The sequence below is a fragment of the Sphingopyxis sp. CCNWLW2 genome (assembly GCF_037095755.1).
Taxonomy (GTDB): Bacteria; Pseudomonadota; Alphaproteobacteria; order Sphingomonadales; family Sphingomonadaceae; genus Sphingopyxis.
Genome location: NZ_JBAWKJ010000002.1, coordinates 960,229 through 1,075,571 on the forward strand (window position 1 = coordinate 960,229; position 115,343 = coordinate 1,075,571).

97 protein-coding genes (2 of these 97 only partly in view) are annotated in these 115,343 nt (G+C 65.4%); 42 read left to right on the top strand and 55 right to left on the bottom strand.

The features are described from left to right. The 3 genes in view from V8J55_RS15820 to V8J55_RS15830 are tightly spaced (at most 49 nt apart) and all read left to right on the top strand, a layout consistent with a single transcriptional unit that may run on beyond the window. On the top strand, positions 1-364 hold the 3' portion of the coding sequence (locus V8J55_RS15820; protein ID WP_336446546.1) for a heme exporter protein CcmB. The gene continues 284 nt to the left of window position 1, outside the view; only the last 364 of its 648 coding nucleotides appear in the window; the start codon falls outside the window, past its left edge; it ends in the stop codon at positions 362-364. Beyond that, the gene (locus tag V8J55_RS15825; RefSeq protein ID WP_336446547.1) at positions 361-771 is read left to right on the top strand and encodes a VOC family protein; all 411 of its coding nucleotides are present in this window, start codon (positions 361-363) and stop codon (positions 769-771) included. Before V8J55_RS15820 ends, V8J55_RS15825 begins: the two co-directional genes overlap by 4 nt. Positions 772-820: 49 nt before the next feature. Next, positions 821-1,171, top strand: coding sequence for a hypothetical protein (locus V8J55_RS15830; RefSeq protein ID WP_336446548.1), 351 nt, complete (start codon positions 821-823; stop codon positions 1,169-1,171). A gap of 86 nt (positions 1,172-1,257) precedes the next feature. Here V8J55_RS15830 and rplA read toward each other — a convergent pair whose 3' ends face one another. The 7 genes from rplA to V8J55_RS15865 all read right to left on the bottom strand — a co-directional run bounded on the left by rplA (position 1,258) and on the right by V8J55_RS15865 (position 6,609). Continuing rightward, complete coding sequence (gene rplA / locus V8J55_RS15835) at positions 1,258-1,956, bottom strand: 50S ribosomal protein L1 (protein WP_336446549.1); 699 nt, start codon at positions 1,954-1,956, stop codon at positions 1,258-1,260. Positions 1,957-1,960: 4 nt separating this feature from the next. Next, complete coding sequence (rplK, locus tag V8J55_RS15840) at positions 1,961-2,392, bottom strand: 50S ribosomal protein L11 (RefSeq protein ID WP_037516054.1); 432 nt, start codon at positions 2,390-2,392, stop codon at positions 1,961-1,963. Between the two features lie 272 nt (positions 2,393-2,664). Further along, positions 2,665-3,594, bottom strand: a complete 930-nt coding sequence (locus V8J55_RS15845) for an acyl-CoA thioesterase (protein ID WP_336446550.1) — start codon at positions 3,592-3,594, stop codon at positions 2,665-2,667. A 53-nt stretch (positions 3,595-3,647) separates the two neighbouring features. After that, the gene (gene nusG, locus V8J55_RS15850; protein WP_037516051.1) at positions 3,648-4,184 is read right to left on the bottom strand and encodes a transcription termination/antitermination protein NusG; all 537 of its coding nucleotides are present in this window, start codon (positions 4,182-4,184) and stop codon (positions 3,648-3,650) included. A 34-nt stretch (positions 4,185-4,218) separates the two neighbouring features. Then, positions 4,219-4,416 (bottom strand): preprotein translocase subunit SecE, encoded by a 198-nt coding sequence (secE, locus tag V8J55_RS15855; RefSeq protein ID WP_056373858.1) that lies wholly within the window; start codon positions 4,414-4,416, stop codon positions 4,219-4,221. A gap of 185 nt (positions 4,417-4,601) precedes the next feature. Then, entirely contained in the window at positions 4,602-5,918 is a 1,317-nt protein-coding gene (locus tag V8J55_RS15860; protein WP_336446551.1) for an MFS transporter, read from the bottom strand. Between the two features lie 85 nt (positions 5,919-6,003). Further along, entirely contained in the window at positions 6,004-6,609 is a 606-nt protein-coding gene (locus V8J55_RS15865) for a TetR/AcrR family transcriptional regulator (RefSeq protein WP_336446552.1), read from the bottom strand. A gap of 140 nt (positions 6,610-6,749) precedes the next feature. Here V8J55_RS15865 and V8J55_RS15870 point away from each other — a divergent pair, with 140 nt between their 5' ends. Genes V8J55_RS15870 through V8J55_RS15885 form a run of 4 tightly spaced genes read left to right on the top strand, consistent with a single transcriptional unit; the run spans position 6,750 to position 13,598 of the window. After that, on the top strand, positions 6,750-7,904 hold the full coding sequence (locus V8J55_RS15870; protein WP_336446553.1) for an efflux RND transporter periplasmic adaptor subunit: 1,155 nt from the start codon (positions 6,750-6,752) through the stop codon (positions 7,902-7,904). A gap of 6 nt (positions 7,905-7,910) precedes the next feature. Next, positions 7,911-11,075 carry an efflux RND transporter permease subunit gene (locus tag V8J55_RS15875; RefSeq protein WP_336446554.1) on the top strand — a complete coding sequence of 1,055 codons (3,165 nt, stop codon included), beginning with the start codon at positions 7,911-7,913 and terminating at the stop codon, positions 11,073-11,075. Further along, positions 11,068-12,468 (top strand): efflux transporter outer membrane subunit, encoded by a 1,401-nt coding sequence (locus V8J55_RS15880; RefSeq protein WP_336446555.1) that lies wholly within the window; start codon positions 11,068-11,070, stop codon positions 12,466-12,468. The genes V8J55_RS15875 and V8J55_RS15880 overlap by 8 nt, the downstream gene beginning before the upstream one ends. A gap of 20 nt (positions 12,469-12,488) precedes the next feature. After that, positions 12,489-13,598, top strand: coding sequence for a DNA alkylation repair protein (locus V8J55_RS15885; RefSeq protein WP_336446556.1), 1,110 nt, complete (start codon positions 12,489-12,491; stop codon positions 13,596-13,598). 18 nt (positions 13,599-13,616) lie between these two features. Here V8J55_RS15885 and V8J55_RS15890 read toward each other — a convergent pair whose 3' ends face one another. Continuing rightward, entirely contained in the window at positions 13,617-15,683 is a 2,067-nt protein-coding gene (locus V8J55_RS15890) for a transglycosylase domain-containing protein (RefSeq protein WP_336446557.1), read from the bottom strand. A gap of 149 nt (positions 15,684-15,832) precedes the next feature. Here V8J55_RS15890 and V8J55_RS15895 point away from each other — a divergent pair, with 149 nt between their 5' ends. After that, positions 15,833-17,758: a hypothetical protein gene (locus V8J55_RS15895; protein ID WP_336446558.1), complete on the top strand. Its 1,926-nt coding sequence runs from the start codon at positions 15,833-15,835 to the stop codon at positions 17,756-17,758. Here V8J55_RS15895 and V8J55_RS15900 read toward each other — a convergent pair. From V8J55_RS15900 to V8J55_RS15925, 6 genes are all read right to left on the bottom strand, one after another. Beyond that, positions 17,755-18,237 (bottom strand): DUF421 domain-containing protein, encoded by a 483-nt coding sequence (locus V8J55_RS15900; RefSeq protein WP_336446559.1) that lies wholly within the window; start codon positions 18,235-18,237, stop codon positions 17,755-17,757. The two genes, V8J55_RS15895 and V8J55_RS15900, sit on opposite strands and share 4 nt — an antisense overlap. Then, positions 18,237-18,752, bottom strand: a complete 516-nt coding sequence (locus V8J55_RS15905; RefSeq protein ID WP_336446561.1) for a hypothetical protein — start codon at positions 18,750-18,752, stop codon at positions 18,237-18,239. The genes V8J55_RS15900 and V8J55_RS15905 overlap by 1 nt, the downstream gene beginning before the upstream one ends. Positions 18,753-18,911: 159 nt before the next feature. Continuing rightward, the gene (locus V8J55_RS15910) at positions 18,912-19,337 is read right to left on the bottom strand and encodes a hypothetical protein (RefSeq protein WP_336446562.1); all 426 of its coding nucleotides are present in this window, start codon (positions 19,335-19,337) and stop codon (positions 18,912-18,914) included. 220 nt (positions 19,338-19,557) lie between these two features. Further along, positions 19,558-20,487, bottom strand: coding sequence for a DUF4886 domain-containing protein (locus V8J55_RS15915; protein ID WP_336446563.1), 930 nt, complete (start codon positions 20,485-20,487; stop codon positions 19,558-19,560). A gap of 1 nt (position 20,488) precedes the next feature. Continuing rightward, entirely contained in the window at positions 20,489-23,581 is a 3,093-nt protein-coding gene (locus V8J55_RS15920) for a TonB-dependent receptor domain-containing protein (protein ID WP_336446564.1), read from the bottom strand. A 48-nt stretch (positions 23,582-23,629) separates the two neighbouring features. Beyond that, on the bottom strand, positions 23,630-24,958 hold the full coding sequence (locus tag V8J55_RS15925; RefSeq protein WP_336446891.1) for a dicarboxylate/amino acid:cation symporter: 1,329 nt from the start codon (positions 24,956-24,958) through the stop codon (positions 23,630-23,632). Between the two features lie 237 nt (positions 24,959-25,195). Here V8J55_RS15925 and V8J55_RS15930 point away from each other — a divergent pair, with 237 nt between their 5' ends. Further along, positions 25,196-26,992: a sensor histidine kinase gene (locus tag V8J55_RS15930; RefSeq protein ID WP_336446565.1), complete on the top strand. Its 1,797-nt coding sequence runs from the start codon at positions 25,196-25,198 to the stop codon at positions 26,990-26,992. Further along, positions 26,989-28,326 (top strand): sigma-54-dependent transcriptional regulator, encoded by a 1,338-nt coding sequence (locus tag V8J55_RS15935; protein WP_336446566.1) that lies wholly within the window; start codon positions 26,989-26,991, stop codon positions 28,324-28,326. The genes V8J55_RS15930 and V8J55_RS15935 overlap by 4 nt, the downstream gene beginning before the upstream one ends. Here V8J55_RS15935 and V8J55_RS15940 read toward each other — a convergent pair. The 8 genes from V8J55_RS15940 to V8J55_RS15975 form a co-directional block, all read right to left on the bottom strand. After that, positions 28,323-29,513, bottom strand: a complete 1,191-nt coding sequence (locus tag V8J55_RS15940) for a dipeptidase (RefSeq protein WP_336446567.1) — start codon at positions 29,511-29,513, stop codon at positions 28,323-28,325. The genes V8J55_RS15935 and V8J55_RS15940 overlap by 4 nt on opposite strands. After that, on the bottom strand, positions 29,510-31,081 hold the full coding sequence (locus V8J55_RS15945) for a serine hydrolase (RefSeq protein ID WP_336446568.1): 1,572 nt from the start codon (positions 31,079-31,081) through the stop codon (positions 29,510-29,512). The genes V8J55_RS15940 and V8J55_RS15945 overlap by 4 nt, the downstream gene beginning before the upstream one ends. Continuing rightward, positions 31,078-32,217 (bottom strand): YkvI family membrane protein, encoded by a 1,140-nt coding sequence (locus V8J55_RS15950; RefSeq protein ID WP_336446569.1) that lies wholly within the window; start codon positions 32,215-32,217, stop codon positions 31,078-31,080. The genes V8J55_RS15945 and V8J55_RS15950 overlap by 4 nt, the downstream gene beginning before the upstream one ends. After that, complete coding sequence (locus tag V8J55_RS15955) at positions 32,214-33,254, bottom strand: DUF1611 domain-containing protein (protein ID WP_336446570.1); 1,041 nt, start codon at positions 33,252-33,254, stop codon at positions 32,214-32,216. The genes V8J55_RS15950 and V8J55_RS15955 overlap by 4 nt, the downstream gene beginning before the upstream one ends. A 20-nt stretch (positions 33,255-33,274) precedes the next feature. Next, a complete protein-coding gene (locus tag V8J55_RS15960) occupies positions 33,275-35,461 on the bottom strand; it encodes a TonB-dependent receptor (protein ID WP_336446571.1) in 2,187 nt (728 codons plus the stop codon). A 4-nt stretch (positions 35,462-35,465) separates the two neighbouring features. Next, positions 35,466-36,608 carry a dipeptidase gene (locus tag V8J55_RS15965; protein ID WP_336446572.1) on the bottom strand — a complete coding sequence of 381 codons (1,143 nt, stop codon included), beginning with the start codon at positions 36,606-36,608 and terminating at the stop codon, positions 35,466-35,468. Positions 36,609-36,692: 84 nt separating this feature from the next. Further along, positions 36,693-37,697: a dipeptide epimerase gene (locus V8J55_RS15970; protein WP_336446573.1), complete on the bottom strand. Its 1,005-nt coding sequence runs from the start codon at positions 37,695-37,697 to the stop codon at positions 36,693-36,695. Continuing rightward, the gene (locus tag V8J55_RS15975; RefSeq protein ID WP_336446574.1) at positions 37,697-39,676 is read right to left on the bottom strand and encodes a serine hydrolase domain-containing protein; all 1,980 of its coding nucleotides are present in this window, start codon (positions 39,674-39,676) and stop codon (positions 37,697-37,699) included. The genes V8J55_RS15970 and V8J55_RS15975 overlap by 1 nt, the downstream gene beginning before the upstream one ends. A 142-nt stretch (positions 39,677-39,818) precedes the next feature. On the opposite strand from V8J55_RS15975, the gene V8J55_RS15980 reads away from it, so the two are divergent. Together V8J55_RS15980 and V8J55_RS15985 are read left to right on the top strand one after the other, a co-directional pair. Then, complete coding sequence (locus V8J55_RS15980; RefSeq protein WP_336446575.1) at positions 39,819-40,442, top strand: helix-turn-helix domain-containing protein; 624 nt, start codon at positions 39,819-39,821, stop codon at positions 40,440-40,442. A 23-nt stretch (positions 40,443-40,465) separates the two neighbouring features. Continuing rightward, entirely contained in the window at positions 40,466-42,163 is a 1,698-nt protein-coding gene (locus tag V8J55_RS15985) for an N-acyl-D-amino-acid deacylase family protein (RefSeq protein WP_336446576.1), read from the top strand. Here the strand turns inward: V8J55_RS15985 and V8J55_RS15990 are convergent. Together V8J55_RS15990 and V8J55_RS15995 are read right to left on the bottom strand one after the other, a co-directional pair. Next, complete coding sequence (locus V8J55_RS15990) at positions 42,160-43,059, bottom strand: oxygenase MpaB family protein (protein WP_336446577.1); 900 nt, start codon at positions 43,057-43,059, stop codon at positions 42,160-42,162. The genes V8J55_RS15985 and V8J55_RS15990 overlap by 4 nt on opposite strands. A 15-nt stretch (positions 43,060-43,074) precedes the next feature. Next, the gene (locus V8J55_RS15995; protein ID WP_336446578.1) at positions 43,075-45,537 is read right to left on the bottom strand and encodes a TonB-dependent receptor; all 2,463 of its coding nucleotides are present in this window, start codon (positions 45,535-45,537) and stop codon (positions 43,075-43,077) included. A gap of 150 nt (positions 45,538-45,687) precedes the next feature. Between V8J55_RS15995 and V8J55_RS16000 the strand changes: the two genes are divergently transcribed. Both V8J55_RS16000 and V8J55_RS16005 read left to right on the top strand, forming a co-directional pair. Then, positions 45,688-46,434, top strand: a complete 747-nt coding sequence (locus V8J55_RS16000) for a helix-turn-helix transcriptional regulator (protein WP_336446579.1) — start codon at positions 45,688-45,690, stop codon at positions 46,432-46,434. 55 nt (positions 46,435-46,489) lie between these two features. Then, positions 46,490-47,614, top strand: a complete 1,125-nt coding sequence (locus V8J55_RS16005) for an acyl-CoA dehydrogenase family protein (protein ID WP_336446581.1) — start codon at positions 46,490-46,492, stop codon at positions 47,612-47,614. Here the strand turns inward: V8J55_RS16005 and V8J55_RS16010 are convergent. After that, positions 47,611-48,633 carry an acyl-CoA dehydrogenase family protein gene (locus V8J55_RS16010; protein WP_336446582.1) on the bottom strand — a complete coding sequence of 341 codons (1,023 nt, stop codon included), beginning with the start codon at positions 48,631-48,633 and terminating at the stop codon, positions 47,611-47,613. The two genes, V8J55_RS16005 and V8J55_RS16010, sit on opposite strands and share 4 nt — an antisense overlap. 208 nt (positions 48,634-48,841) lie before the next feature. Between V8J55_RS16010 and V8J55_RS16015 the strand changes: the two genes are divergently transcribed. Beyond that, positions 48,842-49,753 carry an EamA family transporter gene (locus tag V8J55_RS16015; protein WP_336446583.1) on the top strand — a complete coding sequence of 304 codons (912 nt, stop codon included), beginning with the start codon at positions 48,842-48,844 and terminating at the stop codon, positions 49,751-49,753. On the opposite strand, the gene V8J55_RS16020 is transcribed toward V8J55_RS16015, so the two are convergent. Continuing rightward, positions 49,750-50,652, bottom strand: coding sequence for a hydroxymethylglutaryl-CoA lyase (locus tag V8J55_RS16020; protein ID WP_336446584.1), 903 nt, complete (start codon positions 50,650-50,652; stop codon positions 49,750-49,752). The genes V8J55_RS16015 and V8J55_RS16020 overlap by 4 nt on opposite strands. A 118-nt stretch (positions 50,653-50,770) precedes the next feature. Between V8J55_RS16020 and V8J55_RS16025 the strand changes: the two genes are divergently transcribed. Continuing rightward, positions 50,771-51,934 (top strand): CaiB/BaiF CoA transferase family protein, encoded by a 1,164-nt coding sequence (locus V8J55_RS16025; RefSeq protein WP_336446585.1) that lies wholly within the window; start codon positions 50,771-50,773, stop codon positions 51,932-51,934. A gap of 4 nt (positions 51,935-51,938) precedes the next feature. After that, positions 51,939-52,643, top strand: coding sequence for a glutathione S-transferase family protein (locus tag V8J55_RS16030; protein WP_037515985.1), 705 nt, complete (start codon positions 51,939-51,941; stop codon positions 52,641-52,643). Between the two features lie 3 nt (positions 52,644-52,646). Here the strand turns inward: V8J55_RS16030 and V8J55_RS16035 are convergent, their stop codons facing one another. Together V8J55_RS16035 and V8J55_RS16040 are read right to left on the bottom strand one after the other, a co-directional pair. Next, entirely contained in the window at positions 52,647-53,372 is a 726-nt protein-coding gene (locus V8J55_RS16035; RefSeq protein WP_336446586.1) for a glutathione binding-like protein, read from the bottom strand. 1 nt (position 53,373) lies between these two features. Further along, on the bottom strand, positions 53,374-53,880 hold the full coding sequence (locus tag V8J55_RS16040) for a DUF3237 domain-containing protein (protein WP_336446587.1): 507 nt from the start codon (positions 53,878-53,880) through the stop codon (positions 53,374-53,376). Between the two features lie 122 nt (positions 53,881-54,002). Here V8J55_RS16040 and V8J55_RS16045 point away from each other — a divergent pair, with 122 nt between their 5' ends. Both V8J55_RS16045 and V8J55_RS16050 read left to right on the top strand, forming a co-directional pair. Next, positions 54,003-56,267, top strand: coding sequence for a TonB-dependent receptor (locus V8J55_RS16045; protein WP_336446588.1), 2,265 nt, complete (start codon positions 54,003-54,005; stop codon positions 56,265-56,267). Between the two features lie 97 nt (positions 56,268-56,364). Further along, positions 56,365-57,075 (top strand): glutathione S-transferase N-terminal domain-containing protein, encoded by a 711-nt coding sequence (locus V8J55_RS16050; RefSeq protein WP_336446589.1) that lies wholly within the window; start codon positions 56,365-56,367, stop codon positions 57,073-57,075. Between the two features lie 125 nt (positions 57,076-57,200). Here the strand turns inward: V8J55_RS16050 and V8J55_RS16055 are convergent, their stop codons facing one another. Next, entirely contained in the window at positions 57,201-57,968 is a 768-nt protein-coding gene (locus V8J55_RS16055; protein WP_336446590.1) for an SDR family NAD(P)-dependent oxidoreductase, read from the bottom strand. Positions 57,969-58,076: 108 nt separating this feature from the next. Between V8J55_RS16055 and V8J55_RS16060 the strand changes: the two genes are divergently transcribed. Genes V8J55_RS16060 through V8J55_RS16090 form a run of 7 tightly spaced genes read left to right on the top strand, consistent with a single transcriptional unit; the run spans position 58,077 to position 63,508 of the window. Beyond that, on the top strand, positions 58,077-59,372 hold the full coding sequence (locus V8J55_RS16060) for a spinster family MFS transporter (RefSeq protein WP_336446591.1): 1,296 nt from the start codon (positions 58,077-58,079) through the stop codon (positions 59,370-59,372). Continuing rightward, positions 59,369-60,256, top strand: coding sequence for an SDR family NAD(P)-dependent oxidoreductase (locus tag V8J55_RS16065; RefSeq protein ID WP_336446592.1), 888 nt, complete (start codon positions 59,369-59,371; stop codon positions 60,254-60,256). Before V8J55_RS16060 ends, V8J55_RS16065 begins: the two co-directional genes overlap by 4 nt. 10 nt (positions 60,257-60,266) lie before the next feature. Continuing rightward, complete coding sequence (locus V8J55_RS16070; RefSeq protein WP_336446593.1) at positions 60,267-60,662, top strand: nuclear transport factor 2 family protein; 396 nt, start codon at positions 60,267-60,269, stop codon at positions 60,660-60,662. A 10-nt stretch (positions 60,663-60,672) separates the two neighbouring features. Next, positions 60,673-61,320, top strand: a complete 648-nt coding sequence (locus V8J55_RS16075; RefSeq protein WP_336446594.1) for a carboxymuconolactone decarboxylase family protein — start codon at positions 60,673-60,675, stop codon at positions 61,318-61,320. After that, positions 61,317-62,231, top strand: coding sequence for an SMP-30/gluconolactonase/LRE family protein (locus V8J55_RS16080; protein WP_336446595.1), 915 nt, complete (start codon positions 61,317-61,319; stop codon positions 62,229-62,231). Before V8J55_RS16075 ends, V8J55_RS16080 begins: the two co-directional genes overlap by 4 nt. Before the next feature lie 47 nt (positions 62,232-62,278). Continuing rightward, complete coding sequence (locus V8J55_RS16085; protein ID WP_336446596.1) at positions 62,279-62,896, top strand: glutathione S-transferase family protein; 618 nt, start codon at positions 62,279-62,281, stop codon at positions 62,894-62,896. An 18-nt stretch (positions 62,897-62,914) separates the two neighbouring features. Beyond that, a complete protein-coding gene (locus V8J55_RS16090) occupies positions 62,915-63,508 on the top strand; it encodes a VOC family protein (protein ID WP_336446597.1) in 594 nt (197 codons plus the stop codon). A gap of 215 nt (positions 63,509-63,723) precedes the next feature. On the opposite strand, the gene V8J55_RS16095 is transcribed toward V8J55_RS16090, so the two are convergent. After that, complete coding sequence (locus tag V8J55_RS16095; RefSeq protein ID WP_336446598.1) at positions 63,724-65,289, bottom strand: long-chain-fatty-acid--CoA ligase; 1,566 nt, start codon at positions 65,287-65,289, stop codon at positions 63,724-63,726. A 79-nt stretch (positions 65,290-65,368) separates the two neighbouring features. On the opposite strand from V8J55_RS16095, the gene V8J55_RS16100 reads away from it, so the two are divergent. Next, a complete protein-coding gene (locus V8J55_RS16100) occupies positions 65,369-66,427 on the top strand; it encodes a cobalamin-independent methionine synthase II family protein (protein WP_336446599.1) in 1,059 nt (352 codons plus the stop codon). An 81-nt stretch (positions 66,428-66,508) separates the two neighbouring features. Here the strand turns inward: V8J55_RS16100 and V8J55_RS16105 are convergent, their stop codons facing one another. From V8J55_RS16105 to V8J55_RS16130, 6 genes are read right to left on the bottom strand one after another with little or no spacing between them, the layout of a single operon-like run. Next, positions 66,509-67,165 carry an alpha/beta fold hydrolase gene (locus V8J55_RS16105; RefSeq protein ID WP_336446600.1) on the bottom strand — a complete coding sequence of 219 codons (657 nt, stop codon included), beginning with the start codon at positions 67,163-67,165 and terminating at the stop codon, positions 66,509-66,511. Between the two features lie 35 nt (positions 67,166-67,200). Continuing rightward, entirely contained in the window at positions 67,201-68,121 is a 921-nt protein-coding gene (locus V8J55_RS16110; RefSeq protein ID WP_336446601.1) for an NAD(P)-dependent oxidoreductase, read from the bottom strand. Continuing rightward, the gene (gene eno / locus V8J55_RS16115; protein ID WP_336446602.1) at positions 68,118-69,416 is read right to left on the bottom strand and encodes a phosphopyruvate hydratase; all 1,299 of its coding nucleotides are present in this window, start codon (positions 69,414-69,416) and stop codon (positions 68,118-68,120) included. The genes V8J55_RS16110 and eno overlap by 4 nt, the downstream gene beginning before the upstream one ends. Continuing rightward, positions 69,413-70,390 carry a phosphotransferase family protein gene (locus tag V8J55_RS16120; RefSeq protein ID WP_336446603.1) on the bottom strand — a complete coding sequence of 326 codons (978 nt, stop codon included), beginning with the start codon at positions 70,388-70,390 and terminating at the stop codon, positions 69,413-69,415. Before V8J55_RS16120 ends, eno begins: the two co-directional genes overlap by 4 nt. A gap of 1 nt (position 70,391) precedes the next feature. Beyond that, positions 70,392-71,522 carry an alpha/beta hydrolase gene (locus tag V8J55_RS16125; protein ID WP_336446604.1) on the bottom strand — a complete coding sequence of 377 codons (1,131 nt, stop codon included), beginning with the start codon at positions 71,520-71,522 and terminating at the stop codon, positions 70,392-70,394. Positions 71,523-71,545: 23 nt separating this feature from the next. Next, positions 71,546-73,180, bottom strand: coding sequence for a long-chain-fatty-acid--CoA ligase (locus tag V8J55_RS16130; RefSeq protein ID WP_336446605.1), 1,635 nt, complete (start codon positions 73,178-73,180; stop codon positions 71,546-71,548). A 146-nt stretch (positions 73,181-73,326) separates the two neighbouring features. Here V8J55_RS16130 and V8J55_RS16135 point away from each other — a divergent pair, with 146 nt between their 5' ends. After that, entirely contained in the window at positions 73,327-73,776 is a 450-nt protein-coding gene (locus V8J55_RS16135) for a MarR family winged helix-turn-helix transcriptional regulator (RefSeq protein ID WP_336446606.1), read from the top strand. Between the two features lie 8 nt (positions 73,777-73,784). On the opposite strand, the gene V8J55_RS16140 is transcribed toward V8J55_RS16135, so the two are convergent. Together V8J55_RS16140 and V8J55_RS16145 are read right to left on the bottom strand one after the other, a co-directional pair. Next, positions 73,785-74,360: an NADPH-dependent FMN reductase gene (locus V8J55_RS16140; RefSeq protein WP_336446607.1), complete on the bottom strand. Its 576-nt coding sequence runs from the start codon at positions 74,358-74,360 to the stop codon at positions 73,785-73,787. A gap of 65 nt (positions 74,361-74,425) precedes the next feature. Further along, on the bottom strand, positions 74,426-74,932 hold the full coding sequence (locus V8J55_RS16145; protein WP_037515957.1) for a MarR family winged helix-turn-helix transcriptional regulator: 507 nt from the start codon (positions 74,930-74,932) through the stop codon (positions 74,426-74,428). A gap of 191 nt (positions 74,933-75,123) precedes the next feature. Here V8J55_RS16145 and leuD point away from each other — a divergent pair, with 191 nt between their 5' ends. Further along, positions 75,124-75,708: a 3-isopropylmalate dehydratase small subunit gene (gene leuD / locus V8J55_RS16150; RefSeq protein ID WP_336446609.1), complete on the top strand. Its 585-nt coding sequence runs from the start codon at positions 75,124-75,126 to the stop codon at positions 75,706-75,708. Between the two features lie 9 nt (positions 75,709-75,717). Here the strand turns inward: leuD and leuC are convergent, their stop codons facing one another. The 3 genes from leuC to V8J55_RS16165 are packed head-to-tail and all read right to left on the bottom strand — an operon-like array spanning position 75,718 to position 79,785. Then, positions 75,718-77,130, bottom strand: a complete 1,413-nt coding sequence (gene leuC, locus V8J55_RS16155) for a 3-isopropylmalate dehydratase large subunit (protein ID WP_336446611.1) — start codon at positions 77,128-77,130, stop codon at positions 75,718-75,720. Further along, positions 77,127-78,422 (bottom strand): acyl-CoA dehydrogenase family protein, encoded by a 1,296-nt coding sequence (locus V8J55_RS16160; RefSeq protein ID WP_336446612.1) that lies wholly within the window; start codon positions 78,420-78,422, stop codon positions 77,127-77,129. Before V8J55_RS16160 ends, leuC begins: the two co-directional genes overlap by 4 nt. Positions 78,423-78,441: 19 nt before the next feature. Continuing rightward, positions 78,442-79,785: a phosphotransferase family protein gene (locus V8J55_RS16165; protein ID WP_336446613.1), complete on the bottom strand. Its 1,344-nt coding sequence runs from the start codon at positions 79,783-79,785 to the stop codon at positions 78,442-78,444. Between the two features lie 205 nt (positions 79,786-79,990). On the opposite strand from V8J55_RS16165, the gene V8J55_RS16170 reads away from it, so the two are divergent. The 5 genes from V8J55_RS16170 to V8J55_RS16190 all read left to right on the top strand — a co-directional run bounded on the left by V8J55_RS16170 (position 79,991) and on the right by V8J55_RS16190 (position 86,666). After that, positions 79,991-80,404, top strand: coding sequence for a cupin domain-containing protein (locus V8J55_RS16170; RefSeq protein WP_336446614.1), 414 nt, complete (start codon positions 79,991-79,993; stop codon positions 80,402-80,404). A 77-nt stretch (positions 80,405-80,481) separates the two neighbouring features. Continuing rightward, positions 80,482-82,827 (top strand): EAL domain-containing protein, encoded by a 2,346-nt coding sequence (locus V8J55_RS16175; protein ID WP_336446615.1) that lies wholly within the window; start codon positions 80,482-80,484, stop codon positions 82,825-82,827. 164 nt (positions 82,828-82,991) lie between these two features. Beyond that, on the top strand, positions 82,992-83,528 hold the full coding sequence (locus V8J55_RS16180; protein ID WP_336446616.1) for an RNA polymerase sigma factor: 537 nt from the start codon (positions 82,992-82,994) through the stop codon (positions 83,526-83,528). Positions 83,529-83,639: 111 nt separating this feature from the next. Beyond that, positions 83,640-85,409 carry a vWA domain-containing protein gene (locus V8J55_RS16185; RefSeq protein ID WP_336446617.1) on the top strand — a complete coding sequence of 590 codons (1,770 nt, stop codon included), beginning with the start codon at positions 83,640-83,642 and terminating at the stop codon, positions 85,407-85,409. 189 nt (positions 85,410-85,598) lie between these two features. Beyond that, positions 85,599-86,666: a tetratricopeptide repeat protein gene (locus V8J55_RS16190; protein WP_336446618.1), complete on the top strand. Its 1,068-nt coding sequence runs from the start codon at positions 85,599-85,601 to the stop codon at positions 86,664-86,666. Here the strand turns inward: V8J55_RS16190 and V8J55_RS16195 are convergent. Continuing rightward, positions 86,663-87,667 (bottom strand): XdhC family protein, encoded by a 1,005-nt coding sequence (locus V8J55_RS16195; protein ID WP_336446619.1) that lies wholly within the window; start codon positions 87,665-87,667, stop codon positions 86,663-86,665. The two genes, V8J55_RS16190 and V8J55_RS16195, sit on opposite strands and share 4 nt — an antisense overlap. Positions 87,668-87,724: 57 nt before the next feature. On the opposite strand from V8J55_RS16195, the gene V8J55_RS16200 reads away from it, so the two are divergent. Then, positions 87,725-88,300, top strand: coding sequence for a nucleotidyltransferase family protein (locus V8J55_RS16200; RefSeq protein WP_336446620.1), 576 nt, complete (start codon positions 87,725-87,727; stop codon positions 88,298-88,300). Positions 88,301-88,322: 22 nt separating this feature from the next. Here V8J55_RS16200 and paoC read toward each other — a convergent pair whose 3' ends face one another. Genes paoC through paoA form a run of 3 tightly spaced genes read right to left on the bottom strand, consistent with a single transcriptional unit; the run spans position 88,323 to position 92,116 of the window. Next, complete coding sequence (paoC, locus tag V8J55_RS16205) at positions 88,323-90,524, bottom strand: aldehyde oxidoreductase molybdenum-binding subunit PaoC (protein ID WP_336446621.1); 2,202 nt, start codon at positions 90,522-90,524, stop codon at positions 88,323-88,325. A 3-nt stretch (positions 90,525-90,527) separates the two neighbouring features. Then, positions 90,528-91,478, bottom strand: a complete 951-nt coding sequence (locus V8J55_RS16210; RefSeq protein ID WP_336446622.1) for an FAD binding domain-containing protein — start codon at positions 91,476-91,478, stop codon at positions 90,528-90,530. Then, positions 91,475-92,116: an aldehyde dehydrogenase iron-sulfur subunit PaoA gene (gene paoA / locus V8J55_RS16215; protein WP_336446624.1), complete on the bottom strand. Its 642-nt coding sequence runs from the start codon at positions 92,114-92,116 to the stop codon at positions 91,475-91,477. Before paoA ends, V8J55_RS16210 begins: the two co-directional genes overlap by 4 nt. 220 nt (positions 92,117-92,336) lie before the next feature. Here paoA and V8J55_RS16220 point away from each other — a divergent pair, with 220 nt between their 5' ends. The 7 genes from V8J55_RS16220 (at position 92,337) to V8J55_RS16250 (ending at position 103,294) form a co-directional block, all read left to right on the top strand. Then, the gene (locus V8J55_RS16220) at positions 92,337-93,716 is read left to right on the top strand and encodes an amidohydrolase family protein (protein ID WP_336446625.1); all 1,380 of its coding nucleotides are present in this window, start codon (positions 92,337-92,339) and stop codon (positions 93,714-93,716) included. Then, a complete protein-coding gene (locus V8J55_RS16225) occupies positions 93,706-94,827 on the top strand; it encodes a dipeptidase (RefSeq protein WP_336446626.1) in 1,122 nt (373 codons plus the stop codon). Before V8J55_RS16220 ends, V8J55_RS16225 begins: the two co-directional genes overlap by 11 nt. Further along, the gene (locus tag V8J55_RS16230; RefSeq protein ID WP_336446627.1) at positions 94,820-95,788 is read left to right on the top strand and encodes an ornithine cyclodeaminase family protein; all 969 of its coding nucleotides are present in this window, start codon (positions 94,820-94,822) and stop codon (positions 95,786-95,788) included. The genes V8J55_RS16225 and V8J55_RS16230 overlap by 8 nt, the downstream gene beginning before the upstream one ends. Positions 95,789-95,937: 149 nt before the next feature. Then, entirely contained in the window at positions 95,938-97,614 is a 1,677-nt protein-coding gene (locus tag V8J55_RS16235) for an MFS transporter (RefSeq protein ID WP_336446628.1), read from the top strand. A 1-nt stretch (position 97,615) separates the two neighbouring features. Next, positions 97,616-98,794 carry an HlyD family secretion protein gene (locus tag V8J55_RS16240; protein ID WP_336446629.1) on the top strand — a complete coding sequence of 393 codons (1,179 nt, stop codon included), beginning with the start codon at positions 97,616-97,618 and terminating at the stop codon, positions 98,792-98,794. Next, on the top strand, positions 98,791-100,194 hold the full coding sequence (locus V8J55_RS16245; RefSeq protein ID WP_336446630.1) for an efflux transporter outer membrane subunit: 1,404 nt from the start codon (positions 98,791-98,793) through the stop codon (positions 100,192-100,194). The genes V8J55_RS16240 and V8J55_RS16245 overlap by 4 nt, the downstream gene beginning before the upstream one ends. 382 nt (positions 100,195-100,576) lie before the next feature. Beyond that, positions 100,577-103,294: a TonB-dependent receptor plug domain-containing protein gene (locus tag V8J55_RS16250; RefSeq protein WP_336446631.1), complete on the top strand. Its 2,718-nt coding sequence runs from the start codon at positions 100,577-100,579 to the stop codon at positions 103,292-103,294. 376 nt (positions 103,295-103,670) lie between these two features. Here the strand turns inward: V8J55_RS16250 and V8J55_RS16255 are convergent, their stop codons facing one another. From V8J55_RS16255 to V8J55_RS16300, 10 genes are all read right to left on the bottom strand, one after another. Next, positions 103,671-104,132 carry a hypothetical protein gene (locus tag V8J55_RS16255; protein ID WP_336446632.1) on the bottom strand — a complete coding sequence of 154 codons (462 nt, stop codon included), beginning with the start codon at positions 104,130-104,132 and terminating at the stop codon, positions 103,671-103,673. A gap of 308 nt (positions 104,133-104,440) precedes the next feature. Further along, a complete protein-coding gene (locus V8J55_RS16260; RefSeq protein WP_336446633.1) occupies positions 104,441-106,426 on the bottom strand; it encodes a serine hydrolase domain-containing protein in 1,986 nt (661 codons plus the stop codon). Positions 106,427-106,428: 2 nt separating this feature from the next. After that, positions 106,429-107,718 (bottom strand): metal-dependent hydrolase family protein, encoded by a 1,290-nt coding sequence (locus tag V8J55_RS16265; RefSeq protein WP_336446634.1) that lies wholly within the window; start codon positions 107,716-107,718, stop codon positions 106,429-106,431. A 28-nt stretch (positions 107,719-107,746) separates the two neighbouring features. After that, positions 107,747-108,757 carry a dipeptide epimerase gene (locus tag V8J55_RS16270; RefSeq protein WP_336446635.1) on the bottom strand — a complete coding sequence of 337 codons (1,011 nt, stop codon included), beginning with the start codon at positions 108,755-108,757 and terminating at the stop codon, positions 107,747-107,749. Between the two features lie 21 nt (positions 108,758-108,778). Then, positions 108,779-110,209: a serine hydrolase domain-containing protein gene (locus V8J55_RS16275; RefSeq protein ID WP_336446636.1), complete on the bottom strand. Its 1,431-nt coding sequence runs from the start codon at positions 110,207-110,209 to the stop codon at positions 108,779-108,781. Positions 110,210-110,213: 4 nt separating this feature from the next. After that, positions 110,214-111,839 carry an N-acyl-D-amino-acid deacylase family protein gene (locus tag V8J55_RS16280; protein WP_336446637.1) on the bottom strand — a complete coding sequence of 542 codons (1,626 nt, stop codon included), beginning with the start codon at positions 111,837-111,839 and terminating at the stop codon, positions 110,214-110,216. 38 nt (positions 111,840-111,877) lie between these two features. Continuing rightward, on the bottom strand, positions 111,878-112,924 hold the full coding sequence (locus tag V8J55_RS16285; RefSeq protein WP_336446638.1) for an alpha/beta fold hydrolase: 1,047 nt from the start codon (positions 112,922-112,924) through the stop codon (positions 111,878-111,880). After that, positions 112,921-114,090 carry a YkvI family membrane protein gene (locus V8J55_RS16290; protein WP_336446639.1) on the bottom strand — a complete coding sequence of 390 codons (1,170 nt, stop codon included), beginning with the start codon at positions 114,088-114,090 and terminating at the stop codon, positions 112,921-112,923. The genes V8J55_RS16285 and V8J55_RS16290 overlap by 4 nt, the downstream gene beginning before the upstream one ends. Then, positions 114,087-115,133, bottom strand: a complete 1,047-nt coding sequence (locus V8J55_RS16295; protein WP_336446640.1) for a DUF1611 domain-containing protein — start codon at positions 115,131-115,133, stop codon at positions 114,087-114,089. Before V8J55_RS16295 ends, V8J55_RS16290 begins: the two co-directional genes overlap by 4 nt. A 170-nt stretch (positions 115,134-115,303) precedes the next feature. Continuing rightward, positions 115,304-115,343, bottom strand: the end of a protein-coding gene (locus tag V8J55_RS16300; protein WP_336446641.1) for a serine hydrolase domain-containing protein. It continues 1,937 nt past the right edge of the window; the window shows 40 of its 1,977 coding nt (coding positions 1,938-1,977); its start codon lies beyond the right edge, outside the window — the gene reads right to left on this strand; its stop codon occupies positions 115,304-115,306.

The following is a 115,343-nucleotide window of genomic DNA, read 5'->3' on the forward strand; positions in this document are numbered from 1 at the left end:
GAAGATCGGCGCGCATGCCATCGGCTTCGGTCTGCCGCTGATGATCGCCCTGTTCCCTGCGTCGGCGCTGCTGGCGCAGGACGCGCCCCGCGTCGAACTGCTCGCGACCGGGATCGCCATCGCCATTCCGGCGCTCGCCTCGCTGGCGGTACTGAGTGCCGCGCTGACCGCGAACCACAAAGGCGGCAGCGCGATCGGCGGACTGCTCGTTCTTCCGCTCGCGGTGCCGATGCTGATCTTTGGCGCGGGCATGCTCGACCCGTCGGGGCGCGGCGCGATCAAGCTACTCGCGGCGACGAGCCTGCTCCTCACCATGGTCGGGCCATTCGCGGCGGGCGCGGCGCTGCGCGGCCTCCGCGAATGACCCGCCAATCGCTCGCGCATATCGCGCTCGTTGTGCGCGATTATGACGAGGCGATCGATTTTTACGTCGGGACCTTGGGCTTCACGCTCGTCGCCGACGACTATCAACCGGCGCAGGACAAGCGATGGGTGCTCGTCGCGCCGCCGGGCAATCCGCCGGGCGGCGCGACGATCCTGCTGGCGCGTGCAGCCAGTGAAGATCAGGCGAAGTTCATCGGCGACCAGTCGGGCGGCCGCGTCTTCCTGTTCCTGCAAACCGACGATTTTTGGCGCGATTATCAGCATCTGCTCGAAAAGGGCGTGCGGATCGAGCGCGAGCCGCTGGAGGCCGACTATGGCACGGTCGCGGTGTTTCTCGACCTCTACGGCAACAAGTGGGACCTGATCGAGTTTCGCCGATCTCAATGACCGCTAACGACCGATTGCGGACGTAGGCCTCATGGCCTTATGTGGGACCATGGACATCGCCACTCGCACATCGCGGAAGACGCTTCCGCTCCCGGCGGAACGGGAGTCAATAGAGCTCGGACTATTGTTCTCAGATGATGAGGCCGAGCGGATAAAACGCGGCCACATTCCAAAGGACATGGACGATAAATGGTTCATTTTCTTCGAGGAGGGCTGGCTCTATTTCCATCGATCATGGACCGGTCACTGCATATATGGCGTTCGGCTCGATGGCTCACCAAGCGGTGTTCGTATCATTGAAGCGTGGGCTAGTCGCAACAAGGATGAATACAATTCGCCCGGCGTTGAAACCGACTTGCGAATGATCGAGCAATTGATAGCAACCCGCCTTCTTGCGTAATCGAACGGCGGCTCCCCACCCCATACCCGCCCATAAGAAAAGGGCCGGAGTTTCCCCCGGCCCTTCCCTAATTCAGTGCGTGCCGATCAGGCGCCGGTCACGTCGGCCGTATCGACCTTCACGCCGGGACCCATCGACGACGACAGCGCGATCTTGCGGACGTACTTGCCCTTCGCGCCGGCCGGCTTGGCCTTGACGATCGCGTCGACGAACGCGTCGAAGTTCTGGCGGAGCTTTTCCTCGCCGAACGACAGCTTGCCGAGGCCGGCGTGAATGATGCCGACCTTTTCGACGCGGAATTCGATCTGACCGCCCTTGGCGGCCTTCACGGCTTCCGCGACGTTCGGGGTCACGGTGCCCAGCTTCGGGTTCGGCATCAGGCCCTTCGGACCCAGCGTCTTGCCGAGGCGGCCGACGATGCCCATCATGTCCGGCGTCGCGATGACGCGGCCATAGTCGAGGTTGCCCGCGAGCATGTCTTCCATCAGGTCTTCGGCACCGACCTTGTCGGCGCCGGCGGCCAGCGCCTTGTCGGCGTTGTCGCCGCGCGCGAACACGGCAACCTTGACGTCCTTGCCGGTGCCGGCGGGCAGCGTCACGACGCCGCGGACCATCTGGTCGGCGTGGCGCGGGTCGACACCGAGGTTGATCGCGACTTCGAGCGTTTCGTCGAACTTGGCCGAGGCCAGCTCGCGAACGGTCTTCAGCGCTTCGTCGACGGTGTGCAGCTTCAGCGCATCAACCTTGCCCTCGAGGGCCTTCTGCTTCTTGGTCAGCTTTGCCATCGGTTCAGCCCTCCGTCACTTCGAGGCCCATCGAGCGCGCGCTGCCCTCGATGATCTTCGTTGCCTGTTCGATGTCGTTCGCGTTGAGATCCTTCATCTTGATCTCGGCGATTTCGGCGAGCTTCGAGCGCGCGATCTTGCCGCCGCTGATCTTGCCCGGCTCCTTCGAACCCGACTTGAGGTTCGCGGCCTTCTTGATCAGGTAGGTTGCCGGCGGCGTCTTCGTGACGAACGAAAAGCTCTTGTCGGCGAACACGGTGATGATGGTCGGGGTCGGCGTACCCTTTTCCATACCGTCGGTCGCGGCGTTGAACGCCTTGCAGAATTCCATGATGTTGACGCCGCGCTGACCCAATGCCGGCCCAAGCGGCGGCGACGGGTTGGCGGTGCCGGCGGGCACCTGCAGCTTGATGTAGCCGCTAATCTTCTTAGCCATGATGGCCTCCTGTCTTTCTGTCGGCCCGCCGTTTCCAGCGAACCTCAAAATTAGCGGTCGAACAGAAGGGCATCACCCCTTCCTCCCGCGCGGAATCACGCCCTTATCTGACGCGAAGCGGCGCCCCTACTCCGGCGTGGGCAAAAATGCAAGGGCGACAGCCAGTCGATTCGAGAATTCGGCGGAAAACTGCCTAACTTCACTCGCAAATCGCTTTTCGGCTCGCCTGCATCACCATCATCGAAGCATAGCGGCGCAAAGTAGGACAGCGATTATTCGGCCGAGGGGTCGTAGCGAATCAGCCCTTCCTGCACCGCCGAAGCGATCAGCGTGCCGTCGCGGCGATAGATACGCCCGCGGTTGATCCCGCGCCCGCCGCCGCTCCAGTCGCTGTCCATGACATAGACGAACCATTCGTCGACGCGGATCTCATCGTGGAACCACATCGCATGGTCGAGGCTGGTCGAAAAAACGCCCGGCGTGTCCCACGTCAGCCCGTGCGGCATCATCGTCGTCGAGAGCAGCCCCATGTCCGAGGCATAGGCGAGCAGCGCGCGGTGGATCAGCGGGTCGTCGCCGACGGGCGCCGAAATGCGGAACCATTCATATTGCATCGTCGCCTTTTCGGACGGCGGCGGGCGGAAAGCGCGAACCTCGAACGGGTGCATGCGCGCCATATGCTCGATGCGCCGGTCGCTGATCTTGGGATCGACGGCGATGAAATCGGCAAAGTCCCAGCATTCCTCGGGCGGCAGGATGCCCGTCATCGGGATCTGGTGCGACAGGCCCTTTTCGGGCGCCTGGAACGAGGCGGTGAGATTGAAGATCACCTTGCCGTCCTGGCGCACGACGACGCGGCGGTTGGCGAAGCTGCGCCCGTCGAAGTCGCGGTGGACGCGGAAGTGCAGCGGCTTTGCCTCGTCGCCGCCGCGCAGGAAATAGGCGTGGAGCGAATGAACGCTCTTGCCGGGATCGACGGTGCGCGCTGCGGCGACCATCGCCTGCGCGATTACCTGTCCGCCGAAAATGCGTTGGCGGCGCGGCTTGGTGAAGGCGGGATAGGTGAATTCGTCGGGCTCATCCGCAGCTTCGAGATCGAAGAGGTGGACGATATGCCGGACGAGCCGCTCGCGATCGACGCTGGCGTAGATTTCGCGCGCATGGTCAGCACGAGCCTGCATCTCTTCGGGAGTGAGGCTCATAGCGGGTTCCATTCAGCGGATTTCACGCGCGCCCCAAAAGGCGCGCCGCGATGTTATTTGAAGCGTTCGACCTGTTCGAAGTCGAGCTCGACCGGGGTGGCGCGACCGAAGATCGACACCGACACCTTGACGCGCGCCTTTTCGAAATCGAGTTCCTCGACCAGCCCGTTGAAGCTGGCGAAGGGACCGTCGAGCACCTTGACCTGATCGCCGATTTCGTAATCGACGCGGATTTCCTGCTTCGGACGGGCCGCGGCCTCTTCCTTGCTGTTCAGGATGCGCGCGGCTTCGGCTTCGCTGATCGCCTGCGGCTTGCCCATCGAACCGAGGAAGCCGGTGACCTTCGGCGTGTTCTTGACGAGGTGATAGACATCGTCGGTCATCGTCAGCTTGGCGAGGACGTAGCCTGGGAAGAACTTACGTTCGGCCTGGACCTTCTTGCCGCGCTTCACCTCGGTGACGGTTTCGACCGGCACTTCGACCGCTTCGACGAAATCGGTCAGGCCCATGCGCTCGGCTTCGGAAAGCACCGAATCGCGAACCTTGTTCTCGAAACCCGAATAGGCGTGAATGATGTACCAGCGCGCCATGTGTATCCGTATCCTGTCCCTGTAACCGCGGGCGTTAGCGCGCGAGCGACGTCAGCCAGCTGACGATCGCGTTGAAAACCGTGTCGACGCCGAAAAAGAACAGCGAAAGGATCGTCGTCATGATGATCACCATGATCGTCGTCTGCACCGTTTCGCGGCTGGTCGGCCACACGATCTTGCGGGCTTCGGCGCGTACCTGATTGATGAACTCAGCCGGGCTGGTCTTCGCCATGTCGATCGTCCTGTCTTTTTACGTCAATGATCCGGGCCAGATGGGTTGCCGCCCCCCACGCGTCAAGCGCGCTTGGGGCAATAGTCCGCCCACCCTCCCCGAGCGTGTCGGCGAAAGGCGGAAGGAAAACGGCGCATCTGTCCGAATGAAAGCGGCCTTTACTTGGGCGCTGCGGCGATTGCAAGTCAAAGGCGGGACAGCGCGCGCTGCATCCCGAGCAGCAGCCCCGCCATGACAATCCAGCTGAGTGTCGGTTGTAGCGCGAAGAGCAGGTGCAGTTCGCGAGCCGCGGCCTCACCGTTCTGCGGATCGAAGCCGACGAGGTCGAGCAAGAGATAGCTGACCGCGATCGCGGCGGCGACGCCGAATTTCTGCATCAGGTTGAGCAGCGCGAAGAGAAAGGCCGAGCGGTTGCGGCCGCAGCGGCGGGCATCCTGCGGGATCAGGTCGGCGAGCATCGAGTAAGTGAAGAGCAATCCGACGAACCCCGTCCCGAGCATCAGCGAGAAGCCGACGGCCTGCGCAAGACCACTGGGCTGCTGGAACAAGGTCGCAACAAGCAGGCTGGATATCAGGAGCCCCATCGCGATCATCATCGGCGGCTTGCCGAAGCGGCGCGCAAGGAAGGTCCAGACGGGCGACGCGAAGGCCCCGCCGACGAAACTCGCGAACAGCAACACCGCGCTCTGCGCGTCGAGATCGAGCACCGCGGCGGCGAAGAAGACGAACAGCGAAGTCAGCGATCCAAAGGCGAAGCTGTTGAGGAACTGCACGCCAAGCAGCAGCATCAGCGGCGGGAAGGACAAGGACGCGCGGATCTCGTGCCGCCAGCCGATACCCGCTTCCGCCACCACGGCACGCGGCGGGACGAGACGGATCGCAAAGAGCGCGACCGGCGCCATGAGCAGGAAAAGGCTGGCATAGGCCATGATCCGCCCCTGCAGACTGAGCCCCGGGATCAGGAGCTGCGCCGCCGCGGGCGCGGCAAAGGCGCAGATCAGCGCGATCTTCGCGAACCAGTCGCGCATGCCGTAAAGGAGCGCGCTATCGGCGGGCGTGCGCACCAGCGCCGACCCCCACGACAATTGCGCGACCTCGTAGAGGCTGTAGCTCGAATAAAAGAATATCATCATCAGGAAGAGCGCTGCGAAGGGCAGCCGGTCGCCGACGGTCACCAGCGCGAGCAGCAGCAGCGCCAGCGGCACGATCGCGAGCAGCATCCAGCGCCGGTGTGCGCCGAGCCCGGTGCGCACGCGGTCGACCATCGTGCCGATCAGCGGGTCGACGACGCCGTCCCATATCGTCGTGAGCGAGAAGAGCAGCCCGACCAGCGCGACCGAAATGACGCCGCCCTCGGCGATATAGGGCGGCAAGTAGACGCTGAATGGCAAGCCCAGCATGACCGTCGGCCCTGCCGTCGCGGCATAGGCGGCGACCGTCCGTGGCCGCAATGCCGGGGTTTCGTCGGCGCGGGCGGCCGAAGGCAGGGCGGTACTGGCCAAGGCGCGATGCTCCCGAAACAGGAGCCGGCACGCTTTCAGTTATTGACAGCCATGTCAACAGATCGCCGCTGCCCGCTGGGCGGCGCTAGCGGATATTGAAATGGGACAGGAACGGCTGGAGCCGCCAGTCAATCTCTTCCGGGTCGAGCCATTCGTCCTCGATCCCCATCAGCGTGCTCAGCATCGAATCGCCGACGACGATATCGAAAAAGAGGCGCGCGGCTGCTTCCGGGCGGTCGATGTCGGCCTTGCCGGTCGCCGCCCATTCCGCGAACAGCTCGATCAGTTCCTCGAGCGCGGGCACGTGCAGGTCGCGGTAGATCTGCATCGCGAATTCATGGTCGCGCAAGCTCTCGGATATCAGCATGCGCATCAGCGCGACGGCGTGCGGCGATTCCATCAACTCGCTTTGGCGATGCGCGTAACTCTTCAGAATTTCGACGGTCGACAATCCCCGGGTCGTGTCGTCGTCGAGCGACCGCAGCATCGCTTCGTCGCACCAGCGCGTTGCGATCGCGCGAAGCAGCCCCTGCTTGTTGCCGAACAATTCATAGAGCGTCGCGAGCGAACCGCCCGAACGCTTGACGATTTCGGCGAGACTCGTGCGCTCATACCCCTGTTCGAGGAACAGCGCCTCGGCGGCATCGAGGATCGCATTCTGCCGCCGTTCGCGTGGCGATAGCCTATCCATTTGACATAAGGCCGATTCCGACATGCTCAAAATTTCCCCCCTCCCTTGCGCTTTTTTGTAATTTAAATTACAGGGCGTCCCAACGCAAGCTTTTGCGTATAAACAAATCCCGCACAACTGCGATTTTTTCAGGGGTCCCTATGAGTCGCTTTCGTCCTCTCAGCTGCGCCGCCGGCGCTGCGCTGGCCCTGTTGCTGGCTTCCTGCTCGTCCGAGGCGCCGCCCGCGCCGCCGCCGCCCGAGGTCAATATCGTGACGGTCCGCACGCAGGCCGTACCGAATGTGATCGAATTGCCTGGCCGCGTTCAGGCGTATCGCACGTCCGAAGTCCGCGCGCGGGTCGACGGCATCGTCGAACGCCGGCTGTTCAACGAAGGCAGCTTCGTGCAAGCCGGTACGGCCCTGTTCCGCATCGACCCGCGCCAGCTGACCGCCACGGCCAACGCGGCGCGTGCGCAGCTCGCCCGAGCGCAGGCGACCGCCGCCAATGCGCGGCAGGTCGTCGGCCGCTATCAGCCGCTGCTCGCCGACCAGGCGATCGGCAAGCAGGAATATGACGCCGCGGTCGCCGCGCAGCGTACCGCCGAGGCCGACGTCGCGGCGGCACAGGCCAATCTGGAATCGGCGCGGCTCAATCTTGGCTATTCGATGGTCACCGCACCGATTTCGGGCCGCGCGCGGCGCGCCGAAGTGACCGAGGGCGCACTCGTCAGCGCGGGTGCGGGCACCCTGCTGACGACGATCGAACAGATCGACCGCGTCTATGTCAATTTCGGCCAGTCGAGTTCGGACCTGCTCGCGACGCGCCGCGAGATGGGGTCGGGCAAGGTCAGCGTGCCGCAGCTCGAGCGCGTCGAAGTCCAGCTGATCCTTGAGGACGGCACGGCCTTTCCGGTCGTCGGCCATCTCGACTTCCTCGACCTGTCGATCGACGAGGCGACGGGCACCGCGGCGCTGCGCGCCGAATTCCCGAACCCGAACGCGGCGCTGCTGCCCGGCCAGTTCGTTCGCGCGCGCATCTTTGCGGGCGACCGTGCCGGCGGCGTTCTGATCCCCCAGCGCGCGGTCAAGCTGGCCGCCGACAATGCCAGCGTCATGGTGCTCGATGCCAAGAATATCGCGACCCCGCGCCCGGTGAAGCTGGGCACGATGGTCGCGGGCCAGTGGGCGATCCTCGACGGGCTGAAACCCGGCGACCGGGTGATCGTCGACGGGCTGCAAAAGGTGCAGCCGGGCCAGCCGGTGCGCGTTGCACCGGCAAAAGGGGCGCAGTCCGCGCCGACGACGAAGCGCTGACCTGATATGACACCCCGCTTCTTCATCGACCGGCCCATCTTTTCGTGGGTCATCGCTATCGGCATCCTGTTGTCGGGCATCATCGCGCTGCGCGGGCTTCCCGTGGAACAATATCCGTCGGTGGCGCCGCCATCGCTGACGATCGGCGTCACCTATCCGGGTGCCGACGCCAAGACGCTCGAGCAGAATGTCACGCAGGTCATCGAGCAGGAACTGAACGGGGTCGAGGGCTTCCTCTACATGGCCTCGACCAGCGAATCGAACGGCACCGCATCGATCAACCTGACCTTCGAGGCGGGGACCGACATCGATAATGCGCAGATGGAGGTGCAGAACCGCCTGCGCCGCGTCGAGCAGCGTTTGCCCGAAGATGTGCGCCGCCAGGGCATTTCGGTCACCGAGGCCAATTCGGGCTTCCTGCTGATCGTCGCGATCACCTCGAAGAGCGGCAACACCGACCCGATGGAGGTCAACAACTTCGCGAATACGCGCGTGCTCGACGAGCTGCGGCGTGTAAACGGCGTCGGCAACGTCCAGGCCTTTGCGCCCGAATATGCGATGCGCATCTGGCTGGATCCGCAAAAGCTTGCCTCCTACAATCTGTCGGCGGCTGAGGCGCTCGGCGCGGTGCAGGAACAGAATAGCCAGACCCCTGGCGGTCAGCTTGGCGATCAACCTATCGCCAAGGGCGCGCAGCTCAACGCCGTGATCACGACGCAGGGCCGCTTTACCAAGCCCGAGCAATTCGAGAGCATCATCCTGCGCGCGAACCCCGACGGGTCGGCGGTCACGCTCGGCGATGTCGGCCGCGTCGAACTGGGCGCGGCGAGCTATCTCTTTTCGTCCGAACTCAACGGCAAGCCGATGGCGGGCCTCGCGGTCCAGCTGACCCCAGGAGCCAACGCCCTGTCGACCGCCCAGGGCATTCGCGACCGGATGGACGAGCTGTCGAAGGGCTTCCCGCCCGACATCACCTGGTCGATCCCCTACGACACGACACCCTTCATCAGCCTGTCGATCGAAGAGGTGGTGAAGACGCTGGGCGAAGCGATGCTGCTCGTCTTCCTCGTGATGTTCCTGTTCCTCCAGAACTGGCGCGCGACCGTCATCCCCACCGTCGTCGTTCCCATCGCACTCGCGGGCGCATGCCTCGGCCTCTGGATGTTCGGTTTCTCGATCAACGTGCTGACCCTGTTCGGCATGGTGCTCGCGATCGGCATCCTCGTCGATGACGCGATCGTCGTGATCGAGAATGTCGAGCGCATTATGAACGAGGAGCATCTGTCGCCCTATGACGCGACGGTGAAGGCGATGAGCCAGATCACCTCGGCGATCGTCGGCATCACGCTGGTACTGATCGCGGTGTTCATTCCGATGGCGTTCTTCCCCGGGTCGACCGGCGGCATCTATCGCCAATTCTCGATGACGCTCGCGATCTCGATCGCCTTCTCGGCGCTGCTTGCGCTGACGCTGACGCCTGCGCTGTGCGCGACGCTGCTGAAGCCGCACGACAAGACCGAGCGCAAGGGCCGTATCGGCGCATTCTTCGACCGCTTTTTTGGCCGTTTCAACGAATGGTTCGGGCGCACGACCGACCGTTATCAGGGCGGCGTCGGCAAGATGCTGGCGACGCCGCTGCGCTGGCTCGGCGTGTTCGTCGCGATGGTCGCGATCACCGCATTGCTCTTCACGCGCCTGCCGGGCTCGTTCCTGCCGCAGGAAGACCAGGGCTATCTGGTGACCGTCATCCAGGCCCCCCCGGGCGCGACGACGCAGCGCACCAACGAGGCGACCAAGCAGGTGAAGGCCTTCTTCGCCGAGCAGCCGCAGGTCGCCAATGTCGTGACGGTCAACGGCTTCAGCTTCTTTGGGCAGGGACAGGCGAACGCGATCATGTTCACGCCGCTCAAGCCTTGGGAAGAACGCAAGGGCGAAGGCGACAGCGCCGACGCGATTGCGGGCAAGGCGATGGGCACCTATGCGAACATCAAGGAAGCCTTTGCATTCTCGCTGAGCCCGCCGTCGATCCCCGAACTCGGCACGTCGAGCGGGTTCACCTTCAAGCTGCAGGACCGCGGCGGCAACGGGCGCGACGCGCTGATCGCCGCGCGCAACCAGATGCTGGGCGGCGCGATGCAGAGCAAGCTGCTCGCCAACGTCCGTCCCGAGGGACAGGAGGATGCGCCCGTGCTGAAGGTCGACATCGACCGCATTCAGGCACGCGCGCTCGGCCTGTCGATCGGCGACGTCAACGCGACGCTCGCGATCAGCTTCGGCAGCGCCTACGCCAACGACTTCACCCGCGAAGGCCGCGTGCTACGCGTGCTGCTCCAGGCCGATGCCGCGAGCCGCATGACCCCGCAGGACGTCCTCGACCTGCGCGTGCGCAGCGCGAACGGCGACATGGTGCCTTTCGGATCGTTCAGCACCGCCGAATGGTCGGCCGAAGCCCCGCAGCTCCAGCGCTATAACGGCTATCCCGCGATGACGATTTCGGGCGAACCCGCACCCGGCCAGTCGACCGGCGAAGCGATGGCCGAAATGGAGCGGCTCGCGCAGCAGCTCCCGGCGGGCTTCTCCTTCGAATGGACGGGCATCTCGTACGAAGAAAAGCAGTCGGCGGGCCAGATCGGCATGCTGCTCGGCCTGTCGCTCGTCGTCGTCTTCCTGCTGCTCGCCGCGCTTTATGAAAGCTGGTCGGTGCCCGTCGCGGTGCTGCTGGTGGTGCCGCTCGGCGTGCTCGGCGCGGTGCTCTTCTCGATGCTACGCGGGCTGTCGGCGGACATCTACTTCAACGTCGGCCTGATCACGATCATCGGGCTGGCCGCGAAGAATGCTATCCTGATCGTCGAATTCGCAATCGAGCAGGAGGCCGAAGGCAAATCGACGCTCGACGCGGTGATGGAAGCGGTGAAGCTGCGCCTCAGGCCGATCATAATGACCAGCCTCGCCTTCATTCTGGGCATGGTGCCGCTCGTCATCGCGAGCGGAGCCGGCGCCGCCAGCCGCATCGCGGTCGGGTCGGGCGTGATGGGCGGGATGATCGCGGCCACCTTGCTGGGCATCTTCTTCATCCCGCTCTTCTATCTCTCGGTACGCAAGTGGATCAGCCGCAAGCGGCCGCCCGCACCCGCCGAAAAAGGACATCATGAGGAACCCGGTCATGCGTAACCTGATCGCGCTGCTCGCAGCGACGACGCTCGCCGGATGCGTCAATATGGCGCCGAAGCACGAGCGCCCGGCGCTACCCACCGCGCCCGCCTATCCGGCCGAGTTCGGGGGCGATGTGACGCTGGGGCAGCGGGCGACCGAAGTGTCGTGGCAGGACTTCTTTGCCGATCCGCAGCTCGAAGTGCTGATCGCGCAGGCGATCGAGCGCAATCGTGACCTCGCTGTCGCGGTCGCGCAAATCGAGGAAGCGCGCGGCCTCTATCGCATCCAGGACGCCGACCGCCTGCCGACCGTGGGCGCCAGCGCCGCCGCGACACGCACGCGTGGCGCCTCGCTGACCGGCCCCGGCACCGACACGTCCAATCGCTATTCGGTCGGTGTGGGCGTGACCTCGTTCGAGCTCGATTTCTGGGGCCGCGTCAAGAATCTCTCCGAAGCCGCGCGCAGCCAGTATCTCGCGACCGAGGCGGCCGAACGCGCCTTCCGTCTCGCGCTCGTCCGCGACGTCGCCTCCTCCTATTTCGCGTCGCGCGGCGCCGAGGAGCAGATCAAGCTCGCCGAAGCCACGGTGACGAGCCGCAAGGAAGGGCTGCGGATCGCAAAGCGCCGCCTCGACGCGGGAGTCACCTCGGCGCTCGACTATCGCCAGTCGGAGACGCTGCTGACGCAGGCCGAAACGCAACTTGCCAGCCTGAAGCTCGGCAAGGCGCAGGCCGACAATTTCCTCGCCGTGCTGACCGGCGGACCGGTGACCGGCCCCCTGCCCGCGCCGCTGCCGCTCGTCGCGCAGAGCCAGTCGCCGACGCTGACCGCTGGTCTGCCGTCGGACCTGCTCGTCGCGCGGCCCGATGTGGTGGCGGCCGAAGAGCGGCTGCGTGCCGCGCGCGCCAATGTCGGCGCCGCGCGCGCCGCCTTCTTCCCGTCGATCTCGCTGACCGGCAATTTCGGTTTCGCCTCGGGCTCGCTCGACAATCTGTTTAGCGACAACGGTATGACGTGGAGCTTTGGCCCCTCGATCAGCCTGCCGATTTTCGATTTCGGGCGCAACAAGGGCAATCTTACGGTTGCCGAGGCGCGCGAGAATATCGCAGTCGCGACCTATGAACGCACCGTGCAAGGCGCGTTCCGCGAAGTTGCCGACGCGCTGGCCGGACGCCGCTATCTGGCGGATCAGGTCGAAGCGCAGGAACGCGGCACGCTCGCGACCCGGCAAATCGCTGATCTTGCGCGCAAACGCTATCGCGAGGGGGTTTCGACCTATCTCGAAGTGCTCGACGCCGAACGCAATCTGTTCGCCGCCGAACAGGCGCTGATCGAGCTGCGGCGGGCGCAGGTCGACAATCTGGTGACGCTGTATGTCGCGCTGGGTGGCGGGCTGGTCGAGCGTCGCTAGGGCGCCGGGGCCAAAGCCGCATGTCGAACGACGCCGCACCTCCCGCCCTGCTTAAGGATATTCTGGGCCCGCAAGCGCTCGAGACGATCGGCAATGCGGGGGTGGCGGCGTCGCGACATTTCGATCGGGCCGCCTTTTTGTCCGCGGCGTCGGACGGGCTCGATGCGCTGTCGATCATGGAACGCGTGCGCCATATCGCCGACGCGCTCCATGCGGCGCTGCCCGATGATTATGCGGCGGCGCTCGATGTCGTCCGCGCGATGGCGCCGCGGCTCACCCACGCTTTTCAGGCGATGGCGGTCACCGAATATGTCGCGCGCCATGGCCTCGATGATTTCGACCCGTCGATGGACGCCCTCGCCGACTTGACGCGCTTCGGCTCGGCCGAATTTGCGATCCGCCCGTTTCTTGCCGCGGATACGCGCCGCGCGCTGACCGTCATGGCGCGATGGGCCGGCAACGAGAACGAGCATGTCCGCCGGCTCGCAAGTGAAGGCGCGCGGCCGCGCTTGCCGTGGGCGGCGCGCGTGCCCGCGCTGAAAGCCGATCCCACGCTGGCGGCGCCGATCCTCGAAATGCTGAAGGCGGATCCCAGCCTGTATGTTCGCAAGTCGGTAGCGAACCATCTGAACGATATCGCCAAGGACCGGCCCGACTGGTTGCTGGATCGCCTTGCGGGGTGGCCGCAGGATGATGCGCGCACCGTCTGGATTATCCGCCATGCGCTGCGCACGCTGATCAAGAAAGGCGATCCCGCGGCGTTGGCTCTCATCGGGGTCGGCCATGGCGCCGCGGTAAGCGTGCGCGATTTCAGCATTGCCCCGTCGGCCGTCCATCTTGGCGACCGGATTGCCATCACGGCCAGCCTCGCCTCGGATTCATCCGAAAATCAGCGGCTGGTGGTCGATTATCGCGTCCATTATGCGCGCGCGGGCGGCAAGAGCGCCGCCAAAGTGTTCAAGCTGAAGACCTTCGAACTTGCGGCGGGCGATACCGCGTCGCTCGGCATCAGCCAGACAATCCGCGACTTCAGCACCCGTCGCCATCATCCGGGGCGGCACGAAGTCGAGTTGATCGTCAACGGGCAGACGATGGCGACCGCAGCGTTCGAGATCCTGTCGGCCGCCTGATCCCGGCGATGAGTTGGCTTACCCCGATGGCGGCGCGGTGGCCGCCTCGGGCGGCGGGCGCCCTTCCTGGATCGTCGGGCGCCCCTCCGGCATCGGCAGGCGCAGGTCGATCCGGCTGCCGTTGATTTCGGTCGAGATGACGGCATTGTCACCCTCGATGCCGATGCGCGTCCGGTCGCCGATCGGGATGTCGCCGATATCGGGAATATCGAGCGGCTCGACGGGCCCGGTCGGATCGACCACCTTCTTCGGCCGCGGCGCCGCCTTTTTGCCCGACGCCTCGGTCATAAAGTCGCGCCAGATGCGTGCCGGCAGCCCGCCGCCCGAAATGCCCTGAAGCGGCGTATTGTCGTCGTTGCCGATCCACACACCAACGACGAGCCCGTTGGCGTAACCGACGAACAGCGCGTCGCGATTGTCCTGGCTGGTGCCGGTCTTGCCGAAATTGGCCTGCGGCAGTCGCGCGGCGCGGCCGGTGCCGCGATTGACCGCGGCGCGGAGCATTTGTTCGATATCCTCATGCTCGCGCGACCCGAAGCTCGACGGGCCCGAGATCAGATTTTCGAACCAGCCCTTTTCCTCGGCCTCGAACGCGTGCGGTTCGACCGGATAGCTGTTCGCCGCAACCGCGGCATAGGCAGCGGTGAGTTCGAGCAAGGTCATGCTCGACGTGCCGAGCGCGAGGCTGGGATCGCCCTTGGCCATCGGCGCGGTGACGCCGAGGTCGCGCGCCATGTCGATGACCTTGTCGTCGCCGACCTCGCGGAGCAGGCGCACCGCGGCGACATTGCTCGACGAGGCGAAGGCGTCTTCGAGGCTGATTTCCTTCGAATAGGCGCCGCCCGAATTTTTGGGGCGATAGGAGCCGGTCTCGATCGCGCTGTTGTCGATCATGTCGTCGGGGTCCCAGCCGGCGCGGAGCGCGGCGAGATAGACGAAGAGCTTGAAGGTCGAACCGGGCTGGCGCCGCGCCTGCGTCGCGCGGTTGAAGGGCGATGCGGCATAATCCTTGCCGCCGATCATCGCGACGACCTCGCCATTCGGGCGCATCGCGACGAGCGCGACTTGCGCTTTGCCGAGTCCCGCGCGCCCCGTCACGCGGCGCGCGGCGCCCTGCAACCGTGCATCGAGCGTCGTCGCGATTGTCTGGCGCGAATAGCCGACGTCGCTCAATTTGCGCGCCGCGGGCAGCGCCCAGTCGGCGAAATAGGTGCCCGTCGGCAGCGTATTGCGGCTGCGCACGTCGATGCGCGGGGTGCGCAGCGCTTTCCGCTCCTGCTCGGTGAGATAGCCCGTCGTGACCATCGCGTTCAGCACCAGCTTCATGCGCTTTTCGGCGAGGTCGGGGTTCTTGGTCGGCGCGAGGCGCGACGGTGCCTGGACCAGCCCCGCGAGCATCGCCGCCTGCGCCGGGGTCAATTTCTCGGGCTGGCGATAGAAATAATGGAGCGAGGCGGCGCGCAGGCCATAGGTGTTGTCACCGAAATAGGCGTTCGAGAGATAGCGTTCGAGAATCTCGTCCTTGCTCAGCCACGCTTCGAGCCAGAAGGCGATCAGCGCCTCGCGCGCCTTGCGACCGAGCGTGCGTTTGGGCGTCAGGAAGGTGAATTTCGCGAGCTGCTGCGTGATCGTGCTGCCGCCCTGCGTGCGCCCGCCGGTGACATTGCTCCACACCGCGCGCGCGATGCTGCGCGGGTCGACGCCCCAATGGGTGTAGAAGCGCCGGTCCTCGATCGCAAGGAAGGCGCCGGTCACATGTTTGGGCAGGTCCGCCGCCTTCACGGGCGTATCGACGATCGCCCCGATGCGCGCGATCGGGGTGCCGTCAGATGCGAGCAAGGTGATCTGCGGCGGCGCGATCGGCTCGAGCGATTTCGAGAGCGGTGCGGTGAGCGCGAGCCAGCCGACGAGCAGGATGAAAGCCACGGCGAAGATCGCAAAGCCGCGCGAGATGCGGCGCACCCATTTGCGCCCGCGTGTCTCGGGTTCAATGGGCGGCGGCGGGGCTGCTATATCGGCGAACGGACCACCCGGCGTCGCGGCGAGGGTGGGATCGGGGCCTTCGGGTTTACGGAACCATTTCATGCGCAGCGCCCGTATTACAGCCCCAACACAGCATAAGCAATTGGGTTATCTGGTGCGCCCGATCGGTCCTATTCATCAAGAAGGACAGCGACTTGACTGGCGCGCCGGGGTAATAAGGGAAAAAGCCCGCCCATCCGGAGAGCGATGACATGAGCCAAACAGCCACCCGCTATTGCGACCTGGTGATGAAGGGCGGCATCACGAGCGGGATCGTCTATCCCAACGCCGTGCTGGCGCTCGCCCGCGATTTCCGGTTCAAGAATATCGGTGGGACGTCGGCCGGCGCGATCGCCGCGGCTGCCACCGCGGCGGCGGCGCTGGGCGACCGCAAGCGTGTCGCATCGGGATCGACGGCACCCTGCCCCCCGACGCTCGGCTTTGCCGGTCTTGAGCGCGTAGCGGTGCAGCTTTCGTCACAGGGCTTCATCTTCGGCCTCTTCCAGCCCGCGCGTGGCGGGCGGAACGCCTATCGCCTGATCGTTACCCTCGCGGGGAATGCGAGCATACTGCGCAAAGCCTTGGCGGCTGCGGTAGCCGTGGTGGCAATCGCGCCGCTCGAAGCGCTGCTTCTGCTCGGCCTGTTCCTCGTGACCGGTTACTGGCTTGCGGGCGCGCCCGGAATTGCCGCGGTGCTATTGCCGTCGGCGATCTGCGCCTATCTCGGCGCCGCGATTGCTGCCGTTTTGCGCGTTGCGCGCGTCACGCGGCGCAATCTGCTCGGGCTTTGTTCGGGCCTGGGCGTGCGGAAGGATGGCAAGCCGGCTCTGACCGAATGGCTGCACGAAGTCCTGCAATCCTTGTCGGGCAAGGACATCATGGAACCGCTGCTGTTCGACGATCTGTGGGACGCGCCGCGCTACCCCGGTGAGCCGAACACCGAAACGGCGATCTCGCTCCAGATGATCACGACGGGGGTGTCGCATCACGAGCCGCGGACACTGCCCTTTACCGACGCATCCTTCTGGTTCCTGCGCGAGGAGTTCGACCTGCTGTTCCCCAAGCCAGTCGTGGACGCGATGGTGGCGATGGCGGGGTCGCCCGATCGGGTCGGGGAAAAGGATTATTACCGCCTGCCCGGCAGGGGCCGGATGCCCGTGCTGGTGGCAATGCGAATGAGCCTCAGCTTTCCGCTGCTGATCAGCGCGGTGCCACTCCACGAGCCCATCGGGAGGCGAACGCTTCGCGGCGAGACCGAGGGAGATGCACCCGACGACGACGGGGACGCCAAGGAGGCGACGCTGAGCCAGAGCACCGACAGTCTCGCGACCGGCGGCGAGGCCTCGCTCTCCTCGATCGAAGGTTTCCGCATCTGCTGGTTTTCGGATGGCGGGGTTTCGAGCAATTTTCCGCTCCACCTGTTCGATGCGCCGCTGCCGCGCTGGCCGACATTTGCGATCAACCTTGTCTATCCGCAAAGCAGCGACGATCCGCAGGTCGAGAATCCCGAACCCCGGAATCCGCGAGACGAGGCCGAGGCGGCCGTGTGGCTTCCGCTACACAACAACCGGGGCTGGCAACGCAGCTACAGCTCGATCGCCCGGTCGCTCGCGCTGGCCGAAGTGTCCGGCTTTGTGTTCGGCATCATCAGCACGATGCAGAACTGGCGCGACCTGTTGCAATCGCGTGCGCCCGGCCAACGCGACCGGATCGTCCACGTCGCGCTCGACAAGGTCGAGGGGGGCATGAACCTCGACATGTCGCAGGACATATTGGACAGCATTTCATTGAAAGGCACGGTCGCCGGCGAACGCCTCTACCAATTCTCGTTCGACAATCATTATTGGGTGCGATGGCGGAATGTCGCCTCGGGACTGCAGCGTTATACGATCCGGATTGCGGCGAGCGCGAAAGTCGTGCCCCCGATCCCGGCCTATGAGGCGGCCTTTGCGACGGTCCGCACGGGAACGCCGCCACCGGTTTCGTATAAATTCCGGTCGGCCGAAGCCCAGAGCGCCGCGCAGGCACTGTTCGCCGACCTGGTAGCACGCGGCGAGGAATGGGACGACCTTGGCCCCAACCTCGGCGACGGGACGCCGCGGCCGCTTCCGCAAATGCAGATCACCCCGATCTATTAGTTCGCGGGGTCCTCGCGATCCTGCTGCGGCGACGCGCCGTCTTCCTTCTTGATGAAGCTCATCTTGCCCTGCGGCTCGAGGATCGCCCATGCGACATCGGCCATCCGCCCAATCCCCGCGAGCCGCATTTCGGACAATATCTCGTCGCGCGTCAGCCGGTCGCGGCGCAGATTTTCGGTCACGATCTCGCCGTCGCGCACGATCACGCGCGGCGCGCCTTCGAGCAAATCCTTGGCGCGCGGAAACAGATAGGCGGTCCAGCTGAGCACCAGCGCCCAGAAGGCGAAGGTACAGATGGCGAGCGTCGCGCCAGTCAGGCTGAAGTCGTTGTGCGTCACCCCCTGCTGGATCAGGTCGCCGAGGACGACGAGCACGACGAATTCGAACGGCGTCATCTGGCCGAGCTCGCGCTTTCCGAGCAGCCGGATCAGCAGGAACAGGATGAAGAACATCACCGTGGCGCGAAGGACGATATCCATCAGGGCAGCACCTTGATCGAAAGCGGCATCGCGCCGATGCGCCGGCTTCCGTCGAAGACCGCGATATCGCCGCGGGTCCCCGCGAAGAGCGGCGGGTTGATCTGGCCGTCGATCTTGATGTGGAGGCTGTCGCCGGCGTCCAGCGGGCCATAAGAGAAATGAAAGCGGCCGTCCTCGAAGCTCTCCTCGGCGGGGGCCGGGATCATCGTGTTGACGGTCATGTCGTGCCAGAGCGCAGGAGTCACCGCCACCACCGCGTCATCGAGCGGAGCGTCCGCGGTCAAAGTGATGTCGGTTTCGAAAAACTCGCCGTTGCGGATAGTCGTCGGCGTTTTCACCGTCAGGCGCGCATCGCCGAAATCGACGGTACGCGGCGGGCTTGGCTGCCCACCGGCGAGGCCTAGGCCCGCGGCCAGCAACAGGCCGCCAAGGACGAGGATCGAGATCGGGCTTGCGTGCCGATCCCACAGACGTTGGTGCGATGGCTTGGCGTCGAGTCCTTCCAGCGCCTGCATCCAATCCTCCGGCCTGATCGCAAATGTCCTGCGGCCGCGACAGCCGAGGACGCCCGCCTGCAATCGGCAAACGAGCGCCTATTGGACGCTTGGAGCGGCGGTTCGTTCCGCCAGCCTGGCTATGCCCCGCGAAGGCGTTGCCCGGGTTTCCTGCGAGGATTATAATAGGGAGGCGGAGCGCGTCCGCTCCTGCCGCGCGTCGGCGACGGCCCAGATGCTCAGCAATGCCGTCAGAATCGCGGGCAAGGTGACCCCCGCGAAATCGCGCGCGAGGGCCGAAGGACCGCAGATGCCGACCGCGACCTCCCAGAAGTGAAAGAGCGCGTGGCCGCAGAGCCAGAGCGTCGCACTCGTCCACAGCAGCACGCGATAGTGCGGGCGAAAGGCGCCGACGAGGAGCGCCGTGCCGACGAAGAGATAGATGAGCCCGATGTCGCGGATGAAATGCTGATTGAACGGGCCAGTCGTCGTGACGCCCGGGACCGCGAGATACCAGTCGGCGGGCGACCAGAGCATGAAAAGCGCGTTCGCGTCGGCGCCGATGCCGAGGATGACGGCGGTCCAGATACAAATCGACTTGAGCATTGCAGTCTCCCCCTTGGATCGCTGACGGCTGTTTCTTCAGCGGCGCGCGACGTTTTGAGCCACCGGCCGAAGCGTGTAGAGCCGAGCTTGCCATCGGAACCGGGGATGGGCGAGTCATCCTTCGACCGCGGCACGAAACGAAGGTCTCGGCAAACCCCCTCGCCCACCGGCTAATTGGCGGCCGAGGGGCTTGCCGAGCCCCCGCTTTCCTGAAACCCGGTTATCCGTTCGCGAGCGTATCGCGCGCGACGCGTTGGAGCGCGGCGGCCTGGGCGTCCGAAAGCCCCAGTTCGTCGGCGCCCTTTTCCTTGTCGCCGAGCATCGTCGGATCGACGCCCGTGATCGCACCGAAGGTCACGAGCGCCGAGAGGTAATAGCCCGCGACGCTGGCGTGATAATGATCGTATGCCCACAGGTCGAGCCGGCCATAGCCGATCCCGTCATAGGGATTGGGATCGGCGACGCCGTCCGCCATCGCGCGGTTCCATGCCTGGCCGACCGGCACGACACCCGCCACGGACGGTGTGGCGGATCGTGCGCGGTCGGCCGCGGCGCGGAGGTCATCGGCCATCGCCGTTACCGGCTTTCCGTACCAATGGCCCCCGGGTTTGTATGTCTGGTCGGCCCGCGTCCATGTGGATGCGAGGCGGATATCGACCGCGGGATTGCGCGCCTTGAACAGCGCGGCGAGCCGGTCGACATTGCGCATATAGTCGGCGGGATCGCCGGGCTTTGCGCGGTCGAGCGTGCTGAATTCCTGCAGCACGACGATGTCCCACGGCCGGTCGAAAAGCTGGCGCCGTTCGTCATAGTGGAAGCCCAAGGACTTGCCGCCCTGCGTTTCGAGGCTCACGCGATAGTCGAGCCCCGCCTGCTCGGCGAAGAGCTTGAACAGCGCGGGCACGCCGCCATAGCCCGCGTTGTTAAGGTCGGTGACCGTCCCCGCGCGCCAGTTGCGCGCCGCCGAATGTGCGCCCTGCGTGAAGCTGTTGCCGATGAACAGGATCGTCTTCGGCGCAGCCTTTGCGGGAGCGGAGGAAGTCGCGCCGGCGGCGGTCGGCGCGGGCGCGCTCTCCTTTGCCGTTGCCGCCGGCGCGACGACGAGCGCGGCAGCGCCGATCAGGAACCAGATGCCGTGCCCGTTTTGCATATCAGAACTCCGTGGTGACCGAGGTGTACCAATAGCGGCCATAGGGGCTGTAGAGCGACCCCAGATAGCCCTCGGAGGACAACGGCGGCTTTTCGTTCGTGATGTTGCGTACCCCGACGCGCCAGCGCATGTCGCCGCCGAGGCCGCCGGCATCCTTGATCCGCACCTGCGCATACAGATTGCCGGTGACCTGCGACTTGACGCGCCACGGGTTGCCATCGGCATCGACGAACGCGGTTTCGTCGACCGCGCCGGTGTAGCGCGCGAAGGCGCCGACCTGAAACTGCCCGAGCGACCATGTGAGCGACGCGGTGCCGCGCCATTTCGGGCGGCCGTTCGCCTCGATCAGATTCTGGGTCTCGGGCAGCGGCGTCGCGGCGTTGATGTCGCCGGCTTCGCGCGCGGCGACGAGCTGGTCGACGGCGTCGCCCGGTGCGCGCGAGAATTTGAGCAGCCGCGTCGCGTTGACCGAGAAATCGAACTTGCCGACATCGGTCTTCGGCGATTGCCAGTAGAAGGCGAAATCGAGCCCGCGGACGGTCTGCGGCTGCAGGTTGATGAACTGGTCACGCACCGTCGTGATCCGGCCCACCGGCGTGATGCCCGTGCCCGCGAAATTGGCGATATCGTCGGCATTGGCGGCATCGCGAATGACGTTCGGGTTCGACGATCCCTGAAGGCGAAGCAGATAGTCGAGCGCCACCGCGGTGTCGTTGCCGAGGATGCCAACGATGCCCTTCTGCTTGATCGACCAATAGTCTACGGTGAAGGTGATGCGGCCGAGGTCGGCCGGAATGAAGGTCGGTTCGAACACCGCGCCGAGGTTATAGTTTGTGCTCTTTTCGGGCTTGAGCTCGGGATTGCCCGAGACGCGGCGCGAATAGCCGACATTGTTGCCGCACTGGGTGAAATTGGCGATCCGGCCGGCGCGCAGGTCCACCTCGCAGCGGAGGAAATCCTGGCTGGTGGCGAGGCGCGCATATTCGACGGCATTGACCTGTTCGAGGTTCGGGGCGCGGAAGCCCTGCGAGAAGGAGCCGCGGAAACGAATGCCGTCGACCACGTCCCACGCCGCCGCGATCTTCGGCCGCGCGACGCTGCCGAAATCGCTGTAATGTTCGTAGCGCCCCGCAAGCTGCACGTCGAAACGGCGGACGAGCGGGATATTCATCTCCTCGGACACCAAAGGCACCGCGAGTTCGGCATAGCCGGCCGCGACCGTCCTTTTGCCATAGGTATCGGGGTTGTCGCTGACCGCCGCGGCGTCGCTGATCGTCACCGCGCCCGATACGGCATCGATGAAGGGGCTCGACCCGTCGACGGCGGAATCGCGGTCGTCGCGCTGGGTCTCGCGCCGCACTTCAAGACCGAAGGCAACGCCGACGTCGCCGCCGGGCAAGGCGAACAGGTCGGCGCGCGAGGCGCGGAAGTCGCCCATCGTCAGCGTGGTTTTCGAGGCGCGGCGAAGCTGGAAGGTGATCGCATCGATCGCCGCCCGCGAGCTGGGGGTACAATCGCCCGAGCTGAGGCTGTCGATGCAGCCGCCGTTGAACGGGTTGTACGCATCAGGAGTCGCGAGCGCGAGGCTCCGCTGGAGCGCAGAGCTGCGCACCGCAAGGCTGCTGTCGACCGCCGAGGCTTCGGAATAGACGAAGGCGCTGTCCCATTTGAAGCCTGCAGCCTCGCCGCGCACACCGATCAGGCCGCGCAGCTGCTCGCCCGAGACCTTCACCGCCTGCGGCCCGGTATCGACGAAGCGATAGGTGGTGAGCAGCACCGGCAGGCCCGCGGCGGGCACGTTGACGAGCCCCGGGATGCGGTTGGGATTGGGCTGGCCGCCCACCGTCATCGCGCCGAACGGGTTGTAATAGTTCGACGCCGGGATCCAGATCTGGTTGAGGTTGATCACCGGCGGCTGGATGCGTGTCGTGTTCGAGTGGTAATAGCCGAACTCGCCGAACAAAGTCAGATCGTCGGTCACGTCGTAGTGGCCGTTGATGAAGGCGTTGTAGCGCTTCACGCTCGGCATCACCGTCGTTCCGGCCGCCGTGTCGTAGCGCAGGTCGCGGAAGGCGTTGTTCGTCGCGAGCGCGGTGTTCACGAGGCAGAGGTCGGCGGTCAGCGCCTGCGTGCATCCGCCGAGGCGCGTCGGGCGGACGGTGAAGGAGCCCGCGGCGGTGGTGAGGTTCGTCGTGCCGCGGCGCGGCCGGCCGCCCGTTACTGGGACCTGGAGCGCGGGCCAAGCGCCACGCGTTGCGCGCGCATCGGGGGTCTGCGAGTCGGCGAAATCGGGATAATCAGCGAACAGCGGGCGGAGGTTGGCCGAGGCGGTGAAATCCTGATCCTCGGCACGCAACGCCGTGCGGTCGGTATATTCGAACGAGAGAGTGATATTGCCGCGGTCGAAGCTCTTGCCGGCAAGGATATTGCCCTGGAATTCGCGCAGGTGCGTGCCTTCGGCGGCGCCGTATTGCGCCTGCATCCTGAGGCCGTCGTAATTGTCCTTGAGCACCGTGTTGACGACGCCCGCGACGGCATCTGAGCCGTAGAGCGCGGCGGCGCCATCGAGCAACACTTCGAGCCGCTGCAGTCCCGTCGTCGGGATTGCGTTCGAGTTATAGCTCAGTACCGGCACGGTGCCCGTGTCCGACAGGCCCTGGCTCGCAGGGTGGGTGACGATGCGGCGGCCGTTGAGCAGCACCAGCGTGTTGCCGACGCCTAATGAGCGGAGGTTGACCGAACCGACGTCGCCGCGCGCGGCATTGCTGGTCTGCGCATTGTTGCCGGGGTTGAAGCTGACGTCGCCCATTTGCGGGATGTTGCGGATCAGTTCGTCGCCGCTGACCGCGCCGATCGCGTCGAGCTTGTCCTGATTGACCACGACCACCGGCAGCGCCTCGGTGACGCGCGCGCCTTCGATGCGCGTGCCGACGACAACGATATCGCCGGCGGTTTCGCCGTCGGGCTGCGGATCATTGGCTTCGGCGGCATCGGCCGCCGGATCGGCTGCGGCCGTCTGCGCCTGCGCGGGTGCGCCCGCGAGAAGGCAGATCGCCGTGCTCGCCAGAAGCATTGTTCCAAAACTGCGCCTCATCATCATTCTCCCCAATTTTATTGTCTGAATTTCTGTGTCTCGTTTGTCTCAATCGCTGTCGGTCTCGACCGGCGGCGCCGCGAGCGGTGCGGGCTCGCCGCTGAGCGCGCGATCGAGCGCATCGCGGTCGAGCGCATTTTCCCACATCGCGACGACGATCGCGGCGAGCGCGTTGCCGATGAAGTTGGTTAGCGCGCGGCACTCGCTCATAAAGCGGTCGATGCCGAGGATCAGCGCGAGCCCCGCGACGGGCACGGTCGGCACCGCGGTCAGCGTCGCGGCGAGCGTGATGAAGCCCGCGCCGGTAACCCCCGCCGCGCCCTTCGAACTCACCATCGCGACGAGCAGCAGCGCGACCTGATCGCCGAGGCTGAGGTCGATGCCCGTCGCCTGCGCGACGAACAGCGCCGCGAGCGTCATATAGATGTTCGTGCCGTCGAGGTTGAAGCTGTAGCCCGTCGGCACGACCATGCCGACGACGGATTTGGCACAGCCCGCTTTCTCGAGCTTTTCCATCAGGCTAGGCAGCGCGGCCTCGGACGACGAGGTGCCGAGCACGAGCAGCAGTTCGGCTTTGAGATAGGCGATCAGCCGGAAGATCGAAAAGCCGCAGAGCCGCGCCATGCCGCCGAGGACGACGACCACGAACAGGATCGAGGTCAGATAGAAGGTCGCGATCAGCGCGCCGAGATTGACGAGCGATTCGACGCCATATTCGCCGATGGTGAAGGCCATCGCGCCGAACGCGCCGATCGGCGCGAAGCGCATCAGCATGCCCACGAGGGTGAAGAACACGCTCGAAAGCTTTTCGAGCATCCCAAGCACCTGCGCGCCGGCGGCGCCGGTGTGCGACAGCGCGATGCCGAAAAGGATCGCCGCGAACAGCGCCTGCAGGATCGAGCCCGAGGTCAGCGCCGAGACGAAGGTCGTGGGAATGATCGCGAGCAGGAAACCGACGAGCGAGGTATCGTGCGCCTTCGCATCATATTCGGCGATCTTGGCGACGGCGTTCGGATCGAGCGTGCTCGGGTCGATATTCATCCCCGCGCCCGGTTGCACCACATTGGCGACGATCAGCCCGATGATCAGCGCGAGCGTCGAGAAGAAGAGGAAATAGGCGAAGGTCTTGGCCGTCAGGCGGCCGAGCGTCTTGCCGCTGCCGACCGATGCGATGCCCGTCGACACGGTGAGGAAGATCACCGGCGCGATGATCATCTTGACGAGGTCGATGAAGCCCTTGCCGAGCGGCTGGAGCTGGACGCCGACGTCGGGCCAGAAATGGCCGAGCAGCACGCCGCCGGCGATCGCCGCGAGCACCTGTACATAGAGATGCGACCACCACGGCCCGGATTTGGCCGGCACGTGCACCGCATTCATGTCGATCGTGGCTGCCACCAGCCTCTCCCTATATTTTGCGTCCGGCTCGACGCGGACCGAGGTGTTTCCCGGCCTTTGGCTAAAAATAGGGGCAGGATGGAATCATCGTCAAACACCACAAGAAACTTAGCAAAGCCACTGTTATTATTATTGTTTTTACGAAAAATCTCGTCACGTCTCTTCACGTTTGTGCAAAATACCGCATACGTTCCCAAACATTTGTGCAATAATCCGCACATGCCTGTGCAGAGCGAGTCGTCCCCGATCCGTCCCCACGCCCACCGCCGACGCCTGTTCGTCGCCGTGGCGGTTGGGCTCGCGATCCTGCTCGTCGCGGGGTTCGGCCTCGCACAGTGGGCCGCGGGTCGCGCCGGCGCGCAGGCCGACGCCGAGGCGCGGCAGAATGCACGCGCGCATGCAAGCCTGCTCGAAAGCGAGCTGCAGAAATTCCGCCTGCTGCCGCGCGTGCTCACCGAATTTCCAGACGTCCGCGCCGCGCTCGCCGACAAGAGCGATGCGGCCTCGCGGCGGCTCGATCGCGAACTCGAACAGCTCGCGGCGCGCACCGACGCGACCGTGATCTATGTGATCGACGCGGGCGGCACGACGATCGCGGCGAGCAACTGGCGCGCGCCGACAAGCTTCGTCGGCGAGAATTACCGCTTCCGCCCTTATTTCCAGGGAGCGATGCGCAGCGGCGCGGCCGAACTGTTCGCACTGGGAACGGTCAGCGGGCGCCCCGGGCTCTATCTTGCTCGCCGCGTCGATGTCGGCGGGCGCCAGCTTGGCGTGATCGTGCTCAAGGTCGAGTTCGACAAACTGGAATCGCGGTGGGCGGATTCGGCGGCAGCAACGCTTGTAACCGATGCCGCGGGGATCATCGTGATGAGCAGCGAGCCCCGCTGGCGCTTCCGCTCCTTCGCTCCGATTTCGGCGGCGACGCAGCAGCGGCTTCGCGCGACGCGCAGCTATGGCGATGCGCGGCTCGATCCGCTGCTGGTCGACCGCGTCGATGGCGGCGTTCGTGTCGGCACGGACCTGTTCCGCGAGGCCGACGAGCGCGTCTCCTTCCCCGGCGGCACGCTCCGCCTGCTCCAGCCCGCCGAGCCTGCCCGCGCCAGCGCCAATGCCACCGCGCGCGTCGCCTTCCTCGTCCTGCTGATCCTTGTCGGCGCGGCGATCATCACGCTGCTCCGCGTCGTCGAACGGCAGACGCTACGCCAGGCCGCGCACGAGGCGCTCGAACGCGAGGTCGCCGCACGCACGCGCGACCTGCGCACCGCGAACGACGAACTGCGCCTCGCGTCCGAGCGGCAGACCGAGACCGACCGCCGCTATCGCGCCGCGCGCGAAGAACTGGCGCAGGCGAGCCGCCTCGGATCGATCGGCCAGATCACCGCCGGCGTCGCGCACGAGATCAACCAGCCGATCGCGGCGATCCGCACCTTTGCCGAAAACAGCCTGCGCTATCTCGAGCGCGCGCAACCCGATAAGGCCCGCGGCAACCTCGACACCATCGTCGAACTGACGGCGCGCGTCGGTGCGATCACCAACGAACTGCGCAATTTTGCTCGCCGCAAGCCCACCCCGCTCGGCCCCGTCGCGGTGCAATCGGCGGTCGACGGGACGCTGCTCCTGATCGGCGATCGGCTGCGCGCACAAGGTATCGCGCTCGACGTCGAAATCGAAAATCCAGCTGCGTCGGTGCACGCCGACCGCGTTCGGCTCGAGCAGGTGCTCGTCAACCTGCTGCAAAATGCGGTCGAGGCGGTGCAAGGCGTGAAAGATGCACGCATTGCGCTGTGGACGCATGGCGGCGACCCGGTCCATATCGACGTCTGCGACAACGGCCCCGGTGTTCCCGCCGAGCTGTTGCCGCAGCTCTTCACCCCCTTCGTCACCGGGCGGCCCGACGGGCTCGGGCTGGGGCTGGCGATCGCGAGCGATATCATGGCCGAATTCGGCGGCACGCTGACCCTGATCCCCTCCCCGCTCGGCGGCGCGGGGTTCCGCCTGACGTTGAGGCCAGCATGAGCTTTTTCACCGGCGAGCAGACGATCTTCTTCGTCGACGACGATGCGGCGCTGCGCGAGGCAAATGTCCAGACGCTCGACCTCGCGGGGCTGGCGGTCGAAGCCTTTCCCGACGCGCAGAGCGTGCTGCCACGCATCGAAGCGGGCTTCTCGGGGATCGTCGTCACCGACATCCGCATGCCGGGGATGGACGGGCTCGAATTGCGCGCAGCGATCCATGCGATCGATCCTGATATCCCCGTCATCCTGATCACCGGCCACGCCGATGTCGCGATGGCGGTGCGCGCGCTCCACGACGGCGCGTTCGACTTCCTCGCCAAGCCCTTTGCCGCCGACCACCTCGTCGGCATCGCGCGCCGCGCGCTCGCGCACCGTGCGCTGATCCTCGACAATAGGCGGCTGACCGCGGCGGCGGCGGCGATCGACAGCCCGCTGATCGGCGAAAGCCCGGCGATGGTCCGGCTGCGCGAAACGATTACGCAGCTCGCGCAGGCGGACATCGATGTGCTGATCGAAGGCGAAACTGGCACCGGCAAGGAGTTGGTCGCGCATATGCTCCACCGCCAGAGCCGACGGAGCGCGGCGTCATTGGTCGCGGTGAACTGCGCCGCGCTTCCCCACGAGCTGGCCGAGGCCGAATTGTTCGGCAGCGACCTGATCGACCGGAGCAGCGGCAAACTCGGCCAGGCGGGGCGCATTCGCAGCGCGCACCGCGGCACATTGTTCCTCGACGAGATCGATACGATGCATCCCTCGGTGCAGGCGAAGCTGCTGCGCGTGATCGAGGAGCGCGAGGTCCAGCCGATCGGCGCCAGCGCGCCCGAGCCCGTCGACCTGCGCGTCGTCGCGGCGACCAAAACCGACCTGATGGACGCGGTGCGCAGCGGCGATTTCCGCGAGGATCTCTATTACCGGCTGCATGTCGTGAAGCTGCGCATCCCACCCTTGCGCGAACGCCGGTCGGACATTCCGCAAACCTTCGCCTTCTTCCTCGACGAAGCCGCGGCGAAGATGGGGATGGCGGGGTTCCGGATCGACGACGGCATCCGCCGCCACCTCGTCGAGCATGACTGGCCGGGCAACGTCCGCGAGCTCAAGAATTTCGCCTATAGCGTCGTTCTCGACCTGCCGTCCGATCCCGGCCTGTCGGCGATGCCCGCCGACGCCCCGCTCGCCGAGCGCGTGCGCCGGTTCGAGGCAACGATCATCCACGACACGATGGCGCAGACCCGCGGCAATATCGCCGAAACGATGGCGCGACTGGGGCTTCCGCGAAAGACGCTCTACGACAAGATGGCGAAGCTGGGGATCGACCCCAAAAGCTTCCGCGCCTAGCGCGCCGCGGGTTTCCCCTGCGCCGCGAGGACGCGGAGGATATTGCCGCTCCACATCTTCTCGATGTCGGCGTCCGAATAGCCCGCGGCCTTCAGCCGCTCGGTGACCTTGGGCAGCGCCGAAATATCCTCGATGCCCGGCAGGCCGCCGCCGCCGTCCCAGTCGGCTCCGAAGCAGATATGATCGACACCGCCGACCTCGATCGCGCGCAGCACCATCTTCATATAGGCGTCGAAATCGGCCGCCCATAATGCCTCGGTCTTGTCGAGTTCGCGCCACTGGCGGTTGAGATCGGCCTGCTCGGCGGGCGTGATCTGCCCAATCCGCTCATATTTGCCGAACAGTTCGGCGCGCGCGGGCGACATGTTCATTTCCGACATGAAAATCGTCGAGATGCACATCGCGCCGCCCTTCGCGGCGAGGGCCTTCAGCCGCCCTTCGTCGAGGTTGCGCGGATGGTCGTAGGCCGAGCGCAGGCTCGAGTGCGAGAGCAGGATCGGATATTTCGACAGCGCCAATATCTGGTCAAACGCCGCGTCGGACGAATGGCTCGCGTCGATGACGATACCGAGACGGTTCATCTCGGCGACCCATTGCTTGCCGAGCGGGCTCAGCCCCTTCCAGCGTCCCTCGCCCGTCGCGCTGTCGGCGAACTGATTGTCTTTCGAATGCACCGGACCCGCGAGACGCAGTCCCTTGCTGTAGAACTCCTGAAGCAGCGACAGGTCTTCGCCGAGCGGATAGCTGTTCTCCATCGACTTGAAGGCGATCAGCTTGCCTTCCTTGTTGAGCCGCAGCGCATCGGCCGTGGTGAGCGCGGGCGCGATCGCATCCGGATATTTCGCAATGGTGCGATCGATCAGGTCCGACCGCTTCCGCGCAAACGCGAGCGCGTCGGCATAGCCCTTCGGCGTTAGCGGCCCCTGGTCGGTGTAGATGGCGAAGAAGCCGCCATCGAGATTGCCGTCCTTCATCCGCGGGATATCGAGCTGCGCCATGTCTTCGGCGAGCGCGTGACGGTCGGCGAAGCTCCAGCCCGCACGCTCGAAATGGAGCGGGGTGTCGAGGTGGGTGTCGAGCACGAGCATGCGGCTGTGGAGCGGCGCTTCAGCCGTTTTGGGTTTGTCACCGCCCGGCGAACAGGCGGTGAGCGCGGTTGCGGTCAGCAGGATGGCGAAACGGTTCACTTCTTGTCCTCCACGGGCTTCAGGTCGAGATCATGATAATCCCAGCTGAAGTCGGCGATCTTGCTCACCGCCTTCATCGTCACCCCGGTGATCTTGCCCTCGGCGTCGAGCGCAAAGGTCACATAGGCGGGCTCGATCGCGGGGTCGTCGAAATCGGTGACGAAGCTGTCATATTGCCAATGCTTGAGCCGCCCCGCCATCTGCGGCGTCGAGGTGAAATCGATCGTCAGGCCCTTCGCACTCGATCCGACGACGATGTCGCCATACCAGGGGTCGCGATAACGCCCGGCGTAGCCCGCGAGCGCGAGCGACGGTCCCGACTTCGCGGGCGACGCCTTGGACTGTTTCAGAAACTCGACCCCGCCCGCGAGCCGCGACTGATACCAATCCTCCCATTTCTGGATCCAGCCATAGTCGGGCTGATCCAGATAATGGTCGAGCAAATCATAGGTGAGGCCGAGCAGCATGCCGCTGTCCTCGCTGTTCATCATGATCGCGAAGCCGACATTTTTGTCGGGGATCATCACGACACGCGTGATCGAACCGAAGACCCCGCCGCCATGCTGGATGATGCGGTGGCCGCGATAATCCTGCACCTGCCAGCCGAGCGCATAGGCCTGCTGCGTCGGCTGCGCGGGCTTGAGCTGGTCGGGAAGCGGTGAGATCGGCATCGGCGTGACGGGCGCCCACATTTCGGCCGCCTGCTTCTCGCTGAACAGGCGTTTGCCATTGGGGAGAGCGCCATGCGCGAGCTGGATCTTGAGCCACGCCGCCATGTCGTCGGCGCTGAGCGCGAGCCCGCCCGCCGGCGCGCCGTTGCGGCCGAGTTCGTCGCGTTCGTTCAGCGCCTGTTGGTCGCCGAGCCCTCGCAGCGGACCGTTCAGTCGCGCGTGCGGCCACGACCGGTTGGGAATGCGGAAGCGGTCTTCGCTGTCGCTCGTCGCATTCTTCATGTCGCCCGCGCGGAGCACGCGCGCACGGATGAAGTCCTCCCATGTCTGCCCGGTGACTTCCTCGATCAGCTGGCCGGCAACGGCATAGAGGATATTGTCATAGGCATAGGCCGAGCGGAAACTCGTCTGCGGCTTGAGATAAGCTACGCGTTCGACCGTCTGCTTGCGCGTGAGGTGTGTGCGCGGCACGAACATCAGGTCGCCCTGCCCCAGCCCGAGCCCGCTGCGGTGGACGAGCAGGTCGCGGATCGTGATTTCGCGCGTCACCCACGCATCATACATGCGGAACCATGGCATATGCTTGATGACGGGATCGTCCCACGCGATCTTGCCCTCGTCGACGAGGATCGCGAGCGCAGCGGCGGTCATCGCCTTGCCGGTCGAGCCGGTCTGAAAGATCGTCTGCTCGTCGACCGGCGCCTTGTCGCCGATCTTGCGCACGCCCCAACCGCGCGACAGCGTCGTCTTGCCGTCCTCGACGATCGCGATCGACACGCCCGCCGCACCGACCTTCTTGCGCAGCGTCTCAACGCTTTCGCCGATATCGGCGGGCGGTTCGGCCCATGCGGGCACAGCGACCGACAGCATCAGCGACAGGGCAAGCAGGCGTTTCATGGCAAAGCCTCCATATGGGGAGCGATGGACGGACGCAGCAGGCGCCACGTCCCGATGGTGATAAGCGGCAGGACGAACACCGCCAGGAACAGCCAGGCGAGGAAGCGGTATCCGCTCGCGATCAGGTCAACGAGGCCGATCTCGCCCGCGACGAACATGCAGCCGGTGAGGATGACCGCGCCGATGATCGCGCGCGCTCCAGTCGAGAGCGGTGGCCTCCCGCGGCTCTCGATCGCGCCCGAAATGCGCTCGTTGATCGCATGGACCGAACCCGCACCGCTTTCGAGCAGCGCAGCGAAGATCATCACCTGAAACAGGACATGGAAACCCGGCACCGTCATCTGGCGGAGCAGGAAGTCCGAAGGCAAAGTCTCGTCGCCGATCGCGGGATAGAAGGCCATCATCGCGACGAAGAAGAGGATCGCGGGCAGCATCGACAACGGCCCCGCGATCAGCCCGGCCACCACCGCATCGCGCTGATGCCGGAGGTGGCGCAGCACGGGCAGAATCACCACCGCGCCGACGATATTATAGCTCGCGTAAGTGAGTCCGCCCGCCATCCAGTTACCCGACGGCGGCGGCGCGTTCGCGAACCCCTGCCCGATCAGCCCGCCGAAGCTGGCGAGCGCGAGGATCAGGAAGAGTCCGTAGACCGCGTAAAGCAGGATCGAGACATATTTGAACATCTGCTCGACCGCGCCGGTGCCCCAGGCGGTGACCGCAACGATCGATACCGCGAGCAGCACCACGCCCGCGAGTTCGGGCCAGCCGAAAGTCGCGGCGCCAATCGCCCCCGCCGCAGCGCCGAACACCGCAAGGATCAGGACGACGAAGATGATGTAGGCGACCTCGAACGCGACCCAGGCAGGACCAAGAAGCCCTTTGAAAAAGCTGCGATAATCATAGGCACCGAGTTTGAGCGCGAGCGCGAAGGTCAGCGCCGCGACGACGCTCCAGACCAGCGTCGCGAGCAGCATCGCGGACAGCCCGCCCCACGGCCCCGACGGCACGAAATATTCGGCCAGTTCGCGCCCCGTCGCATAGCCGCCGCCGATGATGACGGCCTTCAGCGCAAATCCGGGCAGCAGGTAGCGCTGGAACCAGCTCGACCCGCTGCCCGTCTCGCCCACACTCACGCGAGAACGCTTTCGACGAGCGCGTCAAAGGCGCCGCCGCCACGGATCGGATCGGCGACCGGAAGCCCGAGGCGGGTACGTTCGGCCGCCATCAGCGCTTCGGCCGCGTCGGCCCCATAGCTCGACGTGTTGAAGCTCACGCCGCCGCAACGGATCGCGGGATTGGTACGGCTGCCGAGGCGGATCGTCATGTCGATGACATCCTCGACCGACGGCAAGGCAAAGCTTTCCATGCCGAGAATCACGCTGCGCGTCGGGTCGTGACAGACGACGAACACATCCGGCTGGCTGCCGTGGAGCAGGCCTAGCGACACCGGGGCATAGGCCGGATTGAAGATCGACCCCTGCCCCTCGATCACGTCCCAATGGTCTGCGGACGCATCGGGACTGAGCATTTCGGCCGCGCCCGCCTCGAAGTCCGAGATCACCGCGTCCATCGGCATGCCGCCGCCCGCGATCATAATGCCCGTCTGGCCGGTCGCACGAAAATCGGCATCGAGGCCACGCTGGGCGAACGCCCGGTGCAGCGCGAGCGCGGTATATTTCTTGCCGAGCGCGCAGTCGGTGCCGACGGTCAGCAGCCGCTTGCCGGTGCGCTTGCGCCCCGTCCCCACCGGTATCGCGGGCGGCGGGGTGCGGATATCGATGAGCCGCTGCCCCGTGCGCGCAGCCGCCTCGACGAGCGCGGGAACACTCGTCAGCTTGGTATGAAGCCCGCTGATAATGTCGAGCCCCGCTTCCATCGCCTCGACGAGCACGGCGACCCAGGATGCGCCGATGATGCCGCCCTGATTAGCGACGCCGATCACCAGCGACCGCGCGCCTGCTGCCCGCGCGTCGGCGGGCGACAGGCGCGGCAGGCCGGTCGAAACGGTGCAGCCGTCGATTGCCCATTCGCCTGTGCAGCGATCGCCCGCCCAGTCGGCGAGACCAAAGGCGGTCTTGGCATAGCTCGCATTGGTCGTGTCACCGAGGAACAGCAAATAAGGCTGCGGCAGGGTCAGGCTGCCCTCCAGCCTGCCGATAGGCGCGTTCATCTTGTCCAACTCCAATTCGCTCAGAAGGCCATGTCGAGCGCAACGCCGATCGTCCGCGGCTGCAACGGCGAGATCGCGAGGAAGCTCGGCCGGTTGAGCCCGTCGGCCATCGTCGACCGCGCCATCTCCCCCTTATTGTCGAGCAGATTGCGGGCATATGCGCGCACTGTCCAGTGATCGCCCAGGGTCACCGACGCGTTGAGGTCGACCGACGTATAGGCTTTGGCGCGCGCGACGAGCGGATCGCTTTCAACCAGCGACAGGCGGCTGCTCGCGTGGCGGACGCCGACGCCAAAGCTGCCCTTGTTGTCGCCGCCAAGTTCGAATTCATAATCGGCGCGCAGCGCACCGCTGAACTTCGGCACCGCAGGCAGACGGTCGCCGTCGACCCCGCTGATGTCTGGCACATCTTCGCTGAGCACCGCGTCGGTGTAGCTGCCCGTCGCGCTGATCGTCAGGCCGGGCGTCGGACGCAGCGCGAAGCTGCCTTCGATGCCCTTGCTCCGCGCCTTGCCGCCGTTGGCGCCGCCCGACACGCCGCCAAAGGAACGCACGACCTGAATATCGGTCCAGTCCATCAAGAAGAGCGCGACATCGACCGAGACCATGCGATCGGCGAAATCGGCCTTCAGTCCGACCTCATAGTTTTTCATTCGGTCGGCATCGACCGTCGGCGGGACATTGGGAACGATGACGTTCGGGCCGCCCGGGCGATAGCCGGTGGCAAGACGCGCATAGAGCATCGCGTCTTCGTTGATGTGGAACTGCGGACTGATCGAATAGGTGAAGACATCCTCGGACGATGTGCCCGGATCGTCGGCCTGCGGCACGATCGCGCCCGAGCTGATCTGGCGGAAGGTCTGTTCGTTACGCGCCCAGCGCACGCCGCCGGTGATCTCGAACTGCTCGCTGAGCTTGAAGGTCGCGTTGCCGAATACTGCATATTCCTTGTAGGTCGCGGGCAAGCCGACGGTGGCGAGCGGGTCGAGCGGTGCGATCGGGTTGCCGGCCATGTCGAACGAGCGGACAAGCTGCGAATTGCTCGTCTTCTCGTCGGTGAAGAAACCCCCGATCAGCCATTCGAAACGTCCGCCGCTCGGCGAGGCGAGCCGCACCTCCTGCGTCCATTTCTTGAGCCCGAGGTCGAGCGCAAAGGGCGTGATACCGGGCGGAATCGCGCCGCCGGTGAGCAGCGGGAAGAGCACGCCAAAAGCATAGCTCGCGTCCTGCACCTGCGCGCTCTGCGTCTTGCTGTATGTCGTTGCCGAGGTCAGCGTCGCGGCGCCGAAATCATAGTCGATCGTCGCCGAATAATAATCGAGATCGACGTCGAAGGATTCGGGCACATAATTGTTGTACGAACGCCCGTCGCCGAGCCGCCGGCCGGTGAGGTCGGCGGCATAGAGACCATTGCCCTCGGAATCGAGCGACTGCCAGATGCCCGCCAGCTTCACGCTGAGATCGGACGTCGGCGTCCACAACAGGGCGACGCGGCCGCCGCGCTGTTCATAATTATTCTGGTCCTTCAGCGCGGCATTGTTGACGCTGTCGACCCAACCCGGCGTGCTGCGCCAGGCAAAGCTGCCGCTGACCGCGAGCTTGTCCTGAACGATCGGCACATTGACCATCGCCTGCGCGCCCCAGCCGAGCCCGTCGCCGCCCTTGATCGCGAAACCTTCGACGCCCGCCTTGACGCTGAACCTGTTCGTGTCGGGCTGGACGGTGACATATTTCACCAGGCCGCCGATCGAGCTCGCGCCATAGAGCGTGCCCTGCGGTCCCTTGAGCACTTCGATCCGTTGCAGATCATAGGGCATGAGGTCGATCGTGAAGGCCCCGGCGCGGTTATAGATCGCGCTCGACCCCACTGGCGCGTCGTCGAGATAGATGCCGACGGTCTGGCTGTTGTTGAGCGGCGCGACGCCGCGCAGCGTGATCGTCGTCTGTCCCGGCGTGCCGCTGTTGCTGACATTCATGCCGGGAACATAGCCGGCATAATCGACTAGCGAAGCCGAACCCTGTTCCTGCAGTTCGTCGCCGCTGACGACGGCGATCGAGATCGGCACATCCTGTACATTCTGCGTGCGCTTCTGTGCGGTCACGACGATTTCGCCGCTCGTTTCGACGGCGGCAGCGTCCTGCGCCTGCGCCGGCATAGCGGCGACGACCGCGGCGATGCTGGCTGCAATAAAGAGTCCCTGTTTCATCGTCTTACCCCCAGACTTGGGCGAGCAGGCGGCGGAAATTGCCACCGAGCACGGCCCGGATGTTTTCGTTGGAATAGCCCCGGCGAATGAGTTCTTCGGTGAGATCGAAGGTCTTGAGCGGATGGTCGAAACCGTCGATGTCGATCTTGTCGCGGAAGGCGTAGCTGCCCTTGTAGCTGCCCTTGAGCAGGGCGTATTCGTCGGGCTTCATATCGTCATAGCCATGGAGGTCCGCGTCCGATCCGATGCCGACATGGTCGATCCCCACCAGTTTGGCGACATGGTCGATATGGTCGGCCATATGCCCGACATTGGTCGGGTCGCTCGTGCGGACGAACATGCGCACCCCGGTGATCCCCATCACCCCGCCCTTCGCCGCGAGCGCCTTGATCGCCGCATCGGTCTTGACGCGCGGGTGGTCGACAAGCGCGCGGGCGTTGCTGTGCGTGATCGCGATCGGCCCCTTGGCGATTTCGATGGCGTCGAGAGTCGTCTTGTCGCCGCAATGCGAGACGTCGATGAGCATCTTCTGCTTTTCCATCTCGGCGATGATCGCGGCGCCATAGTCGCTGACCCCGCCATCGACGCGTTCGGTGCTGCCCGATCCAATCAGGTTTTGCGTGTTATAGGTGAGCTGCGCGCAGCGCAGGCCGAGGCGGCGAAACAGCGCGACATCCTCGATCTTCTCGAAATGCTCGGCATTCTGGATCCCCATGATCACCGCGCATTTCTTGTCCGCCTTGGCGCGGTCGAGGTCCTGCACCGTATCCACAAGCGTGAAGACATGGCTGTTGCGCCCGGCGAACCCCTGCCAGCCCGCGAGGAATTCGAGCGCCTGCACCTTTGCGTCCGGGCCGCCGAGGCCATAAGCGTTGTGAAAACCGGTGATGCCGGACGCCTTGAACTCGGCAGCTTCGGCATCGGTCAGCCGATGCGCGACATAATTCGCGTCCAGCGTGATCTTGAGCGGCGCGAGCATGTCGATGACGAGCGACGAGGCGACCAGATCGACCGCGCGACGCGAGTAGCTCTTCCCCGGAGCCGCGGCAAAGGCATAGGCACCCTTGTTGATCATCGGCACCGACACAGCAGCACCCACCACGCCCGCGAGTGCCGCGCGGCGCGTAATCTGGAACGACGCCGTCATCCCAACCTCCCTCTTTTATAGTTTCAATCTAGACTATTGTCCTAATCAGAAAATTGTCAACCCATTTAGGACATATATTTGTCATCATCCCCAGATTTCGGGCGGGCAATGGATCAGGCCGTCGCGATAGGCGACGCCCGGATCGCGATCGCGCGCGAGAAAGGTCGGCCCGTCGAGGTCGACGATGTCGCAAAGCTGGCCGACGAGATAGGAGGGCGCCATCGACAGGCTGGTGCCCATCATATTGCCGACCATGACGTCGAGCCCGAGCTTCTTCGCCTGCCGCGCGATCGCCAGCCCCTCGGTCAGCCCGCCGCATTTATCGAGCTTGATATTCACCACGTCGAACCGCCCGACGAGCGAGGCGGTGTCGGCGAGCGACAGCGCGCTTTCATCGGCGACGAACGGCAAGGGGCGCTTCAATCCGTCGAGATCGGCCTCGCGTCCGCGCTTCAGCGGTTGTTCGAGCTGCGCGACGCGCGCCGAGACGAGCACGGGCAGCAATTCGGCGAGCGTCGCGACGTCATAGCCCTGATTGGCATCGACCCCGATCCACGCGTGCGGCCGCGCGGTGCGGATCGCAACGACGCGCGCGATATCGTCGGCAAGGTCGCCGGTCAGCTTGACCTTGACCGGCGCCTCGGGATCGATCGCAAGCGCGGCTTTCGCCATCGCCTCCGCGCGGTCGGCACCAAGCGTAAGCGTCGAGCGCAGCGCCTTGGGCGGGTTCAGCCCGGCAAGCTTCCAGACCGGAGTTTCCATCTGCCTGGCCTCAAGATCCCAGAAGGCGCAGTCGAGCGCGTTGCGCGCGCCGCCCGGGGGGAGAAGCTGTTGCAGATCGTCACGCGTCGCGCCGTCTTCGATCGCGCCGCGCACGCGCGTCGCCTCGGCCAGCATATGGTCGATATCGTCGCCGAGATAATAGACCCCGGCGCCCTCCCCGCGCCCGACATGCGTCCCGTCCGAAAGCTCGGCGACGAGCAATGCGGTTTCGGTGAAGACATGCCCCGAAATGCGGAACGGCTGGTGATAGGGAAAACGCTCGACCCGAAGGTCGAGCGTCAATTCCTTTATGCGTTGCGTCGCCATCAATAGACCATTCCGAAGCCGTAGAGATGGAAGGCGAGCGTCACCCAGACGAGGACCAGTGCGGCAAGGATCAGCAACACCGCGCCGAGCTTCATCGTCCAGCGGCGCTTGTCCTTGATGCTGAGCCACAGGTGCCAGGCCGCCGTCGCGAGCAGCCCGAAGGCAGCGAGCGGCGTCAGAATGCGCAGCAGGTGGATCAGCCAGTCGAGCGGGCCGCCGAGGCTGCCGATATCGGCCGAGAAGGCCGCGATCAGCCCGATCCAGCCGGCGAGCGCGCCGAGCGCGAGCCAGGCGAAGACCCGCGACAGGCGGTAGGCGCGCCGCGCCTTGCCCTCGAGCGCGAAGTCCGCCTTGAAGCTGCGGCGTACCAGCGCCCGCACCGGCCACGCCAGCGCCGCGAGCAGGATGATGCCGAAAGCGAAGATCAGCGCCGGATTGAGCCATGCCGCATTGACACTCGCCGGGGCGGGTTCGAACACCATGAAGGGCGAACCGCCGTCGACGCTCCAGCGCACGACGCGGCCGTCCTTGACCTCGGCGGCGACGCGCTCGCCGGTGCCGGTGTCGCGCCATACGAAGGGCTCGACCTCGACCCAGTCGCGTGCGCCGGCACCAAGGCCGTCGAGCGCCGGCAGCGTGATCTTGCCGTCCTCGGTCAGCGAGATCGTCAACTGGCCGAGCAGGCCGAACAGGCTCGCAAAATTGGTGAAGCTGCCGCGGCTGCTGACATAATGGCCGACCATCATTTGCGCATGTTCTTTGGCGGTCTTCGCATCGACCTGCCCCGGCTTGTCGGCACCCGGCAGATAACGATCGGCGAATTTGTGGAACAGCGCGCTGCGGATCGCGCCCGCATCGCCCTGCGTCCCGGCGCTGTTCATCGAGATATAGACGCCGATGTCGGCGTCGGGGAACAGCCATAGATAGCTATGGAACCAGACGGTGTCGCCGCCATGCGCGATCGCGCGGTGGCCGTTGACCCATTGTTCGTAAAAACCGAGCGCCATGCTGTTGAGCGGCCCGACACCGGGCGCCTTGAAATCATGCATCTGCTTCGCGGTTTCGGGCTTCAGGAGGCCTGCGCCGTCATTCAGATGCGCGATCATAAATTTGCCCATGTCAGCGCCGCTCGCCGACAGGCTGCCCGCGGGTGCCGGGACGACGATCTCGAACGGCTTCGCCTTTTGCGTGACGTCGGGATAGCCCTTTGCCATATGCGGCGCGAGATTGGCGGGCAGCGGCTGGCGGAAGGTCGAATGCGCCATGCCCAGCGGCTTGAAGATATGATTGTCGACATAATCGTCGAAATCCTGGCCGCTCACCCGCTCGACGATATAACCCGCGAGTGCGGTCGCATAGTTCGAGTAGGCGGGCGTCGTACCGGGCGCGAAGACGCGGTCGGGCAGCGCGAGCGGCATCTGCTGCTTCAGCGTCATCACCGCTTTGGGATCACTGCTGATCAGATGGCGGATCGATTCCTGGAAACCCGCGGTGTGCGTCATGATGTTGCGCATCGTCACCGGCTTGCCCTCAAAGGGCGGAATCTTGAAATCGAGATAGGCGTTGACGTCCTTGTCGAGGTCGATCTTGCCCGCCTCGACCTGCTGCATCACCGCGGTCCAGGTGAGGAGTTTCGACACCGATCCGGGCCGGAACAGCGTCGTCTCAGGCAGGACCGGCGCGCGCTTGGCGACGTCGGAAAAGCCATAGCCTTTTTGGAGCACGACCTGATTGCCGCGCACGACGACGACGACCGCGCCCGGAATGCGCGCGCGTTCGAGCGCGTAGGGCAGATAGCCGTCAAGCCAGGCCTCAAGATCCTTGGCGTCGAGCGCGACCGGCGCTGTGGCGGTTCTTGCAGCCGGAACCGCGGCAGCTTCGGCTTTCTTTACGGTCGGTGCAGGCACAGGCCCCTGCGCCGCCAGCGGCAGCGCGGCAAAAGCCGCCAGCCCGATCATCGCCTTTCGGATGAAACGCATCGCTTTCCCCTTTTCATTGTCGTGGCCTGTCACATCTTGCAGCAAGCCGCGCGACCCCTTACCAAGGGACCAACATCTGTTGGCCCGATAGGGACATAATGATCCTGATTGGAAAATTGTCAAATATGGAATGGAAAAATTAATGGCTGATCGCGGAGCCCCGCCAACGCTCGGCACGGTGATGAAGAGCATTCGCTCGCGAAACGGCTGGACGCTCAAGGAAATGAGCGCGAAATCGGGCATCCCGGTCTCGACATTGTCGAAGGTCGAGCACGACCGGCTGACGCTGAGCTATGACAAGCTCCAGCAGCTCAGCCAGCGACTCAACATCCGCATGTCGGACCTGTTCGCCGAAGACGAAGGCGACAGTTCGCCGCGCGTGACCGGCCGTCGCAGCATCGGCACGATCGACCAGGCCGTGCGCGTCACCACCGACAATTACGACTATCATTATCTCTGCACCGACCTCCGGCAAAAGCGAATGATCCCGATCATCACGCGGATTCGCGCGCACAGCGCCCGCGAATTCGGCGATCTCGTCCGCCATCAGGGTGAGGAATTCATCTTCGTGCTCGAAGGCGAGGTCGAAATTCACACCGAATTCTATGACCCGGTCGCGCTCAAGACCGGTCAGGGCATCTATCTCGATTCGTCGATGGGCCACGCCTATGTCGTTGCCGAGGGATATGAAGAGGCGCTGGTCCTCGGCGTCTGTTCGAGCGCCGACGACGGGCTGATGGACAGCTTGATGAGCCTGCACGGCTGACACCCCAGGTCACGGAGAAATTGATGGCATCGCACCGGCGCTTCGCACCTTCCTTCATGCTGCTTTGCAGTTCGATGCTCGTATCCGCGTCGGTGGCCGCACAGGCGCCCGCCTACGACCTCATCATCCGCGGCGGGACGATCTACGACGGATCGGGCAAAGCGCCGGTGGTCGGCGATGTCGCGATCAAGGACGACCGGATCGTCGCCGTCGGCAAGGTCGACGGCACCGCAAAGAGCGAGGTCACAGCCAAGGGCATGGCGGTCGCGCCGGGCTTCATCAACATGCTGAGCTGGGCGACCGAGTCGCTGATCGCCGACCCGAAGAGCCAGAGCGACATCCGCCAGGGCGTGACGCTCGAGGTGATGGGCGAAGGCTGGTCGATGGGGCCGGTGAACGCGACGATGAAGGCGCTGGAAACCGAACGACAGGGCGACATCAAATTTCCGATCGAGTGGACGAGCCTCGGCGATTATCTTGGCTGGCTCGAAAAGCGCGGCGTCTCGACCAATGTCGCGAGCTTCGTCGGCGCCGCGACGGTTCGCGTGCATGAGCTGGGCGAAGGCGATGTCGACCCGACGCCCGAGCAGCTTACCCGCATGCGTGCGCTGGTGAAGCAGGCGATGAACGAGGGCGCGATGGGGGTCGGCAGTTCGATCATCTATGCCCCCGGTTCCTATGCCGAAACCGACGAGCTTGTCGCGCTGACGAGCGAAGCGGCGAAATGCGGCGGCATGTATATCAGCCATATGCGTTCCGAAGGCGACCGGATCGAGGAAGCCGTCGACGAGCTGATCGACATCTCGCGCCGCTCGGGCGCGCCCGCCGAGATCTATCATCTCAAGATGGCGGGGCGCAGCAACTGGGGCAAGCTCGACACGATCGTGAAAAAGATCGAGGACGCGCGGGCCGAAGGACTTAAGATCACGACCGACATGTACACTTACACCGCCGGCGCGACGGGGCTCGATGCCGCGATGCCGACGTGGGTGCAGGCAGGCGGACTCGAGGAGTGGATCAAGCGGCTGAAAGACTCCGCGATCCGCGCGCGCGTCGCCGAAGAAATGAAGAAGCCCGGCAGCAATTGGGAAAATCTCTATTTCGGCGCGGGCGCCGACAAGATGATCCTATCGGGGTTCAAAAATGACGCGCTCAAGCCGCTGACCGGCAAGACGCTCGCCGAGGTTGCGGCGATGCGCGGCAAAAGCCCCGAAGAAACCGCGATGGACCTCGTCGTCGAGGATGGCTCGCGCGTCGGCACCGTCTATTTCCTGATGTCCGAGGACAATGTGCGCAAGCAGGTGCAGCTGCCATGGATGAGCTTCGGGTCGGACGCCGCGTCGCAGGCGACCGAAGGCGTCTTCCTGAAATCGGGCGCACACCCGCGCACCTATGGCAACTTTGCGCGCCTACTCGGCCGCTATGTCCGCGACGAGAAGCTGATCCCGCTCGAACAGGCGGTGTACCGGCTCACCACCCTGCCCGCGACCAATCTGGGCATCAAGGATCGCGGGGCGCTGAGGCCCGGCTATTATGCCGATGTCGTGGTGTTCGACCCGGCGACGATCGGCGACCGCTCGACCTTCGAGAAGCCGCACCAATATTCGGTCGGGATGCGCGATGTCTTCGTCAACGGCGTGGGCGTGTTGCGGAACGGCGAGCATAGCGGCGCGACGCCTGGGCGTGCGGTACGCGGTGCGGGCTGGAACCGCTGTTCCTAAGCGGCAGCGAGCAAGCGCCGCTGTTCGGCGGGTGACTTGAACAGGAAATCATAAGGCAAGCCGAGCCGGACGCTCGCCTGACAATGCGGCGCCGTGCGATCGACGTGACGGTCGGCAAGCCGGCCGGCGATCCGTAATGCGGTGCGGTCGAGCCGCGTCAGATCATAGCGCGGGCCGAGTTCCAGCTTGCGCCGGATATGCCCGGGAAGCAGCGACACCGACGCGCGCGCGATCGCACGATGCAGGAATCGCGGCACGCCCGGCGCCGCGCGGCCCGACTGGATAATGTCGAGGAATTCGAAGATGATCGGATGCGGTTCGAAGCGCGGTTCGAGTTCGTCCATCATCGCCATGAACGCGCCCACCGTCGGCGGCGTATGCCGCGCCCCGAACTCGCGCCCGATCGCATCACCGTCGGCCATGAAGCGATCCTTGTCGGCGTCGCTGAGCGGACGGACGAAGCGGTCATAGGCCATCAGGAAGCCATAGGAAGCGGTCGCCGCGACCCAATCGAGCAGCAGCGGATCGAGCGCCCGATATTTCGTGCCGTCGGGTGTCTCCCCCTTCACTTTGCCGTGCATCCGGTTGACCTGCCCGATCACAGCTTTTGCGCTACTCGCCGGTCCATAGCAGGCGAGCATCGCAACGAGTCCGGTGCGGCGCGAACGCCCGATCGGGTCGGCCTTGTAGGTCGAATGGTCCCACACCCCCGACCGGATGCGCGGCTCGGCAAATTCGAGCAGCACCGCGGCGATGCCGCCGATGCCGAGCGCGATCGGGTTCTTGTAGATGCGCCACTGGACGCTGTCGGGCGCGAGCAGCGCGGGTTCGCCGACGGGGGCGGCGAAGTCGATCGCCGTCCCCAGATATTCATCCTGCATCGGCAAACGCGCCACGCTGTCCGTCTCCTTCTAGAAATCGTAACCCAGCGTCAGGCCAAAGGTTCGCGGCTGGTTGGCGAACCGGACCACGACGTTGGCGTTACTGGCGACCGCCGACCAATAATATTTGTTGAACAAGTTTTTCGACCAGAGCGACAGCGACCAGCCGCTTTCGTCCTTGAGACCAAGGCTCGCGTTGACGACGGCATAGGAAGCCACCTCATAGAGCGGATCGTCCTCGAAAATCGTGTTCGCCTTGCCCTGGTAACGCAGGCTGACCGCACCGTTGAGCGCCAGCGTATCGGTGATCGGCGCGTCATAGGCCGCGACGATGCTACCCTGGAAACGCGGGCTGTAAATGAACTCGGCACCATCGAAATTCTCGGGCTGGCCGGCGGCGTTGGTACCGACATAGTCGATCACCTTCGTCTTCAGCCACAGGCCGTTGGCGGCGATCGTCAAGCCTTCGGCGGGACGCAGGGTCAACTCGCCCTCGAGACCATAGGCCTTCGACTTGGGCACATTGTCGAGGCGTGACAGCGCAGTGTAGATCGGATCGGCGAAATAGGTGCTGATCTGCTTGTCCTTATAGTCGTAATAGAAGGCCGCGAAATTGGCCTGTAGCAGCCGGTCCGCCAGCGTTGCCTTCACGCCGAGTTCGTAGGCGGTCAGCTTTTCCTGCGTCACCGGTGCATTCTGGCGCGCCTTGCTCGCCGCGTTGACCGGCGAGGTCCCCGACTTGTAGCCGCGCGACACCGACGCATAGACGAGCGTATCGTCGTTCGGCGACCAGTCGAGCGCGGCGCGCCAGGCAAGGTTGTTCTCGTCGAGCGTCGAGACCACCGGCCCGAAGCTGTTCGTCGCGTCGTTGAAGGTGTTGCACTGCCCTTCGGAGATCGGCGCCGGGATCGGCCGCGTACCGCCCGCCGAGAACAGGAAACGGTTCACGACGTTGACGTTCGGCAGCATGCTGCCCTTAAAGTCGCGCGAACAGCCGACATAATCCTGCTTGTCTTCGGTATAGCGCAGACCGACCGTCAGCTTGAGCTGGTCGGTCAGTTCGGCATCGGCATTGCCGAAGACGCTCCATGTCTTCGTGGTCATCGTGCCGATGTCTTCATAGGTGCGGAACGCGGTCGCCATGTCGGCGGCGGTGTAGCCGCCCGAATTGAACGGCGTATTGAGCAGGTTGACGCCCGGTACGATGATGAACGGCACCGCGCGGATGAAGCGCGCGTTCGCATTTTCGCCGAGCAAAGTGCGGTTGCTGTCGACGATCTTGTCGTGACCATAATAGCCCCCGACCAGCCAGTTGACCCGGCCGGCCTCGCCCTCGAAATGCACTTCCTGGGCAAAGCTCTTGATCCGGCCATCGGCCTTTTGCAGCAGGACTTCGAACGGCGCACCGCTCCAGTCGGACAATGCCTTGCGCTGGAAGTCATTGTAGCTGGTCAGGCTGACGAACTTCGCGGTGTCACCGATTTCCTGGTCGATGCGTGCCTTCATGCCCCAAAAACGGTTGTTTTCTGCAAGGTCGCCAGACAGACCCTCGCCGCGTCCGATATTGGCAGAACGTCCTGCCTCGGGCGCCCAATCGGCCTGGCTCGCCTTGGTCGGAAAATTGCTCGCCAGATAGGTCGCAAGCCCCGGAGCGTTGAACAGGCGCGAATTGCTGGTGCCCGAAACCGGGTTGGTCGCGGGCGTGAAGCCGATGCCCTGGCCGGCAACGGTGTCCGACTTGTTCTGCCACCAGGTCACCGACAGGTCGATGCTCGTTCCCGGACCCGGATCGATCGCCAGCGAGCCGCGGATGCCCAGCTTGTCGACCTTGCCGAGGCGTTCGTCGGGGCGCGCATTGCTGATCTGCCAGCCTTTGTCGCTGTTTTCGCTGCGCACCGCGATGCGCGCCGCTATGCCCTCGCCGAACGGACCCGAGATATGACCCTCGAAATTATAGGTCTGGTAATTGCCGAGCTCCGCCTTGACGCCGCCCTCGAACGTGTCGGTGGGCTTCGCTGTGATGAAGTTGATCAGGCCGGCGGTGGTGTTGCGGCCATAGAGCGTGCCCTGCGGCCCCTTGAGCACTTCGACGCGCTCGAGGTCGTACACCGGCCCCGTGTTCATGATCGGATAGGCGTAAGCGACCTCGTCGACATAGGTGCCGACGGTGGAGGTGGCCGAGAGGTTGATCGTGTTGAAGCCGATACCGCGCAGCGTATAGGTCGGCACGCCTTGATAGCTTTGCGAGACGGTGAAGCTTGGCGCCACCGTTGTCAGGTCGCGCATGTCGGTGACGCGTAGGTTTTCGAGCGTCGCGCCATCGACCGCCTGGATCGCCATGCCGACGTCGTTCATCGATTCGGCGCGGCGCTGCGCGGTGACGATGATGTCGCCTTCGGCCGCGGCCGTGTCGGCGGCGGTTTCCTCGGCTGCGAAGACCGGCGCTGCAATAACCAGACCGATCGCCGTGCCCGCACCCAAGAAAATACGCATTGCTTTCATCATCCATCCTCCCTCAAACAGCTTGTCGCCGAACTCGTCTTTGTGCGAGCGTCGCGCGAAGCCGGACCGTGCCAGAACATAGAATTGCGGCCGGGCGGACAAGCTGACACCTGTGTCAGGATGTGGAGGGAAAAGCGGGTCATGGATCATCAGCGCGAATGCTGGGCCGAAATGCCGGCGCTGATCGCGGCGGTGCAGGCGGCGGGCGACGCGATCGGCCTGCCCTTCGTCGCGGCACAGGCCGACCTTGGCGATCCCGAGCCGATGAGCGACGCCGAAGGCCGTCCCTATGCCGAAACCAGCTTTCGCTGGGTCGACCCGAACTATGCCTATTGGCGCGACCGCAAGCTGGCGTTGCAGCTGGCCTTTCTGACCGCCGCGCGGCTCGTCGCCGAACCCTTTTATTACAGCGACGGCCGTCTCGGCACATGGCGGTCGACGCGCCTACTTGACGAGGTCGACTGCTCGCAGGCGAAAAACACGCCCAATTTTGGCGAAGCGATCATCGCGCCGGTCCATCTGCCGCGCGGACTGGTCGGCGCCGTCTTCTGGTGCTCACGCGAACCCGTCGGGGTCGAGGCGCTGTTCGCAAAACACGCCGGCGACTTGCACAATCTCGCGCTGAAACTCGTCGCCACGCACAATGAAGCGCGCGACCGCCCGCGCAACGCCACCGTGCCGCAGACGCTGACCCGCCGCGAGGTTCAGTGCCTGCGCTGGGCGGCGGCGGGCAAGACCGACGGCGAGATCGGGATCATCCTGTCGCTGTCGGTGTCGACGGTGCGGTTCCACCTTCGCAACGCCGCGGCCAAGCTCGGCGCGACCGGACGGGCGCAGTCGATCCAGATCGCCGCGGGACTCGGCTTCGTCGGCGCGCGCGCGGCCTGATGCAGGTGCCAGCTTGGCCTCGCCTCGCCGCTGCGTACAAGCCGGGCGCATGGACATGCTGAACGACCCGGCGCTGACCGCCTTTCGCGAAGAGGTTCGCGCCTTCCTGAGCGCGAATTTGCCCGAGGATATCCGCCGGGGCGCCGCGCGCGCGACGAGCGTCTTTATCGACCCCGATGTGTCGCTGCCCTGGCAGCGCATCCTGCACGAAAAAGGTTGGGCAGCGCCCGACTGGCCCGCCGAATTCGGCGGCCCGGGCTGGAGCGAAATCGAGCGCTATATCTTCGCCGCCGAATGCGCGCACGCGGGCGCACCGAATTTGGCGCCGATGGGCCTCAAGATGGTCGCGCCGGTGATCATGCATTATGGCAGCCCCGAACAGCGTGCCCATTATCTGCCGCGCATATTGTCGGGCGAGGATTATTGGTGCCAGGGCTTTTCGGAGCCCGGCGCGGGGTCCGATCTGGCCGCGTTGCAACTGCGCGCGGTTCCTGATGGCAGCGATTATATCCTGAACGGGTCGAAGATCTGGACCACCCACGCGCATTTCGCGAACCGTATGTTCGCGCTCGTTCGCACCTCGAACGAAGGCAAGCCGCAGGCGGGAATCAGCTTCCTGCTGCTCGACATGGACTTGCCGGGCATCACCGTCGAGCCGATCCGGACGCTTGCCGGCGACCATGAATTCAACCAGGTGTTCTTCGACGACGTCCGCGTCCCGCAAGCAAACCGGCTCGGCGATGAAAACGAAGGCTGGTCGGTCGCGAAGCATCTGCTGACCTTCGAGCGCGGCGGCAAATATGCGCCAGGCCTGATCGGGCGGCTCGAACAGCTTCGTGCGCGCGACGACATCGAACCGGTGCTGCGCGCGCAGCTCGACCGCGAGGCGGTGACGCTGAAGGCGCTGCAGGCGCTCGAAGTCAAGGCGATGCGCGGCGTTGGCGGCAGCGCGGCGCTCTATGCCTCGGCGCTCAAGATACTGGGCACCGAAACCGCGCAGCGTATCGACACATTGGCGTGCGAAATCGCGGGTCACGCCGCCTGGGCCGATGCCGACGGACAGACGCCCGCCGAGCTGGCGGTCGCGGTGCCGCGCTATCTCAACGACCGCGCAGCGACCATTTACGCCGGATCGAACGAGATCCAGCGCGACCTGATCGCAAGGACCATGCTGGGTTAGGCAGCCGCCTCGGCAAAGCGCGCAAGATGACCGGCGCGCGGCCCGAATGCCGCCGCAATCGCGAGCGCGCGCTTGAAATGCCCGCCGAGGCGGAGCTCTTCGGTGAGCCCCATCGCGCCGTGAATCTGCACCGCGCTTTCGCCGACGACGCGCACCGCGTCGCCGACTTCGATGCAGGCGGCGCTGACCGCCTGTGCGCGGTCGGCGCGGTCCCGATCGACCGCGAGGATCGCTTCCTCGGTCAGCGCCGCCGCCTTCATCGCCGCAAGTTGCATGTCGGCCGCGCGGTGGCGCAGCGACTGGAAACGCCCGATCGCCGTGCCGAACTGCTTGCGTTGGCCGAGATAATCGATGCTGTCGGCGATCATGCGTTGCATCAGCCCGGCCGCTTCGGCGCAGCGCGCCGCGAGGATCAGGTCGTTCGCATAGTCGGCCCACAGGCGCGCGGCGTCACCGCTCGCGAGCGAAGTGGTGTCGCCGGGCTTGAGCGTGAAGGCGAGATCGGCCGAGACGCTGCCGTCGTGCATGATGCGATGCCGCTGCTCGACCTTGTCGCGATCTGCGGGGATGAGCAGTAACGCCTCGTCGCTCGCGAGGAGCAGAAAATCGGCTTCGGCTGCCCCTGCAACCAGTGCCGCGCTGCCGCGCGCCAGCTCGCCGTCGACGACGGGCATCGCCGCGGTCGAAGCCGTGCAGACGATGGCGATCCGGCGGCTGCCCACCGCGAGATCAGCCAGCGCCGGATGATCGGGCACGACCCGCGCCAGCAGCGCGGTCGCCGCGACGTGCGAAAGCCAGTCGGCACCCGCGAGTGCCGGCCCCAGCTCGGCCATGACGACGGCGATGTCGATCGGACCGCCGCCGAAACCGCCGGCGCTTTCGGGCAGCGCGAGGCCCGCTAGCCCGAGCGACTCCGAAAGCTCGCGCCAGCCGGGGCGCACATTGTCGGCGAGGAAGCGCTGGATGCTATCGCGCAACATTTGTTGCTCGTCCGAAAGCGGCAAGTCGAGTTCGGCCATGTCAGTTCGCCGGCCCGGCGGTATATATGTGCGTCATTTGCTCTCCCGCACCTGTCCTGCAACTTGCCGCGCCGCGGGTCTAGCTGATTGGCGTAACAGGTCGAGGACAGCGAGCTGCGTGCCATATACTTAGCAATAAAACTATTGCATGGGGCCGCATGCACAGTGCGATACGAGTCGAAGATCAAATGCACGGGCGGTGGGCGGGATGAATCCGATCTGGCTTCCCGCGTCGCTGCTCGGCGGCCTGTTCCAGGCGTGGCGTACCGCGTTGCAGCAACGCCTGCGCGCCGAGCTCAGCATCAGCGGCGCGGGGCTGGTGCGCTATCTGTACGGCCTTCCCTTCGCGCTGGTTTTCGCCGCGATCTGGCTGACGATCCAGCACGATGTAATCCCGGAATTCGGCACCGCTTTCGCCGGTTTCGCGGCCGCCGGGGCGATCACCCAAATGGCGGGGACGATCCTGCTCATCATGGCGTTCGGGCATCGCGGGTTCGTCGTCGGCACCGCCTTTTCGAAGACCGAAGCGGTGCAGGCTGCGCTCGTCACCGCGCTGTTCCTCGGCGAGCGGCTGCCGCTGCTCGCGTGGATCGGGATCGTTGCGGGGGTTGCTGGCGTGCTGGTGCTCGCGCTGGCCGGACGCGGCGTGTCTGGGCGAGAGATCTGGCGCGCACTGGGCCAGCCGGCCGCGCTTTGCGGGCTCGGCGCCGGGTCGATGTTTGCGCTCGCCGCGATCGCGGTGAAGCTCGCGACCGCCGAGCTTGATGGCGTCGACCTGATCGGTTCGGCACTCGTCACGCTCGTTGTCGTGATGGCGATCCAGACCGCGCTGCACCTCGCGTGGGTTTTGCTGCGTGACCGTGATACCGCGCGCGCAGCTTGCCGCACATGGCGGAACTCGAGCCAGGTCGGCCTGCTGTCGGCGCTCGGCTCGGCCTGCTGGTATATCGGCTTTGCCGCGGCGCCTGCCGCGCTGGTGCGGATCGTCGGGCAGGTCGAGGTCGTGTTCACGATCGGCTTCGCGCATTTCTATCTGCGCGAGCCAGTGCGCTGGCACGAGATCGCGGGGCTGCTGCTCGTCGTCGGCGGGGTCGTGATGGCGCTGCTCGCGACCTTCTAGGGAAAGGCGGGCGCCTTGCTGACCATCGCGGGCAAGGGCCGTCCCATCACCCCGGTCAGCCATCCCGCAGCGTCGACCACCTGCGGCAACGCCACACCGGTTTGGATGCCGCTGTTTTCGAGCAGGTAGATGACATCCTCGGTCGCCACATTGCCTGCCGCGCCCGGTGCGAAGGGACAGCCGCCGAGCCCGCCGAGCGAGGCGTCGACCGTCGCCGCGCCTGCATTCACCGCCGCCCAGACATTGGCGATGCCGGTGCCGCGCGTGTTGTGGAAGTGAACGCGCACGGGCAGGTCGCCGACCGCCTCGCGCACGCGGCCCACCATTTCCGACACTTGCGCCGGAACGCCGACACCAATCGTATCGGCGAGCGCGATTTCGCGCGGGTTCGCGTCAGCGGCGCGCTTCGCCATTTCGACGACGCGGTCGATCGCGACGCGCCCCTCGAACGGGCAGCCAAAGGCGGTCGCGATGGTGATCTGGCCGCTGCGCCCCGCTTCTTTCGCGAGCGCGATAATCTCCATCGCGGCGGCGAGCGATTCGTCCGAGCTTTGCCCTTGATTGCGGATGCCGAAACTGTCGCTCGTCACGCACACCGCGCCGAGTTCGTCGATCCGCCCGGTTGCCAGCGCGCGCTCGGCGCCGCGACGATTGAGCACCAGGCCAATCCACGTCACATCGTCGCGGTCGGGCAGCATCGCGACCAGCTCAGCGGCGTCGGCGAGCTGCGGCACCTTCTTCGGATTGACGAAGCTCGTCACCTCGATACGGCGGACGCCATAGTCCAGTGCGCGGCGGATCAGCTCCAGCTTGTCGGCGGTCGGCACGATCGCCGCTTCATTCTGAAGCCCGTCGCGCGGGCCGACCTCGACCAGTTCCACAGCATGATTTTTCAACATCTTACGTCCCGACTATCCCGAGTCATTTAGCAGGTTGAAAATTACATAGCATTCTAAGTATACAAAGGCCATGGGCGAGGCAGGTCGTCTTACCAGAGTCGGCCGCGAAAGGAACGATATGAGCGAGACATGCAGCGGGGGCGCGCTGGAAGGCATCAGGGTGGTCGAGATGGGGCAGCTGATCGCGGGCCCCTTCTGCGGCCAGCTGCTCGGCGACATGGGAGCCGAGATCGTCAAGCTCGAACCGCCGGAGACCGGCGACCAGATGCGCAACTGGGGCCAGGGCGACAAGCCGAGCTGGTGGCGCGTGATCGCGCGCAACAAATATTCGGTCGCGGTCGATTTGCGGTCGAAGGAAGGTCAGGCACTCGCGCGCGAGCTGATCGCCAAGGCCGATATCCTCATCGAGAATTTCCGTCCCGGGACGCTCGAAAAATGGAACCTTGATCCCGCTGACCTCCGCAAGACCAACCCCGGGCTGATCGTCGTGCGCGTGTCGGGCTATGGCCAGACCGGTCCTTACTCCGCGCGCGCGGGTTTCGGCGGCATTGGCGAGGCGATGGGCGGCTGGCGCGGCATCGTCGGCTATCCCGACCTGCCGCCCGCGCGCATGGGGGTGTCGATCGGCGACACGCTCGCCGCGACATATGGCTGCATGGGCGCGCTCGCCGCGCTCCACCACCGCAGCAAGACTGGTGAAGGCCAGATCGTCGATTCGGCGCTTTATGAAGCGGTGCTGCAGGTGATGGAATCGACCGTGTCCGACTATTCGGCGAGCGGCACCAAGCGCCGCCGCACCGGATCGACGCTGCCCGCGATCGCGCCGTCGAATGTCTATCCGTGCAAGGATGGCGAATATCTGATCGGCGCCAATCAGGACGGGGTTTTCGCGCGCCTCGCCGCCGCGATGGGGCGCCCCGAACTCGCCAGCGACGAGCGTTATGCGACGCACCGCGCGCGGGGCGTGCGGCAGGAGGAGCTCGACGCGCTGATCGGCGAATGGACGAGCACGCTGACGATCGCCGAACTCGAAGCGAAGATGGTCGAAGCGGGGGTTCCCGCTGGCCGCGTGTTCGATGCCGAGGACATGATGAGCGATCCGCATTTCGCCGCGCGCGATGCGCTGGTGACGGTTGAGGATGCCGAGTTCGGCGAAGTCACGATGCAAGGCGTGTTCCCGAAACTGTCGGCGACGCCGGGCAGCGTGCGTCGCCCTGCTCCGTTGACGGTCGGGCAGGACAGCGCCGATGTGCTGAAACGCTGGCTCGGACGGGAGGCCTGACGCGATGATTACGCTCTATGGTGGCCCCACCCCCAACGCGCGCAAGATCGCGATCGCACTTCTCGAAATGGGACTCGAATGGCGGCTCGAATATATCGACATCCTCGCGGGCGATCAGCTGACCCCCGAGTTCCTCGCGCTCAACCCGAACAACAAGACGCCGGTGATCGTCGATGACGAAGGTCCCGGCGGCAAGCAGTTCGTGCTGTGGGAAACCGGCGCGATCCTTCTCTATCTCGCCGAAAAGAGCGGGCGCTTCATGCCGGCCGATCCGGTGAAGCGCGCGATCTGCTGGCAATGGCTGATGTTCCAGGTGTCAGGGGTCGGCCCAATGTTCGGGCAGGAAGTGCATTTCTCGCACTACGCCAAGGATCGGCACGAATATGCGATCGAGCGCTACAGCCGCGAGGTCGACCGGCTGATGATGGTGCTCGACAAGCGCCTCGGCGAGGCCGCGTGGCTCGCGGGCGACGATTATACGATCGCCGATATGGCGACGCTGCCCTATCTGCGCCGCCAGCTGATCGAAAAGGCCGGGCGTTTCCCCAATGTCGATCGCTGGGGCGCCGCGATGCTCGAACGCCCCGCGGTCGCCGAAGGCATGACCGTCGGCGTCGCACGCGCCGAGACGATCGAGGGCGGGCTCACCGGTTTCACCGACGAGCATCGCGCGATCCTGTGGGGCGACCGCCAGCACGCAAAGCGCTGACGTTCAGTCCTTCGCAACCGCCGCATGGTTCGCGGCACCGAACATGTTCGACCATTCCTTGTCGTCGAGCTTTTGGTGGCGGCCGACATATTTGGCCGGCGCCTTCAGATCCTCGCGCGCCATCGCACGCGCGACCGCCGGGCGTCCGCGGATCCGTTCGAACCAGCCATGCATCGCGGGCCATTCGTCGAGGCCCATGCCCATCACGAATGCGGAAGCGCGACCCGGCCAGATCGCCATGTCTGCGATGCCATACGCCTCGCCCGCGACATAGGCGCTCTTTTCCAGCCGCTTTTCGAGCACAGTGAGCAGACGCGTCACTTCCTTCGTGTAGCGTTCGACCGCATAGTCCTGCCCCGCGGGCGCATAGCGCAGGAAATGGCTCGCCTGTCCGCCCATCGGCCCGAGTGCCGCCACCTGCCAGGTCAGCCATGACAAGGTCGCCGCGCGCGCCGCGCCCGACGCGGGAAGGAAGCGCCCGCTTTTCTCGGCCAGATATTGCAGGATCGCGCCCGACTCGAACACGGTGATCGGATCGCCTCGACCTGCCGGATCCTGATCGACGATCGCGGGCAATTTGTGGTTCGGGTTGATGCGCCCGAACGCGGCGGTCAGCTGGTCGCCGTCGAAAATGTCATAGGAAATGACGCGGTAGGGTTCGCCGATTTCCTCGAGCATGATCGCGATCTTCTGGCCGTTCGGGGTCGCCGAATAATGGAAGTCGATCATTTCACAGCACCTCGTGGATCGCATGGCGCACCCCGAAATCGGTACGCTCGCCGACGCCGACCGCGAGCACGCCGTTCAGCCAGCCATATTTGACGCTCGCAGTTTCGAACACCGGCGCGATTCGCAGATAGTATCGCGACGGATCGGCGTCGGGGACAGCGGGATCGATGAAGGTCGCGCGCACATCGTCGGGAATGATGTTGCGGCCGGTGTAGCTGAGGTAAATGAGCTCGCCGTCGTCGGTCTGCCACACCGCACGTGCATCGAAGGTGCCGACCGAAGCATCGTCGCCCAGCCGCCCGCTGCGCGACCAGTTGCCGCCACCGGGGAGTACTATGCCATTGATACGCGGACCGAAAAAGCGGCCGCCGCTGATATAGCCGAGCCGCTGATCGCCGAACGGCGACGCGCCGATGCCGATGATCCCGCCTCCCACCTCGAACTCGACGGTGCACAGATGGCGCGTCGCGAGTGCGACCGGGGTGATCTGCGTATTTTCTTCGTTCATAATGCGAATCCTCTTCCTGCCTATGGACAAGCATAAAACCATTAGTATACTAAGGGTCAATCAGATTGACGGATCGGAAGGCTTTCCGGGACCGCGACGATAAGCTCTATGGGAGGGTGAAGATGAAGGCGCATAACCAGTTCCTGCTGTCCGGCGTGGCGGCGATCGCAATGCTTGCCAATGCCGCACCGGCGATGGCGCAGGCCGCCCCTGCCGACACGGCGGACGTCGACGACAGCAACGCAAACGAGATCATCGTCACCGCGCAGAAGCGCGAACAAAATTTGCAGAACGTGCCGATTTCGATGGAAGTCGTCAGCGGCGCCAAGCTCGCCGAGTTCAACACCAGCGATATCAAGGCGGTGATGAACTACACGCCGAACGTGTTCGTCCAGTCGACCGCGGGCAACGACGTCATCTATATTCGCGGCTTCGGTTCGCCGCCGGCGAACTTCGCCTTCGACCAGTCGGTTTCGCTCTATGTCGACGGCATCTATGCCGGCCGCAACCGCCAGGCGCAGGCCCCCTTCTTCGACCTCGCACGCGTCGAAGTGCTGCGCGGGCCGCAGGGCGCGCTGTTCGGCAAGAACACCGCGGCGGGCGCGGTCAGCGTCGTGTCGGCGGGTCCGACGAAGGATTTCGAAGGCGCGATCACCGGCCTTTACAACTTCGATCACAAGGGCACCGACTTCTCGGGCTATCTGTCAGGGCCGATCAGCGACACGCTCGGCGCGCGCTTCGCGTACAAGATCGTCAACCAGGACGGCTATATCTATAACCGCGCGACCGATCACGACGACCCCGAAATCAAGTCGCAGCTGCTGCGCCTGACCGTGAAGTGGGAACCGTCGAACAATTTCGACTACACCGCGAAGATCGAGTACGGAAACCGCGAGGTCATCGGCGGAATCACCGTATCGAGCCCGTTAACCAGCGGCCAGGACCCGCAGACCACGCGCTATCTCGAGCGCTCGGCGCTCGGCGACGAGGGGAACAACAACAAGTCGGTGATGATCTCGGGCGTCGGCAACCTCGCGCTCGGCGATTTCACGCTGACCTCGGTCACCGGCTACAGCTGGTTCAAGTCAAAGATCGTCAACGGCTTCGACCAGACGATCCCGAACAGCGGCGGTGCGTTTACGGCCAATTCGGTCTACAACGCCTTCCCCGAACGTTTCGACCAGATTTCGCAGGAAATCCGCATCCTGTCGCCGACGGGCAAGACTTTCGAATTCATCGCGGGCGCCTATTACGACAAGTCCGATTACACGCTGGAGCAATTTCAGGGCTTCAACATCGCGGCGCTCAACTATTTCGGCCGCATCGACAGCCTTTTCCGGCAAAAGGCTGAATCCTGGTCGGTCTTTGGCCAGGCGACGTTCAACATCAGCGATGCCTTCCGCGCGATCGGCAGCCTGCGTTACAGCCACACGAAGAAGGACGGCAGTTTCGCCTCGCGGCTCGTCTATGGCCCCTTCGCGCTGCGCCCGATCTCGAGCGCGACGGGTTCGATCAGCGAAGGCAATGTCGATCCGTCGGTGACGCTGCAGTACGACATCGCGCCGCGCATCATGGTCTACGCGACGTGGGGCCGCGGCTCGAAATCGGGCGGCTTCGTCTCGAACACGCTCGGCACGACAAGCGCGACCTTCTCGTTCGAGCCCGAACAGTCCGAGAATTTCGAGGCCGGCATCAAATCGACGCTGTTCGACGGCAAGGTCGTCGCGAACGTCTCGGCCTATCATACCAAGTTCAAGGATTTGCAGGTTTCGGTCTATCAGCCCGCGATCTCGAGCTACCTGACCGGCAATGCCGCCGCGGCAACGTCGAAGGGCGTCGAAGGATCGCTCAGCATCTTCCCGATCCCCAATTTCGACATCAGCGCGTCGGCCGCCTATTCGGATATCAAATATGACGACTATCCCGGCGCGGCCTGCCTCGCCAGCCAGCCGTTGTCGGTTTGCAATCCCGCACAGACCGATCGGACGCAACCGAACCACGTCGCGAACAATAACCTGGCCGGTTACCCCGTTGCCTATTCGTCGAAGTTCACGGGTAGCGTCACGGCACACGCGCGGTTCGACCTGTCGAGCGATCTGAAATTCGACATCACCGGCGTCGCGTCGGCTCGGTCGAAATATTTCAATTCGGACAACCAGAGCCCGATCTTCGGTGTCCAGCGCGGCTATGCGAAGCTCGATCTTCGCGTTCAGCTGGCCGATCAGGACGACCGCTGGCACGTCGCACTCGTCGGCAAGAATCTGACGAACGAAAAGACGATCGGCAGCGCGTTCAACCTGCCGGCGCCGATCACCGCGGCGCCGCGCGCGATCCTCTATCTCGAACCCACCCGCAACATTTCGGTCGAGGCCGGGGTCAAGTTCTAGGTTCGAATATGATGTCCCAGGGATCGGCCGCGATCGAAGCTTCCTCGACGGGGAAGCGGCGATCGCGGTCGTGACCTGTATGAAGGGGTGAAGCGCGATGATCGACGTCTATTTCACACCCACGCCGAACGGCCACAAGGTTTCGATCATGCTCGAAGAGATCGGGCTGCCGCACCGATTGCTCGTGATGAACATGCTCGAGGGCGATCATCTCACCCCCGAATATCGCCGCATCAACCCCAACGGCCGCCTGCCCGCGATCGTCGACCATGATCCGATCGGCGGCGGCGCGCCGTTGCCCATATTCGAATCCGGCGCGATCCTGCTCTATCTCGCCGAGAAGAGCGGGCAATTGCTTCCCGAAAGCCCGCGCCGCAGATCGCAGGCGCAGCAATGGCTGATGTGGCAAATGGCGAGCTTCGGCCCAATGCAGGGACAGGCGCACCACTTCATCCGCTATGCGCCCGAGGGGCAGACCTATCCGGTCGAACGCTATCGCAACGAGACGTTGCGGCTGCTGCATGTGCTCAACGGGCGGCTGAGCGAGGCCGATTATCTGGCGGAAGAATATTCGATCGCCGACATCGCGGCGTGGCCGTGGACGCGCGCGATCCGCGCGATCGGGCTGACGCTCGACGACTATCCCGCAGTCGCCGACTGGTTCGCGCGCATCGGCGAGCGCCCCGCCGTGATGGCAGGGACCGACGTCAAGAACGCCGCCAACCTGTCGAGCGCGCGCCCGGTGCTAACCGAGGAGCAATGGTCGAACCTGTTCGGGAAGAATATGCTCGAGGCGCCGAGGCGGTGAACCTTACTCCCCTCCCGCTTGCGGGAGGGGTTGGGGGTGGGCCAGCGACGCGCGGCATGCCCACCCCGCTGCGACTAGCAAACAAGTTTGCAAGTCTCGCTGCCCCTCCCACTTGCGGGAGGGGATTACACGGTATCCGCATGCCCCCACTGATATTCGACCTTGCCGTCCAGCCGCCGCACCGCGACCCAGTCGCCGCCCGCGAGGCTGTCATCCTCGATCAGCGCCGCAACACCTTCCGCGATATCCTCGGGCCGGCACGCCTCGTTGTTCGCAAGCACCGTCTTCATCCATTCGGACTTGCCGCCCGCCCCGGTCGTGTCGAGGATCGGGGTGTCGACCAGCCCCGGCAACATGCCCGCGACACGCACATTGCACTCGTCCTTCAGCGGCGCGCAGCAGCGCGTGAACATCATCACCGCCGCCTTGGTCGTCGCATACATCGCGTCGTAGAAGCCGGTGCCGAGCGCGACGGTCGACACGGTGTTGATAATCACCCCGCCGCCGCGCTCACGCATCGCCTGCACCGCGATCTGCGTCGCCGCGACGAGCGAGGTGATGTTGACGTCGATGATCCAGCGGATGCGCGCGGCGTCGACGTCGGGAAATTGCGGCAGGCCCGACACGACCCCGGCGTTGTTGTGCAATATGTCGACGTCGCCGTGCGCACGAAACCAGGCTTCGGTCGCGGGAATGTCCGACAGGTCGAGTATGTGGACGCTCGCCCGCGCGCCCTCGGCCTCGACCAGCCGCGCGGTCTCGGCGAGCCCCGCTTCGTTGACGTCGACGAGCGCGATCTCCGCCGCGCCGCGGCTGGCCAGCATCACCGCGGTCGCGCGGCCGATGCCGCCCGCCGAGCCCGTCACGATGGCGGTCTTGCCGTTGATATCCATCTCTTCTCTCCCGTCGATCTTGTCGTTACCGTAAAGCACATTGACAGATAAACTTAAATACCTAAGTATTTTTGGAACGAGAAGACTCGTGCGTTTTTGGAGAGTGTGATGACAGAGGCGACAGCCCTCGATGGAGGCGCCATAGCGTCCGACCGCGGCCTTGCCGTGCGCCGCAATGTCGCGCTCGCGATGCTGTTCGTGGTCGGCACGATCAACTTCGTCGACCGCCAGCTTCTGTCGGTGCTCGTCGAACCGATCCGCGCCGAGATGGATTTCAGCGATACGCAGTTCGGTCTGCTCACCGGCCTTGCCTTCGCGCTTTTCTATGCCGCAATGGGGGTTCCCGTCGCGATGATCGCCGACCGCTGGAACCGCGTGAAGCTGATCGGCATTGCGTGCGTCGTGTGGAGCGGGTTCACCGCCGCGTGCGGCTTCGCATCGAATTTCTGGCAACTCGCGCTCATGCGCTTTGGCGTCGGTGCGGGCGAAGCGGGCGGCACCGCGCCGTCGCTGTCGGTCATCGCCGACTATTATCCGCCCGCACAGCGCCCGCTCGCGATCGGCATCTTCACGCTCAACGGTCCGTTCGGGGTGTTCGTCGGCGCGACCTTTGGCGCTTGGGCGGCCGCGAACATCGGATGGCGCAACGCGTTCATCCTGATCGGCATCGTCGGCGTGATCGTCGCCCCGGTCCTGATCTGGCTCGTCCGCGAGCCCGCGCGTGGGCAGATGGATACGCAAAAGGCGACCGACGCCGCCCTGCCCTTCAGCCAGAGCCTTGCGATGTTCTGGCGCCGCCCGTCGCTGCGCATGGTGATGATCGGCAGCGGCCTCGCTGCATTTACCAGCTATGGCATGCTCAACTGGATTCCGGCCTTCCTGATGCGGACGCAGAAAATGCCGCTCGACGCCATGGCGACCTATTTCGGCCCGGCGGCGGGCATCACCTTCGGCATCGGCATCCTCGGCGGCGGCTGGCTGGTCAGCCACCGCGCGAAAGTGTCCGCGCGCGCCTATGGCACAATTCCGGCGCTCGCGACCGCCGTGCTGATCCCGACCTTCATCGCCGCGCTGCTCGTCGACAGCTGGCAGCTCTCGCTCGCGCTCATGCTGATCCCGATGGCGGCGTGCACCGCCTATGTCGCCCCGGCGCTCGCATTGGTGCAAAATCTGACCCCGCCGCGCAGCCGCGCGACCGCCGCGGCGGTACTGATGCTGATGTTCAACATCATCGGCCTTGGGCTCGGCCCGCTATTCGCGGGGATCATCAGCGATAGCCTGAAGCCCGATTATGGCGACGAAAGCCTGCGCTGGGCGCTGATGGCGCTCATGCCCTTCGCCGCCGCTGCCGGGATCGCGCAGTTCCGCATGACGCGTTACCTCGAGAAGGATTTCGCCGAATGACCGATGTCGCGGGGAAGACCGCCTTCATCACCGGCGGCGCGAGCGGAATTGGGCTTGCCACCGCCAGGGCGCTCGCCGCCAAAGGCGCGTCGGTGATCCTCGCCGATATCGACGGTGCGGGCGCCGATAGCGCGGCCGAAACCCTGCGCGCGGAAGGCGCGAACGCCCTCGGCCTCCAGCTCGACGTGACCAGGGAGGAAAGCTGGGCCGCCGCGGGCGAACAGGCGCGCGCGTTCGGCCCCGTGCGCATCCTGTTCAGCAACGCCGGGGTCGGCGGCGGATCGGGGCCGTTCGAGCAATACGACACCGACGTCTGGCGCTGGAACTATGCCGTCAACGCGCACGCGCATCTCTATGCCTGCCGCACCTTCCTCGGCGACATGAAGGCGAGCGGCGAGCCAAGCCACCTCGTCATCACCTCGTCGATGGTCGCGATCGTGCCGCCGCCGATCTCGGTCGCCTATATCAGCTCCAAATATGCGACGCTGGGTATCGCGATGGCGCTACGCAACGAGCTGGCCGGAACCTGCGTCGATATTTCGGTGCTGATGCCCGGCATGTCGGCAACGCGGATCGTCGAGACGACGCGCGACCTCCGCCCCGCCCAAATCGAGATCGGCAAGGCGGCGGCGACGAGCCAGGCGATGCAGGGCGTGCTCGCGGGCGGCATGGCGCCGGACAAGATCGGCGCCCGCGTTGTCGAAGCGATCGAGGCCGGCGAATATTGGATTTTCACCCATCCCGAATGGAAGGCGATGGCCGAACTGGTGACGCAGCATATGCTGGCGTCCTTCGGCCCCTCGGCCGATCCCGCATACAAAGGCGACGACATCGACGGGCTGATCGCCGCGAACGGCGGCCGCATGTTCGGCGCGAAGGTTTAAGGAGAGCATCATGGCAGAGCAGGACGACATCCGCGCAATGGCGCAGCACTTTTTCGACGCGATCGAAGCTGGCGACATCGAGACGATGCAGAACAGCTTCACCCCCGATGCCGAGATCTGGCACAACACCGACGAGCTGATCGTCACCCCGGCGCAGACCGCGCAGACGCTCACCGGCATGGTCGCGCGGATCAAGGACCGCGAATATGCCGACCGCCGGCTGACCACCTTCCCCGGCGGCTTCGTTCAGCAGCATGTGCTGAAGGGCAAGCGCGTCCACGACGACGGCGCGGTCCGTCTCCCCTGCGCGATCATCTGCCAGGTCGAAGGCGGCAAGATTACGCGCCTCGACGAGTATTTCGACAGCGCGCATGTTGCCGAATTTCGCAAATTCGCGAACGCCTGAGGAGTTAGCCATGCCCGTCCTGCGCCAGGTTCCCCGCTCGGAAGTCACCGACGAGACCGTCCTTGCCTATTACAACCGGCTGTTCGGCGACCGCGACCCCGTCGCCGAGCCCGGCACCGCGACCGGCACGCCCGGCGACTGGTGGACGGTCTTCGCGCTGTCGCCCGACATCTTCGAACATGCGGTCAAAGGTTTCGCCGTCTATCGCAACCCGGCGCGCACGATCGATCCGGTGCTGCGCGAACTCGGCCAGACGCGCGCGGGCTGGGTCAAGGGCAGCCAGTTTGTCTTCTCGCAGCATTGCAAGTCGCTTCGCGGCCTCGGCGTCAGCGAGGAGAAGATCGCCGGCATCGCCTATTGGCAGGTTGCCGATTGCTACAATGAGCAGGAGCGCACCGTCCTCGCCTATGCCGACTGCCTTGCACAGGCGAGCGGGCGCGTTCCGCTCGAGGTGTTCGACAAGCTCAAGACCTTCTGGAACGACGAGCAAATTTTCGAATTCACCTACATCACCTGCCTCTATGACATGCATGCGGTGATCACCCGCGCGCTGCGCATGGAATATGACGCGCGCGAGGATCCGATCGTCGAAGTCGCGGCGCCCGAAGGCTTCAACGCCGCCGACTTCCTCAGCGCCCCGCGCCCGGCGAACGGATGAACGGCTTCGGCGCACCCGAGGTCGTCGCGACGGGACTTCGCTTTCCCGAAGGCCCGGTGCCGATGGCGGACGGGTCGGTGCTGCTCGTCGAGATCGCGCGCGGCACGCTGACCCGCGTCACAGTCGATGGCGAACTTTCGGTCGTTGCCGAACTCGGTGGCGGTCCGAACGGCCTCGCGATCGGGCCCGACGGCGCGGCCTATGTGTGCAACAATGGCGGCTTCGAATGGATCGAGGCGGGCGGCCTGCTGTTCCCCGGTCACGCCGCGCATGCCGAAGCCTGCGGGTCGATCCAGCGCGTCGACCTGACCACCGGCGCAGTGACGACGCTTTACGACAGGTTCGAGGGCGAGCGGCTCAAGGGACCGAACGATATCGTCTTCGATGCCGACGGGGGTTTCTGGTTCACCGACCATGGCCAGGTACGCGACACCGGCCGCGACCATGGCGCGATTTATCATGCCGCCGCCGACGGGTCGAAGATAAGCCGCCAGCGCGCCGACATGATGGGGCCGAACGGCATCGGCCTCTCCCCTGATGGCAGTACGCTGTACGTCAGCGAGACGATGACCGCGCGTGTCTGGGCGATGGACATCGTGGCGCCCGGCGAACTCGCCCCGCCCCCACCGTGGGCGCCCGGGCGCTTCGTCGGCGCCCCGCCCGCCTTCCGCCTGCTCGACAGCATGGCGATCGAGGAGAGCGGGCGCATCTGCGTCGGCACGATGGTCGAGGGCGGGGTCACGATTTTCGACCCCGATGGCGGCGGCTCGGAATTCGTGCCGCTACCCGATGTCGGGATCACCAACATCGCCTTTGGCGGCGCCGATCGGCGCGATGCTTATATTACGGCATCGACGACGGGGACGCTGTATCGTGTCCGCTGGCCGCGCCCCGGGTTAATCGTCAACTAAGTTGACGATTAACCCGCAAGATGATAAAGAGACGGGGAGAGGATAAGATGAAATTCTATAACAGCGTTGGCCCCAACCCGCGCGTCGTGAAGCTTTTCATGGCAGAAAAGGGTATCGAAATCGCCGAGGTCAGCGTCGACCTGCGCGGCGGCGAGAACCGGCGCGCGCCGTATAATGTCGATGTGAACCCCGCCGGTCAGACCCCCGCGCTCGAACTCGACGACGGCAGCTTCATCTGCGAAGTCACCGCGATCTGCGAATATCTCGACGAGCGTTTTCCCGAGCCGACGCTGATCGGATCGACGCCCGAAGAGCGCGCCAAGACGCGCATGTGGACGCGCCGCGTCGACCTCAAGATTTGCGAGCCGCTGACCAATGGCTTCCGCTTTGCCGAGGGCCTGCCGCTGTTTGAATCGCGGCTGCGCTGCCTGCCCGAGGCCGCGCCGGGGCTGAAAGCAACCGCACAGGACGGGATCGAATGGCTCGACGGGCAGATCGCGGGGCGCGAATTCATCGCGGGCGACGCGATCAGCCTCGCCGACATCATGCTGTTCGCGTTCCTCGATTTCGGCGCGACGGTCGGCCAGCCGATCGATCCCGCATTCACCAACATCGTGCGCTGGTACGAGCGGATGAAAAGCCGCCCCAGCGTCAACGCAAACTGAACCACAAGGAGACGGATCATGGCTGCAGCAAATAGCGAATTCGAATTCTGCGGGGTCAATCACCTCGCGCTCGTGTGCAAGGATATGGCAAGGACGGTCGAATTCTACCGCGACACGCTCGGCATGCCGCTGGTCAAAACGCTCGACCTGCCCGGCGGGCGCGGCCAGCATTTCTTCTTCGACATCGGCAATGGCGACAGCCTCGCCTTCTTCTGGTTCCCGAACGCACCCGAAGCGGTTCCCGGCATTTCGGCGCCCGAGGCGCTGCCGACACGGGGCAATTTCATGTCGGCGCACGGATCGATGAACCACCTCGCGATCAACGTCCGTGCCGAAAAATTCGACGAATATTACCAGAGGCTGGTCGACAAGGGCGTCGAGGTCACCCCGATCCTGAACCACGACAATTCGCCGACGCAGTCGTCGCCCGAGATGAACGACGACGTCTATGTCCGCTCGGTCTATTTCTTCGACCCCGACGGCGTCTGCCTCGAATTTGCGGCGTGGACGAAGGTGTTCGACGAAAGCGATGTCGCGCACGACCCGGTGCAGGCCGACGGCACCAAGCGCGAAGGCTTCATCACCGGCCGCAACCCGGTGCCCGCCGAATAGACATTCCCAAAAGTACACTGGGAACTCCTCCTGGACCCGGCCTTTGGCCGGGTTCTTTTTTGTGGAGGTTGGCGGGCTGGCCGTTATCGACCGATGGTAGCCATTCTATATCTTACTTCGTCATCCCCGCGAAAGCGGGGACCCAGCGAGCCGACACTGCTACTGGATTCCCGCTTTCGCGGGAATGACGAGTTGGGGGGATGGCAACCGGAAAGCTACCCTACCGCCCTGTCACGCCCCTCCCAATAGGGCGCGCGCAATTCGCGGCGCAGCACCTTGCCCGACGGGTTGCGCGGCAAGGTCTCGATAAACTCGATGCTCTTGGGAATTTTATACGCCGCGATCCGCTCGCGCGCCCAAGCGACGACATCGGCGGGGTCGAGCGTCGCGCCCGCCGTGGGCACGATCAGCGCCTTGACGCTCTCCCCCCATTTTTCGTCGGGCACGCCGATCACCGCGACATCGGCGACGCCGGGGCAGCCCATGATCGCGCTCTCGACCTCGGCCGGATAGACATTCTCGCCGCCCGATACGATCATGTCCTTGATGCGATCGTGGACGTAGTAGAATCCGTCGGCGTCGCGATAGCCGACGTCGCCGGTGTGGAGCCAGCCGCCCGCGAGCGTCTCTTCGGTCGCCGCGGCGCGGTTCCAATATTCCTTCATCACGATGCCGCCACGGATCGCAATCTCGCCGATCTCGCCCTCGCCGAGCTCGCGGCCATCGCCGCCCAGGATCGCCATCGCGGCGCCCGGCCAAGGCTTGCCGCACGAGGTGAGCTTGCCCGGCAGATCATGCGCGCTCGGCGACAGATAGGAGCCGCCGCCGGCCGACTCGGTCATGCCGTAAAATTGCACGAAGTCGCAGCCGAAGGTCGCGCGCGCGCGGCGCAGCACATCCTCGGCGATCGGCGACGCGCCATAGGCGATCGACTTGAGCGCGGGATAGGCGCCGCTGTTCGCATCGGGCTGGAGCAGCATCATCTGGATCATCGCGGGCGCGAGGAAGGCGTGCGCGACATTTTCCTCGCGCATCATGCGCACCGCGTCGGCCGCGGTGAAATCCTTGACGAGCACGAGCCGCCCGCCCTGCGCGAGCCCCGAGAAGCTGACGTTGGTGCCCGCAACGTGGAACAGCGGCATGACGATCATCACCGTCTCGTCCTCGCCATAAGCAAAGCCGTCGACCTCGGTCGCCGCCTCGAGGAAGGTGCGGTAATTGGCGTTGGTGAGCACGACACCCTTCGGCAGGCCAGTCGTGCCGCTGGTGTAGAGCTGGAGCACATCGTCGGTGAGCTCAGGCGGATCGGCGAGCGGTGCTTCGGATGCATCGCCGAGCCATGCATCAAACGGCTCGAACGCGGGATGTTCGCCATAAAGCGCGATCAGTCTTGGCGGTGTCGCGAGGTCGGCGACCGCGGCGAGCGCGCAGTCGAAGAAATCCTCGCCGACGAATAACAGTTTCGGCCCGGCATCGCCCAGGATGAAGCCGATCTCGGCCGGCGCGAGGCGGCAGTTGATCGGCGCGAAACAGGCGCGTGCCCGCGCGGTGCCGAAGAAGAGCGGATACCAGCCGTCATGATTCTTGGTCAGCGCCGAGACGCGGTCGCCCGGCGCCACGCCCGCCGCGATCAACGCGTGTCCGACGCGGTTAGAGCGCGCATCGAGCGCGGCAAAGCTCGTCTCGCGCGTCCCGAACTTTACCGCGGTCGCCTGCCCCCGCACGCGCGCCTGCGCCGCCGGAATATCCGCCAGCGTCCGGATGGCCTCCAGATCGATCATTTTGCTCTCCCAATCGTCGTTTCGACTTGAATTAGATAGAATACTAAGCAAATGCTTGGCCAGCCCAAAAATGAGAGGAATGGCCTTGTTCGACCACCCCATCCTGCCGACAACGATCGTCGGAAGCTACCCCCAGCCTGACTGGCTGATCGACCGCGAGCGGCTGAAGGCCAGCCTGCCACCGCGCGTGCGCGCCGAAACGCTGTGGCGTGTCCCCGAACCCTGGCTCGCCGACGCACAGGAAGCCGCCACCCTGATGGCGATCCGCGATCAGGAAGAGGTCGGGATCGACATCGTCGGCGACGGCGAAATGCGCCGCGAAAGCTATTCGAACCGCCTCGCGACCGCGCTGTCGGGGATCGACCGGGAAAAGCATGGCTCCGCGATCGACCGCACGGGCAACGCGAACCCTGTGCCGCTCGTTTCGGGTCCGATCCGCCGTGTCGCGCCGATCGAAGCGCAGGACGCGAACTTCCTCCGCCGTCATTCGACAAAGCCGGTAAAGCTCACCCTGCCCGGCCCATTCACGATGACGCAGCAGGCCGAGAATGGCTATTATCCGGACGCGCGGTCGCTCGCGATGGACTATGCCGACGCGGTCAATGCCGAGGTCAAGGATCTGTTCGCGGCGGGTGTCGATGTCGTCCAGCTCGACGAACCCTATCTGCAGGCGCGCGCCGCCGAAGCGAACAGCTATGCGATCGAGGCGATCAACCGCGCGCTCGACGGCGTCGGCGGCACGACCGCGCTCCATATCTGCTTCGGCTATGCGATGGTGCACCATGGCGCGGGCGCGACGGGGCCCAAGCCCAAAGCCTATGATTTCCTCGCCGAACTCGAGGCGTCGGCGATCGACGTCATCTCGATCGAGGCAGCGCAGCCCGGGCTCGACCCCGCGATCCTCGCCGAGCTGCCAACCAAGACGATCATGTACGGCGTGCTCGACCTGTCGATCCCCGAGGTCGAAACGCCCGAGGTCGTCGCGGGGCGCATCCGCGAGGCGCTGCGCTATGTTGACGCCGAACGGCTTTGGATCGCGCCCGATTGCGGGATGAAATATCACAGCCGCGAGCATTCGCAGGCCAAGCTGAAGGCGATGGTCGACGGGACCGCGATGGTACGGGCGGAGCTGAAATAGGGTTTTGAGGTGTTCCCCGGCGAAAGCCGGGGCCCATAGCGGGGCCGACTGGACCCCGGCTTTCGCCGGGGAACACATATGTCAGCCGTCGACGAATTCCGTCAACAACGGCACCACCACCTCGGGCGCCTCGACCGTCGGCAGATGCCCTGCCCCTGCCACGACTTCGAGCCGCGCCCCCGGGACCGCCCCCAGAATCTCGTCATGGTGCGCGCGGCTGGTGATGCCGTCCTTCTCGCCCCAGATCAGCAAGGTCGGCACCGCGATCTCGCCGAGCCGCGGACGGCTGTCGATGCGTGCCATGATCGCGCGCTGCTGCGCGAGGAAGGTATCAGCGCCGGTATCGGCCGCCATCGCCCGCGCGATACCGAGCAGGCGCGCATCGCTGCGCTTCTCCTCGGGGAAGAGGATCGGGATGCGTTCCTCGACAACCTGGTCGAACCGGCCGCTTTCGACGAGATCGATATAGCCCTGCCGCCGCGCGGTCTGCGCCGGGCCATCGGCCGAGGCGAGCGTCGAGATCAGCGCGAGCTTCTCGACGCGATCGGGCGCGCGCCGCATCACCTCGAACGCGACGAAGCCGCCCATCGCGTGCGCGACCAGCGCGAACCGCGGCGGCGCATTGTCGAGCAGGCGCTGCGCGAAACCCTCGATGGTGTCGTCGCTCCGGTTATCGGCAACGATCACTTCGCGATCGCCCCACGCATCGGTCAGCGGCTGCCAAACGGCGTCAGTCAAAAGCTGACCGGTTATCAAAACAATAGGAAGAGACATTAGACCACCTGATGAAGAAGATTTTCGTTGGCCGCGAGCCGACGGCAATTTTCCTGTGCGACCGTCAGGCTGCGCACGAGCGTTTCGGGCGTGAGCCATGCGATATGCGGCGCGAGCACGACGCTCGGCAAGCCGAGCAGCGGATTGCCGCGCGGCAAGGGTTCTTCGGCGAAAACATCGAGCCCGGCGCCGCACAGATGGCCCGTGGTCAGCGCCTCGACCAGCCGCGCCTGATCGACCAGTTCGCCGCGCGCGGTGTTGACGAGCACCGCCCCCTTCTTCATCGCGAACGGATCGACGCTCGCGCGTGTCTCGTCGGTGAGCGGCATGTGGAGCGAAACGATATCGGCTTCGGCGATCAAGTTGTTGAAAGGGCGATATTCATACGCGCAGTCACGGCGATGGCGCGCGGTATAGACGACGTTCGCCCCGAGCGCCGCCAGCACCGGCGCGAGCAGCTGCGCCGAATGGCCGAAGCCCACCAGCCCGACGGTCCGGCCCGCAATCTCCCCGACACTGTCGAGTTCGGACGGATCGGCGGTCCACCCCTCGCCGGCGCGGGTGCGCCCATCGAAGAAGCAAGTCCGGCGCAGTACCGCCATCATCAGCGACAGCGCCATTTCGGCAACCGCCTGGCTGTTGGTGCCGGGCATGTTGCAGACGGCTACTCCATGGTCACGGGCGGCATCGAGCGCGATCGTATTCACCCCGACACCGAGCTTCTGGATCAGCTTCAATTTCGGCGCCGACGCGATGAATTCGGGTGTCACGGGGGTCAGCACGTGGAGCAGCGCGGTGATATCCGGCGCAACCGCATCGAGTGGTGCCGCCTCGTCGACATGAGTCACCACACCGGGGCCGAAGATCGCATCGACGGCTTCGCGGAAGCCGGGACTCGGGCGAGCGTGGAGGACGATCATGCCGCGACCCGGCCGATCGATCCAGCGAAGGCAGAGAAGCCCGCGAACGCCGCGTCGCCGCCCATCGCTTCCTCGATCCGCAGCATCTCGTTCCACTTCGCCATGCGTTCCGACCGTGTGAAGCTGCCGACCTTCAATTGCCCGGCGTCCCATCCGGTCGCGAGATGGGCGATGGTGACATCCTCGCTCTCGCCCGAGCGCGCCGAGACGATCGCGCCCCAACCGCGCGCCACGGCAGCGTCGAGCGCAGCCTTTGCCTCGGTGACGGTGCCGACCTGATTGACCTTGATCAGCGCGGCGTTGCACACCCCCGCATCGCCCGCCCGTTCGACACGCGCGGCATTGGTGACGAGCACATCGTCGCCGATGATCTGGACGCGGTCGCCGATCGCGGAAGTGACGGCGGCCATCGCCGTCCAGTCGTCCTGCCCCGCGGGGTCCTCGATCGACAGGATCGGATAGCGACCCGCCCATTCGACGATACGCGCGGCCATCGCTTCGCTCGTCAGACGTCCATCGTCGAGCGCGAGGCTGTAGCCCGAGGCGTCGCCGAGCTCGTTCGCGGCGATATCGAGCGAGATGAACACCTCCTCACCCGCGCGGTGACCGCTCGCCTCGATCGCCTTGGTGAGCGTGTCGAGCGCATCCTCGTTCGACGCGAAATTCGGCCACCAGCCGCCCTCGTCGGCGACCCCCGACAAGGGCCCCTTCGCCTCCATCAGCTTGCCCGCCGCGCGGTAAACATCGTCGGTGATCTCGAGTGCGCGACGGAAGCTGCCTGCCTTCGGGCACATCACCATGAAATCCTGCACGTCGGTGCGACGTCCCGCGTGCGCCCCGCCGCCGAAAATCTGGATTTCGGGCAGCGGCACGCGCACCTTGCGATCCCCGGCGAGATAGCGCCAGAGCGGTTCGCGCGCGTCCGCCGCGGCGGCGTGGAGCACCGCCATCGACACCGCGACAACCGCGTTCGCGCCGAGCCGCGCCTTGTTCGGCGAGCCGTCGAGGTCGCAAAGCGCCGCGTCGACCGACGCCTGCTCGCGCGCATCCATGCCTGCGATCGCCTGCGCAATCTCCGAGCCGACCCCCGCAACCGCGCGATTGACGCCAAAACCGCCGAACGCTTCGCCGCCATCGCGCAGGTCGATTGCCTCATGCGCCCCGCGCGAGGCGCCCGCGGGAGCGATCGCGCGCCCGACCGCGCCCGATTCAAGCACGACTTCGGCCTCGACGGTGGGCCGGCCGCGCGAATCCCAAAGCTGGCGGCCGGTGACGGAGGCGATACGCGAGGTCATGCAAAAGTCCTTTTCCAGTTGGCGACGAGCACGTCGATCAGCGACGGCGCGACAATCAGCCCCCGCGCCTGATCGCGCACGACGCGCTTATGTTCGGGGTCGGTGAGATAGGGTGCAGGCGACTTGCCCTCGACGCGCGCGAGGAGCAGCGCCGCGGTGAGCTTGCCCGCGCGGAGCAGCAGATCGTCGGCATCCTCCCAATCGGTACCCGCGCGATAGGCGGAGACCAGCACGGCGGCCGCCTCATTCAATTGCACATCGCCTGACCAGACCGCCTTGAGCAGCAAGTGCGTCGTGCAGAAAGCGAGGTCGAAGGCCGGGTCGCCATAGACGGCGCATTCGGCGTCGAGGAACACCGGGCCATCCGCGCTGACGAGGATGTTTTTCGGACTGACGTCGCCATGGACGAGCGCGATCTTGCGCGAGGACAGATCGTCGGCAAGCGCCGTCAGCGCGAGCGCCAACTCGCTATCCTGCCGGGCAACATGGAGCAAGAAGGGATCGACGCGGAGCGCGCGAAACATGTCGTCATTGGGGAAGTCGGCGCGGTCGGCGTCGTTAAACGCGGTCGCGGCATGGACGGCGGCAATCCCCTGCCCCACCTGCGCGGCAAAACCGGCGTCGATGCGGCCCGCCATCAGTTCGTCCTTCCACACCGGGCAGCCGGGCAGAAAGCGCATGGCGAAGGCGTGGCCGGGCAGTTCGGCGAGCACCTCCGGCACAATCCGCGGATCGACGCCGCGCGCGCGTTTGAGCCAGCGCACCTCGCTCGTCCCGCGCTCGACGGGGGCGAGCCATTCGGCGGCGACGCGCAGTTGCGGCAGCGGCCGCTTGACGACGATCGGCCCCGAGGGCGTCTCGACCTTCCACACGTCGCACGACACGCCGCCGGTCAGCGGTTCGAGAACGATATCGCCCTCGCCCACCAGCCCGGCGTCGCGCAATCCGTCGATGATGTCGGCGTCGGCCGTCACGTCACAGCTTCTCCCGGATCCACGCGCCGACGAGGTCGGCGGCGTTCTGCCGTTCTTCGATCGAGTCCTCGAAATAATGCGCGCCGGGGATCAATTCGAGCTTCTTGTCGCTGCTCCCGAGGAAATCGAAGATCTTGCGCGCGTCGCTCGGAAAAACGCCCGTGTCGGCGGTTCCCTGCACGACGAGCGCGGGCGTGTCGTGTTTGGCGAGGTGCGGCTGCCCCTGACAGGGCGAGGTTTCGAGGCTCCACATATTGAGCCAGGTCTTGATCGTGTTCGCGCGCCCGATGCTCGGCGTACGGTTCGCGGTCGCAGGGTCGCCGCGATAGCACCAGTTGGGCTTGCGATCCGACGGATCGATCGACGGGTCGACGCAGCGGATATCGCCCCAGCACCGGAACATCGGAAAGATGCGGTCGGGAATGCCCGCCGCGTTGAGCCGTGCGAGCTCGGCCTTCGCCCAGTCGGTGATGCGCTGGTTGCGCGCGCGCTGGCCGGCGCGATATTTCGCGATGAATTCGTCCGAATAGGGCGGGCCGTTGTCGGGGTTGAACGGGTCGAGCTCGGGGTCGGTGAGGGTCGGATCATTCTCGTCGATCACCGACGCGTCCATCCAGTCGGTGAGCACTTCGGGACGCCCCTGGTGCGCGTTGAAGCTGATATAGAGATCGCCCTTGATCAGCTGCGCCAGCGCGTCCTGCCCGACCGAAGGCAGGCGGTCGGTCAAGGTCGGCGCGATCGCTTCGGCCTGATAGGCGCCCATCAGCGAGCCGCCGCCCGAGTTGCCGAGGATGACGATCTGCTCGACGCCCGCCTCTTCTTTGAGCCACTTTATTCCGACGCCGATGTCGAGGATCGCATGTTCGAGCAGGAACTGGTCCTCGAACCCGCGATAGCGCGTGTTCCAGCCGAGGAAGCCGAAACCCTGCCGCGCGAAATAGGGCGCGATATAATGTTCCTTGAAATCGACATTATAATGGGTGGCGATGATCGCGACCTTCGGCCGCTTGCCCGCCTCGGTCCAATAAATGCCCTGGCACGGATGCCCGCCCGCCTGAATACGCGGCGCGGTCGGCGACGCCAGCCCTACGAATTGCGCGTCCAGTCCTTCGATCCCGTTCGGGTCCATCATCGTCTCTCCTGTTTATGATTATGTCAGCGGGTGACTTCAAAGGGCAGCTCGTACCCCTCAAGCCCCGCGCGGATCGCTTTCTTGTCGATCTTGCCCGTCGGCCCCAGCGGGATTTCCGCAACGAACAATATGTCGTCGGGCATCCACCATTTGGCGATCTTGCCGTCGAGAAAGGATTTGAGATCGTCGGCGGAGGCGCTGGCGCCGGGCTTCAACTGGCACAGCAGGATCGGCCGCTCGTCCCATTTCGGATGCGCGATCCCGACAACGGCGGCGTTGGCGACCGCCTCATGCCCCATCGCGATATTCTCGATCTCGATCGAGCTGATCCACTCGCCGCCCGACTTCACGACATCCTTCGCGCGGTCGGTGATCTGCATATAGCCTTCGCCATCGATCGTGCTGACGTCGCCGGTGTCGAAGAAGCCTTCGGCGTCGAGCACGTCGCCACCCTCGCCGCCATAATAGCCGCCCGCGATCGTCGGCCCCTTGACCATCAGCCGCCCCGGCGTCTTGCCGTCGTGCGGCAGGCGGTTGCCCGCATCGTCGACCAGCTTCATCTCGAGTCCGCAGAGCAGCCGGCCCTGCTTGAGCTTATACGCCATCTGCTCGGCGTCGGATTTCGCCGCGACCGCGGCACTGGGCACCGACACCGTGCCGAGCGGCGAGGTTTCGGTCATGCCCCAGCCCTGGATGACGTCGACACCATAATCGTCGCGGAACGTCCGGATGATCGATTCGGGGCACGCCGATCCGCCGATCGTGACGCGCTCCAGCGTCGTGAAGCGCTTTCCATTTTCCTGCATATATTGCAGCAACATCTGCCACACTGTTGGCACGGCCGCCGAATAGGTCACGCCCTCCTCTTCGATCAGATTATAGATCGATTCGCCGTCCATTCGTTGCCCGGGCAAGACCAGCTTCGCGCCGACCGCGGGCGCCGAATAGACGACGCCCCACGCATTGGCATGATACATGGGCACGACGAGCAGCACCGTATCGCGCGCCGACAGGCCGAGTGCGTCGCGCTGCAAGGTCATCAGCGCATGGATATAGTTAGACCGATGCGAATAGAGCACGCCCTTGGGATTCCCCGTCGTGCCGCTGGTATAGCAAAGCCCGCACGCCGCATTTTCGTCGAACCCGCCCCAGACATATTCGGCGGGTTGCCCGGCAATCCAGTCGTCGAAGGCGGTCGCGGCAAAGCTGGTTTGCGGCATCGACGCAGCGTCGCAGAAAAAGATCACCTTCTCGATCGACGGCACCTGCGGCAGCAATTGCTCGACGAGCTCTGCGGTCGCCGGGTCGGCGATCAGCAGCCGATCGCCCGCGTGGTTCGCGATATAGGCGATCTGTTCGGGAAAGAGCCGCGGGTTGAGCGTATGGAGCACCGCCCCCATCCCCGCCGCACCGTACCAGGCGGCGAGGTGCCGCGCGCCGTTCCACGCCATCGTCGCGACACGGTCGCCGGGCTTAATCCCCTCGGCGGCGAGCGCGTTCGACACGCGCTTCGCATCGGCATGGACGTCGGCCCAGGTCGAGCGGGTGACGCGCCCTTCGGCATCGCGCGACACGATCTCGCGCGCGCCGTGCCAGTTCGCCGCATGATCGATGATCCGGTCGACCGTCAGCGGCACATTCTGCATCAACCCGTCCATGCGACTCTCTCTCCATTCTCGTTACAATAGATAGTATGCTAAGTATTTTACCTTTGCAACGCCGCTCTGCCTTGCTTCGCTCGCTCCGCTCTTCTAGCTTGCTGACGTCGGCACCCCGCCGGCAACAGGGGCATATCATAGCGTCCATGCGCACCAACCAGCTTATCATCGCGCTTTTCCAGCGCTTCTGCTGGCTCGACGAAGGGCTTCAAGCGCGGCTCCACGACCATGGCTGGCCCGACGTCAACCGCCCGCAATCGATGGTGATGACGAATATCGTCAGCGGTATCGTGCGCCCGTCGGACATCGCGCGCAATCTGGGCATATCGCGGCAGGCGATCCACAGCACGATTAGCCAGATGGTGAAGCTCGGCATCGTGCAGATGGAAGTCGATCCCGCCGACCGCCGCCACATGATCGTGTCGCTGACTGACCTTGGCGCGCGCATGCGCAAGGACGCGCAGCGCTCGATGGACGAGCTTACTGCACAAATCGCGGCCAAGCTGGGACAGGACAAGTTCGACGCCCTGTTCGCGGCGCTCGAGGCCGACTGGGGCGACAATATCGACCGCCCCGCCGCCGCCCCGCGCCGTTAGGTCAGGACCTAGGCCGACAGCGCCTTCGCGACCGCGATCAGCCGTCCGGCGGTCATTTCGACCAGCGACGCCGGCAGCGGCTCCTTCAAGCTGCCATCCTCGGCAAAGGCGGCGTGCGCATTCGGCACCAGCACCTGTTCGGGAATCACCAGCATCTGGATCGTCGAGAGTATCTGGCGCAGATGCATCAACCCGCGGAGCCCGCCGAACGGACTGATCGACGCCGACATGATCGCCGCCGCCTTGCCGCGATAGGCGGTCAGCGCAACCATACCCTCGTCCCCGGTCGGGCGGGAGGCCCAGTCGATGGCGTTTTTGAGCAACGGTGTGAGCGAGCCATTATATTCGGGGGAGATGAAGAGCAGGCCGTCCTGCGCGACGAAAAGCGCCTTAAGCTTCAGCGCGTCGGACGGAAAATCGTTCGCCTCGCGCGCCGCCGAATAGAGCGGCAGGTCGAACGCTGCGAGATAGACCCGCGTCACGGTTGCGCCCTGCGCTTCGAGACTCGCCGCGGCGACCTCGCCCAATGCGCGGTTGAACGATCCCTCGCGGGTGCTGCCGACGATGACGGCGATGCTGGTCATTTTCCCTCCCGGACATATAGTTAGAATGCTAACTTATTGTCCGGGTGCACGGCAAATGCAAGCGGTCAGGCCTTGATGTCGGAAAGCACCGCGAGCTTGCGCGTTTCATCGCCAAGATTGTCGATGACGCGGCGCATCAGCCCCTGCAGCACCTCGACCTCTTCGTCGGTCATCCCCTTGGTGGCGATCTCGTGAATCTCGGCGTTCATCGGCGCGAGGATCAGTTCGAGCTTCTTCGCATGCGGGGTCAGGTGAATGAAGGTCTTGCGGCGGTCGTCGGCGGTCTTCTTGCGCGTGATCAGCCCGGCCTTTTCCAGTCCCTTGAGCGCAACGACCGTCGTCGGTTCGCGCATGCCGACGCGTTCGCTGAGTTCGCGCTGGGTGATGCCGTCCTCGCGCCATAGCTGGCGCAGGAAACGCCACTGTCCCGCCGACACGTCGTGCGTCAGCGTGCGGCGCTCGAGCAACCGCGAGAAAGACCGGAAAACGACGCGCGCCAGATAGCCGATGCTGTTTTCCGGATCGGTATAATATTCGGCTGGATGCCGGTAATCCTGTGTTTTCTTTGCCAAAACCCTGCTCCCCTGTCGCGGTCCCCGGCGCCCGGCGCCGGTCCGCGCGAGCGCGAACCTTAGGACGCGAAGATTCGCGCGGCAACTGTCTTCATCGCCGTCCTGCATCGCATGGTGCGGCCAACTCCGCGATAATGTTGGACAAGATCGGTCAATCCATTTACTTAGAATACTAAGTTAATGGAGGCGATGTGCAAAAATTTACCCGGACGAAAGCAGTCGCGGCCCCGCTGCCACTCGCCAATGTCGACACCGACATGATCATCCCCGCGCAATATATGAAATCGCTGACCCGCTCGGGGCTTGGTAAACATCTGTTTCGCGAGCTTCGCTTTGCGGCGGACGGGAGCGAGCGTAGCGATTTCATCCTGAATCAGCCGACATGCCGTAGTGCGCAGGTGGTCGTCGCCGACCGCAATTTCGGCTGCGGGTCGTCACGCGAGCATGCGGTGTGGGCGCTCACCGACTTCGGCATTCGCTGCGTCATCGCGCCAAGCTTCGGCGATATCTTTGCTGGGAACGCCCGCAAGAATGGCCTGCTGCTGATCCGCCTGCCCGACGCAACATGCGCGCGGCTGCGCGACGAAATCGCGCTCGCCCAATATGCGCCGGTCGAGGTCGATCTGGATGCACAGCAGATACGGCTCGCGTCGGGCGAGGCGATCGATTTCGCGATCGATCCCGATGATCGCCGGATCCTGATGGATGGGCTCGACGACATCGCCCGCACGCTGCGCCACGCCGATGCGATCGCGCGGTTCGAAGCGACGCTCTAGAGTCTGACCCTAGCCGGGCACTTCGGGCACCGCGATGCAGCCCGCAATCGCACTCGCCGCCGCGAGAGCCGGGCTCATCAAATGGGTGCGCCCGCCGCGCCCTTGCCGGTTCTCGAAATTACGGTTCGACGTCGCGGCACAGCGCTCGCCGGGCAGCAGCCGATCGGCGTTCATGCCGACGCACATCGAGCAGCCGGGCTCGCGCCAGTCGAACCCCGCGTCGCGCAGGATGCGGTCGATCCCCTCTTCCTCGGCCTGCCTTTTGACCAGCCCCGACCCCGGCACGACCATCGCGCGAACATGCGGCGCGACGCGGCGGCCGCGCACGACCTCTGCGACGACGCGCAAATCCTCGATCCGGCTGTTGGTGCAGCTGCCGATGAACACGCGGTCGAGCCGCAATCCGGCGATCGGTGCGCCCGGCGTCAGGTCCATATAGGCAAGCGCACGTGTCGCTGCCGAACAGGCTTCGGCGTTCGTCAACGCAGCCGGATCGGGAACCAGTCCGTCGATCGCGGCAACCTGCGAGGGGTTCGTGCCCCAGCTTACCATCGGCCGGACATCGCGCGCGTCGACGCGTATCTCGCGATCGAATAGCGCCCCATCGTCACTTGCGAGGGTCGCCCAGCGCGCTTGCGCTATATCCCACGCCCTCCCTCCGGGCGCCGCGGGCCGACCCGCCAAATAGGCGAAGGTTGTCGCATCGGGTGCGACCAGTCCCGCGCGCGCGCCCATTTCTATGCTGAGATTGCAGAGCGTCATTCGCGCCTCCATCGACAGCGCGCGAACGGCTTCGCCGGCATATTCGACGACATGCCCTCCCGCACCGTCGACGCCGATCACGCCGAGCAGGTGGAGCGCGAGATCCTTGGCGTGGACGTGCGGCGCGAGCACGCCATCGACCGTCACGCGCATGTTGCGCGACCGCCGCTGGCGGATCGTCTGCGTCGCCAGCACATGCTCGACCTCCGACGTGCCGATGCCGAACGCCAGCGCGCCGAAGGCGCCATGGGTCGAGGTGTGGCTGTCGCCGCAGACGATCGTCATTCCCGGCTGCGAGCGCCCCTGTTCGGGGCCGACGACATGGACGATGCCGCCGCGCGGGTCACCCATCGGGAAATTCTCGATCCCGAAATGGCGTGTATTGCTGACCAGCGCTTCGAGTTGCGCGCGCGCTTCGGCATCGGCAACCCCGGCGGGGCCCGCCGCCTGACCCGCGGTCGGCACATTATGATCGGACAGCGCGAGCGCGAGCTCGGGACGCCGCACCGCCCGACCTGCCGCCGCCAGCCCCGCGAAGGCTTGCGGCGAGGTCACCTCATGGAGCAGGTGCAGGTCGATATAGAGCAAAGTTTCGCCGTCATCCTCGGCGACGGCGTGCGCATCCCATATCTTGTCGTAAAGCGTGCGGGGCCGGTTCACAGTTTCCCGATCGTTTCGCGCCGCGGCCCCATAAATCCGAACAGATAGGCTGCGACCTTTCGCATTTGTATTTCCTCGGCGCCTTCGGTGATGCGGTAGCGGCGGTGGTGGCGGTAGATATGTTCGAACGGCTTGTGGCGTGAGTAGCCGATGCCGCCATGGACCTGCATCGCGCGGTCGGCGGCTTCGCAGACGAGCCGGTTCGCCCAGTAGTTGCACATGCTGACCTTGTCGGAGAGCGTGCGCTCGACCTCCTTGTGCGGGGTATTGTCCATGTCCCACGCGGTCTTGCGAATGAGCAGGCGCAGCATCTCGGCCTGCGTCGCCAGCTCGACGAGCGGGAACTGGATCGCCTGGTTCTTCGCCAGCGCCTCGCCGAACGGCTTGCGGGTCCGGGCGTATTTCACGCTTTCCTCGATGCAATAGACCGCGGCGCCGAGCGACGATGCCGCCTGCCGGATGCGGTTCTGGTGGACGAAGCTCTGCGCGATCGCGAGGGCGCCGCCCTCGGGGCCGAGCCGCGCGCTGTCGGGAACCCACACATCGCTGAACGTCATCCTTGGATGGTCGGTCGGCATGTTGAACGTCCACAGATACTCATCGACCGTCATGCCCGGCGTGCCGGTCGGCACGAGCAGGCAGGTGATGCCCTTCGCATCGCCGTCCTCGCCGCTGGTGCGGCAGAAGGTCGCGCAGTGCGTCGCGCTGTGCATGCCGGTGATCCACATCTTGCGCCCGTCGATCCGCCAGCCGTCGATGCCGTCGCGGGTCTCCTTGACCGCGCGCGTCTCCATATGCGTTGCGTCGCTGCCATGGTCGGGCTCGGTCAGCCCGAACGCAGTGCGGCGCTTGCCTTCGAACCCGCCGAGGATAAATTCCTGCTTCTGCTCCTCGCTCGTCGCGAACTGCTCGAACATCTCGACGAAGGGGAAGTTGCCGACGATGCTGTGCTCGTTCTGGAGGTCGTTGTGGAGGCCAAGGCCCTTCGCCGCGAAGTGCTCGCGGATCACCGCCATCGCGAGGTTCGAGCCGTCCTTGCCGCCGTATTTCTTCGGCGCCGAGAAGCGCCAGTGGCCCGCGGCGTCGGCCTTGCGGGTGGCTTGGCGTAGCAGCGCTTCCCACTCGTGGCGCGGCAGCCCCTGATTGTCCCAGTCGGTGCGTGCATGCTCGCGCCGATGGTCGAAGAAGCGGATATTGTCGTCCGCCAGTTCGAGCGGCCTGATCTCGGCCTCGATAAACGCGTCGAGCTCGTCGAGATACGCCTGCAAGGCGGCGGGCATCGCAAAGTCCATGTCTCTCTCCCTGTTATCTCTATCCGCGCCAGTCGGCGCGCGCCGCGGCGAGCGCGGCATATTTGGGGCTGTCGATCGCGCATTTATCGAGCACATCGCGCCGCAGCTTCGCGAGCAGGCCGGGTTCGGCGAGCGTCGTGGTTCCTGACAGCAAGGCCTCCGACAGCGCCTTGTCCTCGGCGCGCACGCCCGCACCCAGGTCACGCAGCACGATGCTGAGCGCGTTCATCGCGACCACCGCCTCGAACTTTGCATGCCCCTCGGCGCCCGGCTTGATCGATCCCTCGATCCAGTCGCGCACCGCCTGCACGATCTCGCGGTTCGTCGGCTCGCCGGTCGGCGCCGGTGCAGCGCCGGGAGACGCGGGCAGCGCCCTTCCCCGCTCGGCCTCGGGCACCTCGTCCTCGAGCAAGCGAACGAGGTCGAGCTCCTGCTCCGCCGTCCGCCGGCCGATGACGACGCGCTCGACCGTCGGGTCGGCGCCGCTCCGCCACATCTGCCCCATCTGCAGGCAGCCGAGCGCCCACCAGAGCGTCCGGTAGATCAGCCAGAAGCGGAAGCGGCCGCGATCGACCTTCGTCCCGCCCGCCGCCTCATAGGCCGCAAAATACTCCTCGAGGCTGCCGACCCCGAACGCCGGTTTATCGAGCATGCCGAAGCGCCAGACGGTCATGCAGCCGAACGCCAGATCCTCATGCGCGTCGCCGCGGTGCGCGAGTTCCCAGTCGAGCACCGCCGCCAGACCGTCGGCGCCCACCATCACATTGCCCATGCGGTAATCACCGTGGACGAGCACCGGCGGCGCCGGTTCGGGCAGATGCTCCTCGCACCAGCGGATCGCCAGCGCGATCACCGGGCGGTCGCCGCCGTACGACAGAAAGCGCGAGCGCAGCTCCGCCAGCGCCGCCGCCGTGTCCATCAGCGGGATCGCAGCGGGCACGCGGTCCAGTGGGATACGGTGGATCCGTGCCAGCTCGCGGCCGAGATCCTCCAGCAGCGACGGCGGCGGACCCGCCAAGATCATCGCCGGCGACACCTCCGCCCGCACCCGCCGCATCACATAACCCGTGCCCAGCCCGTCGCCCGGCTCCAGCACCCCGACGACCTCGGGCGCCTTCACCCCCGCATCAAACGCCGCCATCACCAGCGCCGCCTCGTCGACATGCCCGAACGGGCGGTCCGCCATATAATCCGCCGACGGCGCGCGCCGCAGCACATAGCCCGACGTCCCGCCCGCACCCGCCCAATCGAACGCGAAGCTCTCCATGTTCGCACCGCCCGACAAACGCGTCAGACCCGACAAAACGCCAGAACCGACAATCCGGGTCATCAAGGCTGGGAGTAGGGCCGCAACGTCGGTCATGCGAACGGCATCCCGCGCACGGATAATCTGAACATATTTGGCATTCCACCCCGCATCGCCGGCGCCTTCTCGCATGGTTGTTTTGCTTAGTATACTAACTATATGCGATGAATCTTTTGGCGGCAAGTAACCTTGAGCGCGTCGACGGCGAAACTCTCCGCAAGCACCCGGAAGCAACATCCCGACCACCCAAAGGAGGCCGATTATGACCCGACACATCCGCACCCTGTTCACCGCCGCACTCCTGCTCGCGAGTCCCGCCATCGCGGCGATGCCCGCGCCCGAAGGCCTCAGCCGGACCGACCTTCAGCGCCACGACCTCTCAGCGCCCGGCCGCGAGACGATCCAGGCGCGCATCGATATCGCGCCGGGCGTGGTCGCGCCGTGGCATCGCCACCCCGGCGAGGAGGTGATCTACATCATCGAAGGAACGCTCGAATATCAGCTCGAAGGACAGGCGCCGGTAACGCTGAAAGCCGGCGAAGTGCTGTTCGTGCCGGCGGGTGTCGCCCACAAGGCACGCAATCGCACGGCCGTGAACGGCGCCGAACTCGCAACCTATATCGTTGAAAAGGGTAAGCCATTACTTGTTCCGGCCGAAGTAATCGAGGCGCGCTAACGCCCCCACCGACCATCCGATAAGGCAATATTTAGAATTGGGAGGTAAAAGGACGACGGGGACCAGGGAGGGAATGCATGTTCAGCGTCCTCGAATGCGTCGTTTATCAGCACGATCTGCGATTCGTCCTGATTGCAGCGCTCGTCTGCATCCTCGGGAATATCAGCCTTTTTGTCGTCCTGGGCCGCTCGACGCACTGCGTCGACGCGCGCCGACGTCACTGGCTCATGGTCGCGGCGGTGGCCGAAGGCGTCGGCGTGTGGGCGACGCATTTCGTCGCCATGCTCGCCTATCGCGGATCGATGCCGATCCGTTTCGACGTCGGCCTCACCATCCTGTCGGTTGCAATCGCGATCGGTTTCTTCTGGTGCAGCTTTCGATTGCTCGGCAAAGCGCCCAGCGCCGGACGCTGCGCCGCCGCTGCCGCAGGCGCGGCCGTCGGCGTAGCGGCGATGCATTTCACAGGCATGGCATCGATCATCGCACCGGCCCGCGTGACCTATGACCTGGTTCCGATCATCGTCTCGCTGCTGCTATCGGGGCTGTGCTTTTTCGCCGCCTTCCTGGCATTCGCACGAACGAAGGGCTGGACGAAGGTCGCCCTGCCCGCGGGTTTCGCGGTCCTCGCGATCGTCATCCTGCACTTCACCGCGATGTCGGCCACCACGCTCGTCCCCGATCCGACGCGCGGCGACATATTGGGAACGGCGAACAGCCGCGACTGGCTCGTCCCGGCGATCGTGATTGCCAATGTCGCGCTGGTCGCGCTGGCGCTCACCGGTTCGCTCGTCGACCGCTGGCTCACCGACGCGCACGGGCTGGCCGATGCAACGCTCGAGGCGCTCGCGATCACGTATGACGGACGGATCGTCGAGGTGAACGCGCGGCTTTGCGCCCTGCTTGGCGTCAGCAGCGGCGCGATCGTCGGCAGTACGCCCTCCGACTGGTTCGTCGCGAGCGACGGCAGCTCGTTCGAGGCGCCCGACGGCCATTCCGCCGAGGCGCGCCTCCGCAACAGCTTCGACGAAGACCATATCCTGGAAATTGCGACTCAGACGATCGAATATCGCGGGCGAAGCTGCCAGGTTCTTGCGATCCGCGACTTGTCCGACCGGAAACGCGCGCAACGGGCGATCGAACATCTGGCATCCCACGACCCGCTGACGGATCTGTCGAACCGTGCCCACTTTGGGCGCGCACTCGACGCGGCGATCGACGCGAAAAAGCCCTTTTCCCTGCTCGCGCTCGACCTTGACCGGTTCAAGGCGGTGAACGACATCTTCGGCCATGGTGCGGGCGACGAAATCCTGTGCCGGATCGCCGACATTCTCCGCTCCGTCGTGCGCGCCGACGACATTGTCGCGCGCATCGGCGGCGACGAATTCCTCATCCTCCAGACCGGCGTGTCGGAACCCGACGAAGCACGCAAACTTTCGGCGCGCATCCTCGATACGCTGGCGATCGAAATGGACGTCGCGCGCGATCCGATGGCGGTCGGGGTCAGCATCGGCGTCGCGCTCTTTCCGCAGGACGGAACCGACGCCGAGGTGCTGCAACGCAACGCCGATACGGCGCTCTATCGCGCGAAGAATAACGGAAGGGGCAACGCCGCCTTCTTCGATCAGGAGATGGACGAGCTCGCGCAGGAACGCCGCGCGCTCGAACATGACCTGCGACACGCGATCGCCCGCGATCAGCTTTATGTCGTGTACCAGCCGCTCGTCGCGACCGCCTTCGCCTCGGTGATCGGTTATGAGGCGCTGCTCCGCTGGAATCATCCCGAACGGGGCGAGATCGCGCCCGACGATTTCATCCCTGTTGCCGAGGAAATCGGTGCCATCGTTGCGATCGGCGAATGGGTGCTGCGCGAAGCCTGCCAGGCGGCGGCGGCCTGGCCCAAGAATGTATCGGTGGCCGTCAATGTGTCGACGATCCAGTTCCAGGTGCCAAACCTGCCCGCCGTCGTTCGCGACGCGCTGTCGCAATCGGGGCTGGAGGCGCATCGGCTCGAACTCGAAATCACCGAGACCGCTTTTCTGCGCAACAAGCACAGCGCGCTGAAGGCGCTCCACGAAATCCGCGCGCTCGGCGTCCGGATCGCGATGGACGATTTCGGCACCGGCTATTCGTCGCTGAGCAATCTCAAGGCCTTCCCGTTCGACAAGATTAAGATCGACAAGAGCTTTGTTGCCTCGATTTCGGACGACGAAGCTGCGCGGTCGATCGTGCGCGCGATCATCGGGCTCGGCCGCAGTTTCAACATGCCGATCGTCGCCGAAGGGGTCGAAACGCCGGAACAGCGCCAGATGCTGCTCGACGAGGGCTGCCCGCAAGCGCAAGGCTATTATTTCGGCCGCCCGGCTGCCGATCCCTTTCAGGCAGAACCTTGGCCCGATTTGGAAAAGCGCGACGCTGAGGGCTGAAGCCCCGAAGTCAACGATAGCCTTCGCGCGGCGAATGGGGCACAAGCCTTGCGATGGCAGGATATGGGGGATCGATTTGGCCGGTGCGGGACCTTCGGTCCGCCGGCGAGCCTGATTCCACTGCCGAATGCCGTCGGCGCGCAGCGCGCCTGCCGGGCTGACGCATGGCCGACGCCGAAGAACCCGATATTCTTGCAGCCGCGATCGCGGGCGACCGCGACGCTTTCGAAGCCTTGTTGCGACGCCACTATGACCGCATCCACGGCCTCGCGTGGCAATTGACCGGATCGCGCGCCGATGCCGACGACATCGCGCAGGATGTCTGCTGTATCCTCGCGGAGAAGCTCTCCGCCTTTCGCGGCGACGCCAAATTCACGACCTGGCTGTGCAGCGTCGTCTATAATGCCTGCCGCGATTTCCACCGGCGGCGGTCGGCCTTTACGCGGTTCACCGGGCGGCTGAGTATCATGGCGGGGCTGGCGCGGGGTCCCGACGGCCGCGACCTGTACGACGCGGTTTGGATTGAAAGCGCGATCGCGCGGCTGAAACCCGAGCTTCGCGATACCGCGGTGCTGATTGCCGGGCAGCAGCTGTCGCATGCCGAAGCCGCGCAAATCCTGGGGATCGCCGAAGCGACGGTGTCCTGGCGAATGCACGAGATCCGGCGTCAGCTCGCGGCGAATCCCAGCCCCGACGACTGACCGCGCGGCGCACCGGAATTTTTTTCGCAAAGGCCGCCAAGGATTTCCCGCGCCCGCGCGTCCCAGGGACATGCGGGCGATTGTGCGCCGCTGTTGCCAGGGAGACATGTCATGTCCCGTTTCTATCTGACGCTTACCGCGGGCCTCTCGATCACGCTCGTCACCGCCTGCTCGCAATCGAACGAAGCCGATATTGCGTCGCCGTCGTCGGAGGCGACCGCGCCGGCCCCAAAGGCCGAGCTCGAAGAGCATGCCTCGGACATCGTCGTCACCGGACAGCGGGTCGCCCCGCACGTGATGGACGCGCCGGTGGCGATGTCGGTGATCGGTTCGCAACACATCGCATCGCCCCCGCCCCCGCCGGCACAGGCCCGCAAACTGGTCGTGACGGGCAGCGCCATTCGCGCCCCCTATCCCGATCGGATGATGCCCTGGTATCAGGATGTCGGCCGCGACAAGTTCACCTCGACGCAGGAGAATGCGTTCAAGATCGCGCGCGACGAACCCGTGTCGACCTTTTCGATCGACGTCGACACCGCCTCCTATTCCTTTGTCCGCACGTCGCTGAACAACAATGCGCTGCCGCAGCCCGCCGCGGTGCGGACCGAGGAGCTGGTCAATTATTTCCCCTATGATTATGCGGCGCCGCGCAGCGCGCAACAGCCTTTCTCCTCGAATATCGCGGTCTTCCCCAGCCCGTTCACAGCGGGCCGCAAGCTCGTTCGCATCGGGATCAAGGGCTATGCGATCGAACGCGCAACGCGGTCACGCGCGAACCTCGTCTTCCTGATCGACACGTCGGGATCGATGAACGCGCCGAACAGGCTGCCGCTGGTCAAGAAATCGCTCGGCTTGCTCCTCGATCAGCTCGATCGCAACGACCGCGTATCGATCGTGACCTATGCCGGCAATGCGGGCACCGCGCTCGAGCCGACGCCGGCGAGCCTGAAAGGCAAGATCCTCGCGGTGATCGACCAGCTCGGCGCGGGCGGCAGCACCGCGGGCGCCGAGGGCATCCGCCAGGCCTATGCGCTCGCCGAGCGCAATCTCGACCCCAACGGCGTCAACCGCGTCGTCCTCGCGACCGACGGCGACTTCAACGTCGGCATCACCAATCAGGACGAGCTGAAGGGATATATCGAGCGTGAGCGCGGCAAGGGTATCTTCCTCTCGGTCCTCGGCTTTGGCATGGGCAATTACAACGACGCGCTGATGCAGACGCTCGCCCAGAACGGCAACGGCGCCGCCGCCTATATCGACACGCTCGGCGAAGCGCGCAAAACTTTGGTCGACGAGGCCACCTCGACGCTGTTCCCAATCGCGAAGGATGTGAAGATCCAGGTCGAGTTCAACCCCGCGACCGTCGCCGAATATCGGTTGATCGGCTATGAAACGCGGATGCTGAACCGCGATGATTTCGACAATGACAAGGTCGACGCGGGCGATGTCGGTTCGGGGCAGACGGTCACCGCGATCTACGAGATCGTTCCCGTTGGCGGACCGCGCACGATGGGCGACCTCAGATACAGCAAGCCCGCGCGGCGTACCGTAGCCGCGCCGTCGAGCGAATATGGCTTTGTGAAGATCCGCTACAAATTGCCGAAATCGGATCGCCGCCAGCTGATTTCGACCCCGATCGATCGGCGCGTCGAATTCGCCCGCTTCGCCGATGCGCCGCAGGACGCTCGCTTCGCGACCGGGGTCGCGGCCTTTGCCGAACTGCTCCGCGGCGGACGCTACAGCGGATCGATGACCTATGACGATGTGCTGCAGATCGTCGGCGCCGCGCGCGGCACCGACGATTTCGGATATCGCATGGAGCTGGTCCAGATGGTCCGCGCCGCCAAGACGGCGGGATCGATGGCGAAGCTGGAACGCTGATCATGGTGTGGCGGCGTTTCGACGAGGCGCCGCCGCATTCGCGCCGCCCGTTTCGGCTGGTCGATCGAGATATTCGACCGCCGCGATATTGTGCGTATAAGGCCAGACGATGCTCATGCCCCTTCTCTCGCGCGCGCTGTCTCGACACGGTTCGAAATTGCGCCAGAACGCGCCGGAGGCAACGTGGCCATGACGGGCGATGACGAGCTGAAAGCGTTCCTGCCCGAACCGCCGCCGCCCGCCCCGAAGCGGCGCGAGGCGGCGATTGCCGACGCACTTGCCCGCTTCGACGGCGCCCCCGCACCTGAGGTCGCGCTTCGACCGGCGAGAGCATCCTGGTGGGCCAATCTTTGGCGCCCGCAGGCCGGGCTGTTCGCGACCGCCGCGCTGGTCGCCACGATCAGCCTGCCCTTCGCATGGACGGCATTGGATCCGGGCGCGCCGGCCGCCGACGAACAGATTGCGCGCGAGACGGGCGAGCCGGCACCAACGGTTGTGGACAACCAGGCCGAAGTGCCCGCTCCCGTCGCGATCGCGGCACCGCCGTCCGCAAAGAGCAGCCCTGCCGCCGAGCAAGTTGCGGCGGCGCCACCCGCCGTTTCCGCGCCAGCGCCGAAGCGCGTCGAACTCGCGCAGGCGCCCCCCGCCGCGTCGGCAGCAAAAGCCGAGGAACGGGAGGCGATCACCGTCTTGGCGCAACGCGTGGCGCGTCCGGTCCAGGATGCGCCGTCCGCCATTTCGGCCTATTCATCGAGCGAAGTCGCCGAGGATTCGGCCGTCGTCACGGGATCGCGCATCGCGGCGCGCGGCGCCGCAAGGCGCGGCGACTGGAACGCCTGCACGGTGAACGATCCAAGTCAGGCGCTGTCGCGGTGCAAAAAGCTGGCAAACAGGGGTGCGAAAGCCGTTCGGGCGCAAGCCGATGCGCATCTTGCCGACGGGCTGAAGCAGGCGTGGGAGGGCGATATCGACGGCGCGATCACCGCCTTCGACCAGGCGATTGCCGTCGCGCCCGACCTGTCGGTCGCCTACCTCAATCGCGGCCTCGCCTACGACCGCCAGGGCGAAAGCGCGCGCGCGATCGCCGATCTCGACCGCGCGGTCCGCCATGCCCCGCAATCGGCGCGCGCCTATTATAATCGCAGCCTTCTGCTGCGAAAGCAGGGCGATACGAAGCGCGCCGAGGTCGACGAACAGCGCGCGATCAACCTCGACTCCCGGTATCAGGCGGTACGGCAGCCGCGCGAACGCGATTAAACGGGACCGGTCGAATAGATCCCGGAAAAATGCGCGTCATCCACGCCCTCGGGTGCGGACGCGCCACCGAGCCGGTGATAATCCTGTACAATCTGCGACAGCGCCGACAGCGCCAGCGTCGCCGGATCGCGCGTCGCCGGGATGAGTCCCACCGATGTGCGAAGCTTTTCCTGAAGATCCTCGCGCACGCCGGCATCGCGCAAGGCGTTCCGCCGGACATCCTGCGTCCGCTCGCTCCCGATCGCCCCGATGTAAAAGGAACGAAGCTGGAGCGCGCGCGGCAGCAACTCCTCTTCCCAGTCGCGATCGTGAAAGACCGAAATGATCGCGGTCCATGGATCGGTGACGAGCGGCGGCAAGTTCGTGCGCGAAGTCAGGCGGACGGTGTCGAAACCTTCGGCATCCAGATCGGCAAGCGCCCGTTCGTCGGGGGAAAGCACGCTGACCTCAGCGCCGAAGGCGGCGGCGAGACGCGCCAGCGCGGTGAGTTCTTCGCCCTGCCCCATCGCGACGATATGAAGCTTCGGCGTATAGCCGAGGCGGAAGCTCCCATCCTCCCAGCCGGCGATCGCGCGCGCACCAGTGATCGTGTCGAAATGCACGCCGTCGTCGTCCAGCCGCAGCGCCGCCAACTCCCGGCGATCATGCTGCGCCAGCGCCTGTGCGATCGCATGCGGATCGGGTCGCGGATTGAACAACAGGTCGATCCCGCCGCCGCACGGAAGCCGGATGTCGAGATAGGGCGACCCCGCGCCGAAGCGCACGAGCTTTGCGCGGCCGTCGGATAGCGTTCCGATCGCTTCGGCGACGACCGCCGCCTCGATGCAGCCGCCCGAGAAGGAACCGAGGTATCGTCCGTCCTCGGCGACCGCCATCTGGGCGCCGATCGCCCGCGGCGACGATCCCTCGATCGCGGTGAGCGTGACGAGGATCGTCCCGACGCCCTCTTCCGCACGGGCTAGGACAAAGCGCAATATGTCGGCCGGCGTGGTTGCTATCATCTGCGATTTGCTTTGAAGTCAGCCGGCGCGCAAAGCGCGCATGAAGGAACGAGAGCAATGGTCGAAGCCGCGAACATCGCCGTCATCCTGCTTGCCGCGGGAACATCGCAGCGGTTCGGGACCGACGACAAGCTGCTGGCGCCGCTCGCGGGCGAACCGCTGGCGCTGCACGCGGCCGGGCACATCGCCCAGCTTGCGCCGCGGCGCCGCATCGCCGTGTGCCGCGACGACCATGACGCGCTCGCACGGTTGCTGGCGTCGCACGGCTTCGAAATCATCGCCAATCCGAACCCCGAGCAGGGACTCTCGCGATCGCTGTCGTGCGGCATTGCCGAAGCGGCGCGGGGGCCGGACGCCGCGGCGATGGTCTGCCTCGCCGACATGCCGTTCGTCGGCGCCGGCCATCTGCGCAAACTCATCGCGCGCTTCGATCCGTTGGCGGCGCCCGTGGTGGCATCGACGAATGGCGATGCGGCGATGCCCCCCGCGCTGTTCGCCCGCGCGCTGTTCGATACGCTGCGCAGCGGCGAAGGCGACCGGGGCGGCAAGGCCTTGCTGGCCGATGCCGCACTCGTCCCCGCCCCTGCCGGCGAGCTGGTGGACATCGACCTGCCGGACGATTTGCACAAATGAAATCCCCCTCTCACGCTGGCGATCACACCATGTCCGGCAGCTTGCCCAGCAGCTTGTCGAGCGTGATCGGGTAGTTGCGGACGCGCACGCCGGTCGCGTTGTAGACCGCGTTGGCGACCGCCGCCGCGACGCCGCAAATGCCGAGTTCGCCGACGCCCTTCGCCTTCATCGGCGAGGTGGTCGGATCGGCCTCGTCGAGGAAAATTACCTCCTGATGCGGAATGTCGGCGTGGACGGGGACTTCATAGCCGGCGAGATCGTGGTTGACGAAAAAGCCGAAGCGCTTGTCGACCGCAAGCTCCTCCATCAGCGCCGCCCCCGCGCCCATCGTCATCGCGCCGATCACCTGGCTGCGCGCCGCCTTGGGATTGAGGATGCGCCCGGCGGCACAGACCGCGAGCATGCGGCGGACGCGGATTTCGCCCGTCATCGCATCGACGCCGACCTCGACGAAATGCGCGCCAAAGGTCGATTGCTGGAATTTCTCGGCGAGGTCGCCATATTCCATATTGTCCTCGGCGACGAGTTCACCGTCGGCGGCGGCATCGCCGAGCGCGACGCTGCGCCGTCCGGCCTTGACCTTGCCGTCCGCAAAGACCGCATCGGACGCGAGGCCGAGTTTCTGCACCACCGCCTCGCGCAGCTTGACGCATGCGGCATAGACGCCCGCGGTCGAGCTGTTCGCACCCCACTGCCCGCCCGAACCCGCCGAAACCGGAAACGCCGAATCGCCGAGCTTCACCACGACCTTGTCGAGCGGCACACCCATCATTTCGGCGGCGGTCTGCGCGATGATCGTATAGGTGCCGGTGCCGATGTCGGTCATGTCGGTCTCGACCGTCACGATCCCCGATTTGGCGAGGCGAACGCGCGCCGCCGAGGGCCCGTTGAGGTTGTTGCGGAACGCCGCGGCGACCCCCATCCCGACCAGCCAGCGCCCGTCGCGCGTGACACCGGGCTTGGCGCGCTTGCTCCAGCCGAACTTGTCGGCGCCGGTCTCGAGGCATTTGTTGAGCTGGCGCTGCGAAAAGGGCCGGCTCGGTTTTTGGGGGTCGACCTGCGTATCGTTGAGGACGCGCAGCGCGACCGGGTCCATGCCCAGCTTCTCGGCCAGCTCGTCGACCGCGATCTCGAGCGCCATCAGCCCCGGCGCCTCGCCGGGCGCCCGCATCGCATTGCCTTCGGGCAGGTCGAGCACCGCAAGGCGCATCGCGGTCATGCGATTTTCGCCGGCATAGAGCAGGCGCGTCTGCGCCACCGCGGTTTCGGGGCCGCCGCCGGGCAGGTCGCCCGACCAGCTTTCGTGGCCGATCGCCGTTAGCTTGCCGTCGGCGGTCGCGCCCAAGCGGACGCGCTGGATGGTCGCCGGGCGGTGCGTCGTGTTGTTGATCATCAGCGGCCGGGGCAGCGCGACCTTGACCGGCCGCTTCGCCGCCTTCGCCCCCAGCGCGGCCAGCAGCACATCGGCGCGATTGAACAATTTCCCGCCAAAACCGCCGCCGATATAGGGCGAGTCGAAGCGGATATTCTCCTTTGGAATGCCGAGCGTCTTCGCCATATCGCCGACCGACCAGGCGATCATCTGGTTCGACGTCCAGACGGTCAGCTTGTCACCCTCCCACGCGGCGATCGTCGCGTGCGGCTCCATCATCGCGTGGCTGTGATCGGGGGTCGTATAGCGCGCATCGAGCTGCACCGGCGCTGCGGCGAAGGCGGCGGCGAAATTGCCGACGGCGCTGTCGGGTTCGGTGCCGAAAGAGGCTTTCGGCTTGATCGCGGTGTCGATCGCGGCGGCGAGGTCGTAAGCGCCCTTGCCGCGCGCATATTCGACGCGGACGAGCGAGGCGGCGGCGCGCGCCTGTTCGAAACTGTCGGCGACGACGAGCGCGATCGCCTGATGATAATGTTCGATATCGGGGCCGCCGAGCAATTTTGCGGTGTTGAAATCGCCCTTCGCCAGCTTGCCCGCATTGTCCGCGGTGACGATCGCGATGACGCCGGGCGCAGCTCGGGCGTCGTCGAGGTTCATCGACGCGATCCGTCCCTTGGCGATCGCCGATCCGACGACATAGCCATAGGCCTGGTTCGCCGCGACATCGTGCCGTTCATAGGCATAGGGCGCGGTGCCCGTCGTCTTGAGCGGCCCGTCGATGCGGTTGGTGGGTTTGCCGACGATCTTCATCTGATCGATCGGGTTGGTCCTCGCGGGCGTGTCGAATTTCATGGCTCAGCCCTTCGCTTGCGCCAGCACCCCGGCGAGCGTGCGCTCGACGAGGGGCAGCTTATAGGCGTTTTCGTGGGTGGTCTTGGCGCCCGCGAGCAGGCCGTCGGCGACGGGCGTCGCGCCGCGCGGCAGCGCCGCCTCGGCGGCTTCGACGCGCCACGGCTTATAGCCGACCCCGCCAAGCGCCACACGGCCAGTGCCATCGCGCTGGACGATCGCGCCCACCGCGATCAGCGCAAAGGCATAGGAGGCGCGGTCGCGGACCTTGTGATAGATATGCGTCCCGCCGACGGGCTTCGGCAGCGTGACCGCGGTGATCAGCTCGCCTGGCGCCAACACCGTCTCCAGATGCGGAGTCTTGCCCGGCGCGCGATAGAAATCGGCGATAGGGATTGCGCGCGCCTTGCCAGCCGCGTCGACCGTCTCGATCGCGGCATCAAGCGCGCGCATCGCCACCGCCATGTCGCTGGGATGCGTCGCGATACACGCGTCGCTCGCGCCGACGACCGCGTGCAGCCGGTTGAAACCGCCGATCGCGGCGCAGCCGCTGCCGGGCTGGCGCTTGTTGCACGGCTGGTTGGTGTCGTAGAAATAGGGGCAGCGCGTCCGCTGGAGCAGATTGCCCGCGGTCGTCGCCTTGTTGCGAAGCTGCCCCGATGCGCCCGCGACCAGCGCGCGGGTCAACAGGGCATAGTCGCGCCGCACGCGCGCGTCGCTCGCAAGGTCGGTGTTGCGAACCATCGCGCCGATGCGGAGGCCGCCTTCGGGCGTCGCCTCGATCTTGTCGAGCGCGAGGCGGCTGACGTCGATGAGGTGGCTCGGCGTTTCGATCTCGAGCTTCATCAGGTCGAGCAGGTTGGTGCCGCCCGCGATGAAGCGCGCACCGGGCGTCCGGGCAAAAGCCGCGGTCGCCGCCGCCGCGCTGTCGACGCGTTCGTAGGTGAAGCTTTTCATGCCTTCACTCCCGCCACATCGGTGATCGCATCGATGATGTTCGAATAGGCGCCGCAGCGGCAGATATTGCCGCTCATCCGCTCGCGCAGTTCGACCTTCGTCACCGCCGGGGCGGCGGCGAGGTCGGCGGTGACATGGCTCGGAACTCCGGCCTTGATCTCGTCGAGCACCGCGACCGCCGAACAAATCTGACCCGGCGTGCAATAGCCGCATTGATAGCCGTCGTGCGTCACGAACGCGTCCTGCATCGCATGCATCTTGTCGGGGGTGCCGAGGCCTTCGATCGTTGTGATCTTCTCGCCCTCGTGCATCACCGCCAAGGTCAGGCAGCTGTTGATCCGCCGCCCGTCGACGATCACGGTGCAGGCCCCGCACTGGCCGTGGTCGCAGCCCTTCTTGGTCCCGGTCAGATGCAGATGCTCGCGCAGCGCGTCGAGCAGCGACGTTCGCGTGTCGAGCTCGAGCTCGCGCGCCGTACCGTTCACCTCGAAGGCCACTTTGGCGGTCGGCAGAGATTTGGCAGCAGGCGTGGCGGCCGTCGCCGTCCCGATCGGGACCAGCGTCACCGTCGCGACCGAGGCCGCACCGCCCACCAGCACACCGCGCCGGGACAGCTCATATTCTTCTGGGGTCTGCATCGCGTTCGTCCGTTTCTGTTCTGTTTGCCAATGGGCGCGAATACCCACGGGAAGGTTCAGGCAGTCGATACCGCGCGGCTTATAAGGACCGCGTCGGCACAGAAAATTCGGATTCCTGATACACCGGTATCATAGTGTGGGACCGGGGAACAGACGCTGGTCCATGCGATCGCGTGGCAAGTCGATTGCGGACCTGAAATGAGGGCGCTAGCGACGAGCCATGACATCGGTTCGTTTACGCCCGCCGGCGCTCGGCGCTGCCCTTCGCTCGCTTGGCCTCGCCGCATCGCTGATGGCGGCGGCGCCGTCGTACGCGGCCGAACAGGCGCTTTACACCAATGTGTCGGTGATCGACGGCACCGGCGGTCCCGCGCAAACCGGGCAGGATATTTTGATCGACGGCGAGCGGATCGTCGCGGTCGGCGCGCACGGCACGCTGGCATCGCGCGCGGCGACGGCGCGCCGGGTCGACCTCTCCGGCCGCTTCGTCATCCCGGGGCTTATCGACAGCCACGTCCACCTCGCCACCCCGCCGAACCGGGTGCGCGCCGAGGCGATCCTCCGCCGCCAGCTTTATGGCGGCGTCACCGCGGTGCGCGACATGGCCGACGATCTGCGCGCGGTGGGCGAGCTTTCGCGCGCGTCGCTCGTCGGCGAGATTCCCGCGCCCGACATCTATTATGCGGCATTGATGGCGGGGCCGTCCTTTTTCGAAGACCCCCGCGTCCTCGCGGTCAGCAGCGGCTTCACGCCGGGCACCGCGCCGTGGATGCAGGCGATCGACAAAAAGACCGACCTCCGCACCGCGGTCACGCTGGCGCGCGGCACGTCGGCGAGCGCGATCAAGATTTACGCCAACCTGCCCGCTGAGCGCGTGAAAGCGATCACCGCCGAGGCGCACCGCCAGAAATTGATGATCTGGGCGCACAGCGCGGTCTTCCCTGCCCGTCCCGTCGAGGTGATCGCGGCGGGCGTCGATTCGGTCAGCCATGTCTGTTATCTCGGCTACGAAGCGCAGCCCGAAATGCTCGCCTCCTATCAGGACCGCACCCCGGTGGACGAGGCACGCCTTGCACCGACCGGCGACGATCCGGTCGTCGCGCGCCTCTTCGACGCGATGCGGAAGCGCGGCACGATCCTCGACGCGACCGGCAGCCTGTTCGTCAAATTCGAGGCCGCGCGCAAAGCCGGCCCAGGGGCCAAGCCGCTGCGTTGCGGCGGCGCCCGCACGATCCGCCTGACCCAGCAGGCATGGCGCGCGGGGTTGCCGATTTCGACCGGCACCGACTTCGTCAATCCCGCCGGCGACGCCTGGCCCGAAGTCCACGCCGAGCTTCGCTATCTGGCGAAGGACGTTGGCATGCCGCCGCTCGCGGTCATCCATTCGGCGACGCTCGTCGGCGCGCGCGCTGCGGGGCAGGACAAGGATATGGGATCGATCGAGCCCGGCAAGCTCGCGAACTTCGTCGTGCTGGCGGCGGACCCGCTCGCCGACATCGGCAATATCGAACGTATCGAAATGACGGTGAAGCGCGGCCGCGAATATCGGCGCGCCGACTATATCGCGCCGACCGCGAAGGAGCTTGGGAATGACGATTGACCGGCGCGCGATGCTTGCGGGTGCGGCGGGACTGGCTGCAACCTCGCTGCTGCCGGGAACTACCCACGCCGCCGCCCCTGACGGCCGCAAATGGGTGATCGTCAATGCGCTCGGCGGTCTTGCCGATCCGAATATACGTGACGCACCCGATCCCTTTTCGCCGCGTGTGCTGGCTGAGGCGCATGCATCGGGCGTCACCGCGATCAACTGCACGCTCGGCTATGTCGCGGGCCCGGCCGAACCGTTCGAAAAGAGCGTCGCCGACGTCGCCGAGATGGATATGCTGCTGCGCCGCTATCCGCGCGACCTTATCAAGATTTTGAGCGCGGCCGATATCCGCCGCGCCAAGGCCGAAAAGAAGATCGGGATCATCTACGGCTTCCAGAACGGCGCGATGATGGGCAAGGACGCGGGCCGCGTCGACATCTTCGCCAACATGGGCGTGCGCATATTCCAGCTCACCTATAATCCGGCGAACCAGCTGGGCGACGGATCGATGGCGCCGGGCAATCGCGGGCTGACGCCGTTCGGGCGCGAAGTCATCGAGCGGCTCAATGCGCAGAAGATGATCGTCGATCTGTCGCACAGCGGCGAGCAAACCTGCCTCGAAGCCGCGCGCGCATCGAAGGTGCCGATCTCGATCAACCACACCGGTTGCCGCGCGGTCACCGACCTGCCGCGCAACAAGAGCGACGCCGAATTGCGGCTGGTCGCCGAAAAGGGCGGCTTCGTCGGCATCTATTTCATGCCCTTCCTGAACGTCTCGGGCCACGCCCGCGCCGAGGATGTCGTCGCGCATATCGACCATGCGGTGAACATCTGCGGCGAGGATCATGTCGGGATCGGCACCGACGGCACCGTCGGCCAGATCGACGATCTTCAAGCATACGAAGCCGTGCTCGCCAAGGAGATCGCCGAGCGCCGCGCGGCGGGGATCAGCGCGGCGGGCGAGCGGCCCGACACCTATCCTTTCGTCGTCGACCTGCGCGGGCCTGACCAGTTTCGCAAGCTGATCGGCCTGCTCGCCGCGCGCGGCTATTCGAGCCGCCCGATCGAGAAGATCATGGGGCTCAATTTCCTGCGCCACGCCGAAAGCGTCTGGGGTGGCTGATCCGATCCGCTTCATCGACGCGGCCGAGGTCCGGCAGCGGCTCGACCACCGGACGTGCATCGACCTGATGCGCCACGCGATGATCGCGCTCGCCGAAGGGCGGAGCCGGCAATTGCTGCGCGGCATCATCGACCTCGACGGGGGCGACATGTTCGGCGTGATGCCCGGCGCGCTCGACGGCGCGGGCTTTGGCGCGAAGATCATCAGCATCTTCCCGGCCGCCGCCGCGCATGGCAGCTCGCATCAGGGCGTCATCATCCTGTTCGACCGCACGAGCGGGGCGCCGGTGTGCGTGATCGACGCCAGCGAGGTCACCGCGATCCGTACCGCCGCCGCATCGGCAGCGGCAACCGACGCACTCGCACGGCCCGAAGCGCGCCGTCTCGTGATCATGGGGACCGGCGAGCAGGCATGGCACCATGTCGCCGCCATCCGCCATGTGCGGCCGCTTGACGACGTGCGAATTTGGGGCCGGTCGCCCGAAAAGGCGGAGGAGCTTGCCGGCCGGATCGCCGACGATTTCGGCCTTCCCGCCCAGACGGCGGCGTCGGTCGCCGACGCCGCGGAGGGCGCCGACATCATCTGCACGCTGACCGGCGCGGCCGAGCCCTTCCTGCTCGACGCGCATGTCGCCGACGGGACGCATATCAACGCCGTCGGCTCCAGCCGCGCCGGCCCGTCGGAAATCGACGAAGCGCTTGTCGCACGGGCGCGTTTCGTGCCCGATCATCGCGAGGGCGTGCTGGCACAAGGCGCCGAATATCTGCGCGCACGCGAGGCGGGGCTCGTCACCGAAGCGCATATCCTGCCCGAGATCGGGCACGTCTTTTCAGGCTCCAGTCCCGGCCGCCTCGCGGCATCGGACGTCACCATCTATAAATCGCTGGGCTCGATCGTACAGGATCTCGCCTGCGCGGCCTGGCTTTGGAAGATGGACCTCGATCGCGTATCCGGGGCATAACCGGCCGCCTCTATGCCCGCGTCATGGAATTCCTATTCCTCCGAATAGGCTGCATGCGCCGCGGCGATGCGGTAAGGAAAATCATGATTATCGAACCGACTCGCCCCTCTCGTGGCGCGTCCATGACCACGAAGCCGGCCTGACCCGCCATGGCGGACTATGTCTTCAAGCCCCACGAGCGGCCGACCCTGCCGGGATCGCCCGCCAATCCCGATCATCCGACCGCGCGCATGGTGCGCCATTTCCTGATCGGCTGCCTGATCGGGATCACCGGCGGCCTCGGCAACGCGCTGGTCACGGTCAACCTCAACTTCGCGCAGGGGACGTTGGGGCTCAACAGCGACGAAGCCGCCTGGCTGACCGCCGCCTATTTCATGACCAACGTCACCGCGAACCTGCTGCTCGTCAAATATCGCCAGCAGTTCGGGCTTCAGCCATTCATCCGCTACACGCTCGCCGCCTATGCCGTGACGACCCTGATGCACCTGTTCATCCACGATTTCTGGACCTCGGTCGCGGTGCGCGCGATGAGCGGGATAGCGGCAAGCGGCCTCTCGACGCTCACTATCCTTTATTTCTTCCAGTCGCTTCCGGCATCGAAGCGGCTTGCCGCGGTGATGATCGGCATCGGCATTCCGCAGATCGCGACACCGCTCGCGCGCGTGCTCTCGCCCGGGCTGCTGGTCTGGGGCGACTGGCACAATCTCTACTGGTTCGAATTCGGGCTGGCGCTGGCGACGCTCGCCGCGGTGATGGCGCAGCCGCTGCCGCCGAGCGAGCGCGAAAAAGTATTCGAGCCGCTCGATTTCCTGACCTTCGGCCTGTTGGCGCCGGGGTTGTGGCTGCTGATCGCGGTGCTCTCGCAAGGGCGAATCCAATGGTGGACCGAACGGCCGTGGATCGGCTGGTCGCTGGCGGCGAGCGTCGCGCTGATCGCCGCCGCAGTGCTCGTCGAACATCACCGCAAGAATCCGCTGATCAACACGCGCTGGCTCGGCACCCGCGAGATGCTCCGGCTGATCGCGGTGGCCGCATCGGTCCGCATCCTGCTGTCCGAACAGGCGTTCGGGTCGGTCGGTTTTCTGAGCACCGTCGGCATGATCAACGACCAGATGGTCACGCTGAACCTGATCATCATCATCGCCTCGATCGCCGGCCTGGCCACCGCCGTGCTGAGCTTTCGTCCGGCCCATCTTTCGCAACCGATCATCTTCGCGCTTGTGCTGATCGTGATCGCATCGTTCATGGATGCCCATACGACCAACCTCACCCGGCCAAGCCATTTCTACCTCAGCCAGGCACTGATCGGCTTTGCTTCACTGCTCTTTCTTGCGCAGGCGATGGTGATCGGCATCGCGCGCACCCTGCTCGCGGGCGGCAAGAATTTCATCAGCTTTGTCGTGATCTTCAGCATGAGCCAGAGCATTGGCGGGCTCGCCGGCGGCACCCTGCTCGGGACCTTCCAGACGGTTCGCGAGAAATATCATTCGCACGAACTGGTCCAGAACATCGTCGCGACCGACCCGCTGGTCGCGGCACGGCTGGGTGCGGGTAGCCGCGCGGTTGCGGGGACGGTCGGCGACCCCACGCTGCGCAATGCCGAAGGCGCGGCGCTGCTCAGCCAGCAAGTCACGCGCGAGGCGCATATCCTCGCGTATAATGATGTTTTCCTGCTGGTCGGCGTGCTCGCGATCCTGATGACGATCTGGGGCTTTATGATCAGCCGTTCGATCCGTCGACGAAACGAGCCGTCGCCGGTAATATTATTGGTACAGCGCGCGCAGTCACAGGCACAGGCACAGGCACAGGCTCAACAGGAACAATGACATGAGCGACGAGAAAGTCGACGCCCCGAAACCCGAACCGGAAATCCCGGCGCCGGCGCCCGAAGCGCAGGCCGCCGCGCCCGCATCCGCCGCTCCGGCCGATCCGCAGGTCGATCCGCCGTCGTCCTGGCGGCCGCCCGACAAGTCACCCACGGCCGTGATCGCGATTGTCACGGTCGCCGTGCTCGCGATCCTCGCGATCCTCTACGCATGGAATCTTCCGCCGTTCTCCGGCTGGTCGGAAGAGACCGACAACGCTTATGTCCGCGGGCGGGTGACGATCATCAGTCCGCAGGTCAGCGGCTATGTCACGCGCGTGCCCGTGCAGGATTTCGCCGAGGTCAAGGCGGGCCAGATCCTTGCGACGATCGACGACCGCATCTATCGCGCGCGCGTCGCGCAGGCCGAGGCCAATGTCGCAGCGCAGCAGGCCGCGCTCGCCAATTCGGCGCAGGCGCAGCGCTCGCGCGAGGTCGCGACCGACAGCCAGAATGCCGGGATCGCCAATGCGCAGGCGCAACTGACCAGGGCCGACGCCGATATGCGCCGCGCTCGCGCGCTGGTCGCCGACGGTTCGATCTCGACGCGCGAATATGACCAGACGCGCGCGGCGCTGCTCGCGGCGCAGGCGGCAGTGCAGCAGGCGCGCGCCAGCCGCGCGATCGGGACGCAGGACGTCCGTACCGTGGTGGTCGGACGCGCCGGGCTCGAAGCCGCGGTCGAATCGGCGAAGGCGCAGCTTCGCCTCGCGCAGATCGACCTCGATAACACGATCATCCGCGCGCCCGCCGACGGCCAGCTGTCCGAAATCGGCGTGCGCGTGGGTGCCTATGTCACCGCCGGCACGCAATTGCTGTCGGTCGTCCCGCACCATGTCTGGGTCATCGCGAACTTCAAGGAAGCCCAGACCGGCAACATGGCGATCGGCCAGCGCGCGCGCTTCAGCGTCGATGCTTTGGGCGGCGCCGAACTGACCGGACGGATCGAAAATCTTTCGCCGGCGGCGGGGTCCGAATTCGCGGTGCTCAAGGCCGACAATGCCACGGGTAATTTCGTCAAGGTCGCGCAGCGCATCGCGGTGCGGATCAAGATCGACGACAAGCAACCGGTGGCTGCGCGGCTGCGGCCCGGCATGTCGGTCGAGGTCCGTATCGACACAAGCGGCGGATCGAAGCGATGAAGGCGCGGCTCGCGCTGACGGCCGGGCTGGCGGCTGCGCTCGCGGCCTGCGCCGGCCCGAACGTCAGGGCGACGAGCGTGGCGCCCGTCGCGCCGCCGGTGGCATGGCGAACCGATGCCGATCCGGCCGCGCCGCTTCAGCGCGACTGGTGGCGCTCGTTCGGCGATCCGACGCTGGTCGCGCTGGTCGACAAGGCGCTGGCCAACAACAGCGACATCGGCGTAGCGGCGGCGCGCATGCGCGAAGCGCGCGCCAATTTCGCGCTCGCGCGGGCGCAGACGTTGCCGACGATCGATGCGGCGATCAGCGGCGGGCGGTCGCGCTCGGTCAGCGCGTTCGGCCAGCCCTCCGAACAGAATTTCGCGCAGCCGCAAATCCAGGTCGCTTATGAAGTCGATCTGTTCGGCCGCCTTGCCGACCAGAAATCGGCGGCACGCGATAGCTGGTTCGCGAGCGAAGCGGCGCGCGATGCCGTGCAACTGTCGATCGCCGCCGCGGTGGCGAACAACTATGTCACGCTGCGCAGCCTCGATGCGCGGCTGGAGGTCGCGCGCGATACGGTGCGCGCGCGATCGGAATCGCTGCGCATTGCGAAATCGCGCGTCGGGCAAGGCTATTCGCCCAAGCTCGAGCTTCAGCAGGCGCAAGCCGAATATGACGCGACCGCGCAGATCGTGCCGCAGATCGAACTCGCCATCGCGCGAACCGAGGATGGTTTGAGCGTGCTGGTCGGCGACACACCCCGCGCGATCGACCGCGGCACGACCCTCGACAGCCTCGCCGTTCCCGCGGTCCCGGGCGGCTTGCCGTCCGAACTGCTGCGCCGCCGGCCCGATGTCGCGCAGGCCGAATATCAGCTCGCCGCGTCGGACAAGAATCTCGCCGCGGCGCGCAAGCGTTTCCTGCCGCAGGTGCGCTTGACCTCGGCGGCGGGCGCGGCCTTCTCGACCCTGATCGGCGACCCGATTTCGATCTGGTCGGTCGGCGGCAGCATCCTTGCCCCGATCTTTCAGGGCGGCAGGCTGACGGCGCAGGCCGAAGCCGCGGGCGCGCAGCGCGATCAGGCGGCTTTCGCCTATCGCCGCACCGCGCTGACCGCCTTCCGCGAAGTCGAGGATGCGCTCGCGGCGGTCAGCCGGATCGACGCGCAGATCGCATTCGCCCAGTCGCAGCGCGATGCGCTCGCCGAGGGGCTGCGGCTCGCGACCAACCGCTATCGCGAAGGCTATTCGCCCTATCTCGAACAGCTCGACGCCCAGCGCGGGCTGCTCGGCGCCGAACTGTCGCTGATCCAGCTCCGCGCCGATGCACTCGCCGCGCGCATCCAGCTGTTTCAGGCGATGGGTGGCGGTTGGACGAACTGCAGGGCGTCCGAATCCCCCTGCGCGCCGGCGCCCTGACGCCCCGCCTCGTTTAGACCGGAACGGCCGCTGACCGCCGCGCGCTGGGCAGCGGCTCGGCCTCCGCCGCTCGCCCGAATGGGATTACTCAGCGAAATCGGACCGTCCAGATCCGAAAAGATGCCGGTTGAAGAATCCGGATTTTTGAAACATGGCTTTTGGCGTAAAAACACTTTGATTCATGGGATTATCGGCCCAAGTCGCTCGACTTCTCCACAACATATTTTCTATAATTGAAAATTATGTCTTGATCGGGGTTGATTTTTCCAAAATTTCCGACTTTATAGAAAATCGCAAACCCGAGGATCGCAGGAGCCTCGCGGTAAAAAACATAAGCGAGCACCGGACAGCTACATGCCGTCCACAGGCGAAGGGGATAATTATGAAGTTCGTTCAATCCGGCTTGTATGCGGGCACCGCCCTGTCGATGCTGGTCAGCCTGAACCCGGCCTATGCGCAGTCCGCCGACACCGCGACCGACGTGGCTTCAAACGAGGAAATCGTGGTCAGCGGCTCGCGCATTCAGCGCGAAGGCTTTGACGCGCCGACCCCGACGACGGTGATCGGCGAGGCCGAGCTGGCGCTGGGCAACCGCCCGAGCATCGCGCAGGTGCTGAACGACACCCCCCAGTTCCGCGCAACTTCGACGCCGTCGACGACGCCCGGTAACACCAGCAGTGGCGTCTCGACCGCCGACATGCGCGGCCTGGGATCGGTTCGCACCCTCACCCTGCTCAACGGGCACCGCTTTGCCGGCGCCAACGACCTCAACATCGTGCCGCAAAGCCTGGTCAAGCGCATCGACGTCGTCACCGGCGGCGCGTCGGCGGCATGGGGTTCGGGCGCGGTCGCGGGCGTGGTCAACATCATTCTCGACGATGATTTCACCGGCTGGCGCATGGGCGTCCAGAGCGGCATCTCGTCGCGCGGCGATATGGCGCGCTACGGCGCCGACATCGCGTGGGGCACCGACTTCGCCGGCGGCCGCGGCCATTTCATGGTCGCGGGCGAATATATGAACGAACGCGGCGCGCTCAGCCGCGACGACCGCCCCAATCTGGAGGCGGGCCTGTTCCAACGCGCCGACAACAAGCTGGAACTGGTGCGCGACCCCAATTCGACCCAGCTTTACAACGGCGGCTCGATCCTCGGCCTCAACGGCGCGCCCCGCAATCTGGTGTTCAATCCCGACGGCAACATCGGCGCCTTCCCGCTCGGCAGCGTCACAAACGGCGTCACGACGATCGGCGGCGGCGGTCAGAATATCTTCGACTATGTCGCGGTCAGCACGCCCTATGAGCGCATCAACGCTTTTGCCCGCGCGAGCTATGACCTCACCGACACGCTGAAAATCTGGGCCAATTTCAGCTTCCACCGCATGTCGGCGGACTATAACTTCTTTCCCGAGACAGTGGCGGGCGTGAACACCATCATCAGGCCCGACAATGCCTTCCTGACCCAGGCGAACCGCAACCAGCTCGCCGCGGCCGGCGTCGTCGGCCCCTTCATTCTGGGCCGTGTAATGGACGATGTCGGCGCCTCGGGCGTGATGACGTTCAAGTACAGCCGTCGCAATCTCGAGGGCGCGATCGGGCTCGAAGGCAGCTTCGGCGACGGCTGGAAATATGACGCCTATTATAACCATGGCGAAATCCGGCTCAACCAGCGGCTCAACAACCAGCGGATCAAATCGCGCTTCGACAATGGCGTTGATTCGGTCCTGGTGAACGGCACGCCGACGTGCCGTATCAACGCCGACGCCTCGACGACCAACAACGACCCCAATTGCGTGCCGATCAACCTGTTCGGCAATGGCAGCATTTCGGACGCGGCGGCGGCATGGGCGTTCGGCGGTTCGCATCTGATCTACACGATCAAGCTCGATGCGGCGGGCGCCAGCGTTTCGGGCCAGCCTTTCTCGACCTGGGCCGGCCCCGTCGACATCGCCTTCGGCACCGACGTCCGCTGGGAAAAACAGGTCACCAACTTTGTCGACCCGCTGTCGCTCGCCAACGCGCTCGGCACGCTCAATTCGTCGGCGACGAACGGCAGCTTCAACGTCAAGGAAGCCTTCGCCGAAGTGAACGTGCCGCTGCTCGACATCACCGACACGCTGAAGCTCGAAATCAACGGCGCTGCGCGCTATTCGGATTACAGCACCAGCGGCGGGATCTGGTCGTGGAAGACCGGCGGCACGCTGCGCGTCGTCAACGACCTGCTATTCCGCGCCGTCTATTCGCGCGACATCCGTTCGCCGAACATCACCGAATATTTCCTCAACCGCTCGACCAACATCGGCACTGTCCTCGATCCCTTCCGGGGCCAGAACGGCACCGTGCAAAACAATGTGTTCGTTTATGGCGGCGGCAACGCCAATCTGACGCCCGAAATCTCGCATACGCTGACCCTCGGCGGCTCTTACTCGCCGTCGTTTGCGTCGGGCCTGCGTCTGTCGGTCGATTATTATGACATCGACATCGACAATGTGATCACGTCGGTCACCGCGAACGACCTGCTCAAACAGTGCGCCGCTACTGCGCCGAACGACCCCACTTGCGGCGGCATCATCGTCCGTGAAGCCGATGGCTCGATCGGGTCGATCACGAACATCTTTCGCAACCTCGCCAACTACCGCACGCAGGGCCTCGACATCGAGGCGTCGTACCGCATGCCGCTGGGCGACGGGACCCTGTCGTTCCGCGCGCTGGCCAATCATGTCTTCAACCTGAAGATCAACGGCGCGGAGGTGTCGGGTTACGTCGGCGGCGACACCGCCTTCTCGACCCCGAAATGGCGCGGAACGGGCACGATCGCCTTTGACAACGACAGCTTCGGCGCGAACCTGCGTGTCCGCTACGTCGACGGCGGGCTCGACCGCCCGCTGACGGTCGTGAACGGCGTTCCGGTGGAGATCGTGAACAACAAGGTGGGCAGCCGCACCTATGTCGATCTGGGCGCCCAGTTCAAAGCGGGACCGTTCACGCTGTTCGGCAACGTCAACAACCTGTTCGACCGCGATCCGCCGATCACGACCTATACCAGTCCCAATTTCGACGTGATCGGCCGCTATATTTCGGGGGGCGTGAAGCTGAGCTTCTGATCCTTCTCAACAGTTAGTCCCGGGGGCAGCGGTATCGACGATACCGCTGCCCTTTTTGTTGACGGCGGGATGGCTGCTGCGAGGCGATGCTTTGACCTTGGGCGAGAGGCGTTATCCGGATCACCCACCTCTTAAAGCCACAAAGGCCCCGCACGCACACATCGATTTAGTGTTCTTTGTGGCCTTAAGGACTGGGCTTAAAGCGACAAAGGATACGCATGTGCGCATCGAAATTGTCTCCTTTGTCGCTTTTACCGCCGTTTGCGGAAAGCCACGATTTCAAAGAGCGGGCCCCAGGCTGGCATAGTGCCATAAAGTAGGACAGCGTTTTTTCCGCTCAGCCTATGTCCGCCTTGGGGTGGAAAGCCGACGTCCTCTACCGTGAAACTAGACCATCCATCCAACTGGTTTCGATCAAGCGGTGTGAACAGTCTTCGACGCTGATTGTTGTCGGGCTCGGCGATATGATGGGCTCGTCCTCGGTGGACAAACACACGAGCGCTTCCCCATCATATCCATAATGAACGCTACGGCAGCTCACGAGGGAGCGTATCGACATCCATTTCCCGCTGTTTGGGTCGCCATTATCACGCAGTATCTGACGTAGCATTTGTAGATCGCTGATCCTGATCGCTTCCACATGACCGTATCGCAAGTCCGGAGGGATGGAAGGATCGGACACCTCGTTTACATTTCTCATAGCGAACAATGCCGGATCGACCGACACGTGATGTTCGATAAGGCCGGCTATAGGATCAATACACTTCTGAATGCGTGCATCGATTGCTGCCTCGTCGATGTTGGCAGCGATCACAGGTGCGATGAGGTAGAGCTTCATTTGATTGGCATAGACCGATAGGGAAAGTCCGCAACCGGTCGTTTCCTGCCGCTCGAGAGCGCAGCGTCGCGGACGGGCGATATGGGATGGGGAGCCGCCGTTCCCTTCTTCGTCATCCCGGACTTGATCCGGGACCCACCGCGGTGCTGGAAATCGTGGACCCCGGATCAAGTCCGGAGTGACGATGATGGAAATATCCTCCCCGTCGCGCAACGATGGGGAGATGGCAGCGCCTTTCGACTGCCTTGCGGGCGGCGCAGCGCAGACGGAGAGGCCCCGGTCGAGCCCCTCCGTCTTCAGGGAGAGTGTCAGTAATTCACCGTCATCGCGATCAGGCCGAAGGTCCATGCGACATAGAGCGGCATGATCGTCGCGAAGAGCAGCAGCAGCGCCCAGAGGGTGCGGAACCAGCCGCGCTTTTCCTGACGGACGATACGAAGATTCCATGCCGCGAGCAGGGCGCTGCCGACGAGGACGATCAGCCCGGCGATCTGGAGGAACCAGAGCCACGGATCATAGGAGGGCAGCGCCTTCAGTTTCGACATGCTGATCACCCACGCGGCGACCAGCGCGAGCACCAGCCCCGCCGCAGCACGGACGCCGCGATAGACGCGCAGCGAACGGCGTTCGAGCGTCAGCGGTGCCTTGTAGTGGCGGCGGATCAGCGCCGCGATCGGCCACTGGAGCAAGGTGATCAGCAAGACGCCGAGGCTGATGTACATCGCGGGCATGATCCACGCCGCCGATTTCGACGCCGGCGCGCGGTCGAACACCATGAAGGGCGAGATGCCGTCGATGCTCCAGCGCACGGCCTTGCCGTCAACCACCTGCGCGGCAAGCCGGCCGTGGCCGTCGGCGTTGTGCCAGACGAAGGGCGCGGTCTCGACCCATTTCGCGGGTTTTCCGTTGAGGTCGCGCGCGGCGGGGACGACGAGTTCGCCCTTGGGACCGACGCTGATCTTCACTTGCCCGAGCAGCGAGGCGATCGCGTAGAAATTCGTCTCGGCGCGGCGGCTGTTGAGCCAGTTGCCGGCGAGCATCCTCGCATGTTCGGCCGACGTCTTCGCATCGACGCGCGTCGCGGGCATTTCGTTGCCTGGCAGATAGCGATCGGCGAAATCCTCGAACAAAGCGCGGCGCACGGGACCGACCGACGCTTGCTCGCCCGTCGCGTTGAACGACATATAGAGGCCGATATTCTCGTTGGTGAAGAGGTGGAGCGCGGTGTGGAACAGCTGCGTGTCGCCGAGATGCGCGATCACCTGCCGCCCGTTGATGTTGGTTTCGAAAAAGCCGAGCTCCATGCGGTTGAGCGGCGGCAGGATCGTCAGCGGCGTGTCGTGCATCATCCGCGCGGTTTCAGGCTTCATCAGCCCCGCGCCCCGGTTCAGATGCGCGATCATGAATTTCGCCATATCGGCGCCGGTCGATGAGAGACCGCCCGCGGGCGACGGACCGACGATCTCGAACTTCGAAGGGCCCGCCGAAAGCTGGCGATAGCCCGTCGCCATCCACGGCGCGAACGCCTTGGGAAGCGGCTGGCGGAAGGTCGACTGTGCCATGCCCAGCGGCTGGAAAATGCGCCGTTCTACATAATCGTCGAACGACATTTTCGTCACGCGTTCGACGATATAGCCCGCGAGCGCGGTGCCATAGTTCGAATAGGAGGGCGTCGTGCCCGGCGTGTAGATGCGGTTCGGGATACCGCCCTTCACAAGATCACCGAGCGGAATCTGGAACTTCTTGTCCTCGAACATGGTGAGCTTGCCATGTTCCTCGAACCCCGCGGTGTGCGTCATCAATTGGCGCATCGTGACGGGCTTGCCGTCTTTCAGCGGAATCTTGAAATCGAGGTAGGTATTGACGTCGGCGTCGAGGTTGATCCTGCCCGCCTCGACCTGTTGCATCACCGCGGTCCAGGTAAAGAGCTTCGACACCGATCCGGGGCGGAACAGCGTGCGCGCGGGATCGACCGAGGTGCGCTTCGCGGCGTCGGCATAGCCGAACCCGCGCTGTGTCAGCACCTGCCCGTCCTTGACCACGACGATCACCGCGCCTGCGAGGTCGCCGCGCTTGAGCGCGAACGGGACAAAGCCGTCGAGCCAGCTGTCGACGTCCTGCTTGGTCAGCGTCGCTGAGGGTGCGAGCGGGGTCGTTACGGGCGGCGCTGCCTTTTGTTCTGCTACCGCCGGTTTCGGCGCGAGAGCCGGCGCCAGCGGCGTTGCAGGCTTTGTCGCCGCGGTGCCGAGCATCATGGCGAGCGGCAGCAGCGCGAACAGTTTCATCGAGCGCATCGTCATTCTCCCGCTGCCCGCACCACGACGCCGCGCGCCATGACGAAGCCCATGGTTTCGAGGCTGCGCACGTCGGTCAGCGGATCGCCCTTCACCGCGACGATGTCGGCCGATTTGCCTGCCGCGAGCGTGCCGATTTCAGCCTCAAGCCCGGCATGCGTTGCCGCCCACACAGTTGCAGACTTGATCGTCTCGAGCGGGGTCAGCCCCGCCTTCACCATCAGCGCGAATTCGCGGGCATTCTCGCCATGTTTCGACACCGCGCTATCGGTCCCGAACGCGATGCGCACACCGCCTTCGTGCGCGCGGCGGAGGGCGTCGACCATAAGCGGGCCGACGGTGCGCGCCTTGGCGCGAACCGGGGCGGGCATCCAGTCAGCGGTTTCGGCCTGCCGCGCGACGGTATCGCCGGCGAGCAAGGTGGGGACCAGATAGCTTCCCTTTGCCTTGAACAGCCGGATCGATTCCGCATCGAGGTAGGTGCCATGTTCGACCGAATCGACGCCGGCGCGGAGCGCAGCATTGACGCCGTCGGTACCATGCGCGTGCGCCGCGACCTTGCGGCCGAGCCGGTGCGCGGTGTCGACGATCGCGACGAGTTCGGCGTCGCTCATCTGCTGGCCGAGGCCGGCGGCGGTGTTCGACATCACGCCGCCGGTCGAGGCGGTCTTGATGACGTCGGCGCCCTGCTGCACCGCCAGCCGCACCGCGCGCGCGCAATCGTCTGCGCCCGAGCAGAGCGTCGGCGAGCGGAACAGGTCGATGATTTCCTGACGATAGCCATGGACATCGCCGTGCCCGCCATGCGCGGCGACGCCGCCCGCGGCGATGATGCGCGGCCCCACGACCTTGCCCGTCGCGGTCGCATCGCGCAGCGCGTTGATCGCCTGCGGGTCGGCGCCGAGATCGACCACGGTCGTGAACCCGGCGCGCACGGTGCGCTTGGCGAAGACGACGCCGTCGAATGCCTGATCGACCGTCGACTTGGTCACCGCGTCGAGGCGGCTTGTCGGGCTCGATTCAAAGGTCAGGTGGACGTGGCTGTCGATAAAGCCCGGCATGACGAACTGGTCGCTGAGGTCGACGATCTTGCCCTCGCCGACGAAGCCATCGCGGATTTCGGCGACCTTTCCGGCGGTGACGACAATCGTCTTGTTTGTTTCGACGCGGCCGCTCGCCGGATCGGCCAGCAAACGCCCGGCGTGGATATAGGTGGTCGCCGGCGTGTCCTGCGCCGCGGCGGGCTGAACCAGCGCCACGAGCGCGAGGCCGGCGAAGATCGTCTTTTTCATCATGCTTCTCCCTGTTCCGTTATCGCGCTCAGCCGATTTCGCGGCCCCAGATAGCCTCGCCGCACCATGCGTTGCCGCCCTCATATTCGATCGAGGGCGTGCGATCGTCGGCGAGGAAGATCGGGCCGTCGAGATCGACGATGTCGCACAGCTGTCCGACGACGAACGCCGGCGCCATCGCGAGGCTGGAGCCGACCATATTGCCGACCATCACACCCAGCCCGAGTTCGCGCGCGCGCTTGGCGATCGCCAGCCCCTCGGTCAGCCCGCCGCATTTATCGAGCTTGATGTTCACGACGTCGAAGCGGCCGACGAGCCCCTCGACATCGCCGAGCGTCAGCGCGCTTTCGTCGGCGGCGATCGGAATCGGGCATTGGTAGCCGGTGAGGTCGGCCTCGCGGCCGCGCGCCAGCGGCTGTTCGAGCAGCTTGACGTCGGCGGCGACCAGCGCCGCGACGAGCGCGTCGAGATCGCCGATCGCGAAACCCTGGTTGGCATCGACCCCGATCCAGCATTCGGGCCGCGCCGCGCGCACCGCCTGCACGCGGGCGATGTCGACTTCGAGGTCACCGGTGAGCTTGAGCTTGAGCGCGCGCGCCTGTGCATAGTGCCGCGCGCCGTCGGCCATCACATCGGGATCGTCGGCGCCGAGCGTGAAGGTGGTGCGGAGCGGGCGCGGTTCGGCGAGGCCAGCGAGTTCCCAGAGCGAGACGCCGCTGCGGCGCGCCTCGAGTTCCCACAGCGCGCAGTCGAGTGCATTGCGCGCACCGCCCGCAGGGAGCAGCGCCTGCAACTGCTCGCGCGTCACTCCGGCCTCGACCACGCCGCGCACGCCCTCGATGGCGGCCGCCATCGCGGGCACATCGTCGCCGAGATAATAGACCCCCGACGCCTCGCCGCGCCCGCTGTGCGCGCCGTCCGAAAGCGTGACGAGCACCACGGGCGTGTCGGTGAAGACATGTCCGGAGATGCGGAACGGCTTGGCGAGCGGGAGCGATTCAATCGCGAGGTCGAGCGAGAGGGGGGTAGGCGTCGTCATCGAAATTGTCCTTCGGTCGGTTCAGGGCGCAGGGACGGCGGGCGCCAGCGCCGCCGCGATCTGCGAGAGATATTTGTTCCAGTCGAATGCATGCCCCTCGGGCGTCCACCCGAGGCGGACGATCACCGCATCCTGCGACGGGATCGCCGCGACGATCTGGAAACTATGCCCGCGCGCCATCACGGTATCTTCGGGCAGACCCGGGTAAAGCTTGCGGCGCTCGCCTTCGGCTTCGGGCTGGTTCAGCCAGAGCTGCGCGCCATAGACGGGGCGCGGCGCGGCCTTGGTCGGCGTGACGGCAAAATCGAGCCATTGCTTCGAGAGCAATTGCTTGCCGCCCACCCTGCCCTTGTTGAGATGCAGCAACCCGTAGCGCGCCCAGTCGCGCGCGGTGGCATAGGCGTAGGAGCTGCCGACCTGCACGCCCGCTTCGTCGGGTTCGATCAGCGCGCTCGTCATGCCCGTCGGCTCGAACAGCCGCTTTTGCGCAAAGCGCGTCATGCCTTCGAGCGTTCCGCCGGTCGCGTCGAACACGATGCGCGAGAGGATATTCGTCGTCCCCGACGAATAGCTCCAGTTCGTACCGGGCGCGTCCTTCAGCGGCTTTGCCGCCGCCATCGCGCCCATGTCGCCCGCCTCGAACAACATTTTGATCGAGTCATTGCCGGGGACATAGCTTTCGCTGAAGGTCAGGCCGCTCGACATCGTCAGCAACTGGCGCAGCGTGATCTTCGCGCGCGGATCGCCCTCGCCTTGCCACTCGGGAACCGGCGCGGGATCGTCGAGCTTGAGTTTGCCGTCATCGACGAGCAGGCCGACGAGCGTTCCCATGATGCTCTTCGACGCCGACCAGCCGAGCAGTTCGGTGTTTTGGTCGAAGCCCGGCGCATAGCGTTCGGCGACGATCGCCCCGCCCTGCACGACGACGATCGCGCGCGTGTCGGGATAGCCGCCCTTATTCTGTTCGTCGAACGCGGCGCTCACCGCCTTGTCGAGTGCAGCGCGGTCGAGCCTGGCTTCGGCAGCCGCCGCAAGCCTGGCCACCGGGGCATCCCCGACCGGCCAGGGCTTTGCGGCATTCCCGCGCGTCGGCTTGAGCTTCGCCGCCTGTGCATCGAGCGTGGCGGTCGAAACATCGCCGGTCAGCAGCGTGCACCCCGCGACCGGGCGGAACAGCGCAGTGCGCGTCGCAGCGCCCGGTGCCGATGCGGTGACCGTCCGCGCTTTGCGGTCGACCGCCAGCGTCACCGCCTTCATAAACGGCGCAAACGCGTGGATGTCGTCGCGCAGCACATCGGCCTCCGCGCGCTCCGCGACGAAGATGCTGGCGCAGGCGATCTGTGCGGAAACCGCCGTACCCAGATCTTCCGGCTTCGAAATCGCCGGGGCGGCGGCAAGGGCTGGAGCCGAAGCGGCAAGCGCAAGGAAGAGGCTGGAAATGTACCGCGCCATATCCTCAGACGCCGCAGCTATGGCGCAGCACCGCGCCCGCCTTGGCGCCGGTATGCTTGCCGTTCGCGATCGTGACGACGCCGTTGACGATCACAGTCTCGATCCCCGTCGGCGACGCGGTGGGCTTTTCCCAGCTCGCGACATCGTCGAGCTTGCCAAGGTCGAACACGACGATGTCGGCGCGCATCCCGTCGCGGATCAGACCGCGGTCGGTCAGGCCCATGCGCTGCGCCGGCCAGCCGGTCATCTTGCGCACCGCATCCTCGAGCGACAGCACCGGACGGCGCTTCACATATTCGGCGATGATGCGCGGGAAGGTGCCATAGGCGCGCGGGTGCGGCAGACCGAGCGCGTCCATCTCGCCCGCCTTTTCCGACGCCGCGGCGTCGCTGCCGATGCTGACCCACGGCTGCTTGATCGCGGTTTCGATGTCCTGCTCGCTCATCATGAAATAGAGCGCGACCGAGCGGTTCGGCAGCCCTTCGAGCAGGATATCCCACGCCACATCGGCCGGATCGCGGTTCAGCGCCTTGCCGATCTCGGCGAGGCTCTTGCCATGATACGGCTTGTATTTTTCGCTGAAACCGTTCGCGAGCCGGACATTGGCAAAGCCGCCCGACGCGTGGACGAGGTTCGACCAGCCGGGCATCGAGCCCGCCGCGACTTCCTTTTTCATCCGCTCGCGGACCTTGGGATCGCGGAGCCGTTCGATCCCCTTCTGGACCCCGTCGGCCCACACCCAGCTCGGCGCGATGATCTCGAGCCCGGTGCCGCCCGCGGTATAGGGATAGAGGTCCGCCGCGACATCGACGCCCCGCGCGCGCGCCGCGTTGATCGTCGCCACCGCCTGCGGCATCAATTTGCCCCAACCGGGGGCATAGGCGGCCTTGAGGTGGAAGATCTCGACCTTCACCCCGCCCTTCTCGCCGATCTCGATCGCTTCCTCGATCGCCGTGACCAAGCCCTCGCTCTCGTCGCGCATGTGGGTGGCGTAGAAGCCGTCGCACTGCGCCGCGACCTTCGCCAGCGTGACGAGGTCCGACGTGGTCTGGAAGCTGCTCGGCGGATAGATCAGCGCGCTGGTGATGCCGAACGCGCCATTCTCCATCGCGATCTTCACCTCGCGGCCCATGGCTTCGAGCTGCGCCGGGGTCGGCGATCCGGCGCCATCGCCCATCACCTTCACGCGCGCCTGCGTCGCCGAATAATAGGTGCCGTAGTTGACCGAGATGTCCTGTTTTTCGAGCTGGCTGAAATGCGCCGGGATCTCGGCCGCCTCGGCCGGGGGTCCGCCCTCGCCGGCGATGACCGTGGTCACGCCCATCAGCAGCTTATTCTCGGCCGCGCCGTTCTTGACGAGGACGCGTCCGGACTGGTCCATCATGTCGATGAAGCCGGGCGAGACATAACGGCCCTTCGCGTCGATTTCCTTGGCGCCGCGCCCTGCAACGCGGCCGATGCGCACGACCCGGCCGTCCTTGACCGCGACATCGGCGCTGACCCACGGGCTGCCCGCGCCGTCGAGGACGCGGCCGCCGCGGATCACGATGTCATATTCGGGCGCCGAGGTGTTTGCGGTGAGCAGCAGCGGCAGCATCGACATCGCACCCAAGAGGATCTTACGCTTCATCATCATTCTCCCTGTCGGCGCGGGGGCGCCGTTGGTTCTCATTTTTTGCCGGCATCGGCGCGCACTTCGTCCACAACCTCGCGGACCGCGGCGATCACGACGTCCGGCCGGTCGATCTGGATATAATGGCCGGCATCGCCCACGACCTGCTGGCGCCCGCGCGTCGAAAGCGCGGCCTGTTCGGCGTTGAGCGCCTTCCATTCCTGCTTGAAGCGCGCGCCGTCCGACGCCTTCAGCGACAATCCCTTCAGCTCCTCGGGCTTAAGCGGCGCCATCGCGGTCAGCACGATCACCGGCCGGTTTCCGAAACTCTTGACCGCGCGCGCATCGTCCATCGTGTCATCGAAACCATCGAGTTCGGACGTCGCGCCGTGCACCGATTTGCTGGCGTAGGCCGCCATCCGCGCGGCCGCGTCCTTCGGCAATTTGCCTTGTCCGGCGTTCGCCATCGCGAACCGGACAAGCCCCGTCCACGACAGCGCGGTCGCGGTGTGCATGATCCATCCCGCCTGCCGCGGATGCGCGTCGACCTTCACCGCCTGCCCAAGCCGCGCGACCTGGTCGGGATGCGACGCGTCGACCATCACCAGCCCGGCGACCTGCTCGCCATATTTTCCGACATAGGTTCGCGTGTAGGGCCCGCCGATCGAATGGCCGACGAGCACCAGCGGACCGGTGATCCCCGCGCCCTTCAACAGCGCATGGAGATCGTCGGCGACCGCGGATGCACGCTGCGGCGTGTCCTTTGCGTCGCTCCACATGATCCCGGCGCGGTCATAGGCACAGGTGCGCGTGAAGCTGGCAATCTCGTCATGCACCAGCGTCCAGTCGATCGTCCCGCCTGTACCAAGGCCGGATTCGAAGACCACGGTCGGCGATCCGGTGCCGCGGCAATCGATGTGCATCTTTCGACCGCCGATATCGACGAGCTTTCCGGGGGGAGGATAGTTCGCCGCGGCATTCTTGCGCCCGAGCGCCTCATAGATCGCGCCCACCACGACGAGCAGGACCAACAGCAGCAGCAGCCCCAGCAACATACGCTTCCCCCAGCGCCGGACCCGCGCCCAGCCAGTCACCTTTGTCATTGGACATTCCCCTCGACGGCGGGTTGAAGCTCTTTTTCCGCGAGCACCGCGCGGCCGCGCAGCAGACGGAACAGCCCGATGGTCAGCAGCGGCGCGACATAGACCGCAAGGAACACCCACGAGAGCGCGCGGTAGCCGCTCGCGATCAGCGCCACGAGCCCGAAACGGTCGGCAAGGAACATGCAGCCGATCAGCAGCGCCGCCGCGATCGCACCGCGCGCCCGCTTGCCGAGCGGCGCACCGCCGCGCGCCCGGCGTGCCGCATCGACGCGCTCGTTGATCGCGTGCACCGAGCCAGCCCCGCTTTCGAGCAAAGCAGCAAAGATCATGAACTGGAACAATAGGTGAAACAGCGGCATTTCGAGCTGCCGCAGCATGAAGTCCGACGGCAGCGTCTCGTCCATGATGCCCGGATAAAAGGCGATCATCGCGACGAAGAAGAGGATGGCGGGCACCATCGCGAGCGGACCCGCGATCAGCCCGGCGGTCACGGCGTCGCGCTGGCTGGTCAAATGGCGGATCACCGGGAGGATCACCACCGCGCCGATGACATTGTATCCGGTATAGGTCAGCCCGCCGAGGATCCAGCCGTCCGACGGCGCCGGAATGGCAAAGCGCGCTGCGATCTCGTCACCGAAGCTGCCGAGCGCGAGCACCATGAACAGCGCGTAGACGCCGTAAAGCAGAAAGGAGACATATTTGAACAACCCCTCGACCGACGCATTGCCGAAGGTCACGAACAGCGCGATCGACGCCGCGAGGAATGCGGTCCCTGCAAGCGGCGGCCAGCCGAAGATCGACGCGCCGATCTCGCCCGCCGCGGCGCCGAAGACCGCGAGGACCAGCGTCACGAGGAGGACATAGCCGACCTCGAACAGGATCCACGCGCGGCCGAGAAGCCCTTCGAAAAAGCTGCGATAATCGAACGCGCCGATCGCCCGCGCGAACGCGAAAGTCGTGGCGCAGATGATGCTCCAGAGCACCATCGCCAGCACCATGGCGGCCAATCCGCCCCACGGCCCGCTCGGCAGGAAAAATTCCGCGAGCTCGCGGCCAGTGGCATAGCCACCACCGATCACCACGGCCTTGAAGGCGAAGCCCGGCAGCAGGAAACGCTGGAACCACGAGGATCCAGCCACGGCTGCCGGGGTGGCCGCTGCGCTCATGCGAGGCAGCTATCCACCAGACGGGCGAAGGCTTCGCCGCCGCGGATCGGATCGGCGACCGGGAGCCCGAGCCGTTCGCTTTCGGCCGCCATCAGCGCGACGGCGTCATCCTCCGTCATATGCGCCGTGTTGAAGGATACGCCCGCGCAGCGGATCGCCGGATTGGTCCGCGCGCCGAGCCGCAAGTTGAGGTCGATCGTTTCCTCGATGCTCGGCAAAAGATAGCCGGGGGAGCCCAATATCTCTTCGCGTCCGGGCTCGTGACAGACGACGATCACATCAGGCTGGCTGCCGTGGAGCAGGCCCAGCGATACCGCGGCATAGGCGGGGTGAAACAGCGACCCCTGCCCTTCGACGACATCCCAGTGATCGTCCGCCGCGTCGGGGCTCACCGTCTCCGCCGCACCCGCCTCGAAATCCGAGACCACCGCGTCCATCGGCACGCCGCCGCCGGCGATCATGATGCCCGTTTGCCCCGTCGCGCGGAAATCGGCGTCGACGCCGCGCTCGGCAAAAGCGCGCGCGAGGGCCAGCGCCGTATATTTCTTGCCCAGCGCGCAGTCGGTTCCGACGGTGAGCAGCCGCTTGCCGCTCCGCTTGCGCCCGGTGCCGACGGGCAAGCCCTTGGGCGGATGGCGAACGTCGATCAGCTGGCGACCGAGGCGCTGCGCCCGCGCGGCGAGTTCGGGCATATCGGTCAGCCGCATGTGCATCCCGCTGACAATATCGAGCCCGGCGTCGAGCGCTTCGAAGAGCGCGGGCATCCAGCTTTCGGGAATCACACCGCCGCTGTTCGCGACGCCGATGAGCAGCGAACGCGCCCCTCGTGCCTGCGCCACTGCCGGCGTAAGCTGCTCGAGCCCCGCGCTGACCGTCGCCCCCGGCAAAGCATATTCACCGACGCATTTCTCGGGCGCCCAGTCGCGAAGACCGAAGGCGGTCTTCGCATAGCCGCGCACCGTCGTGTCCCCAAGGAACAGCAAATAGGGCTGGGGCAATTGCAATGCGCCGGCGGCGATATCGAGGGAAGTTTGAATGTTCACGTCTTTCACCAAAAATCCGAAGCGGGGCAGAATCGGGCGCCGTCGTGGCGCCGATCCTGCATCTGCTCCTGTTGACCTATTTGAGACATTATTTTCAAATTTTGATAATTGCAATACGATTGGAGAAGTTTCTTTTGCTGACGGGCCGGCGTGCGGCTCGCCAGCCCCGATCAGAAGCGCGTTCCAAAGCCGATCAGGTGGAAACCGACG

Coding starts and splice junctions, on each gene's coding strand:
- V8J55_RS16175 (WP_336446615.1), top strand. CDS start 80,482: ATGTTCAGCGTCCTCGAATGCGTCGTTTATCAGCACGATCTGCGATTC.
- V8J55_RS16160 (WP_336446612.1), bottom strand. CDS start 78,422: ATGGACTTTGCGATGCCCGCCGCCTTGCAGGCGTATCTCGACGAGCTC.
- V8J55_RS16050 (WP_336446589.1), top strand. CDS start 56,365: ATGATCGACGTCTATTTCACACCCACGCCGAACGGCCACAAGGTTTCG.
- V8J55_RS15975 (WP_336446574.1), bottom strand. CDS start 39,676: ATGCGTTTCATCCGAAAGGCGATGATCGGGCTGGCGGCTTTTGCCGCG.
- V8J55_RS16055 (WP_336446590.1), bottom strand. CDS start 57,968: ATGGATATCAACGGCAAGACCGCCATCGTGACGGGCTCGGCGGGCGGC.
- V8J55_RS15825 (WP_336446547.1), top strand. CDS start 361: ATGACCCGCCAATCGCTCGCGCATATCGCGCTCGTTGTGCGCGATTAT.
- V8J55_RS16250 (WP_336446631.1), top strand. CDS start 100,577: ATGAAGTTCGTTCAATCCGGCTTGTATGCGGGCACCGCCCTGTCGATG.
- V8J55_RS16080 (WP_336446595.1), top strand. CDS start 61,317: ATGAACGGCTTCGGCGCACCCGAGGTCGTCGCGACGGGACTTCGCTTT.
- V8J55_RS15865 (WP_336446552.1), bottom strand. CDS start 6,609: ATGGATAGGCTATCGCCACGCGAACGGCGGCAGAATGCGATCCTCGAT.
- V8J55_RS15885 (WP_336446556.1), top strand. CDS start 12,489: ATGTCGAACGACGCCGCACCTCCCGCCCTGCTTAAGGATATTCTGGGC.
- V8J55_RS16270 (WP_336446635.1), bottom strand. CDS start 108,757: ATGACGACGCCTACCCCCCTCTCGCTCGACCTCGCGATTGAATCGCTC.
- V8J55_RS16090 (WP_336446597.1), top strand. CDS start 62,915: ATGGCTGCAGCAAATAGCGAATTCGAATTCTGCGGGGTCAATCACCTC.
- V8J55_RS16255 (WP_336446632.1), bottom strand. CDS start 104,132: ATGAAGCTCTACCTCATCGCACCTGTGATCGCTGCCAACATCGACGAG.
- V8J55_RS16125 (WP_336446604.1), bottom strand. CDS start 71,522: ATGATGGACCCGAACGGGATCGAAGGACTGGACGCGCAATTCGTAGGG.
- V8J55_RS16200 (WP_336446620.1), top strand. CDS start 87,725: ATGGTCGAAGCCGCGAACATCGCCGTCATCCTGCTTGCCGCGGGAACA.
- V8J55_RS16005 (WP_336446581.1), top strand. CDS start 46,490: ATGCTGAACGACCCGGCGCTGACCGCCTTTCGCGAAGAGGTTCGCGCC.
- V8J55_RS16290 (WP_336446639.1), bottom strand. CDS start 114,090: ATGAGCGCAGCGGCCACCCCGGCAGCCGTGGCTGGATCCTCGTGGTTC.
- V8J55_RS15890 (WP_336446557.1), bottom strand. CDS start 15,683: ATGAAATGGTTCCGTAAACCCGAAGGCCCCGATCCCACCCTCGCCGCG.
- V8J55_RS16020 (WP_336446584.1), bottom strand. CDS start 50,652: ATGTTGAAAAATCATGCTGTGGAACTGGTCGAGGTCGGCCCGCGCGAC.
- V8J55_RS16165 (WP_336446613.1), bottom strand. CDS start 79,785: ATGACCGACGTTGCGGCCCTACTCCCAGCCTTGATGACCCGGATTGTC.
- eno (WP_336446602.1), bottom strand. CDS start 69,416: ATGACCTCGCGTATCGCCTCCGTCACCGGCCGCCAGCTTTGGGATTCG.
- V8J55_RS15965 (WP_336446572.1), bottom strand. CDS start 36,608: ATGACGGCGTCGTTCCAGATTACGCGCCGCGCGGCACTCGCGGGCGTG.
- V8J55_RS16075 (WP_336446594.1), top strand. CDS start 60,673: ATGCCCGTCCTGCGCCAGGTTCCCCGCTCGGAAGTCACCGACGAGACC.
- V8J55_RS16045 (WP_336446588.1), top strand. CDS start 54,003: ATGAAGGCGCATAACCAGTTCCTGCTGTCCGGCGTGGCGGCGATCGCA.
- V8J55_RS16065 (WP_336446592.1), top strand. CDS start 59,369: ATGACCGATGTCGCGGGGAAGACCGCCTTCATCACCGGCGGCGCGAGC.
- V8J55_RS16025 (WP_336446585.1), top strand. CDS start 50,771: ATGAGCGAGACATGCAGCGGGGGCGCGCTGGAAGGCATCAGGGTGGTC.
- V8J55_RS15875 (WP_336446554.1), top strand. CDS start 7,911: ATGACACCCCGCTTCTTCATCGACCGGCCCATCTTTTCGTGGGTCATC.
- V8J55_RS16140 (WP_336446607.1), bottom strand. CDS start 74,360: ATGACCAGCATCGCCGTCATCGTCGGCAGCACCCGCGAGGGATCGTTC.
- V8J55_RS15905 (WP_336446561.1), bottom strand. CDS start 18,752: ATGCAGGCGCTGGAAGGACTCGACGCCAAGCCATCGCACCAACGTCTG.
- V8J55_RS16015 (WP_336446583.1), top strand. CDS start 48,842: ATGAATCCGATCTGGCTTCCCGCGTCGCTGCTCGGCGGCCTGTTCCAG.
- V8J55_RS16195 (WP_336446619.1), bottom strand. CDS start 87,667: ATGATAGCAACCACGCCGGCCGACATATTGCGCTTTGTCCTAGCCCGT.
- V8J55_RS15955 (WP_336446570.1), bottom strand. CDS start 33,254: ATGAACGCGCCTATCGGCAGGCTGGAGGGCAGCCTGACCCTGCCGCAG.
- V8J55_RS15985 (WP_336446576.1), top strand. CDS start 40,466: ATGGCATCGCACCGGCGCTTCGCACCTTCCTTCATGCTGCTTTGCAGT.
- V8J55_RS15900 (WP_336446559.1), bottom strand. CDS start 18,237: ATGGATATCGTCCTTCGCGCCACGGTGATGTTCTTCATCCTGTTCCTG.
- V8J55_RS15925 (WP_336446891.1), bottom strand. CDS start 24,958: ATGAATGCGGTGCACGTGCCGGCCAAATCCGGGCCGTGGTGGTCGCAT.
- V8J55_RS16070 (WP_336446593.1), top strand. CDS start 60,267: ATGGCAGAGCAGGACGACATCCGCGCAATGGCGCAGCACTTTTTCGAC.
- V8J55_RS15920 (WP_336446564.1), bottom strand. CDS start 23,581: ATGAGGCGCAGTTTTGGAACAATGCTTCTGGCGAGCACGGCGATCTGC.
- V8J55_RS16000 (WP_336446579.1), top strand. CDS start 45,688: ATGGATCATCAGCGCGAATGCTGGGCCGAAATGCCGGCGCTGATCGCG.
- V8J55_RS15970 (WP_336446573.1), bottom strand. CDS start 37,697: ATGGCGACGCAACGCATAAAGGAATTGACGCTCGACCTTCGGGTCGAG.
- V8J55_RS15845 (WP_336446550.1), bottom strand. CDS start 3,594: ATGAGCCTCACTCCCGAAGAGATGCAGGCTCGTGCTGACCATGCGCGC.
- V8J55_RS16095 (WP_336446598.1), bottom strand. CDS start 65,289: ATGATCGATCTGGAGGCCATCCGGACGCTGGCGGATATTCCGGCGGCG.
- V8J55_RS16040 (WP_336446587.1), bottom strand. CDS start 53,880: ATGAACGAAGAAAATACGCAGATCACCCCGGTCGCACTCGCGACGCGC.
- V8J55_RS16060 (WP_336446591.1), top strand. CDS start 58,077: ATGACAGAGGCGACAGCCCTCGATGGAGGCGCCATAGCGTCCGACCGC.
- V8J55_RS16180 (WP_336446616.1), top strand. CDS start 82,992: ATGGCCGACGCCGAAGAACCCGATATTCTTGCAGCCGCGATCGCGGGC.
- V8J55_RS15910 (WP_336446562.1), bottom strand. CDS start 19,337: ATGCTCAAGTCGATTTGTATCTGGACCGCCGTCATCCTCGGCATCGGC.
- V8J55_RS16260 (WP_336446633.1), bottom strand. CDS start 106,426: ATGCGCTCGATGAAACTGTTCGCGCTGCTGCCGCTCGCCATGATGCTC.
- rplK (WP_037516054.1), bottom strand. CDS start 2,392: ATGGCTAAGAAGATTAGCGGCTACATCAAGCTGCAGGTGCCCGCCGGC.
- V8J55_RS16100 (WP_336446599.1), top strand. CDS start 65,369: ATGGCCTTGTTCGACCACCCCATCCTGCCGACAACGATCGTCGGAAGC.
- secE (WP_056373858.1), bottom strand. CDS start 4,416: ATGGCGAAGACCAGCCCGGCTGAGTTCATCAATCAGGTACGCGCCGAA.
- V8J55_RS16240 (WP_336446629.1), top strand. CDS start 97,616: ATGAGCGACGAGAAAGTCGACGCCCCGAAACCCGAACCGGAAATCCCG.
- V8J55_RS16210 (WP_336446622.1), bottom strand. CDS start 91,478: ATGAAAAGCTTCACCTACGAACGCGTCGACAGCGCGGCGGCGGCGACC.
- V8J55_RS16245 (WP_336446630.1), top strand. CDS start 98,791: ATGAAGGCGCGGCTCGCGCTGACGGCCGGGCTGGCGGCTGCGCTCGCG.
- V8J55_RS15895 (WP_336446558.1), top strand. CDS start 15,833: ATGAGCCAAACAGCCACCCGCTATTGCGACCTGGTGATGAAGGGCGGC.
- paoC (WP_336446621.1), bottom strand. CDS start 90,524: ATGAAATTCGACACGCCCGCGAGGACCAACCCGATCGATCAGATGAAG.
- V8J55_RS16010 (WP_336446582.1), bottom strand. CDS start 48,633: ATGGCCGAACTCGACTTGCCGCTTTCGGACGAGCAACAAATGTTGCGC.
- V8J55_RS16085 (WP_336446596.1), top strand. CDS start 62,279: ATGAAATTCTATAACAGCGTTGGCCCCAACCCGCGCGTCGTGAAGCTT.
- V8J55_RS15880 (WP_336446555.1), top strand. CDS start 11,068: ATGCGTAACCTGATCGCGCTGCTCGCAGCGACGACGCTCGCCGGATGC.
- V8J55_RS16235 (WP_336446628.1), top strand. CDS start 95,938: ATGGCGGACTATGTCTTCAAGCCCCACGAGCGGCCGACCCTGCCGGGA.
- V8J55_RS15995 (WP_336446578.1), bottom strand. CDS start 45,537: ATGCGTATTTTCTTGGGTGCGGGCACGGCGATCGGTCTGGTTATTGCA.
- nusG (WP_037516051.1), bottom strand. CDS start 4,184: ATGGCGCGCTGGTACATCATTCACGCCTATTCGGGTTTCGAGAACAAG.
- V8J55_RS16110 (WP_336446601.1), bottom strand. CDS start 68,121: ATGATCGTCCTCCACGCTCGCCCGAGTCCCGGCTTCCGCGAAGCCGTC.
- V8J55_RS16035 (WP_336446586.1), bottom strand. CDS start 53,372: ATGATCGACTTCCATTATTCGGCGACCCCGAACGGCCAGAAGATCGCG.
- V8J55_RS16135 (WP_336446606.1), top strand. CDS start 73,327: ATGCGCACCAACCAGCTTATCATCGCGCTTTTCCAGCGCTTCTGCTGG.
- V8J55_RS16280 (WP_336446637.1), bottom strand. CDS start 111,839: ATGAAGCGTAAGATCCTCTTGGGTGCGATGTCGATGCTGCCGCTGCTG.
- V8J55_RS15960 (WP_336446571.1), bottom strand. CDS start 35,461: ATGAAACAGGGACTCTTTATTGCAGCCAGCATCGCCGCGGTCGTCGCC.
- V8J55_RS16275 (WP_336446636.1), bottom strand. CDS start 110,209: ATGGCGCGGTACATTTCCAGCCTCTTCCTTGCGCTTGCCGCTTCGGCT.
- V8J55_RS16220 (WP_336446625.1), top strand. CDS start 92,337: ATGACATCGGTTCGTTTACGCCCGCCGGCGCTCGGCGCTGCCCTTCGC.
- V8J55_RS15870 (WP_336446553.1), top strand. CDS start 6,750: ATGAGTCGCTTTCGTCCTCTCAGCTGCGCCGCCGGCGCTGCGCTGGCC.
- V8J55_RS16265 (WP_336446634.1), bottom strand. CDS start 107,718: ATGAAAAAGACGATCTTCGCCGGCCTCGCGCTCGTGGCGCTGGTTCAG.
- V8J55_RS16130 (WP_336446605.1), bottom strand. CDS start 73,180: ATGGACGGGTTGATGCAGAATGTGCCGCTGACGGTCGACCGGATCATC.
- paoA (WP_336446624.1), bottom strand. CDS start 92,116: ATGCAGACCCCAGAAGAATATGAGCTGTCCCGGCGCGGTGTGCTGGTG.
- V8J55_RS16030 (WP_037515985.1), top strand. CDS start 51,939: ATGATTACGCTCTATGGTGGCCCCACCCCCAACGCGCGCAAGATCGCG.
- V8J55_RS15980 (WP_336446575.1), top strand. CDS start 39,819: ATGGCTGATCGCGGAGCCCCGCCAACGCTCGGCACGGTGATGAAGAGC.
- V8J55_RS16225 (WP_336446626.1), top strand. CDS start 93,706: ATGACGATTGACCGGCGCGCGATGCTTGCGGGTGCGGCGGGACTGGCT.
- V8J55_RS16185 (WP_336446617.1), top strand. CDS start 83,640: ATGTCCCGTTTCTATCTGACGCTTACCGCGGGCCTCTCGATCACGCTC.
- V8J55_RS16285 (WP_336446638.1), bottom strand. CDS start 112,924: ATGACAAAGGTGACTGGCTGGGCGCGGGTCCGGCGCTGGGGGAAGCGT.
- V8J55_RS15935 (WP_336446566.1), top strand. CDS start 26,989: ATGAGCTTTTTCACCGGCGAGCAGACGATCTTCTTCGTCGACGACGAT.
- V8J55_RS16170 (WP_336446614.1), top strand. CDS start 79,991: ATGACCCGACACATCCGCACCCTGTTCACCGCCGCACTCCTGCTCGCG.
- V8J55_RS15830 (WP_336446548.1), top strand. CDS start 821: ATGGACATCGCCACTCGCACATCGCGGAAGACGCTTCCGCTCCCGGCG.
- V8J55_RS15915 (WP_336446563.1), bottom strand. CDS start 20,487: ATGCAAAACGGGCACGGCATCTGGTTCCTGATCGGCGCTGCCGCGCTC.
- V8J55_RS15945 (WP_336446568.1), bottom strand. CDS start 31,081: ATGAAACGCCTGCTTGCCCTGTCGCTGATGCTGTCGGTCGCTGTGCCC.
- V8J55_RS16190 (WP_336446618.1), top strand. CDS start 85,599: ATGACGGGCGATGACGAGCTGAAAGCGTTCCTGCCCGAACCGCCGCCG.
- rplA (WP_336446549.1), bottom strand. CDS start 1,956: ATGGCAAAGCTGACCAAGAAGCAGAAGGCCCTCGAGGGCAAGGTTGAT.
- V8J55_RS15930 (WP_336446565.1), top strand. CDS start 25,196: ATGCCTGTGCAGAGCGAGTCGTCCCCGATCCGTCCCCACGCCCACCGC.